Origin of the sequence: Treponema denticola ATCC 35405 (assembly GCF_000008185.1) — a bacterium.
Lineage (GTDB): Bacteria > Spirochaetota > Spirochaetia > Treponematales > Treponemataceae > Treponema_B > Treponema_B denticola.
This window is the reverse complement of sequence record NC_002967.9, coordinates 1,784,597-1,899,939: the sequence shown is the minus strand read 5'-3', so window position 1 is coordinate 1,899,939 and position 115,343 is coordinate 1,784,597. Positions and strand designations below refer to the sequence as shown.

The following is a 115,343-nucleotide window of genomic DNA, read 5'->3' as shown; positions in this document are numbered from 1 at the left end:
TTTTTTTATGCCGCAGAGGGCTCCTGCAACATCTAATTCGGAATCCGATGCAGGTAATGCCGATGTAAATTTACGATATCTTGAATCCGTGTACAAACTTCTTCAAGAAAATTATGTAGATGAAATAGATCCTGCCGTTTTATATAAGGGGGCTATGGAAGGGATGCTTAATTCTCTTCAAGACCCTTATACCTCTTATATTTTTAAGGATACGACGGCGGGTCATGATTTGGAGGATACTACAACCGGTGTTTTTGGAGGTATAGGTGTTCATATTACAAAACCGAATGTATCTACTCCTGAGCGTCCTGCCTATGTCGAAGTTGCAAGCCCTATTGAAGGAACTCCGGGTTGGAAGGCCGGACTTCAACCGGGAGACTATATTATCGAAATCGACGGAGTAAAAACCGAAGAGATTACCCAGGAGGATGTTTTAAATATGCTTCGGGGGAAAGAAGGTACTCAGGTTACAATAAAAGTTCTTAGAGGAAAAAATCTAAAGTTTGATCTTACACTGACACGAGCCATAATCGAAGTTCCTACCATAAAGTATACAAAAATCGGAAAGGATATTGCCTATATCCGTTTAATAGAGTTTAATCCTAATTCGGCAAAACGAATAACCGAGGCTATAGAAAAATTACAAGAAGAAGGCTGTACAAAGCTGATCTTTGATTTAAAGAATAATCCGGGCGGTTTGATTACAAGCTCTATTGATGTAGCGAGTATCTTTTTAGAATCGGGTGTTGTGGTTTCGACAAAGGGAAGAGCCCGCAACACAAGCGAAACTTATAATGTCCGCCGATTCGTAAAAAAGCTTCCTAAAGATATGCCCATAGTTGTTCTCATAAATGAAGGTTCTGCAAGCGCTTCCGAAATTGTGGCAGGTGCCTTAAAGGATCATAAAAGGGCTTATCTTGTAGGAACCCGCTCTTACGGCAAGGGCTTGGTGCAAAGTGTCGTTCAGTTGAGCGAAAAGGAGCTTGTGAAGCTTACCATAGCAAGATACTATTCTCCTAGCGGGGCAAATATAAATAAGCAGGGAATTCTTCCCGACTTGGAAGTTAAAAGGCCTAGTTTTACACCCGATGAAGAAAAGAGCGTACTTGAGCTTTTAAAGACTTCTAAAATTGCAAACTTTACAAGGAGCAAGCCTTCTATTTCAAAAAATGAGATGATGGATTTTTCTAAAAAGCTTGGTAAAGAATACAATGTAAGACATGAGCTGATTTTAAGTCTTGTAAAAGTTGAATACTACCGCTCTCACGAAAGTCCCGTTATAGATGAAGATGATGAGCAGCTGCAGGCAGCAATAAATCTTTTAAAAACAAAGGATGTAAATGCTCTTTGTAAAACTACGAAGACTCTGTTTGAGATGCAGGAAGAAGAAAAGGCAAGAACCGAAGATAAAAAATAATGAAGCTGCTGATTGTTTCCGCAGAGCCGGATAAGGATATAATTCGGCTCGATAAAAAAGATTATAACTATCTTGTTTCCGTGCGGAGAATTAAAGAAGGGCAGGTTTTAAAGATTTCTTTAAATGGAGTTAAGCCTGCCTCGGCTGAAGTTTTTAAAATTAATACCGAAAAAAAATATATAGAGCTTAGGCTCTTAAAGGAAGAATTTGCCTTTGATGCGGAACCTTATAAACCCCGTGCAGAAATTATTTTAATGCAATGGCTTATAAAGGGGAATCACATGGATATTGCAGTGAGGCAGGCTGCAGAAGCCGGCTGTTCGCTTATTGTTCCTGTTTTGGGAGAATTCTCTGTTGTAAAAAAAGAAAACATAAATCAAACCGAAAGGCGCGAGCGTATTATCAGAGAGGCAAGACAGCAGTCAGGTTCCGTTGTAAATACTAAAATTCTTCCTGCCCAAGAATTGAAAGCGGCTTTGGATTCGGTTTTGGACTATACGGCGAACAGGAAAACCGCTTTTATAATGCTTAGCGAAAAAAAGGTAGGCTCGTTTAGTTTTTTTGACTGCTTATCGGCCGAGACCGAGGCGATAGTGCTTGCCATAGGCTGCGAAGGCGGCATAGGTTCTAAAGAAATTGAATTTTTAAAAGAACATAAATTTGAAGAAGTGCATTTTAATACAAATGTGCTCCGTGCCGAAACGGCGGCAATTTATTCGATTGCGGCCGCTCAGGTTATAATGGAGGAAAAAGGTGGCTGTAAAAAGAATTAATTTTTTAAATGTTCCTCTTGATGTTTTACATGAAGAAGATATAGAAGAAACCGTGATGTCTCTTTTAAATAAAGAAGGGCCGCAGCAGATTATCTTTATGACTATCTGGGATGTTCTTAGAGCACGCCGCAACGGAGAGTTTAGAAATATGGTTAAAGAAGCGGCTCTTTGTTTGCCTGTTTCAAAAAGCCTGATACGCGGTGCCCGCTTTTTAAAAAAAGATGTCCCCGTAAGAAGACAGCAGTTTTCGGTAGTTATAGATTTTCTAAACGTAATAGATTCCCACTATAAGAGCCTCTATCTTTTCGGAGGCCGGCAGGAAAGTCTTCTCGTCGCCGAAAAAAACGTTAGAAGCACATTTCCGGGGTTACGCTTGGTTGGACGCTTTGCCGGTTACTATCATAAATCGATGGAACCCCACATTATTTCGGCTATTTCAAAAGCAGCTCCTTCCGTAGTCATTATAGGGAAGGGAGTCCCCGGCGGGAGAAAGTGGATTTACCGCAACAAGGAGCATTTTAATTCCGGAATCTTTATCCGCTATGCAAACCTAATCGATATTTTTTCCAAATTTAAAAAACGCCCCTCCGAAAAACTTTTTAATTCCGGATGGGATTTTATAATCCCAGTGCTTAAAAATCCTTTTAGAATATTTACTTTTTTCGGTTATATTTGGTATAATATTCTGCTCTTATTTTATAGACTGTTTAGAAAAGGGTAAACTTTATGGAAAACTTTTTAATGAGTGTATCGATGTTTTTTTATAGGGTGCAGGATAAGGTCAGCATGACTATGTCTTTTTTTGTCATGGCGGCATGTATCATCGGCATTGTTCTTGTGCTCTTTTTTGCAAGTACAAAATTAAGAAAAATAAATGCTGTGCTTGCAATAGTATTGTCAACTGCCTTATCCTGTATTCTAATGATTCCGCTTATGACGGCATTTAATTCTTTTGTAAATAAAAAGGTAGTTAACGAGGTAACTGACAGTCAACTTGCCGAAATTGAGGCACGCAAAGCTCAAATAAAACTTCTTGCAGCAAATCAAGAATTAAAAGAAAAGGAAAAAGAAATTCTTGACAATAAAATAAACATGCAAAAGCAATCAATCGAAATAAGCGGTTTAGAAGACAGTTTAAGAGTTTTACAAAACACTCAATTGAACATGCAAAGTTTTAAGGAAATATTGGAGCTTGGATTACTGGAAGCGAATTTAAAACAGACTAATTTGTATCGAAAACAGTTAAGCGGTATTTCAACCGGAATGGGTTTAAAGGCAGATCAATACTATGATGAAGGGCTTGTTATTTTAACCCACGATATCGATGCAAAATTCGGTGTCGATTTAAAAAAAATTAAAATTACCGTATCAAAGGATTTTCCGAATATTCTTTGGATAAAGGATATTCAGCCTAAATTTTTAGGAGCAAGCAAAAACAAGCACATAAAAGAGGTTGCCGAAATAAGGCGGGTTGATATAAAAAACAATATTAAAACATATAATATCTTAAACGGTCAATCCGAGGTAAAAAAGGCAAATCAATATGCAGATCTATGTGAACAAGAATACCAAACCCGTTTAAGTCAGGGCCTTGAAACGAATTTTATGAATGATGCCGTTTTAAAACTGGCCGAAAATTTTATAAAACTTATTTTAAGTCCTCTAAAAAAAGAAATCAGGTTCGATTCCGGCCTTGACGGAGATACTATGTCATTGGAAGAGTATATCGAAACCGAATTAAAAGAAATCCAAGCAAAACGCTTAGAACTTGAAGATAGCAATAAAACTCTTGATGCCGAAACTCAGACAAAAGAAAAAGAACTTGAAAATTTAAAATCGAAGATAGGTAACTGAGGCCTAAAAGTCGGCATATTTAAACGTGAAAAAAAATTAAAATTTGTTAAATAAAATTGAAATTTTTATAAATTTCGTAAATTTATGTTTGACAGATGAAATTTTGGATGATAGACTTAAATTAGATATCGGAGGGAAATATAAACTTAAGAAAATTATTTTGTAGCGATATTATTTTTCCTTCGATGTTCTTATTATAGGGTATGGATTATGAATAAAAAAGTAATAAAAGATCTGTGCATTCTTTTTATGCTGTATATTCTTGTTTTTTATATAAATTCGTATATTCATAAGTTTTTATTAAATAATTTTTATAATTGCTATTATGCTTTATTCGGTAAATATAATAAAATTGTTGACCTTCTAATATCTTTACTATTTATAATTGTTTTATATTTATTGTATCTAAAAGAAATGAAGATAATATTTACTTATAAAAAATTAAATTTCTTTTTTATTGTAAAAAGTTTGATTTATATATTATCAATTGGAATGATATATTATATAATATACTTTATCTTTGATAATGCTTTTCTTTTTAATTTTTTTAAATACTTTAATGATATTTTAAGTGGCAAAAAAAATATTACTATATATGATATTCTGATTTTAGAAAAATCGCTAAGGCCTTGTTTTGAACCTTTTATGTTTATAGCTACAGTAATTATCAGTCCTATTTTTGAAGAAATACTATATAGAGGGCTTATGTATAATAAATTAAAAGAAATAAGTAATGCCTTTATTGGTGTACTTATTTCTTCAATACTTTTTGCTCTTTTACACATACCAAAGTACGGTTTTGGAATAAATACATTCTTTTTATTTTTAGTAGGAATTTTATTGGCTTATTGTTATGAAAAAAGCAATAATATTTATGTTCCTATTTTTGTTCATTCAATTAATAATTTTTTTATATTTTTATTTAACTATGTATATTTTTATTTTTTAATAATTATTTATTTTATAATTTTTATTGCCGGTATAATAATAGCTATACAAGAAATAAAAAAACACCTAAAAGCGCGGAAAACTTTTAATCTTGTACAATCGGCTTCTCTATCGGAGAGTGAAAAATAATGTAATCGGCAAATTTAAATTCAAAAAACATTAAAATTTGTTAAATAAAATTGAAATTTTTATAAATTTCGTAAATTTACGCTTGATGGGTGAAATTTTATATGATAGGCTTAAGTTAGACATCGAAGGAAAATATAAACTTAAGGAAATTATTTTGTAGCGATATTATTTTTCCTTCGATGTTCTTATTATAGAGGGTATGGATTATGAATAAAAAAATAATGAAAGATCTATGTATTCTTTTTATATTGTATATTCTTGTTTTTTTTATGCTTTCTTATGTCGGTAAATTCCTTTTTAAAAATTTTTATAATTACTATTATATTTTATTTGTTAAATATAATGGAATTTTTGGTAGTTTATTATTTTTACTGTTTATAATCATTTTCTATTTATTTTATTCAAAAGATTTAAAGATAATATTTATTTATAAAAAATTAAATTTCTCTTTTATTGTAAAAATTTTGATTTATATATTATCAACCAGAATGATCTATTACATAATATACTTTATCTTTGATAATGCTTTTCTTTTTAATTTTTTTAAATATTTTAATGATGTTTTAACGGGTAAAAAAAATATTACTATATATGATATTTTGATTTTAGAAAAATCTCTAAAACCTCGTTTTGAACCTTTTATGCTTATAGGTTCAGTAATTTTTGGTCCTATTTTTGAAGAAATACTATATAGAGGGCTTATGTATAATAAATTAAAAGAAATAAGTAATGCCTTTATTGGTGTACTTATTTCTTCAATACTTTTTGCTCTTTTACACATACCAAAATACGGTTTTGGAATAAATACATTCTTTTTATTTTTAGTAGGAATTTTATTGACTTATTGTTATGAAAAAACCAATAATATTTATATTCCTATTCTTGTTCATTCAATTAGTAATTTTTTTATTTTTTTATTTAATTATGTATATTTTTATTTTTTAATAGTTATTTATTTTATAATTTTTATTGCCGGTATAATAATAGCTATACAAGAAATAAAAAAACACCTAAAAGTGCGAAAAACTTTTAATTTTGTACAATCAGATTTTCCATCTCAAGATTGAAAAATAATGCAACCGGTATATTTAAATGTGAACAAATTGAAATTTTTATAAATTTATGTTTGACAGGATATAAACATACATGATATAATAACCATAGTATCTTGAGCAAGTTTTATATTATAAGACTATCTCAAGATACTTTTTATTTTAAATTAACTGAGGGTTTTATATGAATAACAATATTAAAAAAGCCTTTTTAAATTTTTGGTGGCTTTCAAGCATACTCTTATTTTTAATACTTTGGAAACTTGTGCAAATATTAAATCCTGATATGTCTATACCGGATTTAAAAAAAAGATATTTGTATGGAATAATAGTTATTGTAGATTTGTATTGGGTTGTTTTTTGTTTTAAAATAAACAGTATTAATGTTAAAGAATATTTTAAATTTAAAAATCCTAAGTTTCTTTTAATTTTAAAATATACTTTGATTGTTTTTGCAATAAGTGCAATTTATTATCAGTTTAATACACTTATTCTGGATATAAAATATTCTTTTAATTTTTTCCAAGAAAACATGGGGAAAATATCCTATTACGATGTTTTTAGAAATCCGAATTTGTGGAAGTATGTTCTTATTTGTGGAATGATATTTGCACCTGTAGCGGAAGAATTGTTTTTCAGATATTATATGTATAATAATTTAAAGTATAAATATTCGAGTGTCTTTATAGCTAATATTATTTCAAGTGTAATATTCGGCTTTTTTCATATTAGTATGTATGGATATGATCTTAATGCTGTTATGATGATAAGTATAGGCGGTATGGCTCTTGCATACTGTTATGAAAAAACAAGAACCATTTGGACACCGATGATTATGCATTCCCTTCATAACGGTCTTGTATCTTTTGGACAATGTTTAACTACCCCTTTTTTTACTATATTGACACTTATTTATATAATTTTAGGCGGCAGTATTGGAATAATTGAACTTATCAAACATCTAAGAAGGAGAAAACAAAATGCAATACAAACTGATACCTTACCTCATGTACAAGAATGATGAGATTACCGTCATTCAAAATGAAAAAACTACCTGCATTATAACCGATACAAATCTAATAGATTTTTTTACTAGGAATGATGAGCATTATAATCTTAGCTTTATATAAATTCAAATAGTTATCTTGAAAATGCTTTTTTTTGAGTTTTTGGAAAGACAAAATTCTTTTTCAATTATATAAAGAAGAAAAAGATACTTCAAACATAAAAAAAATTAAAAAACTTATTTTAATGATTACACATCGATCCTCCTATGATAAAATAGCCGATGGGGTGTTTAAAATTGGAAAAAGAGGTGTATTATGAAAAAAGAAAAACTATTAACGGCTATCCGGTTGCAGCACAGGGCTGAAATTCGGGGATACTTTACAATTTTCTTCCTTTTCTTTAGAATATAGCCATCTTCTAAAATTAAAACTTTTTTTAGAAGGCTTAAATTTAATCTAAACTTAGGAAGACCTTATGAGCACTCTTATTCACGGCTTTGAAATTATAAGCAAAAATCCCTTACCCGAATTTAATGCTGTAGGCATTTATGCAAGGCATAAAAAGACGGGACTTGAACTTTATCATATTTTAAACGATGACGATGAAAATCTTTTTTCATATAATTTTATGACGAGCTCTCCCAATTCGACGGGGGTAGCTCATATTATCGAGCACACGGTTTTATGCGGCTCTAAAAACTATCCGCTTAAAGACCCCTTTATGGTTTTGGCAAAGCAGAGCGTTAATACCTTTTTAAATGCCATGACCTATCCCGATAAGACAGTCTATCCCGCAAGCTCCTTGGTTGAGGCCGATTATTTTAACCTAATGTCGGTTTACGGGGATGCTGTCTTCTTTCCCAATCTTGACGAATGGGCTTTTAAGCAGGAAGGACACCGCTTTGAGCTGGACGAAAACGGAAAGATGAGCGTTCAGGGAGTTGTCTTAAACGAGATGCGGGCTAATTATTCCGACTTTGACGGGGTAATGTATGATTGGGCAGCAGCTTCTATTTGTCAGGGAAGTATCTATGCTAAGGATTCGGGCGGCTCTCCATTGGAGATTCCCGATTTAACTTATGAAGAATATAAGGCCTTTCACAAAAAATACTATCATCCCGTAAACTGCCGAATTTTTTTAATGGGAAATATTCCGACCGAAAAGCAGATGAAATTTTTAGAAGAAAAATTCCTTTCTAAATTTGAAGCTGCCGAAAAGCCTCCCTTTGTGCCGCCGATTGAGCACTATGCCGAGCCCCGCTTCTTTTCGGTACCAGCCCCCGCCGGCGGCCCTGCTCCGGCAGGTGATACTGCTTCCGCCGAAGAGATGACTAAAGATTCCGTAATGCTTAACTGGCTTCTCCCCGAAACTTCGGATACCGAAAAACTTATGCAGGCCTATCTTATAGGAGAGGTTTTAATCGGGCACAGCGGAGCATACTTAAATAAGGTTTTATTGGAATCGGGAATAGGGGAAGACCTTTATCCCTATAACGGAATAGGAAAAAGCCTTAGAAACATCACCCTCACAATAGGAATAAAGGGTATTAAAAAGGAAACGCATGAGGATTTTAAAAAGCTGGTCTTTAGTGCTCTTGAAGAGCTTGTAAAAAAAGGAATCGACCCTAAAGAAATTGAAACGGCCGTTCATTCTATAGATTTTAGCAACAGAGAAATAAGAAGAAACTACGGGCCTTTCGGCATTAACCTGATGGAGCGTGCTATGGCAGGCTGGACATACGGGGTAAGTCCCGAAAAAACTCTTCAATACACTCCTGTTTTTGAAAAGGTAAAAAAAGACCTTGCCTCCGATAAAAGGTATATCGAAAAACTGATTGAAAAGTATTTACTAAAGAATAAACATCATGCCCTTGTAAGAGTTTACCCCGATGCGGATTTTTGTAAACGCTTGGACGAAAGTCTGGAAAAAAGGGCTGAAAATTTTAATGCAAGTTTAACGGATGAGGATCGCAAGGCCATGCTCAAAGAGCAGGAGAAGATGAACGAGTTTAAACAAAAAAGCGATTCCCCTGAAATGCTCGCCCTTATTCCCCATCTTTCAAAGAAAGACCTGCCTCCTCTTCCGCCTTCGATAGATGAAGAAATTGCCTTTATCGGAAAGGTTCCCATTGTTATGCATGAGCAGCCTACAAACGGGATAGGTTATTTTCAATTGGCTTTTCCTGTAGACGGTTTAAGCGAAGAAGATTATAAATATCTGCCCCTTCTTTCAAGTTGCCTTACAGGAATGGGAACCGAAAACCTTTTATGGAGCGAGGTTTCTTCTAAGCTTGCAAATTTACTTGGAGGCTTTTCGGCAAGTGCCGGCGTTTTTACGGCAAACAAAAATCTTTCTTTATGTAAAAATGCGGATAAGATAAGGCTCTCTGATATAGCCGGAAGGGATTGGCTTTTTATTTCGGGGAAGATACTCGGTGAATTGATTCCTGAAGCTGTCTGCTTTGTTTTGCAGTTTTTAAACGAAATTTCTTTTGACGATAAAAAACGCTTAAACGATTTGGTAACCCAGAGGAAAAACGATTTTGAGAGTCTCCTTGCCCTTGACGGAAACAGCCTCGCTCTTCTTAGGGCCAGTGCACCCCTGTCCGAAAAAAATGCACGGAGGGAGATGCTTTCGGGATTAAGTCAGCTTAAATTTTTGAGGGAGCTTTATTTAAAAGTTAAAGAAGATAATTCTAAAAAAGCCGATTCCGAAAATGCTGATTTAGAATTGAATAAATTATCAAATAAATTAAGTGCCGTATATAAATCGATTATAAAATCAGGTTTGATTATCGAAGTTACCGGTACAAAAGAAAATCTGGCCGCTTTAAAAACAGCCTTTGAAAAAAACTTAAAAGGCTTTAAGGCTCCCGATAAGACTGATAAGATTGTTTTTGAAAATCCATTTAAATTTAGGCCTTCTGAAAAAAAGAGGTTGGAACTTATTCCTGCTTCTCTTCAAGTAGGCTTTGCAGTTTCGGTTTTTAAGGCGGCAGCTTTCGGTTCGAAGAAGCAAGCCTCACAGTTAATCCTGTGTAAATGGCTTTCAAGCGGCCCGATGTGGGAAAAGATAAGAAGCATAGGAGGAGCCTACGGTGCCTTTACCGTTCCTATGTCTTTGGAAGAAATTTTAGCCTTTGTTTCCTACAGGGATCCGAACCCGATAAATTCTCTTTCCGAATTTTTAAACTCAATAGACGAGACATTTACCCAAGACTTTTCGGAAGAGATGATAGAAAAGCTTATTACGGGAAGATACAGCAAGGAGATTATCCCGATGACTCCTGCAGGACGAGGGGCGGCTGCCTTTAGGGATCTTCTTTCGGGTATTTCATATTCCGAAAAAAAAGAAATCGTTGAAAAGATGCTGGAAACAACGGCTGAGGATTTGCGTAATTGTGCAAAAAAATTATCGGTTCAAAGGGATTCCCTTTCTTCCGTAGTCTTGGCTTCCGATTCGGCTCTTGCCCAAAAGGAAACGATAAAAGAACTTTATCCCGATCCCCTTCTTTCGGAGAGGGTTTGAGGAAGTCTAAACAGGGCTTTAAGGAGTTTTAAATGGGTATTTTAAAAGCAGCTTCAAGCAAAAAAAATCTCCGCCCCTGTGTTATAGGGATTGATCCGGGTTTGGCAAATACGGGATATGGAATTATAAGTTTTTCAAATAACCGCTTTGAGTGTATAGAATACGGCTCAATAAGTACCGAGCCTCATTTACTCCAAGGGGAAAGGCTTTTAAAAATTTTCGATAAGGTTTCGGAACTTATTGAAAAATACAGGCCTAAGGAGGCCGGAATAGAAACCTTATATTTTGCAAAAAATGCGACGAGTGCAATGTCCGTTTCGGAAGCCCGCGGCGTGGTTCTTTTGGCTCTGGCTCAAGGGGGGGTAAGGGTAGGAGAGTATGCTCCCAATTCCATTAAAAAAGCTGTAACGGGTATTGCTCAAGCTGAAAAAAGGCAGGTACAGGAAGCCGTAAAATTGATTTTAGGTTTAAAGGAAATTCCTAGGCCTGACCATGCGGCCGATGCCTTGGCTGCTGCCATTACAAAAATAAATTTAGGAGATGTAGGGGAGGTACGGGCTTATGTTTAACAGCATTTCAGGAATTTTAAGCGGAAAAACAACCGATTCCGTCTATGTTGAAAATTCAGGTATTGAGTGGGAAATCTTTGTTTCGGCCTTGGCCCTCGATGCCTTAGGCACTGTCGGAAAAGAGGTAAAGGTTTATACATGGCTTTATCACAGGGAAGACCAGATGAGGCTTTTCGGCTTTCCCAATCAGGCAGAACGCTCCTTGTTTTTGGATCTTACAAAGGTTGAGGGGGTAGGGCCCCGTCAAGCCTTAAAGATAATGTCGGGGCTTAATTCATCTTCCCTTGAAAAAGCCTTGGAGGAAGGCGACCTTGACACCCTTCAAAAGGCTCCCGGAGTAGGCAAAAAGACTGCCCAAAAAATGATTCTTGCCTTAAAAGGAAAACTTACCAATCTAAACGAAGTTTCCTCAAAGGGGCAGGCTTCCGTTTCTTGCGAATATGAAGACATAGTTACGGCCTTAACCGAAATGGGCTTTGAAAGAAAATCCGTAATCGTTCAAGTCGAAAAAATAGCCGAAGAAATGAAGGCCGCAGGTTCCGATCCTCTTAAAAACGAAGAAGAACTTTTTAGACGCTCAATCGTCGCTTTGAGTTGAACCTGCTGCCTCGCATAATTTTTTTTAATTCTTAAATCTGATACTTATCGAACCTATCCCGCCTTTGACGGTAATTGAGTTTTGGGCGATTGAACCGCTTTTTTGCCTATCGGCTAAAAAGGTTTTTGATTTTTTACCATTTATTATGACCTCTCCTAAACCTGCACTTACATCAAAATCATAATCTTTTTCGGAACCATTTATTTTAAGATCCACTTCGCCTATTCCTCCCTTGACTGAGGTCTTACCCAGGGCCGTACCCGAAAAGCTAAATGAGCCGACACCGGATTTTATATCCATATTGGTTACTGTAGAATCCTTAAAGTTTACTTCGCCGACTCCGGCTTTGATTTCGGCATCCTTCGAAATCTTTGCATCATAAATATTTACTTCTCCGACTCCTGCTGAAAGATTAAATTTTTCTACATTGATATCGTGAATATCGAGTTCTCCGACTCCGCTCTTTATTTCAAAATTATTAAATACGATATTCCGCGGCAGGCTGATATATATTTTAGGTGAATTATTTTTAAAATTAAAGCCCAGATTCTTAAAAAACTTTGAAGGAGTGTTGTCTTCAAAACTGATTGTGTCTCCTTTTTTTTCTACATCAAAATACTTAGGATTAATCCGTTGAATTTTATATGAGGCTTCATCAGCACGATCGCTTATTTCTATTTTTACCTCTCCGACTTCTGCCTTAAGAAAAAAATTCTTAATTCCATCCAAGCTGATTGTTTCAGCCTTTTCGTACTCATCTCCAAAATACTCGTTCATATCATCCCCCCAAGATTCTAGGTTGTTTTCCATATCTTCTATGCCGTCTTCCATACTCTCGGCCGCCGACATAATTTTATTATACGTTCTGTCAATAAAATTCCGTTCACGAATTCTACGTCTAGATCTATAAAAAAATCTTCCGCCTAAACTATAACCTATGCCGACAAGCATAAGTCCCAAAAGAATAATTAAAATTGTCTTTCCTATTTTTTTCATATAAATCCCCTTAACGATGTTTTGTGTGAACCGTTTATCGGTTATCTTAATAATTTAATAATCGCAAGTATTATTAAAGCCGGAATACCCAGAACGATTGCGCCCGCAAATAAAACCGGTATCAGCCAAAAGACCAGTTTAAATGCAAGAACTAAAATTCCCCCGACAATCCCGAAGACTGCAGCAATAATTCCGAAAACAAAAACAATAATTAAAAAAGCAATTAACATTTTTCCCTCCATAAATTAAATTTTTTTTACCAGCTGCGATATTTTTCTTATAATCGCAGTAACAAAAAGGTATAAAAGTCTGGTAAAACCTATGGCTATTAAAATAGCTCCTATTAAAAGAATACCCGTACCGAAGTCTACAAAAAGCATACCGAATGCGAATACTGCCAATATACCGCCGCCGAAAACAAGGGCAATGGATGCAACGCAAAGTCCTACACATAGAAGAACTATTACTACGGTAAGAATTACAGCCAGCGGTATTGCAATCGGAGCTGCAAAGATTCCGAGGATTGTAAACCATAAGGCTCTTAAACCTCCCCTTGCAGATTTTCTTGCTCCTTCGGCTTCTTTTATTGCATAGTCCGAAAGGATTTTTGAAGCAATGTGGGCAGGGCTTCTAAGCTCGTTTATTACCGTTTGCTCATTTTCACTTCCAGCCTCATCAAAATATTCTTCATAGAATTTAATTGCTTCCTTTCTATCCTTATAGGGCAGATGCCGAAGCCTGTCTTCAAGTTCTTCAATGAATTCTCTTCTTTTCATTTTATTCTCCTTCCCGAGTGCTTATTTTAATTTTTCCGAAGGCAGTGCTGATCTTTATATTGGTATCTGAAGTTTTACTTCCGAGGTTAAGCCTGTCTCCTTTTCCTTCAACATTTTCCCCATTTAGTTTTACTCTGCCTTGTTTAGAAAAAATATTTATATCGTAATTTTCTACGTTATCAGGCAAATTAAGATCCACTGAACCTATGGCAGAATTAATTTTAGCATAGTCATGCAGATTTCCTTGGAATATTATGCTTCCTGCTCCTGTGTTTAATATAACTTCATTAAAATCGCATTTTTGGAATTTATTAGTTCCCGCCCCCGTATTGAATTTTCCTCTATCCGATTTTAATTCGTTTCCCGTTATATTTCCGGCTCCCGAATTTGCATTGATGTAGGAGCTTTCGGTTCTTATAAAGTCAATTGTTCCTGCCCCTGTCGATGCGGAAATATTACCGGCTTTTATGTTTTCAAATTTTATAGCACCTGCCGAAGAAGAAAGCTTCATAGTTTCAATATCAATATCGCTTATATTTATGGAACCTGCAGAAGTATTAAAATCTATTTTTTTGTGTAGACCGCTTTTTACCGAAAAATTCCCGCATGTTGTATAGCCTTCAGTAACTTCTACATTTACTTCTTCTATTTTTAAAGAACCCATCTGGGAATTAAATTCGAGCTTTTCAAGACGAGTATCTTTGGGAATATTTATGATGATTTCTCTTTTGCCTGCATTAAAAGAGGTATTTATGTTAAAATTTTCCAAAAAGGAAGCAAAGCCTTTTTTGCTAAAAAAGAAAACGGGCTTTTCCTTTATTATAAGCTTTCCGTTTTCAATCTTTGCCGAAAAATCATCATCCGCAATATTTTGAGTAGTATACTCAATTTTTTCTTCTTGAGAAGCATTTATTAAAACTTTTGCGGCTGTTATGTTTAAAATAATTTCCGAAATGCTTTCATCGGGCGAAAACTGCCGGGAGACTTGAGTATTTTCACCCTTATATGAGGTTTTATGAAAATCTATAATCTCCTCTGCAAGTTTTTTAGGTGCTCCAAGTTCTTCAATTGCCGCCTCTTCGCTTTCGGCATCTTCAAAGTATTCTTCATAAAACTCGATCGTATTTTTTCTGTCTTCAGGTTTTAAAACCGAAAGATAAGAATTAAGTTCAGTTAAAAATTGGTCCTTTGTCATCTTTAATCTCCTAAAGGGCTGTTCCCTTAAAAATCTTGTCTATTAGTTCCTTATAGGACTTCCATTCTCCAATGTAAAGTTCATGCTGCCTTAATCCCGCAGGCGTTATTTTGTAGTACTTACGGTTTCGTCCGTCGATAGGCTGGTCGTAGGTTTCCAAATATCCGCTTGTTTGCAGTCTTTTTAGAACAGGGTATAAGGTAGATTCCGATATTGGAAGAAGGCTTTTGACATCCTGCGTTAATTTGTAGCCGTAAGAATCCGAGTCTTTTAAAAGGGCTAGAACGCAGGCTTCAAGCAAGCCCGTATTTATCGAAAAAATCATCCCGTTAACCTCCTTGCTATATCTGATATTATATAATACTATTTAGTATATTATTTATATTTATATATTATATAAAATATAATATTATGTCAAGTATAAATATGAATTTTTTTATAAAAATTTTGACAAAATTTTTAATATATGATAGTATGGGTGATAATTATTTATATTGATTGGCGGCTTAATAGGTGCCTTGATTCTATAAAAATTGAATATATTTGGAGGTAAAATATGAAAAAAATAATTTTGATTACTTTATTTTTTATGTGTATTTTGGCTATGGGCTTTTCCGAAGATCCGGCTACCGGTTTATGGAAAAGCGTGGACGAAAAAACCAATGAGGTTACCGGCGTCTGGAACATTTATGAAAAAGACGGAAAATTGTTTGGAGAAATGCTTGTTACAGTAGGTCATGATCCTAAGGAGCTTGCGTCTTCCTGTAAAGAATCCTATAAAGATTTTCCGAAAGCCGGAAAGGTAAATGAAATGCCGCTTGTAGGCACGCCTTTTATTTACGGTCTTGTAAAAAAAGAAACCGGTTCATGGCATAAGGGTTATATCATTGATCCGGGTGACGGCAAGTATTACTATTGCAAAATAAAATTTCACAAGGCTGACGGTAAAAAATTTAAAACCGATACCCTTGAAATGCGCGGAGAAATCGGTCTCGGCATAGGACGCAGTCAGTATTGGCTTAGAACCGACAAGGCAGAAACCGATGAATTGATCAAAAACAATGTAGTTAAGAATTAGTATCAACGTAATTCCGTATCGGGGATAAGGCTTTTTGCAATGGCTGTAAGGGCCTGAGCTTGAGAGAGAGGATAGGGCTCTACCGAGTTCCACTCAGGGTTTAAACAAGTTCCCGGTACAAATTGGGCTAGCCTCCATCTTGCGTTTTTAGGCAGGAGGGAGGCTATTTTTTTTATTTCGTCTTCAGATACGAGGGGCGGAGCCAAAACAGTTCTGTATTCTACTTCCGTTTTTTCGGTATTTGATTTTAGAATATCGAGGGTTTTTAAGAGTGCGGTTTTTGCTTTTTTTGCGGCTGAATCGGTTTTTGAGGCTAAAAGTTCCCCGTACCTTTCAGGCGAAGTCTTTACATCTATGGCTATCATATCAGGTTGAAGATTGGAAGATCTTAAAACCTCTTCTATGCGTTCCGGAAAAAGGCCGTTTGTGTCTATTTTAACTGCAAGGTTTAAGGACTTGGCTCTTTCAATGAGCTCGAACAAGGCAGGAGACATAAAGGGTTCCCCCCCTGATATTACAAGGCCTGAAATAAGGTTTTTCCTTCTTTCTAAAAATGTATAGATTTCGCTAAGCTCATAATAGTCATTGGAGCTTTCCTGATTTGCAGTAAAGGAAGAAGGCGAGGCTAGGGCGAGCTCTGCATTGTGGCAGTAGGGGCATCGTATATTGCAGCCGGGCAAAAAAACCGCCGCTGCGACGCGGCGGGGAAAATTAACTAATGTGGTTTTTTGTAAACCTGCAAGCATTAGGCTATTTGTTCTTTTTTTTCTGAAAGGTTTTCCGAATTTGAAAAATTTAAGGAGCCGCTGATGGGCGGGCAATCACAGTCGGACAGAGTTTTTCCAATCCTTTCGTTTTCGGAAGAGAACATAAGCCTGTGGTTATATTCTTCTCGTTTTCCTTTGTTCCAGTTACGGACCGATCGGTAATAGCCTACAATTCTGGCATAAACCTCAGTTCCCGTACCATGAACATTTTCAAGTTCTTTTTTTACCTCTTCAATTTCTGCATTGACTTTTTCAATGTCTCTCATTTTTTCCTCCCAGCTTTCGGAATAAACCGTTATTTAGCGTTCTATTCCTTATATCGGCTATTCTAACACTATATATAGTGTTTGTCAAGTAAAAAGTTAAAAAAAATAGAATTTTTGCAATTTTTTTCTCTTGATGTATATAAAAATGTGTGGTATATTTTAGATGTGATGGGAGGAAGTATGTCTGCTTTTGAAAAACTTAGAAAAAACGGAATAAACATTTCGGAAAAAGATATAAAAATTATTGCGGCTAAATATTCCATTAAAGAAATATCGGTTTTCGGTTCTTCTATTCGTGATGACTTTGACACTGATAGTGATATAGATTTACTTATCGAATTTTATAATTCGGAAACTATTTCTTTATACGATATAATTGATATTCAAGAGTATTTTGAAAAAATTACACAACGTCCTGTTGATATTGTTGAACCGGAAGGATTGCGTAATCCATATCGTAGGGAGAATATTTTAAAAACAAAGGAAATACTATATGCAGCTTAATGAAAGAGATAAAAGCTATATATACGATATGTTGACATATTCAAATGAGAAATTGCTTCCAAATCTATACCGGAACTAATTAATTTGCTAAATTCAAAAAAATTTATATGAGTATCTTAAACCTTATTGACAAAAAATTAGAATTTATGTAGACTATCTAGCTAGATAACTCGTTATACCATTTGCGGTTAAATTAAGTGAGTGACTATTTACCGCTCCGAATATGACTTTTGTCACTGGTAAAACGGGTAAAAAATATGTAAACTTACAGAAATGTAAGGCGGAAAGTTAAAATGTAAGCTATAGTAAATGCTTGTTTTAATTTTTTATGATATTATGAACATCGAAAAACTTCAGCTTTTCGATGTTTTCCTTAGATTTATTTGCGATGTTTTTCATAAGTATTTATGTATCAATGACTTATGAAAAACTCGCCATCAGCTTTGCTGATAAGGCATCTGTAAAAATCTAACAAGGTTTTTACAGATTACCTATAATATGTACAACTTTTTTTGGAGGTTTTGTATGAATATTGTACAGGTTAAAAACTTAAAGAAGACCTATCCGTTGGGAAAGGTTTTAGTTGAAGCCGTAAAAGGCATCGATTTCGCCATTGAGCAAGGCGAATTCGTTTCAATTTCAGGGCCTTCGGGTTCCGGCAAATCGACCATTCTTAATATGATAGGTTTAATAGATACGCCCTCGGGTGGGGAGCTCATCATAAACAATGAGAGTATTTATAAGGAATCGGATTTTGCTTCTCTTTTAAAAAAGCAGAACAAAAAGGTTAAAGTTCCCAACAAACTGGATAAAAAAATGACCGTACTCCGCCACGAGTATTTGGGCTTTATTTTTCAATCTTTTAACCTTGTTCCGGTTTTAAATGTGTACGAAAATATAGAATTTCCTCTTTTATTTGGAAAGGCAAAAGAGAGTAAAGCAAATCAAAAAGAGTGGATTAACTATTTAATAGATAAGGTCGGTTTGAGCGAATGGAAGAACCATAAGTCTAACGAGCTTTCAGGAGGTCAAAGGCAGAGGGTTGCCATCGCAAGAGCCTTGGCTACTAAACCGCAAATAGTTTTAGCCGATGAGCCCACTGCAAACCTTGACTCAAAGACCGGTATTCAAATTTTGGAGCTTATGAAAGAGGTAAACAGGGAACTTAAAACAACCTTTATCTTTTCGACGCATGATGCAAAGATAGTAGATATGACCAACCACCGCATTAAAATTTTGGACGGTCAAATCCTCGAAGATGTAAAGGCTTCAGCTTAAACTTAGGAAAATTATTATGAATAAGACAATTTTTAAAATGGCGGTAAAAAATCTTTTTGCGAGTAAAGCAAAGATGATTATTACCTTATCGCTTATAGGAATAGGAACTTTTTTGGTTATACTTGGTTTCGGTATTCTAAATTTTTCATTGCAGCAAACTCAAGAGGTTTGTATAAGCGATTTTTCGGGAGATGTTTTAATTACGGGCAAGCCTGAAAAAGACACTGTAATGGTACAACTCTTGGGTGTTTTTCAGACAGTCAGTGTCAGCATGGATACACCGAAGATGCCCTATCTGGTTCCTTTTGAAAAAGTTAAGTCCAAGGTTGAAAGCCTTCCTGATGTAAAAGGTCTTACTCCCTCCGTTTTTGCAAGCGGTATGCTCAAGGCTCTTGATTTACCCGATTCATGGGAGGCCGAAGACAAAAACCGGTCTTTTCTTCCTTATGCACAGATTCTAGGAATTGAACCTGAAAGTTATAAAAATCTTTTTGATACGATTAATATTTATGAAGGAGAATATCCTAAAACATCAAACGGTAAGTTTGCTCTGATTCCGCGTGATTTAAAAGAAAAGTTTGAAAAATATTATGACAGACCCTTAAACTTGGGAGACGAGATTTTGGTAACGGCCTTTGCAGGAAAGGCAAGACAGCAAAAAGTTATCATAACGGGCTTTTTCGATTATGCTCATCCCGATACGGCAATAGACGGTATAGCCTACTTTGATGTAGATACAACCCGAATACTTGCCGATATGACAATGGGAGCAAGAGTCGCAGCAGCCATTCCCGATTCCGTCGATTTAAGCCTTTCAGAAAAATCGGAAGATGAACTTTTTGCAGATGATTCAGGCGCAGATATTATAGATACCGTACAGAATTCAAATTCAAAGATTGATTATGAAAATCTTTTGGGAAGTACCGAACTGCGCGATCGGCTTAACTTAGCCGACAATGAAGCTTGGCATCATATCGTAATAAAGCTTAAAGATTCTTCAAAGACTCAAAGCGTAATAAAAACCTTAAATGATTGGTTTAAGGAAGAAGGAATAAGCGCTCGAGCTGTGAATTGGGAACGCGGAATGGCAATGTATTACAGTGCAATAGAAGGAACAAGAATTCTTTTTATTACAATGCTGGCTATTCTTTCCGTAGTAGTTTTAATCGTTATAATGAATACACTGGTTGTCGCCGTTATGCAAAGAAGCTCCGAGATAGGAACGATGAGGGCCATAGGAGCTAAAAAAGGTTTTGTAAGAAAGATATTTTTTGCGGAATCTTTTTTTATGTCTTGCGTAGGTGTTCTTATCGGCTTGGTACTTGCTCTTATCGCTGCAGCCGTTGTGAATGCTTTTGACATCAGGGTCGGAGATATACTTGCAGCTATGTTCGGCGGAAAACAGATTAGGGTAAGTATTTCGATCGGTTCTGCCGTTTGGACAATGGCTGCAATGCTTTTAGCAGGTCTTGCAGCAAACTGGTATCCGGTAAGGCTTGCTTTAAAGATAAGTCCTCTTGAAGCAATTAACCGTTAAATAAGGAAATGGATTATGAATATATTAAAAATAGCATTTAGAAATTTAAACAGACAAAAAAGGCGAAGTATTCTTTTGGTTTTTGCGATAGCCTTTGCTTTCTTTGTCGTTATCTTTATGGACGGCATGACTTCCGGTGCCGTAAACAGTATGGCCGGAGAAATTTCAAAAATCGTAGGAGGCCATGTCTATATAATAGGTTCAAAAAAGGCTCCCGATAAGTCGGCGGATGATCCTGCTCAAATTTATATGGACAAAAACGATGTTGAGTTTATAGAAAAGACCGTAAAAGAATTAGGAATAGAAACTACGTACATCATAAAAAGAAGTCGTGCATCAGGTAAGCTGATATTTGAAGGAAAAGAAGTTACCTCTCAAATTGACGGCTGCAAATTCGATGAAGAAAAAATTTTACATGACAGTATTCTTTTTAAGGAAGGAAGCTGGGAAGCCATGAAAAAAGAAAATGCAATTCTTCTTTCCGAATCGGTAGCCGCAACCTTAAATGTAGACTTGCACGATATAGTTTTACTTGAAACTAGGACATCACAAGGTCAGCTTACGGTTATTGAACTTCAAGTAGAAGGTATTGCAGTAAATCGCTCTTCATTCGGCGGAATCACAAATTACATCAATTTTGATTATTTGCAAAAAATTACGGAATTGGAAAAAGACAGTATAGAAGTATATTCGCTTTTTTTAAAAAATCCCGATATGCAGGAAATTTATGCGCAACAGCTTGAAAGAAAAATCGCAGAAACTCATCCCATTACAAGCAGGGATCTTGCCCGAACTATAAGCCCTTCACAGCCTGCAAGCAATGTATTTAAGCAACTTGAAGAAGGAAAGTGGCAGGGAACCAAATTCGGCATAGCTACTTTTTACGATTTTGCTCCGCAGGTTATTACCTTTATGAATACCTTAAACGGTATAAGTTTCGGTATTTTGATTGTGCTTTTGGTTATTACGATGATAGGTATTTCAAATACCTTTAAAATTATTGTGTATGAAAGAAGGGGGGAAGTCGGAACCATGCGCTCTTGCGGTGTTATGAGAAAACATATAAGGCGTCTTTTTCTTGCAGAAGCTTCATTTTTATCCTTATTCGGAGCCGTATGCGGTTTTGTACTTGCTGTTCTTGTAATGCAGGTTATCTCGTTTATTCCGATAGCTGTAGATTCACCTTTTTCGGTCTTTACCAAAAACGGATACTTTGCGTGGAACTTATCCGCTCTTTTAGTTTTTTTAAAGTTTGTGATAATGTTGGGTTTAACCCTGCTTACTGTAAGGGGCTCGGCTTCGAGAGCCGCTAATATGATTCCTGCCGAAGCCTTAAGGTCGGGAAAATAAGTTTTTATAGGAGATTCGATAAACAGTTCGGCAGAAATTCAGCCTTACTGTTTATCTTTCGAGTTTTGTGCTTTGCACAAAATATCGTGTTATAGGAGAATGTATGAAATATTTTATTAACAAAAAATTATTGATTATACTCATTGCTTTTCTTGTAAGCATTGCGGTATTTGCCGAGATTCCCTCAATGGAGGAAATGTATAAGATTATGGATAAAGTTTTCGACACGGGAAATTTTAAAAAAGATTTTACAAGCACTCTTACACTGATTGTCGAAAAGCCTAATCAGCCTAAGGAAGTCGTTCAGTTTAAACTCTTTAGACGCGACACTAAGGACCAAACAACTCTTATTCAGCTGGCTCCCGAAGCCGATAAGGGAAACGGTTATTTACAGGAAAAGGAGAACCTTTGGTTCTATGATCCTATTGCCCATCAGTTTACTCATTCTTCCCTTAAAAGGAATTTGGCAAACAGCGATACAAAATTATCCGATGTAAATAAAAAGTCGCAATTTAGGCAAGCTTGGGAAATTCTTAAAATTGAAGAAGCAAAGCTGGGTAAATATGAGGTTTATGCGGTAACTGCTAAGGCTTTGGAAAAGGATGCTGCTTATGCTCAAGAAAAATTCTTTGTACGAAAAGACGAACACCTCCTTTTAAAAATAGAAAGTTACGGTGCGAGCGGAAAACACATGAGAACTACTCTTATACCAAAATACGCAAATGTTGAAGGTATGCCGCTTCCCGTACATCAAATATATATAAATGAGCTTATCAAGGGAGAAAAAACAACGCAGATATTTCAAGACTTCAGCACTGCAAAAATTGATGATGTAGTTTTTACCAAGGCTTATTTGGAGAAGATAAACTAATATGAAAAAAATTGCGATTTTTATTTTTGTTTTATTTATTCCCTTTTTTGTGTTTGCACAAGAAAACTCTTCCGATTTGGAAAATGATCTTTTCGGCGGAGATGAAGATACCCTTATATCTGCCGAAGAAGCCCGTTCTGACAGTAAGAGTAATTTAAAGTTTAAGGCAGATCTTGAAAAGGCAAGCCTTAGCCTTGAGTCAAAAAAATTGAGAATAGGCGGAAGTTTAAGTTCTTCAATGGGAATAAATTATGCTTGGGTAGATCCCTATTCAAAGAAGGATGATTACCTGAAATCTTTTAAAGACGGAAAGGGTTCCTTTAACACAACCTTAAACGGAAGCCTTTTTTTTGATGCACGCCCCAATGAAGACTTAAAGCTTTATGGAAAATTCCTTTTCGGCTTCCCTTTCGAGAAGAGTTTATCCGGACAAGGGGCTGCTTTTGTGCCTAAGTCGATTGTTCCTCCAAACGGTTTAAAATTACCTGCTTTTGTAGAAGTAAGCGGAGTCCCAAATATTAAAATTCAAGAGCTTTACACGGATTTTTCCGCTAAGGATATTGCTTTTTTCCGTTTTGGGAAACATGCGGTAAAATGGGGAACCGGTTACTTTTATAGTCCTGCCGATGTTATAAATATTTCAAGAATCGATCCTCAAGATCCTACGGCCGATAGGGAAGGGGGGATTTCTTTAAGAACCCATATAATAATTCCCAAAACCCAGCACAATATCTGGCTCTACCTGTTGCCTCCGGAACAGAGAGACGGCTATGATCCCAAATACACGGCAGGAGCCGCAAAGGGCGAGTTTGTTGTCGGTAACTGGGAATTGGGATTTGGAGGCTGGTACAAATACGAAAAAGCTCCTCGTCTTATTACCACCGTTTCGGGCAGTATTGCAGGAAAGGTTGCCGTCTTCGGCGAGGGCGTTTTTGCTTGGGGAAGCGATTATACCTATTATAAGGCCGATATGAGTCCCTATACCGAAAAAAACAAGCCCTTTTTTCAGGCAACACTAGGCGGTTCTTATTCAAATGCCGACACCAATACCGGTATAGTTTTACAATATTTTTATAACGGCTTCGGGTACTCAAATACAGATGTACCTCAAGATATTCTTTCAAAGGCTGCTGTGCACATAAAAAATAAGAATTACACTCATCCTTCAGTCCTTGCCTCAGGTGATATTTTTGCTATGGGAAATATAGGCCAACACTATATAGCTCTTAATATAAGCCAAAACAAACTTGGTACCGATAAGTTGAGCCTAAACTTTTTTCAGCAATTTGCTATATCGGAACTTGAAGGTTTTTCAAAGCTTACCCTTAACTGGAGAATATATAAATTTGCCAGTATGAGTACAGGGCCTTCTTTTAGCTATCCCTTAAGTCCCAATTCAAAGACGAAGGGTGAGGTGAGGTATAGTCTTTCGTTTCGCCTAGGCGGCGGCACCTTCTAATCCGGCAATATGCGGCCGATGACTTTGTCGCTTCATAAAAATTAATCCTCAGCGTATCAAAGATACGCCTGCGGTTAATTTTTATTCGCTTCGCGTCCTCGGCTCGCCTCTTGCCGGATTGGCTCGGCCGTGGATGGCTGTGGTTCTTGCGTTGCTTAACAAAAAACAGTCCTCGACGTGCACAAAGCACGCCTGCGCCCGCCACGGATGGCGGGTGGTTTCAGCTTAAAGAGTTTGTGCTTGTCACAAACTCGAAGATCAAAAATATATAAGGATGTATATTTTTGATCGAGTATCTGTACCCTCTATTTACGGCTTGGTTTTACTGGTTTATTTTTATTCGCTTCGCGTCCTCGACTCGCCTATTGCCGGCTTGGTTCGGCCACGGATGTCCGTGGTTCTGGCTTGTTTTTTTTGATTATGTGTGCTAAAATATCGGTGGGAAATCCCACTTTTATTGGAGGTATGATATGCAGGCAATACCGGTAAAATCATATGATGCAAGAATTGACTCAAAAAAAAGAATTACTTTAAGGAATGCTTTATTCGAATATTTTAATGTTAAAGAATTTGCTGATGGAACAATTGTACTTGAGCCTAGAGAATTAACAAAGCCTTTTACTGTTTCTTCTAACACATTAAGTATGATGGATAAAAGTATGGAAAATTTTAATTTTGGGGATGTTTCAGATCCTATAGATATTTCTGTTTACGGAGATGTTCATTGATGTTCAAAATTCGTATGGGAATACCTGAAATGAAACAAATTTGGGAAAATTTAGAAAAAAAATACAATTCAAACACATTGAGCAAAGCCGAAAAAGAATTATTTAAAAAACTGATTAATTGTTTTAAAAAACTTTCAAATGATCCTCATTATCCGGGCTTACAATCTCACGAGATAGAATCATTAACAAGGCGTTATAAAATAAAAGTATGGGAATCTTATTTAGAAAATAATAAACCTGCAGCAGGAAGAATATTTTGGGTATATGGTCCGAATAGAGGTGATATTACAATTATAGGATTGGAACCTCATCCAAATGATAAAAAAAATGCTTATAATAAAATCACTCTTTCTTCAATTGAAAAATAGTCAGTAAAATTTTATACAGCAAGTTAGAAATATTTCTCTTCCTCTAATACCCAAAAAATCTTAAATACTTGCATATTCTATAAAAATATGCAATAATTAACTTATACATAAGAAAACTGCCGCTTATAGTATGTTTCGGCTGCATGAAGTCGGCACTTTCTTACAATTTTTTTTATGCTTTGTGCTGTTTAAAATATTGGAATTGAATAGCCGTGCATAAATTTTTATCTCGGTTTATTAGGATGGGAGTATGAATCATCATAATAGGCCATGGGTAAACTATGTTATAAAAATGTGTGTTGTGCTTTTTTAAGGAGGTTTTTATGTTTATTGAAATTAGGCCTTATGAAAAAGAGCGTTTATCGGTGCGTTTTAAAGCTGAGGGAGAAGATTTTTCCAAAATTCTGCAGGCAATAAAAAAAGTACCGAACAGAGCCTGGATTCCGGCTGGATATTTCTGGATTATTCCTGCCGACCGTAATTCTTGCGATACTTTATTAAACAATCTTTATAATGAAGGGCTATGCAGAGGGGATTCCGGCTTTACCCTTAAAGATTCTGGACTTACTGATAGAAAGCCTCATGATGTTGAGCCTTTGACTACAGAAATTATTGGAGAAAGGAATAATCATACTGCAACCGATATTCAGAGTATTTTAAATAAGTTGGAAGAAGTTATTACTGCCAAACATTACAGTAAGCGTACAATGGAGGCTTACAGCTATTGGATAAGCCGCTTTATTCGTGAAAATAAGAATAAAAATCTTAAAACTCTTTCCGATACGGAAATAAATGCCTTTGTGAGCCGTCTTGCAGTGAAGGAAAAGGCTGCCGCTTCAAGCCAAAATCAGGCTCTTGCGGCTCTTTTGTTTCTATATAAAAACATATTAGGCTTAACTATAAAGACTCCTGAAAATATAGTCCGTGCTAAAAAGCCTAAAAAGCTGCCTGCCATAATGACCCGTGAGGAAACTGCAAAGATATTCTCTCTTTTGCCTGAAAACGATTACGGGCTTCTTATCCGTTTGCTTTACGGAACCGGAATGCGGCTTATGGAAGCCTTGCGGTTAAGGATTCAGGATATTGATTTTGGGAAAAACGAAATTACGGTACACTGCGGAAAGGGTGCGAAAGACCGTAAAACCGTACTTCCTGTTTCTCTTAAATTTCCGCTTCAAAAACATATGGAAAAAGTCCGCCTTATACATGAGGCAGACTGCAAGGAAGGTTTCGGTTCGGTGCCGCTTCCGTTTGCTCTTGCAAAAAAATATCCCAATGCCAGTAAGGCTTGGGCATGGCAGTGGGTGTTTCCTCAAGCACGCCGATGGCGTAACAAAGAAACCGGCGAGCAAGGGCGCCACCATATCGATCCTTCGGTTATTCAGCGTACTCTGCATGAAGCTGTTTTAAGGTCAGGTATCCCTAAACCAATCGGCTGTCACACTTTCCGCCACTCATTTGCAACGCACCTGCTTGAAGCCGGCTACGATATCCGCACCATCCAAGAGCTTCTCGGCCACAGCGATGTTAAAACTACTATGGTTTACACCCATGTCCTAAACCGCGGCGGACTAGGCATTCAAAGCCCTATCGACAGGATGTGATCTTTCTTTTCTCCGTTTAGTGAGGATAGGCCTAATCTGCCAGCGGTTCATTTATCCGATTTGTATTTATGGTAGAAAGGTGTGTTTTTTTGTTTTGCAGCAGTTTAGATTGCAAATTATTGGTTTTTATGCTATAGTGAGGAAGGGTCGAAGGGAAGTTAGGTGTATAAGGGTAAAAATAGGATAAAATATTGGAAGAGAATGAATTAATACAAAAAGTAAAAGAATATACATATTATCTTACAGATGAATATTTGGAAGAGGTATGCAAGGACTTGTTACAAATTAAAGATATAAATCTTTTCTTCGAAAAATGTTATGAAAATGATGCTATTCATGAATGGAAAAGTCCTTGTTCATTTATTTGTGATTCAGTAACTCATTCACATAAATATCGAGAATTAATATTAAAAAAATATGAAAATGATTGTATTTATAAATTTTGTGAAAAAATGCTATTTGATTCTTCATATACTAGACGAAGAGAAGCATTGATTATAATCTGTGATACTTTAAATATTCATAGAATAAAATGTAAAAAACTACTGGAAGAGTATTTTCTTTTTGTAATAGAAAAAGATCCGCTACTTTTATATGATTATATAATGGAATTTACGTGGTTATATGCTTATGAAATTAGAATTAGGAAAAATCTCTATTCAAAAATCTTAAATCTGAATAATGAATTTGCTAATCTTACATTATTAGAATATTTAGATAGTCTAGTCGTACCTTTTTTTAGTCGAGATGGATTACTAAAATACAAAATTTTATCAAAATTAACAAGAGATAAAAGTAGATGTGTAAATTCATTTGCTGAAAAAATAAAAAAGAATATGCTTATTAAAAATTATAATAAACACATTGAAACAAAAACATATATTCTAGGAAATGCAAAGTTAGAATTTATTAATATAATGTTTATGAATAAAACTGAAACTTATAATAAAGATGATTTTATAAATTTTTATTTGAATTATGTAAAGGAAAACACCTAACACCCGCTTCAACCTGACATTGCGGACAAGCCGCAAATGCAGGTTAAGCGAATGTTAGACGGATGCCTTACGGCACGATAAACTGTAACTTTGAAAAATAGGATATATTTTTATAAATTAAAGTTTAAAGCCCCAATTAATGGGTTAGGTTACTCTGAGCAAGAGTGTCTTTTATTATAATGGCTATTTGAGAATGAGAAAAAAAATAAATTTTTATCTAATAATTTTAAAACTTATTAAGGAAATTAACAAAATAAAAGTTCTTCAGATGGTTGTGGTGTTTATAATATTAGGATTTATTGTTAAAAAACTGGAAAAGTGATATACTATTTATAGTATGACATTCGATTGGAATAATGAAAAGAATATAATGCTTAAAAGAGATAGAAATATATCGTTTGAGCGGATTATTATAGCAATTGAACAAGATAGTTTGTTGGATATTTTAGAACATCCAAATAAAGAAAAATATCCAAATCAAATTTTGCTTCTTATAGAAATTGATAGATATGTATATGTAGTTCCTTGCGTACTTGAAAATGATGTTTGTTTTTTGAAAACTATTTTTCCAAGTAGAAAATATACGGCAAAATATCTTGATTTTAAAGGAGAAGAAAATGAATACTGAAAAAGAGCTGTATGAATCTATAGAAAATGATGAATGGAAAGCGGTAAAAAATTTTTATGATCTTCGCAATGATTTAAAAAAAGCTGCTAAAACTATGCTTATGAAAAAAGAAAAGATAGATGTAATACTTGCCAAGCAAGATATAAATAATCTAAAAGCCAAAGCTTTTGAAGAAGGTATGGAATATGAAATTTTTGCAGGAAGTGTTTTACATAAATATTTAACAGGAAGACTTGTAGAGGGATAAAAATTCAATTCGTCTAACACCCGCTTCAACCTGACATTGCGGACAAGCCGCAAATGCAGGTCAAGCGGATGTTAGGTTGACGCCTTCGGCGCAGGAGAGAAAATGAAAAACAAAGTATGTTTTGTAATTACTTTTGTAACTACTCTAATTTATTCAGCTTATGCTCAGGATAAAATAGATTATCTTGTATTAAACAAAATAAAAACAGTTCAAGAAATAATTATTGAAAATATTAAAACAAAAATTACCGTAAAATTAGATGAGAATCAAAAAAAAGAGTTTCTTAATAATTTGAGTGTTGTAAAAAGCAGAGATTGGGGTAAGTGTCTGCTCCCATATGAGGTTACTATCATATATGATGATAAAAGTATTTCTTTTCGTACAAATGGGAAGACCCTAGGACAATTTGGAACTATGGCGATGTATGATTTTGAATCTGATTTGAAGCTTTTGATAAACTCTTTTTTTATTATGGAAACTGAATTTCCGCTTTACTTAGAAAAAACGGTAAAAGTAAAGAATCAGGATATTCACTTGTATCAGGTAAATTATTCAAGAAAAAACTTAAAATTTATTCAGGGACTTTCTTCAAGTAAAATATTGGATGAAACGCATTGCAGATGGAAAATTGGGCAAGAGCTTATTGATATACAAAGCAGCTTTACTGAAAAAGAATTAAAAAAACATATTGAAAAAGAAAACTTAAAAGAAGTTGCCGATTATTATATAAAAGAATTATGTAAACGGGATTTGTTTTTTTCCACATATGAATTACATCCTCTTGATGAGGTAAATGAAAAATGGATTATTTATTTTGTATATGTTGAAAAAGAACATAAAGGTACAAAAAAATATTGGGATGAAGTTGTGTTTATGTTACCAGATGGTACAATTGTAATCAGCGAAAATAATTTCGAAGAAATAAAATTTTAGATAAAATTGCCTAACACCCGCTTCAACCTGACATTGCCTTTGCGGCAATGCAGGTTAAGCGGAAGTTAGACGGATGCCTTCGGCACGATGAACTGTAACTTTGAAAAACAGGATATGGTCTTTGTAAACTAAAGCTTAAAACTCAAATTAATTGCTTATTTTTACTAAAAATGCCGTATTTTATTGTAATAACAGCTTGATAATTATACGCATAATGCGTATAATATGATTGGATATAAAATGACAGCAAAAGAAATAGAAAAAATACTAAAGGCGGATGGTTGGTATTTTGTAACAGCAAAAGGTTCTCATAATCAATATAAACATACTGTAAAATCCGGAAAAGTTACGGTCCCAAATCATAAAGGAGATATACCGATAGGAACCGTGAAAGCAATTCTAAAGCAGGCAGGATTGAAATAAGGATATATGGAGGAATATAAAATGAAATTAGCATATCCGGCAATAATAACATATTGTGAAGAAGATAATAGTTATAGTATAGAATTTCCCGATTTGCAAGGCTGTGTTTCCGGAGGATTTTCTCTTATAGAAGCGATAGAGATGGGAATAGATGCGGCATCAGGGTGGATATTAACAGAAATCGAGGAAGGAAATGCTGTTCCAAAAGCAAGTGAACCTACAAAAATAAAACTACCTGATAATAAAAGTTTTATAAATATGCTTATTTTAGATATGGATTCGTATAGTGAAAAATATTCAAGCAAATGTGTAAGAAAGAATATAACGCTTCCAAAATGGGTGAATACGCTTGCAGAAAAAAATAATGTAAATTTTTCACAATTATTACAGAACACGATAGTAGAAAAATATGTAGGTGTTATGTAAAAGCGTCTAACACCCGCTTCAACCTGACATTGCGGACGAGCCGCAAATGCAGGTTAAGCGAATGTTAGAACGACACCTAACGGTGCGAGGAGAAAAGAATGAGAAAAGTAGTATTGGTGATTGTTTTATTTTTTTCAGTTAATTGCCTGTTTTCTGAAGAGAATAAATATTTTTTTTATATTCCGTCAACTGAAGAAATGCAGAGTTATTTTAGTATGAAGAATTACCTTTCACAATGGGATGCCGGCAAACGTGTAGTAGATGATTTAACTTTCGATAAAATATATCGAAATAATATTGGAAAAGAAACTATAAATAGTCTACTACTTGAAAGTTTTTTTAGAAATACACGAAATGCCAAGATACAACAGCAATTAAAACAATATATAAAATCCAATAAAATTGACTCATCATTTTCAAAAGCAATAGTAAAGAAAATTGATTCAAAATTAGAAAAAGAAAAGACATCAGAAAAAGAAGTATGGAGATATAATTATGATGATAAGGAATTTGATGAGAATATAAATTTATTCAATTTTAGAGAAGCAGGTGTGTTTAATAATAAACTCGGTATGCTGCTCTTTGATAATGATTGGAATCAAATTTCTTTTACTCAAAAAGAAAAGACTTCCAAAGATAAATTTTTTCTGATTTACGGCGGTGGTACAAACTCAATAACAATTAATTTCTATGAGAAAAATGGAGTAAAGAGAGAAGATTTGGATGTTGCGATGAACCAAAGATATTATAAAAACAGACATCCAAATAATTGGCAGTCAATAGAGTTGGATCGTGAAGGAATTTTATGGAATTGTGGAGCCGATAAATATATTATTGCTTTCGGCAGTGACCCGGAAAGTAATTCAGCAACCTTTAATGCATATCTTTATGATGAAAAAGAAAAAAAATTATATTTGATGAGTACATCAATGAATTTTTCAAAGATCAATATGTTTTATTCTGAAAGATATAGAATATATAATTATTTGCTTTTCAATTCATTGTTTTGTTTTATAAATAAAAAATAATCACTTCTAACACCCGCTTCAACCTGACATTGCGGACAAGCCGCAAATGCAGGTCAAGCGAATGTTAGACTTAGTTTGATAATCACCAGAAAAAGAATATTTTTTTACTTACATGATTAATTAATGTGAATATATTACGAATATCATATTTATGCTAAATTTTATTATGTGGCTATATTTATTTTGAGGTAATGATATGGAAGAAAAAAAACATAAAGAGTTAAAGTTAAGTATTGATATCAATACGGATGTAGAAAAGATATTATCAAAAAAAGACAAAGAAATTATCATAGATCAGATAATATTACATTTTGATAGTGGTAAATTGCAGGAAGTGTTAAAGCTTTCATATTATTTATTATCAAAAGATCAGACTTATTATTTTTCTTCCATGAAACGCAAAGGTTTCTTTCGTATTGGAACAAAGGAATTTAATACGAAAAAAATAAGCTATATTATTGAAAACATTCTATCGAAAACACACGAGCAATTGAAAATAGAAAATGTAAATTATTTGAGAAGTATGCTGGCTTTACATTATGTTGCGCCAGAATGTAGAAATATATTAAAATTTGCTGATAATGTAATAAAAAAATATAAAAAACGCTTTATAAAAACTTTATATGCAATATTAGAATTTGATTTACTGGAAGTAAAAATTGGCAAACCAAGTTATTCTAACCTTATAAGTGACCCTATATATGGTGTCGATCCTGTTTCCGAAGCAATTTCAACATTAGTGGACAGATATACGAAAGAATTCAATGTATCTGATGAAGATTTTGGACCGTTGGATATTAATTCACATAAAAATATTATATCTGATTGTAAAAAACTACTACAAAAAATTATAGTAGTAAACAAAATACAAAAATTTGAATATGAAGTTGAAACTTATGGTTATAATTTTGAACAAAGAAATGATAAAATATGTTATATGATTTCTAAAGAAAAAATAGAAAAAGCAAAAGTTTTAACTTATTTTGTTACACCAAGTCACCATTATAACGCAATTATAAAAGAATTGCTTTCTAGAAAAGATAATATATCTATTTATGAATTATTTGAAAAAAATATCTCTTCAACTGAATATTGGAAGATCGAAGAACTACCAACTCGACGAATAGTGATATTTTTACTCTTTAATGAAAATATAAAAATATTTGATTCTGATAATTTATTTAGAGAAGAATTTGCATTCTTATCTGAGTTGCTAACAGAATTTCATATAGACGATAATAACATAAAAGACATGAAATTAAAGAATGGTATAGGTGTTTTTGATGTAATCAAATTTAAACGAATCATAGAATTTTGTGCATATGCAATAAATTATGCATTAAATAAACATAACAATGATTGTTTTTTACAATATGAGTCAATAGTACCAGTATATAGTTATGATTTGTTTATAAATATGTTAAATAAAATTTATAAAGATACTGAAATTATCAACAAACTTATAAATGAACTTACTTGGGATAAAAAAATAAATTTGATATCCAAACGACACCTATTCTTATGGGGAGAACTTTTATTTTATTTGGTGCTAACAATTTGGAAAGCAGTAATATTCTTAGAAATTTATGCTTTAAAAATCATGAGCAAATAAAATTGGATGAAGAAATACTGGAAAATAAACTGTCAATAGTTTTTGCAAAAAAAACTTCCAGCATAATAAATCAATTAAATTTAATTTTGCTAAGACTGATGGAGATATTGATTTTATAGCAAAGTCAGATGATATTGTTTTTGTAGCAGAATGTAAGAATTCACTTTATGGTTCCAATATTTATGAAATGAAAACCAATTATGATGCTTTGGAAACCGCAACTAAACAACTATCAAAAATTGAAAAATTGTTTTCTGATGTCGATTTTAGAAAATATTTATCAGTAAAAACAAATATTAGTATAGCAGCGAATGATAAAATAGTTTTTTTTATTGTCACAGGCAGTAGATCTTTTTATGGTCTCGATGATATTAAATATAATATATTTCCAATATATGAATTGTTGAATTATATTGAGACACACGAAATTATTTTTTGTAATAGAATCTATTCATATTATGATGATAAAATTTCTTTTACTGAAAATCTCAAGAACTTCATCAATGATCGACCTAATCAAACTTGCTTAAATCGCGCATTAGTAAAAATCAATGAAAAAATAAAAATAGGAAATAAAACTATTTATAGAGAAACTTTTCAAATTGATTTTAAAAATATTATATGATGCTAGAAAAACACTATGAATTTAAAGGTAATTATAAAATATCTAATAGTATTGATTAAAATACTATTAGTTTTTTTAGCAGAAGATATTAAAACGAGTGAAGTATCTGCAAAAGCTAGTGTATTTCTTGCAAATACTAAATTAAGATTATCAAATTTATGTAATGAATTGTGCGATTGAAGAGTCATTATAAAATTTAAAAGACTTTCATAAGAGTTTTAAGAATATGTATATAGAAAGTCTAACACCCGCTTCAACCTGACATTGCGGACAAGCCGCAAATGCAGGTCAAGCGAATGTTAGATGGACACCGCTTTCGCGGTGCGAATATTTTTTTATAAATAAGAGGTATGGTATGGAAATAAGAAATGAATCTAAGATTGAAATTATAAAACTTTCTATGATTCTATTTACAATTATTATATCATTAATTGTTTTATCAAAGACATTTTTGGAAAGAAATAAAGAGAGTGAAGTAATCCAAGTAACAGGTTTGGGAACAAAAGATTTTGAATCTGATTTGATTGTATGGTCTGGTTCATTTTCACAGACTGATATTGATTTAAAAAATGCGTATGAGCGATTGCAGCTTGATCAAAATAAAATAATAGACTTTCTAAAAAAGCGAAATGTGTCAACAAATGAATATTTATTTTCAGCAGTAGTAATTGATAAGGAATATGAAACAATATATGACATGGATAAAAACCAAAAACGTCTTTTTAAGGGATATCGCTTAATGCAAGATATAAAGATTGAATCAAACGAAGTAGAGAAAATAGAAACTATTTCACGAGAAATTACAGAGTTAATCAATATGGGGGTTGAATTCTATTCATCTAAACCACAATATTATTATACGAAACTGACTGAATTGAAAAAAGAATTAATTGAATATGCAACTGAAAATGCAAAAACTAGAGCAGAAACAATAGCGAGTAAATCAGGATTTAAACTAGGACGATTGAAGAATGCAAATATGGGTGTATTTCAAATAATAGCTAGAAATTCAAATGAAGATTATTCTTGGGAGGGAACTTTTAATACTACATCAAAACAAAAGACCGCAACAATAACAATGAAATTACAATTTGGAATACAATAGGAATGAGCATCTAACACCCGCTTCAACCTGACATTGCGGACAAGCCGCAAATGCAGGTTAAGCGAATGTTAGACGGATTGCCCAATGGGCAACAAGAAAGAAAATGAAAAAAAATATATTTATTATAGGATTTATGTTTATGGGCTTAATATCATGTTTTGTAAAGACAAAAGAAGAAAAATTTTGGTGTTGGTTTTGTAAAAACTCACAATTAATATACAATTATGAAATAAATCAGGAAAAAATTTTTAATGAACTTCAAATTCAATTGCATAAAATAAATCCTGATCTAACGTTTGAAATTAGTTCTGTAAAAAATGGAAAAAGAGATTTTGTAATTAGTGCAGATGGAATACTAGATGCATTTCCTGCAGTAGAAAAATTGTATTTATTAAAACCGAAATTATCAGAATGGACTTTTATAAAATTTCGCCCGAGAAGAAAAATAGAGAATTCAATTAAAATAGAAGATAAAGAAGTTTGTCCAAATGATATAAGATTTATGTTTATAAAAGATGAAGATAAAAGTAAAATAGGAATTGTTCTTTTTTGCAATGGATATACTGAGATCGAATGTGAAATTTATAGTCAGATTGGATTTTTATTTCTTGATGAATGTCTAGGAGAATATGATGTAGAAAAATTTATCGGAACAATAATAATACAAGGCTTTGATAGCGAATATTTTAACGATTCAATAAAAATAGAGTTTTTAGCAACTGAGTTTGATAAAATAAAAGTAAATATAATTAAATAGTATATAGTTATATTTAAAAATAACGTCTAACACCCGCTTCAACCTGACATTGCGGACGAGCCGCAAAGCAGGTTAAGCGAATGTTAGACCGATGCCTTCGGCACGATAAACTGTAACTTTGAAAAATAGGGTGTATTTTTTATAAATTAAAGCATAAAACCAAAATTAATAGCTTATGTTCTTTGGATAAAGTTATGTTTTATTATAATATCTACTTGTATAAGAAAAATAAAACTTTAATCTTTGGATTTTAAAACTTGTTAAGGAAGTTAACGAGTTAAAAGTCCTTCGGACGGTCATGGTAATTATAATAATTAACTTGTTAATGAAAACTAAAGTTTTATCTAAGGATTTTAAACTAGCTAAGGAAATCAACAAAATAAAAGTCCTTCGGACGGTCATGGTGATTATAATAATTAAGTTGTTAAAGAAAAATAAAGTTTTAGTTTTGATTTTAATGATTTAGTAATTAAAAAGTTGTATAGTTAAAAAATAAAGTTTTATTGTTAAGAATAAGTTTATAATTTTAAGATGATATTATTTATAAAAGGTTTGTTTTGTAAATAATATAGAATTATAGTTAAATTAATAGTTTTTAATATATGCATTAAGTAATATGAAAGTTGGATATGCAAATAATAAAGTTTTATATTAAAATTTTAAGTTTTTTTTGAAAAAAATCTGATTTTTTTTGTATATATTACTGTAGTAGTATTGATAAGTGCGGCTATTTCGATTAAAATAAAAATAGCTTTTATGGGGGTAAAATGAAACAAAATCAATGTAAATTAATTAAGATGTTAAGTGCTTCCTTAATATTTTTTTGTTTTTTCAGCGGCATATTTGCACAGAATGAAGCTGAATGTGAAAAAGCCGTCCAAGCGGTTGCGGAAGCTTGTAACGAAAAATCCGTAACGAATGTGCTGCCTTATTTGGCTGAAGATTTTTCAATTGCAGGACAGAGCGGTAATAGGGCAAAAGCAATTTTACAGCAATTATTGGCCGGAGTGGGGACGGTAATTTCCTATGAAAAAACAGAAAGCTTTATGGAAGACGGAAAACTTATTTTAAAATACTCAATTGAATATTCTCAAGTAGGAAAGAAAGAGTCCGTATTTATTTTCAATAAGGATAATTTAATTGTCGAAGCTGAACTTATGAAAATAAAAGTAAAAACTTTGTCTTCAGAAGAACGAACTATAGAGTACAATACAAATAAAATCACTTCCATTCCTTTTATATTTGCAGGAAATCTGCCGTTGGTAGACGTATTGCTTGAAGGTGAAAGCAGATTGTTTTTATTAGACAGCGGTGCTCCTTTTTCCATTTTAAATTCAAAGTACATTGAAGGATTAAACACGGGCACAAAAAAACTTGGTAGTTTTCAGGATGTCAGCGGTAATGTTTCAAGTCCGAATATGGATATAACAAACGTAAAAGAATTGGAATTCGCCGGTAGTAAAATAAAAAATCAAAAAATAGTAGTTCTTGATATGACTCGTCTTGAACAGAGTTTAAAAACGGACGGCATATACGGATTAATAGGCTATGATATGTTAAAAGAATATGATGTCTTTTTAGATTATCAAAAAAAGCAGTTGACACTTATAAGACCGGATTCGTATGATAGTTTTATAAAAGCTAATACATTAAAAGTAGATTCAAAAATTCCGTGTAAAATGGCAGGTCATATTCCGGCTATTGAAGTATCGATTGGAAACAAAATCTATAAATTGGGGCTCGATACCGGAGCTGAATTCAATTTACTCGACAGCTTTTATTTTAATGAATTAGAACCGTCCTTAACAAACAAAGAAAAAACCGAACTGAGCGGGGCAGGCGGAATTAAACAGGAAATATATCAAGCGGAATTAAAAACAATGAAGATAGGCGGTAAAACATATAAAAATGTAAAAACCGTATTTTCCGATATTTCTCATTTACGAAAAAAGCCCGATAGTTATGACGGACTTTTAGGCTATCCGTTTTTCTCCGCCCAACCGACTCTTATAAGCTATAAACGGGGAGAAATTATTTTGTTTAAATAAACAAATTTTAAGTTTTTTATTTATTAAATATTGTAATAAAAAGCAAAATATTGTAAAATTAAAAGCGTAATTGTTAATATTAAGTTATATAAATAAAATAAAAGTGTCTAACACGCAGTTCAAGACTGACAAAACCCGCTCTGAAGAGCGGCCGGCTAGACGCCGGTACGTTTTGCAGCTTAACTGCATGTTAGGTTGACAAGCTGACCGCTTGAGGAAAGACTTGTGTGGAACCGACCTATGACCATTTATTTCGACTTAAAAATAAATTTATAAAATCATAGGAGGATTTTATGGCAAATTTTTACTGTGAATACTGTGGGATGAAGTATTCCTCTGTTTCTTCATTAACATCTGGTTCTTGTTCAAGAAGTCCAACAAGAAGGCACTCATTATACGAAGGAAACGAAAAACCAAAATATACTTGTAAATATTGTGGAATGCAATATTCAAGCATATCTTCATTAACAAGCGGTTCTTGTTCAAAAAGTCCGACAAAAAAACATCATCCTGCATTATGATATGAAGTCAGCCTAACAAGAATCTTATTATTCTTGTTAGGTTCATATGCCGTTAGCGTGGTAAAATTGAAATTAGAAAGGAAGACATTTATTTTGAATATATATGAAAATCTTGCTACACAAGCAATAACAAGTTTTTTTTATAATGAAGCATTATGGAAAAAAGAAATTGTATTTGATTTTTTGCTAAAACCATTTAATCTACAGTTGTTAGATATTGCAGAAGTAAAAGCACAAGATAATCTGAAAGGAACTGTGCCTGATTTCACTATTATCACAAAAAATTCAGAAAAATTACGATATGAAGTAAAGATTAATAATTCCGGATTAACAATTTCAGAATATGATAAAGACACACGTGATGCTTACTTAATCAGGAAAAATTATTCTTTTCGTGAAGAAATTCCTATTCCAAAAGATAAAATTCTATTTTGGGAAGATTTGTTTGAAATTATAGATAAAAAAGGAGCGACAACAGATTTTGCTCGTTTTGATTTAATTCGTGAATATATGTGTGAAGACATTCATACTTTATTATTTACACCGCATGAGGTAGCTATGTTATATTCTCCCGATACAATTATTGCCGTTTATGAAATGAAAGAAAAATTATTGGAGATTTGCAGAAAATTTCTTGATGCAAATGTGACAAAATATGAATATAAAGGAAAACTCGATAGTAAATATGGTATTGGATGTTATTTTAAGAAAAAAGGAGCACCGGAGTATGACTTATTTATAGGTTTATCTCCGCATGCTGAAAAATATTATTCTATTGCTAAATATATCTCAGGAGATAATTGGGATTATTTTGAATTGGATAAAGAAATTTTAGCAAAATGTAATACAGAGGAAGAATTGCAACAAGAATTTAATAAAAATGCTGAAGATGTAATGTTGAAAATAAAATAAATACAACCTAACACCCGCTTCAACCTGACATTGCGGACGAGCCGCAAATGCAGGTTAAGCGGTAGTTAGTTTGACAAGATTTAATACAATAAGGAATACGCAATTGAGCAAAATTATCATAGCTTTACTACAATTAACGCCGGGGAACTCTCTTGTTGAAAATATGTATATCGGTATAGCTGCTTGTCGCAAGGCAAAAAATATGGGGGCAGATATAGCATTATTTCCTGAAATGTGGAGTATTGGTTACGAAATCCCTAAATCTGTCAATGAATTAAAGAGTAAAGCAATTAGTAAAAATGATGCATTTATACATTCATTCTCGGATTTAGCAAAAGAATTGCAAATGGCTATCGGTATAACATTTCTTGAAAAGTATGAGCCATTACCAAGAAACAGTATATGTCTGTTTGATAGATTTGGAAAAGAACTATATACCTATGCAAAAGTACATACATGTATTTTTGGAGATGAAAAAAATTTAATGCCCGGTAATGATTTTTATGTATCTGAATTAGACACAGAGCGCGGTTGTGTAAAAATAGGTTCAATGATTTGTTATGATAGAGAATTTCCTGAGAGTGCACGAATACTCATGCTCAAAGGTGCAGAAATACTACTTGTACCGAATGCATGTCCAATGGAAATTAATAGGATTTCACAATTAAGAGCAAGAGCATTTGAAAATATGGTTGGCATTGCAACTGTTAATTATCCAAAAGGAAAACCCGATTGTAATGGTCATTCTACAGCATTTGACGGTATTGCCTATAAAATTGATGAACCATATTCACGAGATACATTAATAATAGAAGCCGGAGAGGAAGAAGGAATATATATCGCAACTTTTAATATAGAGGAATTAAGAAAGTATAGAAGTAGAGAAGTTCATGGTAACGCATACCGGCAGCCGACAAAATATGAGATTTTATTATCGGAAGAGAAACAAGAGCCGTTTATCCGTAAAGATTATAGAAAATCAGCAAACTAACACCCGCTTCAACCTGACATTGCCTTTGCGGCAATGCAGGTTAAGCGAATGTTAGAATGACGCTCACGCGCAAAGGGAAACCATAGAAAATAAAAATATCTTTGCATGAAATACTTGCTTTATTTCTTAAAAAATATAGAATAGATTTGAAGGAGAGGAGTATGAAGTTAAAATATCAAATTATATTGTTGTATTGTTTGATTACTCTGTTGCTGTTTCAAATGGTAAGTTGTAAGAGGCAACAAGGTAAACAAGTTATAAAATATGAAACAAAAGATAGTTTTAAAAAAGTAGCCGTAGAACTAAAACCGGTAACATCAAATGTTTATGAAGAACTCAAAAGAATTCATACTGTCTATCCTAAACGTGCAATGAAGGGAAATGGTCTTGTTGGTGTGCTCGGTGGTGTAAATTTAATTGCTCACCAAAAAGGTAGCTATGATGTGTTGCTACCGATACCGCAACTTGTGGACAAGCAAGTTCCCATTTTTTATAGTTTAAGTGTCAAACCTGAATCGGCTTTATCATCAAGCCGATTGCAAGTGAGAGAAGACGGAAATGCTTTTTTAAGCTTAGTATTTAATGCTGACCAGAATACCGAACTCACTATTGATTGGTCTGCAGTTGTTTTAATTACTCCAATGGCAATAAAAGAGAATGATATAGACCCTGAACTATTTACTGTTGCATCACCATGTGTACAATCTGATTCTAAGCAAATTACTGATTTGGCAACTGAATTATGTACTACAAACGAAGATGATGAACTAAAACAATACTGCCTAAATATAAGAAACTTTATTGCAAATATGGAAAATGTTGCACCACCTATGAGTCTTGATGCTTTGGGAATTTTGAAAAGTGGAATGAATTATATTTGCACTTCAAATGCAAATCTTGCGGCAGCATTTATGCGGGCACAAAAAATTCCTTGTCGTATGATAGCAACAATTCCGACAAACTCTTACCGCCTAGAAATGCATCGTATCGTAGAGTATTACGATGGCGGTGTATGGACTGCATTTGATCCAAGTTCTTGGAGTGAAAGTCCTTTGACAAATACATGGCAAAATATCATTATGGCTAAATCAAGTATTTCAGATGAAATAGCATCTATGGAACCTCGTTTATGCTCTATGTTAGGTGTTCCATTTGGGCAAGAGGTAGAAATAATGAAACCGGGTTTAACTTTACATGGTCAAGATTTCTTTTGGACAGTTGCTTTTCCGCTTGCTGAATTTGATGTAACAGATACGATAGCTAAATTAACGGTAGCATGTTGGCAGGAGTTTTTACAAACGGGAATTATAAGTTCAAAGCAAATTGATGCTGCTCTTGCGACTGATTTAGATTCGTATTCAGAAAAAATTAGCGGTAAATAAACTATTTATTACATACAATGCTGTTTAATTTTATCGTAATTGAGTTGAAATAAGATTTTTATTTATGGTATGTTGTGTAATCAAAATTTTTAATTTTAAAATAAGGCTTAATAAAGCTAAGTTCTAACACCCGCTTCAACGCTGACAACAAGGACAAGCCTTGTTGCAGGTTAAGCGGTAGTTAGATGGACGCTTCGCGCAAAGGAAAGGTAAAAAATGAGTACATGTTATTTATGCAAGAATGAAATTACAGAACAAAATATAACAATTGAACATATTATTTTAAATTCTATGGGCGGAAGATTAAAATCATCAAATCTAATCTGTAAAGAGTGTAACTCAAAATTTGGTGATTCATTTGACGCGAAGTTATCAAAGCAATTTGAGTTTTTTGCTAATATTTTAGACATAAAAAGAGAACGAGGAAAAGTTCAAGATGTTATAATGGTAAGAGAATCCACTGGAGAGGAATACAGAGTTACTCCAGATGGCAAACCTATAGTAAATAAACCAACAATTGAGAGAAAGGAAATAGAGAATGGAGAAGAAATCCATATTCAAGCAAGGAATCTTGACGAATTAAAAAAGATTTTAGTAGGGTTAAAAAAGAAATACCCTGCAATCAATATTGATGAGTGTTTAAAAAAAGCTAAACATATAAAAGAAAGATTATCAGAACCTTTGGGTATTACGTTAACACTTGGCGGAAGAGACTCAATGCCTGCCATACTAAAAATGGCTATTAATTTTTTTGTTGAAATTACACGTGATGTAGTAACAGTATCTGAAGCAATTGAAGATCTTCGGAAAAATTCGACAGACAAAGTTGAGCCAATAATATTAGAAGAGAGTCTTTTTGATCTAGGAGAGAATGAAGTTACTCATAGTATATTTTTAAACGCTAGTCCAGAAGAAAAAAAAGTATATGCAATTATAGAATTATATGGAACAATTCAATTTATTGTAAAACTTTCAAAAAATTATAATGGAAATGCGTTTATAAAACTTTATGTTTATGATGTTTTATTGACAAAAGAAATTCAGAAAAAAGTAAATTACATACCAGATTTTAATTATATATTCTCTCATGAATATCCAAAGTCAAATCCTAATTTTCAAATTTTAAATGATAAAATGAGTCATGTTATGCAAATCGCTATGAAAAGAAAAAATAATTCTTTCATTTCTGAAATTATAAAAAAATCGTTTGATAATACTTGGGGAAAATTACCTGAGGGAAAAATCATAACAAATGAAGATGTAGATATGTGTCTTGATGAATTAATGAAAAATATAGAGCTTTATTTTTAGGTTAACATTTCCGTCTATCAGTACAAAAATAATATGTTTCAAAATATTGGAGAAATCAAAGGAAATGTGCTTACCATTGCGCTATGTGTTATGTGAATATTTTTTTGTATTAAGATAATAAAAAATGTAAAAAAGATAAATATTTTCATCTAACACCCGCTTCAACCTGACATTGCGGACAAGCCGCAAATGCAGGTTAAGCGGATGTTAGACAGACACCTTCGGTGCATGAGGAAAAGAAAAATCAGAGAGGGTTATTATGTTAACTAGACAAAATGAAAGTGATAGATTGTTAAAGTTTAAAGAAAAATATAAAATCAAACAAAAAATAACTAGTGAAGAAAAAGCGTTTTCCTCTATAGCATTTATGAAAATGGAATATTTACCAAAATGTTTCGATCATGGAGCTGTATGGAGAAATAAGGATGGTTTTCTTGTTATAGAGATGGAATTATATGATTTTGATAATAAAATAGAGGAAGACTTAAAAATATGGTGTAAAAAATGGAAATTTAGTTATATAAAAGAGAATGAATTGCTCCCATTTAATTGTGAAGACGGTCAAGTAATTATTTTAATTTCAAATTTAAAGTCAAGGAATAAAAAAAACTTGATAAAGAATGGTGTAATAGATAGGTCGTTGTTATAAAAAATCAACTAGCAAGCTCTCCAAAACTGACAATATCTTTGTAATAATGAATTATAACTATTAAGCAACAAAATTTATTTTATAAATTAAATTATAAAATCTAAATAAATAGCTTAGTTTTTACTAAATTTATATTTTATTATAATGAGTATTTGAGTGAGAGGATGCAAAAGTTTTATCTAAGGATTTTAAATTTATTAAGGAAATCGACGAAATATAAGTCCTTTGGATTGTCTGGTATTTATAATATAACGTAGTTAATTTATATAAAATTTTAGTTTTATAGTAAAATTTCTAATTTTTAGATTTAATAATCAAAAGCTGTATAGGTGTTAAAAATAAAGTCTTATTATTAAGAATAAGATTTTATAATTTTAAGATAAATATTTTTGATAAAAGATCGGTTTTGTAAATAATATAGAATTATAGTTAAAATATATGAATTATTATAAAAGAAATGTAATGGCAGATGATAAAGCCTTATGTAAAATTTAAAGCTTTTTATTTATGAATATTTAAGAAAAAGCAAAATAAGGCAATAATAAAAGTGTAATTGTTAATATAAGCGATATAAATAAAATAATAGTGTCTAACACCCGCTTCAACCTGACATTACGGACAAGCCGCAAATGCAGGTTAAGCGGAAGTTAGATGGACACCTATCGGTGCGAATAAAATATGAAAAAAATAGATGGTTTAAATATTTATAGAAATGCAAATGGCCGTATTATTTTTGAACTTATTGGAAATAAAAAATATTATATGAGTTCATGTGAAAAATTATTTATAATTATTGAAGCTACTTATTTCGACAGACAGTGGAAAAAAACTAATTTTAAAATACAAAAAATAGTAGCAAATATTAAAGATAAGAAAGATGATTGTAAATATCAAGATGCGAAGGAAGGATTTGCTCATGGAGAGAATAACCCTGTTCCTGTTGTAAATATTGATATTAAAATAGAAAATAATAACGATATCATACCTACACTGTGCAATGGTTTAACAAGAACAAATTTCTTATTAGCTAATAATGTAAAATATTTAGTTTTCAGTATATCTAAAAAATTATTATTAGATGATGCTGATTCATATTTTTTTATAAAAAACGATGAAATATAAAATGAAAATTAGCTAGGAAATATGATAGATGTTTTGAAGTAATGAAAAAACATTGTCTAACAGTGCTAAAAATAATCAGGGGCTTCAGATTATGACAATAAAAGAATTTGAGAATAAATATTGGTATATGAGTGAGCTTAAAGAGTTGGCAAAATCGCAAAAAATTCCATTTGATTCAAAAATTCGAAAGGAGCAGCTTGAAGAAATGATTTCTCAATTTTTGCAAACAGGAATTGTGAGTAAAAAAAATAGCAGTAAGATTAAAAGTTGTAATGTAGATATATTGGATTTAAATAGTTTTGTTGACAATTTTAGAAACACAAAAGAAACATGGAAATTTATAAATACTGAAATGGATAAACGAGCACCTGGTCTGAAAATAAAATCAGGAGCAAAATATTGGCTTAATCGCTGGATAGAAAATAAACTTTCTCATGGCGAAAAAATAACGTATAATGATGTCATTTGTGAATATATTCGTTTAAATAAAACTGAAGGAAAACTTCCGCAAATCCCGTCCTGTAAATTTAATAACTTTATAAGTGATTATCTGGCAAATGAAAAAAATGCAACAAGAGAAGATGCTTTGGAAGCGTGGAAAAAACTAAAAGATATGAAGATAAAAAAAGATTATATAACATGGAAAAAGAATAAAAATACATAAAAAAAATCATCTAACACCCGCTTCAACCTGACATTGCGGACGAGCCGCAAATGCAGGTCAAGCGGATGTTAGATGGTCGGCTCACTGAGCCGCTATTTTTAGAAATATAGGGGGAAAACTAAATGAAATACAAAGTAAAATTAACCGTAATAGATAAAAAATTATATCCTGAGTTACAAAAACAGTATTGTGCAGATCAAAATTCTGGTGTCTGTCCTTGTTATAATGTTGGAGATGAATTTATTTTTGAAAGGGATGAAAAAAATGATCATTTTTGGCATGGAGGAATAAATACTCTTGTAAAAACAATAGCGGAGCCTAATACTGTTGCGGGCGGACCAAAAATACCTCATTGTTCAGAAGCATGGGATGCAATTAGTCGTTATATCTATACAGGTTTACAAGGCGGTTCAATTATGCGAGGCTGGATGAAAGAAGAAAATACAATGATTGCTTGTTGTTCTGATGGAACTCGTCCTGTAATTTTTAAAATTGAGAGACTTGATATAGAAGAATAGAAAAGGAAGATTTTTTTAGCAAGTTGAGCTTGTTGAAAAAATTGAAATGTATAACTTTAGGGCTAGAACAAAGAATCGGTTGAATTTAGACTTTCTTTGAAAAGTAAAATGCTTCTTTTGAAAGGAGAAAACAGAAATCAATAAAATGGAAATAGATATTGCTGATTTTATAAGTGGTTACAAAAGCGAACAATTTGTCAGTAATTACGATGATTGGAATTATAAAGATGTCATTTCGCATCTTTTTGAATGGATTATGTAAGAATTGAGCGAGCAGTATAAAAATGATGATATGATAAATTCAATCTTAAAAGTTAATAAAGTATAAATAAAAGCATCTAACACCCGCTTCAACGCTGACATTGCGGACAAGCCGCAAATGCAGGTTAAGCGAATGTTAGATTGACCTGCCTAACGGCAGGCGGGTAACGGAACCAATCAAAACAGCCTTCCGACCGAAAAAAAATAATTGCAATGAAGAGAGCATTGCGAAAGGAAGGTCGAAATGAAACAGAAAAAAGTAGTTTCAATGGTTTGTGTATTGGTTCTAATAATTAGTGCAGTAACATTATATTCAGAAGAAATACGAACAAGCAAATATTATGGAGTTCATTTTATTACGGAAATAAAAGAGAATAATGTTAACGTAAGAGAGGCTCCTTCTCTTGAAGCTAATGTAATAGTAACATTAAATGAAGGTCATAAAATTCGTATTACAGGCATATCAAAAGTGAATGAAAAAATTGACGGATATTCAGGGTATTGGTTTAGAATTGAAATTCTTGATTTTAAGGCTAAGGAGCTTTACTCATTAGGTAAATGGGTTTTTAGTAAATATGTAAAAGATAAAGATATTACTCCATCTATAATACGTCTAAAAAAATCCAATGAAATATTAAATAATCAAGTTTCCTCTTTAGAATTATTAATTGAAAAAAATGGTAGAACTAGAACAGTTAAAGTTCCTGTAGAAAGGAAAAAAAATAGATATACTTTTGTATGGAATGATTATCCTAATGCTGAGTTTATGTACTATGATGTTCCAGGAGTTTATAGATGGATTCCCGAATTTAATGAAATTAGGCATGTATCTTATTATTCTATCGATAAATGGTCCTCTGATGAGTTTACAGAAGATTACAGATATTGTATTAGTGATGAAGGTTCTGCACCCGGAATAAGAGGCGTTATTGTAAGAAATTTGAAAAATGGCAGGATAATTTTTGAAGGATCCTATTATTCTTCTTGGAATTTAGACGGATATGAGATTGATATTGTCTATTCTCCAAGTGAGTGGGATATAAAAAATGGTCAAGTTGATCAAGAAACGCTAAAACATTTTACTGATTACCAAAAAAGTCATAAACTAAAAGAGTTTGAGTATATTTTAGTTAAATACCGTTATAATTTTGTAGAAAAAAAGAGAAAATTTATCGGATATGAGATAATGTTTAATAACAATTAGAATTTTAATATTTGCCACAATAATATGATGAAAAAACAAGACCTGTTTCATACATCTTTTCGTTGCATATATTGGTAATATTTGATATTTATCTGTTATGAAGGTAAAAGGTGATAGAAAATATTTTAAAAATAAAATCTAACACCCGCTTCAACCTGACATTGCGGACAAGCCGCAAATGCAGGTTAAGCGAATGTTATGCTCACACGCTAGTGGCGTGGTTGGAGAGAAAATGAAAAAAAAATATTTATTAATAGTAATTATTTTTTCTCTTATATTTATCAACTGCAAACAGAATAGAGAACTATTATTTGAAAAAATGATCAGTTCTGCATCAAAAAGAAAAGAGAAAATCTACTTATCATTTAATGATGCAAATCAAAAATCAGGGAATAAATATTATGATTATATAATCAATTCAAAAGGAATAAATCTCGATTATTACTATAAGTGGGCACTTACAAATCAAGAAACAAATTTTGTATTTGAATTAATGAACTGTGAATTAACAACTGGAGATTTGGCTTTAAGTATATTATGGGACAGATTCAGATTTGATGATGAAAATATGGAAGGATTATTTCCCATTGAAATTGTTGACAAATATAGAAAAACAGGAAGCAATAATTTATATAAATGGGTTCAAGAAGATATAAATCATAGAGTTTATATAACAAATAAAACTATGGAAATTATATTACAAAAAGAAGGGGTTAATCGAGAGATAAACATAAATGAAATTAAAAAGAGCATTATGAAAAAATATGTAAAAGGTAGAGATTACATAATAACCTGTGAGTTTCTGCGATGGGGGCCTACAGTTACTGGTGTATCATGGCCGAAGTATTATTTGTGGATAAATATTTTTAATCCAAATTCTTATGAACTTGTTGCAGAAGGAGCAATAAGAGTAGCTTTGATTGAAAATGAAAAAGAATCGCAAAAACTTGATATTACAGATTTTATTAAATTTGATGATAATAAACAAAATATTCAAGAATTTGAAAAGGTATTTCCTCATGCAATTGTAGAACAAATTGCATATAGAAATGATATAGAATATTAGCATAACACTGTTTTCAAAGCCGACAACGCAGACAAGCTGCGTTGCGGTTTAAAACCATGTTAGGTTGACGCTTCGCGCACTGGAGATAAAATATGAAAGTATTTATATCATACGCTTGGACAAATAATGAGTACACTTCAAAAATATTATTACTGGCTGAAAGATTAATGTCTGATGGTGTTGAAACGATTATTGACAAGTGGGATCTTTCTGCTGGTCAGGATAAATATGCATTTATGGAACAGATGATTCAAGATAGTAGTATCGATCATGTACTGATAATGCTTAATCGAGAATACAAACAAAAATCCGATGAGAGGAAAGGTGGAGTAGGGACTGAAGCACAGATTATTAGTTCAGATTTGTATAATAAAGTTGACCAAACTAAGTTTATTCCTATTGTAATTGAAAAAGACGATAGTGGAAGACCGTACCTACCGATATATCTTAATAACAGAATTTACATTGATTTATCAGAGAATGAAAATTGTGAGTATCGGTATGAAGAACTGCTTAGATTAATTTATAAACGTCCTCAGTTTCAAAAACCTAAGCTTGGAACTGCACCTTTATGGATTTTTGAAGATAAAGAAAATATATCAAATATAAATATCAAAGAGCGAGAATTAATCACTTCTCTTGAAAAGAATCATAAAAGTAGGATTATAAAAGTAAGAGACTATATAGAAATAATACAAAGCGAGTTAATTAATGCAGAAATCAATGAGAAATATCATGGTCAGCATGATTTTGGGAAGGTTGCACTTGATTCATTTACTGCAATGACTCCTGTTAAAAATAGCTTATTAAATGTATTAAAAAACATAGCCATATATGATGAAAGTATAGAAACTTTCGATGAGTTTTTTCAGTTTTTTAGAAATATTGAAAAATTTTATAGACCAAATACTAACAAAGATAATTCATCATGGACACTGGGGCAATACGATAATTATGCACTGTTTTTTTATGAACTTATAATAAGTTCAATGGCTATTCTATTAAAATTTAATAGGTATAATCTTGCAAATAAATTTTTAAGTAATGTTTTGATAAAAGATAATGCTACAAATTGGATGTATGGTGGACTAGAAAAAAATATTGAAACCATTTATGATAAATTTGAAAGCTTACATATAATACCAGAATATTTTCAATCAATTACTGGGAAGTCTTTTTTACACCCAGTTGTTGAAATACTAAAAAATCGAGTTTTTCCCAGTTTATTTTTCTCAGATATCATAGAAGCAGACTTGGTTTTACATTACTATCGTGCATTTACATCTTAATATAATCAATATTTCCCACGTTTTACTGTGTATTTAGGTGAATGCAAACTAACATTCCTTATTAACCTTATTTATAAAGATAAATCGAAGAGTGTTCTTACTGTTTTTGGAATTGATAATTTGAATCTTCTTAAGGAAAAAATAGATAATGGCTATTTCCTTTATGATAAACTGTATACCGATTATTATAATAGAATTCCAAAGTTGACATCATTAATAGATCAAAAATTATGGGGAACTAAATAATTATACCTAATATCCACTTCAAGCTTTAGCATGAAATTTACTAGAGTGAATATTAACAGAACGATTTTCCACAAAAAGGAGAAAATATGGATTCAACGATAATTGGAGCATTAATTGGAGTCATAGGAATAATTATTGGTGTTTTACTGACTTACTCTATGTCAAAAATAATGGTCTCAACTAAAAAGAAGTCTGAGTATTTAAAAAAAGTGCATTTAAAAATATTATCTATGGCTGAAATTTGGTTTATGGCTGAAACTCAGTTTCGCGGTAGTCATGATCTCAAAAGCGATTATGAAGGTTCGCAGTTTATTTCCTTTTTCAAATCGACTTTAGAAGAAAATATTGAAATTATTGAAGGTGATTTATACCAAGTTTACATTGATTTAAAATATATGGATTTTGTGGAAGATTTTTCTGGATTTATGATGAATTTAAATGCAATCGAAAAATTAAATGTAGTTGTTGATGAATTAATTAAAGAAAATAAAAAACTAAAAATTTGTAAAAATGAAATAATGGATAGATATAAAAAATTAAGAAATTCGGTAAATCTATGGATATGGTTTTCAAAAAATATTCATGAAGTCACTACCATAAATACAATTATGGCAATGAAATGGAACTTTAAAATTCCAATTGATGAAATTTTTGCAGATTCCTATTTTAATACGGTAATTAAACCTCTAACCGATGAGAATAAAATACTTGAATTATTTAAAAATAGATATTATAAAGAAGAGAAAGATAACCTAACACCCGCTTCAACCTGACATTGCGGACGAGCCGCAACTGCAGGTTAAGCGAATGTTAGACATATGGATAACGAAAAAAATATAGTGTAAAACTAATTAGATATTTTCTATAGTAGATGTAAATGTCTAGTATAGTAATGAAAATAAATGTGAAGGTAAAACATGAATTGGGATAATTTCTTTTTTGCATTTTCAGGTGCCGCAGCAGCTTTAATTGGAGTAACATTTGCTTTTATTGTATCAAAATTGTTAAATAATATTTCTGAATTTGATGAATTATATAACGGATGCCAAGATTTGCTTCTTGAGTTTAAGGAACAAAAACTAAACATTTCTAATATTGCTTATGATTGGCATGATAGGATGATTTTAAAATATGAATTTCAGATAAAAGAAAAAATCAAAAATAATATTTTTCAATCTTTTTCAAATGAAGAAATAGTAAATTATATTATAGAAAATGTTCCTCGTGTTTATTATCCCAAGAACTGTCTTTCATATATATTAGAAGAAATAAAAAAATATAATGATGATTTAGAAACACGGAAAATACCTATTTCTCCTAATGCTTTTATCATTCAGCCAGAAATATTATCACTGCCTGATATACCAGATAAAGATTTGTGGAAAGATATAAACGAGGAAGAAAGGAACTTCAATAAATATTGTCAAAATTCTTATTTGTTAATTGATAAATTTAATAATTATACCGCAAGAATGAATAGTAAAATAAAAGATTTAAAAATTATAAGAAATATTATTGCGATGTTTATTCCTATTATCATAATAACTGTGATTTATCCTTTACACTTTATTCCAATTCCTGAAAATGAATATCCGCAGATATTTTTTGATGTATCTACTTTTCTTGATAATCTTCTTTCCTTAAGAGGTTTTTTATTGTTTATGTTATTTACAACAATTTCAGGAAGTCTTTCATACTTTGCAATTCTATGTTTTAAGTATATAAAAAAGTATAAAGAAATAATTTCTTTTATTGATAATTATACTGATATTTCAGCTTATTCGGATTTATTCTCAAAGTAATATTAACTTTGGGAAATGATTAATGGAAAATAATGTCTAACACCCGCTTCAACCTGACATTGCGGACAAGCCACAAATGCAGGTTAAGCGAATGTTAGCATGACACCGCTTTCGCGGTGCAAAAAAAGAATAATTTTTTCAAATTTTATTGTAGTAGGTATTGATATTGTATCATAAAAATGGTACAATATAATATGGATAAAGAAAATTGCTTGATATATGAAGGTGTTTTTTTTAGAATTGAATGGTTTTATGATAAAGCAGGATATAGTCAAGCATTTGAATACTTTAGAAAAGCATCACCTTCTCAAAAACGAAAATTTCTTATGTTGGTAAAGAAAATAGGTGATTTCGGTAAAATATTTGATAAAACAAAATTCAGATATGAAGGAGATGAAATTTATGCATTTAAACCTCAGCCTGATAGATATTTATGTTTTTTTAAGAAAGGACAGAAAATAATTGTAACAAATGGATTTTGTAAAAGAAGGAATAAACTGCCGTTGGCAGAAAAGACAATCGCTTTAGAAAATAAAAAAATATATGAACATTTATATGAGGAGTGATGTGATTATGGAAGAGTCGACCTTTGATAAGTACATAAAAAATGATATAAAACAAAAAAAGAAGTTTGATAAAGAGTATAATAACTTTCTACTATCGGAATTTATACTTGAAAAAATGGAAGAGGAAAATATATCTGTTAGAGAACTTGCAAGAAAGGCTGAAGTATCACCGACAATCATTCAAAAATTACGAAATAATAAAACAGCAGATAAAATAAATTATCAAACTTTTTTATCTGTTGTAAATTCTCTTGGCTACAGGGTAAACATAGAAAGAATTTAAAAGTGCTAACACCCGCTTCAACCTGACATTGCGGACGAGCCGCAAATGCAGGTTAAGCGAATGTTAGATTGATGCCTTGCGGCACAAAGAGGAAAAATGATTAATTGGAAAGAATATGAATCTGGAATCTATTTTCTTTATAATAAACTTATAAATAAAGGTTACCCGAATCTTAAAATTGAAAAAAATCAAGAAATTAAAGGCAAATCTGGTTTATTGCATGAAATAGATGTGGTTATATCATTTGATCTCTTAAATGAAAAAAGATTAATGTTAATTGAATGCAAAAATTTCTCAAAAAGAAAAGTTGAAAAATCTGATATTATGATTCTACATTCTAAAGTAAATGATATTAATTCTTCATTTGGAATAATAGTAACAACAAAGGGATTTCAAACTGGTGCTAAAGAATATGCTGATTATTTTGGGATAACAACATTAGTTATTAGTGAATTAAGTATAATAATAAAATCATCAAAACAGACATTAAAAGTTGTATTACCTGATGAATATGATTTACCAAAACCATTTTATACAATAATGTATATCAAAAATGGTGAAAATACAGGATCTTATAAAATGATAGAATCTCAAGAAAAACATGCTTTTATGCTTTTTCTTTCAAAAAAGGAAGCCTCAAAATGGTTGCAAAAGGATGAAAAAATATTTCCAGTTACACTTGAGCATCTGGAAATTATCTGTAGATATTCAGAAAAATTTAATAAGGGGATTATAGTTTTTTTTGGATATGCTGGAGAAGGTATTTCTCTGTCATCTAATCAATTACGAGAATTATACATAAATTAATCTAACACCCGCTTCAACCTGACATTGCGGGCGAGCCGCAAATGCTGGTTAAGCGGAAGTTAGGTTGACGCTTCGCGCGGGGTTAAATAAAATTAGTAATATATTTATCGAAATTTATTCATTAATAGATATTTAATATACTTAGAAAACAAAATAGCTTATCTAGGATTTTACCAATCAATTCAATGATAACTGGATTGGCTAGTAATTATGAATAGCTATTAGAAGTATTATAAGTATTTTAGAAATAGAAAATATTGTATTAATGGTATGCATAGTTTTAAGTATTATGTCGTAATTAATTGTATATTGAAACAATTAATTTATTTTATTAGAATTGAGGCAAAATAATTAATGTTTAGTAGCATCATATTAGAATCTGTAAAAGAATATATACCAAATAGTTATATCGAAAATAATGAGAAATATGATTTTATAGTCGGTAGTAAGGTTAAGAAAAAACTAGTTTTCAAAATTATTCATAACTATATTTTTATATTTTCGAGGATAAATAATAATGATTTTTCATTATTAATACATGAAATATCTGAAAAAATAAAGAATATAAAAGTAAAAGTTTGCATTATTTATATTCATGATTTTGACTTGGTGGAAGAAAATAATAAATTTTTATTTTTTATTAAAAAATGTAAAAGAGTTAATAGTTTTATAAGAATCAATAGCAGTAATGGACAAGTGTATTTTTCAACAAATAAAGATTTAGAAAATAAAATATGTTCTGAAAGATATGTATTTCTCTTAAATGAATACAAGTTTGCAATTAAAAATATCTGGCAGAATGAACTAAACAATTTTTATGATATTTGTTTTAAAATTGGAAAGAAATAATGTAGTAAACCTAACACCCGCTTCAACCTGACATTGCGGACAAGCCGCAAATGCAGGTCAAGCGAATGTTAGACCGATGCCTTCGGCACGATAAACTGTAACTTTGAAAAAATAGGGTGTGTTTTTGTAAATTAAAGCGTAAAGCCCAAATTAAAAGCTTAGTTTTTTTGAGTAAAGTTTTGTTATAATATCTACTTGTATAATGAAATAAAACTTTTATCTGTGGATTTTAAAATTTGTTAAGGAAATCAATGAAATAAAGTCCTTCGGACGGTCATGGTAATTATAATAATTAACTTAGTGAGGAATATAAAACTTTTATCTTAGAATTTTAAACTAGTTAAGGAAATCAACAAGTTAAAAGTCCTTCGGACGGTCATGGTGATTATAATAAATATTTGCTAAGTAAAATAAAATTTTAGCTTTATAGTAAAATTATAGATTTTTTTAATTTAATGATTAAAAGCTGTCTAGGTTAAAAATAAAGTCTTATTGTTAAGAGTAGGCTTATAATTTTAAGATAATATTATTTATAAAAGATTAGTTTTGTAAATAATATAGAATTATAGTTAAATTAATATTTTTAATATATGCTTTAAGTGATGTAAAGTTGGATATGAAAATAATAAAGCTTTATATTAAAATTTTAAGTTTTTTATTTATTAAATATTGTAATAAAAAGCTAAATAGTGTAAAATTAAAAGCGTAATTGTTAATATTAAGTTATATAAATAAAATAAAAGTGTCTAACACGCAGTTCAAGACTGACAAAACCCGCTCTGAAGATCGGCCGGTTAAACGCCTGTACGTTTTGCAGCTTAACTGCACGTTAGATGGACGCTTCGCGCTGAAGACAATATCACAGGGAGAAATTATGCAAGATACAATTGAAAGTATTCTAAAAGATTTATTTAGTGTTGATTTTAAGAAAGTAAGCAATGAACTATGTGTTGATATGTATAATTCACTTTCTAATTCATTATCTGCAAATAAAAATGAAGTTTCAATTGTTACTGAGCTATGTAGTGTTATTGACAATAGGAAATATAAAAAATTTAGTTTTCATGCAAAAAAAATCCATGGTAAGGCTTCTAATGTAGAATTTAAGAATAAAAATAGAGTAACTGTGAAAGAGTTATCCGATATGGCTGTTATTTCAATTTTAACAGACAATAAAAAAATCCTATTTGAGAAAACGGCATTTATTCAAAATAAAAAGGAAATAGGTCAAAATAAATGGGACATTGAGCAAGATCAATTATTTCTTCTTCGTAATTTCCCAACATTTATTCCAAAAACTGGATTATTGAGACGGCTAAAGAATAATAACGTTATTCTGATAAACCGAACAAAATCATTAGGCAATTATGGTTTATTTCAAAAGCCTGGTGAAATGATTATTGTAAATGCAGAAACAATATTTACCACACAAAAAAATGGAAATGTCGTCTATAATGATTTATTGAGTGCATCACAACATACAATTAGTTCATCAAATATATTTTGGTTACCGTATTACGATGATTTTATTTGTGATTTGTTTCATTATTTATATCGTTTTCAACTTTCAATCTGTAATAAAGGAATAATTCCTTTTATAGATACATGTCCGATAAGTTTAAATATTTATGATGTTATTCAGAATCTAGTCAATTTTAATATTGGTGAAGTAGCAAGCATAAATTCTAATATTATAAATAGTGATCTTGCCGAAATTAATAATGTTTTATTAAATTCAATCGGTTTGAGATTTGAAAACTTCGTTATTTCTGAGGATCCGGAATTCGAAAGTAATATAGCTGTTTTGGTATTTCAAATCGACATTGGAAATATGGAATAGGGCATCTAACACCCGCTTCAACCTGACATTGCGGACGAGCCGCAAATGCAGGTCAAGCGAATGTTAGGTTGACAAGCTAACCGCTTGCGGGAAAGGCTTGTGCAGAATTAATTTTATATTAATTTATAAAATAACCTATGATATAGAAAATTATCTATCAAATAAACTGTACAACTGAAAAAGTAATTTTTAGATTCAATAGAAAGGAAAAACAATTAATATATTAAACTAAAAATAAGTATAAAAATATTTGGACTTTATTAAATGACTAAATGTATATGATTTCATTATATATACTTGACAATATATCCTTATAAATGTATATTATACTTATGGGGAAAACAATTATAAGTAAAGATAATCGTTTTGAATGGGATGAAGAGAAAAATATTGCTAATATTGAAAAGCATGGAATAGCTTTTGAAGAAATATTGGAAGTATTTGACGATCCTGCATTTTTGACAGGATATGATTTTGAGCATTCCGCAAAAGAAGATAGGTATTATGGTATTGGAAATTTGAATGGAATATTGATAGTTCTGGTCTTTTTTACTGAGAAGAAGAACAGAATACGGTTGATATCTGCACGGCAAGCAGAAAAAGAATTGAGGGAGGAATATTATGATTACTTCAAAAAAATTAACAGCTGAAAGATTGGAAGAAATAAAAAATTATCCTATATCGTATGATGAGGATAGTCCAAAACTGACAAAGGAACAAATTGCAAGATTAAGGCCGGTTCATGAAGCATATTGGAATGTAACACCTATTAAAAAAAAAATTTCTATAAAAATAGATGCAGATATTCTTGCTGTGCTTCAGTCTTTGGGTAAAGGTTATCAAACAAGAATAAATAGTATTTTACGGGAAGCTATTACTACAGGTAATTATTAATCTAACACCCGCTTCAACCTGATATTGCGGACGAGCCGCAAATGCAGGTTAAGCGAATGTTATGTGCACAGCTTTGCAGTCTGAAAACGAAAGAAAAGTATGCGATATTCTTTGCCATATTAAATGATTTATTTAAATCAACAGAGATTTTAAAGACTAACAACAAATGTAATGACCCCAGAAGACATAATAAGACCTGCAGAGATAGAACTTTATATATTGAATATACAAAACTTTTTTAATGATTTCTTGACATTTTGATTTTATATGATTATATTATAAATACATAAGAATTCTGGAAACGCCTTTTCTTTTTTAGTAGAAGGAGTTTTTATGTATAATTCAAAACAATTTTTGCGAACAGTGAATTGGCATTTTGTTAATAGTTGTAATATGTCATGTAAATACTGTTTTGTTTCTTGCTGTAAGGAACTTCCGCTTGAAGAATCCATAAGTGTTCTTGAAAAATTAAAAGGGCATTTTGATCGGATTAATTTTGTTGGTGGTGAGCCGACTGTTTCATCCAAACTTATTCCTCTTGTAAAAAAAGCAAAAGAATATGGTTTTATTGTGTCTATGGTTACAAATGGATTCAATTTATATCATAAACCTGAAACTTTTGACGAAATTCTTACTGATTTTAGTATTATAGGTATCAGTATTGATTCTTTAAATGAAAATACAAATGTATTGATTGGTAGGTCTGTGAAAAATAGTGTTTTATCTAGGGATGATTATATAGATCTGTGTAAAAAAATAAAACTTGCAGGCTGTAAATTAAAAATAAATACAGTTGTAAGCAGAGTAAATTTAGATGAAAACTTTAATGATTTTTATGAAACTGTTATGCCTGATAGAATAAAATTACTTCAGGTTCTAAGACCTGCCGGAAGATTAAAACAAGATTATACGGATTTCTTGATAGAGGAAGATGATTATTTAGAGTTTGTTCAACGGCATCATAAGTTTTCTGAAGTAATATGTAGTGAGAATAATGAATTAATGTTGAACTCATATTATATCTTAAATAGTGATGCTTGCTTTCTTGATAATAAATCTGGTTGTATAAGCGGTTCTTTGTTGGAAAATGATTTAAAGTCGGTATTAAAAAATGTTTATGTCGATGAGAATAAATATAGAGCCAGATATGCATAATAGGAGGATATAATGGAAAAAATAATTATAGAAATAGTAAAATCTTTATACGGTAGAGATAAGAAGCAAGTTCTCAACTATTGGGAAAAGTTAAATTCAATTTTGCTGGAGGAAAAAATCGACGAAAAGAATTTCATGCATATGTTTCACTTTTTTGTTTTAGCCCAAACTATTGGTGCTTGTCTTGGTAAAGACACAATAAAGCTTAAAGAAAAAATATCTGCATGTATACAATATATTCTCCCTAATACTGAATATCAAAAGAAATTAAAAGAGTTTTTAATTAAATTCTCGATAGATGATGAATGTAATGCAAAAAAAGAAATGGATGCATTTAAGATTCTTGCAGAAACTGCATTTTGCGATGATACCGAGCATTATAGCTTTGCTTTATATTACTTAACTCGATTTATATACCGTTGTAATGATGAATATTGTATCTTTAATCTTGATCCTGTTTTATGGTCAATAATTAGTTTTGCTGCTTGGTATACTCAAAGCACAAATATATTAGAAATTCAAATTAGTGATTATATCCTTGGCTTCTTTTATGAGTTTTGTGAACAGGAAACTTTATCTAAAAGATACTTTTATACAGATAGGGTTGTTATTGAAACAAGATTAAAAGATTTACAACAACGTGATCCTGAAACTTTTTCAGCTATTATGAGAAATCATCATTTCAATGAAGTTTATGATTGGATTCATCTTTATTACTTATTCGATGCAAATAAGCGTAGTTATACTTTGCTTAGGTTATTTGAAAAAGTATTTTTAAATAAATCGGTAATTACTGAATTAAGTGACTGGGATAATGATCAGATTGATTATGTTAATAATCTTATGCCGGAAGGCAAAAAAATTATAAATTATTATTCTGATAATGCATATGAGTCTGCTCCACAGCTTTTTGATCAAGCTAGAAATAATATTCAGAACTTAGAGCAACATCCCGGGTTTGTTATTATGTTATACATGCTCTGTAAGGAGTTTTCATTAGATCAATTTCATCTTGTTTTTCCTGATAGGAAAAGTCCGGAAATCAATAGCTTAGAGGTATACGAATGGAATTTAATTTCAGAGGTATTATCTATTCATGATGTAAATAAAGGTAAAGATAAAGACTATGATGAATTATTTGAATTATATGAAAATGATTTACGTGCTTTACATTATGAGGTAGCAAAAGATTTTAGCATAATTGATGGGAAGCAATACAAACAGTATGTTAATAATAATGAATTACTGAATATGTTACTTTTCTTTTGTGTATGGGAAAATGTTTCATATTGTATGAAGGATAATACTAATTTTAATGGAGATATAAAAGAAGTTCATAAAATACAAGTTTTAACAATCCCTTTTTTTAATGCATGTAGTTCAAATACATGGAGAAAAAAAGAAACGATAGAAGAAATATTCAATAATATTGCTGAAGTGTTTTGTTTCGAAAATCCAACTCATACTTTTGATAATTTTAAGATAAATACTGAAAAATCAAATGTATCTTTACTAATGCTTTTATATAATTTATCGAGAACTGAAGTAGAAGCACAAAGTGCTATGAAAGATCAGATTAATTATTTGAGAGAAATACAACGAAAAAAGTTACCTCTGGAAAGGTATAAATCAAATTTAGATGACGCTAAAAAAAATCAGGAGAAAATATGTTTGATTGATAGAGGCTTCAAATTAAACAATTTTATAAGTCAAATTTTTCCTTTTTGTAGTGTTGAATTTCAGAGGTATTTCCCAAATCAAGATATGTTTATGCTTCGGAGGGATTATATCTGCAAATTTATTTGTGAGACAGATACAGTATATGATAAAGATAAGGAATTTGTAACGGATTATCGTGAAACAAATAAAATTGGATTCAAAACTAGATACCTTTATAAAGATAGAAATATGAGTACACATCATGTTAGACATACCTCTGTCGATAATTTAATGAAAACATCTAATTGGAAAAATCTTTTATATGTTTTTTGCGATATAGAGAAAAATTTATGCGATTTGTTGGAAGAAAAAGAGAGAAACTATTATAAACATCCACTGACATCGCCAAAACCTAAGAGAAATCCTCAAACATTTATAATTTATTATCTCTTTCAGGAAAATAAGAGGATCTATAATGAGTTTATTTCTAAACTTTATAAGGCAGCGGGGTTAGTTCAGATAGTTTCTGAGTTTAGGTTGTATGAGCATGATTCCGATTTGAATGATTTTAGAGACAATTCTGAAAATATCATAAAGACAATAGAGTCAACTTTTAATTTAACAGATGAAAAAGCAATAAAAAAAGCAAACGAAGATTTTGCAAGGAAATTATCGTATGCTCCTGAAAAATTACATTGCAGCTCTTTTGATTCCTTTCAGCAAAGAGAAAATTTATTTGAGATGCGTTTAGAAAGGCTACTGAATATTATGTTTGCAGCAAATGGCAGTAATGAGAATGGTTTTGAACATAACCTCACAATGTACGATTTTTTCAAAATGTATCACGCTGAAATTGCTGTTTATCTTATTTATTTAACAGGTGAATTTTCTAAATTGTAGAAAATTACAATATAGTATGATGGCTCTCTATATTTAGGAAATGTATAAATTTAACACTATTTGTTTTATTTGCATATATACAAATTGATTGAAAATTATATATTATAATGGCGCATAACACCCGCTTCAACCTGACATTGCGGGTCAAGCCCGCGAATGCAGGTTAAGCGGTAGTTAGGTTGCCCCTGCGGGCATGGAGAAAATAATGGAAAATTATGAGAATAGAATAGTTGCATTCATTGATATCCTTGGTTTTAAAGATTTGATAAAGAAATCTGAAAATAATCCTTATCAAATTAATGAATTACTAGAAATACTAAAATATATCAAAGCATGGGATACACAAGGGCAAAATAAATGGGATACTAATGTTATTGCTGTTGAAGAAGATGCACAAACAAAAGGTTTAGAAAAATTCGATATTTCTGGGATAACAGCATGTACCTGTTTTTCTGATTCAATAGTTGTGTCTGTTCAATGTGAAAATGAATTAATTAATGAAAAAGCATCAACACTTATTGGAAATCTATCAAAGATTGGAGCAAAGCTCCTCCAAGCTGGAATATTAATTCGAGGAGCAATGACTGTTGGAAATTTAATACATACTAATGATGGGATCATCATGGGACCTGCAATAATCGAAGCATACTTATTGGAATCAAATTATGCAAAAAATCCAAGGATTATTCTATCGGACAAATTAATCGGAAAATTGAATTATCCTTTAAAAAGAAAAAGCGATAGATATCCATACCATCAATACATTAATCGCTTTAAAGATGGATGTGCTGGATTTCATCAAATGCAATTTTTCCAAGTAATGCAATCTGAAGTAAATGAACAGAATAAGCTAAAATACGATCTTGATGTAATTAGAAAGCGATTGATTGATGGACTAGATATGTCTTTTTCAAAACCAGAAGTATTTCTTAAATACCAATGGCTTATGAATCAGTATAATGAACTAGTTATAAATGAAGATAATGTTAAAAAACCTATTTATGATGTAAATTTAGCAGATAGTCATTTAAATATACATTATTCACCAATTGATCAAGTAAGAAATAAAGAAGATACCTAACACCCGCTTCAACGCTGACATTTGTTTTGTCACGAAAGTTGCTTGAGCGGTCGCTGCTAGCGCAGCTCCCTTTTTTATGCAACTTTCGTGCCAACTTTGCTGCCGCTATGTGCGTCAGCAAAGGCACAAATGCAGGTTAAGCGGCAGTTAGACGGATGCCTTACGGCACGATAAACTGTAACTTTGAAAAATAGGATATATTTTTATAAATTAAAGTTTAAAGCCCCAATTAATGGGTTAGGTTACTCTGAGCAAGAGTGTCTTTTATTATAATGGCTATTTGAGAATGAGAAAAAAAATAAATTTTTATCTAATAATTTTAAAACTTATTAAGGAAATTAACAAAATAAAAGTTCTTCAGATGGTTGTGGTGTTTATAATATTAGGATTTATTGTTAAAAAACTGGAAAAGTGATATACTATTTATAGTATGACATTCGATTGGAATAATGAAAAGAATATAATGCTTAAAAGAGATAGAAATATATCGTTTGAGCGGATTATTATAGCAATTGAACAAGATAGTTTGTTGGATATTTTAGAACATCCAAATAAAGAAAAATATCCAAATCAAATTTTGCTTCTTATAGAAATTGATAGATATGTATATGTAGTTCCTTGCGTACTTGAAAATGATGTTTGTTTTTTGAAAACTATTTTTCCAAGTAGAAAATATACGGCAAAATATCTTGATTTTAAAGGAGAAGAAAATGAATACTGAAAAAGAGCTGTATGAATCTATAGAAAATGATGAATGGAAAGCGGTAAAAAATTTTTATGATCTTCGCAATGATTTAAAAAAAGCTGCTAAAACTATGCTTATGAAAAAAGAAAAGATAGATGTAATACTTGCCAAGCAAGATATAAATAATCTAAAAGCCAAAGCTTTTGAAGAAGGTATGGAATATGAAATTTTTGCAGGAAGTGTTTTACATAAATATTTAACAGGAAGACTTGTAGAGGGATAAAAATTCAATTCGTCTAACACCCGCTTCAACCTGACATTGCGGACAAGCCGCAAATGCAGGTCAAGCGGATGTTAGAACGACACCTAACGGTGCAAAAGAAAAGGATAAAACTTAATTTGATAAAAATAACAAAAAAGAAACCAAGTTTAAATTAAGTTTTACTTGATTTTTATGGATAAAATGACTAAATTAGATCATATGAGCGAAAGAGTAAAAAAAACAGGGAATCCCAAAAAATTAAATCCAAATACATATTTAGGATCATTGGAATCTTATTTTGAGTTGGTTCAAAACGAGTATCGATATGAAAGAGATAGAAAGCAAGGTCTCGAAACAAGAAGTGGTATTGTATTAACTATTGTTGCAGCTATGGTAGCGATTATTTTTGATAAAATACCGTTTAAGGATATCTTTAGCTTAATGATGCCACAATTGAATTTTATTATTTTACTAAAAATTATTGCTGGATTATTAGTTTATTTTTCTTATATTGGTTCTGTGTTTTTCGCATTTAAAACGTTATACACAGCTAGTTATGCTATGTATAACGTAGCAAATATTTCTAGTGAAAAGCTTGGTAATCAAAAAAATATTGAATTGGGAATTATTATTACAGCTTATAGAGATATAATAAAGGAGAACAGGAAAATAAATGAAAAAAAAGCTAAGGCGTTTGAACATGCAATAAAATTGATAGTTATTTGTTCAATTTCTGTGAGTATATATATAAATTTATAGAAGGAGTTTTTTATGTCAGATGGTTTTGATTTTGATAAGTTTTTAGCAGCAGGAGAAAGAGCTTTTAACAATAATGTTCTGCCTCAAGGAAAACAAAAACAGCCCGATTCATTTGTGTGCAAGCCAGGAGATAGTCAGAATCCAAATATAACGCATATGACTGAGGGTTATGACCCAAAGGTCTCTTATCATAATTTCAGTGATGATAAAAATACTTCAGGCGAATAACTCTTTATTAATATAAAGGTTTCTTAAAATTTTAACAGACCTATCATAGTTTAAAACGCCTAACACCCGCTTCAACCTGACATTGCGGACAAGCCGCAAATGCAGGTTAAGCGAATGTTAGACGGATTGCCCAATGGGCAACAAGAAAGAAAATGAAAAAAAATATATTTATTATAGGATTTATGTTTATGGGCTTAATATCATGTTTTGTAAAGACAAAAGAAGAAAAATTTTGGTGTTGGTTTTGTAAAAACTCACAATTAATATACAATTATGAAATAAATCAGGAAAAAATTTTTAATGAACTTCAAATTCAATTGCATAAAATAAATCCTGATCTAACGTTTGAAATTAGTTCTGTAAAAAATGGAAAAAGAGATTTTGTAATTAGTGCAGATGGAATACTAGATGCATTTCCTGCAGTAGAAAAATTGTATTTATTAAAACCGAAATTATCAGAATGGACTTTTATAAAATTTCGCCCGAGAAGAAAAATAGAGAATTCAATTAAAATAGAAGATAAAGAAGTTTGTCCAAATGATATAAGATTTATGTTTATAAAAGATGAAGATAAAAGTAAAATAGGAATTGTTCTTTTTTGCAATGGATATACTGAGATCGAATGTGAAATTTATAGTCAGATTGGATTTTTATTTCTTGATGAATGTCTAGGAGAATATGATGTAGAAAAATTTATCGGAACAATAATAATACAAGGCTTTGATAGCGAATATTTTAACGATTCAATAAAAATAGAGTTTTTAGCAACTGAGTTTGATAAAATAAAAGTAAATATAATTAAATAGTATATAGTTATATTTAAAAATAACGTCTAACACCCGCTTCAACCTGACATTGCGGACGAGCCGCAAAGCAGGTTAAGCGAATGTTAGATGGACACCGCTTTCGCGGTGCGAATATTTTTTTATAAATAAGAGGTATGGTATGGAAATAAGAAATGAATCTAAGATTGAAATTATAAAACTTTCTATGATTCTATTTACAATTATTATATCATTAATTGTTTTATCAAAGACATTTTTGGAAAGAAATAAAGAGAGTGAAGTAATCCAAGTAACAGGTTTGGGAACAAAAGATTTTGAATCTGATTTGATTGTATGGTCTGGTTCATTTTCACAGACTGATATTGATTTAAAAAATGCGTATGAGCGATTGCAGCTTGATCAAAATAAAATAATAGACTTTCTAAAAAAGCGAAATGTGTCAACAAATGAATATTTATTTTCAGCAGTAGTAATTGATAAGGAATATGAAACAATATATGACATGGATAAAAACCAAAAACGTCTTTTTAAGGGATATCGCTTAATGCAAGATATAAAGATTGAATCAAACGAAGTAGAGAAAATAGAAACTATTTCACGAGAAATTACAGAGTTAATCAATATGGGGGTTGAATTCTATTCATCTAAACCACAATATTATTATACGAAACTGACTGAATTGAAAAAAGAATTAATTGAATATGCAACTGAAAATGCAAAAACTAGAGCAGAAACAATAGCGAGTAAATCAGGATTTAAACTAGGACGATTGAAGAATGCAAATATGGGTGTATTTCAAATAATAGCTAGAAATTCAAATGAAGATTATTCTTGGGAGGGAACTTTTAATACTACATCAAAACAAAAGACCGCAACAATAACAATGAAATTACAATTTGGAATACAATAGGAATGAGCATCTAACACCCGCTTCAACCTGACATTGCGGACAAGCCGCAAATGCAGGTTAAGCGGCAGTTAGATGGACAAAAGGAGAATACAATGTTAGCAATAAAAGATTTAAACTTGGGCTTTGCAGATGCAGAAAATTATACAACAAAAGAAGGGAAAAAGCTTTTCCATAAAATATTTGTAAAAAATGATAATCTAGATAAGTTATTATTGCCAAGTACATACTATCTAATTGGCGATAAAGGTACTGGAAAGACTGCATATTCTGTATTCCTGTCTAGCAATGAATATAAAAATACTCGAGGTGAAACAAGATTTATCAGAGAAATTGAATATCAGAAATTCCTTCAGCTAAAGAAAAGTAATAATTTGTCATTATCTGATTATGTTGATATCTGGAAAGTTTGCTTATTAACATTAGCTGCTGGTATGATAGAAGCAAATGACTTGAAAGCAAATTTATTGACTAAAGCAAATAAACTCCAAAAAATTAAGAAATCAATAAAGTTGTATTATGATAAAGCCTTCTCTCCGGAAATAATATATGCTTTGAACTGGATAGAAGATTCAAAAATTAGAACAAAAATAGCACATGAAAACGCTGAGCTTGAAGGTGAATTAGGAAACACTCTTTCATATGTAGAAAGCAAATTCCAAGTAAATTTACTACAAATTGAAAAGTCTTTTAAAGAGGCATTAAATTCTACAAAACTAAAGAAAAATATTGTTCTTTTTATTGATGGAATAGATTTGCGTCCTGATACAATACCTTATGATGACTATATTGACTGTATTAAGGGGCTTGCGAATGCTGCATGGTCATTAAATAAAGATTTCTTTGGTAAGATTAAAGATACACTAGGATTGTTTCGAATTGTACTGCTTATAAGACCTGACATTTTTAATGTTTTACGCCTCCAAAATTCTGCTAATAAAATGACTGATAATTCAGTCTTTATTGATACTAGAACAACTTATCAAAATTATCAAAACTCCGAATTATTCAAAATAGCAGATAGGTTATTATCATCTCAGCAAGACGGTTCTGATAAAATGCAAATTGGCGAAGCATGGTTCAAATATCTACCATGGCACACCAATTCAACAAATAGAAACAGAGAATATGATGATTCATTTATCAATATCCTACGAAAAACATATTCAAGACCGCGTGATTTAATGGTCGTTTTGAAAATCTTTAAAGACACACAGGAAAAAATGGGGTATGGAAACCGGGATGTTTTTCTTCTCGACATTTTTCTTAGTTCAGAATTTCAAGAACAATACTCAAATTATATGCTTAGCACCCTACGAGATCAATTATCGTTTTTCTACACTAATGATGAATTTAACATGTTTATTGTTTTTTTTGAATATTTGCATGGTAAATGGCAGTTTACATATGAATATTACAAAACAATATTTGAAAGATATGTTCAAGAAAACAAAGAGAAACTTAAAAATATGCATACAGTCTTTTCATCTGAAGATGGTTTCCTGCAATTATTATATGAGACTAATGTAATTTGCTACATTGATAGAAGTGAAAAAGAACCGTTCTATCGTTTTTGCTATCGACAACGAAGTCAAGCAAAAATGTATCCAGAGATTAAGAAGCAAAAAGGTCAAGAATATAGTGTTCATTATGGGTTACAAAAAGTATTGAATTTGGGAAGCGAAATCATATATCAAGAAGAGTAATTACAGCCCTCTAACAAGCACTTCAAGCTGACAACTGGGCTTCAGCCCAGTTGCACCTTAAGTGCATGTTAGGCTGACCCTGCGGGCAGAGCAATAATAAAAATATGGAACAACTATTAGAAATATTTGAAAACAATGCAACTATAGATGGACTAGTTTCAATGTCGATTACTGTAGTTGCTTTAGTCATATCTTTAGCGATACTTCCTTTTCAACGTTTTAGTGAATCTATTTCAAGTAATTTATATCAACTTGTTATTAAAAACGGAAAATTTAATCGTTTGATTATAATAAATTTATTATTGGGGTTTCTTCAAATATTACTCATGGTAATATCCCCAAATTCCAAAATGATGCAATTCCTTAGTGCTACTATCCTAATATTAATTTTATTAAATGCTTTCTTCTTTTACAATAAAGTACGATCTCAATTAGATGTTCTTGATATATGCTGTCCGATTATTGAAAAGGATTTAGATAAAGCAATTTCAGTATTGACATCAGAAAATATAAAATTACAACAGAATCCTTTATTTAAAAGACAAAGTCTACAAGAAATGATTATAGGATCGATATCATCACAAGATAATCCAAACAGATATCCCAAAGGACAAATTCTCAATGTATCGTTTAAGGTATTTATATATAAGTTTCAAAACATATATGAGGTTATTCATGCAAGTTTAGACAGAAGTCAATATAGTACATTCGAAAAAGCAGTACAGTGTCTATATAATAGTGTAGAAAAATACTCAAACTACATAAATGGTTATTATATTAAAACTGATAACTTCTTCTTCGACTTTGTTATGAAAATAGAAGAAATACATACGGCTATTAGGAGTATACGGATTAACAATATTTACTTAGATATGTTTTTATCAACACTTGTTAGAATTCAGATGTTATTTTTAAAACCTAATCTCAATTCTGATTTTTATATAAAATCCATATTTGAATTTTTTATTCGAAATGTACTTGGTTCCAGTAAGTATATTACTGATGATCTTAATTGGATATTGCGGATGATTCCAATATTTAAAAAAGAATATCTTCTTCCTGATAGTTTTAAACTATTGCTTGCGAGCCTTAATAATGAACTAATCAAAATTTATAATAGTAACAACGATCAATTAGCTCGATCTTCGATTAATCGAACTATAAATGAGCTTTCATTTTATCTGTTAACCTCTTCTGTGTTTGATCAATATGAAGCATCAATAGTTGAATCAATAATGAAGATTCAATCTAAATTAAGTGCAGTCAGTCTTCTCACGCCTGTGTTAGTTTATGATGATTTTACTACTCATATGCTTTATAACTATCAAAATGATAGAACGCTGGGACGAGCGGCAATGATTTTATTATACAATCAAAAAGATGGGAATAATGGGGTATATCAAAACCTTAAAAATTTAGACCTAATTCAAAAAATTATACAAATTCTAGGTTTTCGTTATATATCAGGAGGTAGCCATGTTGATGGCATACTTGAACAAATATATAAATTGACTTTAGATCTTTATATTATTACTGATAGATCTGTATTTCAACAGTTATATTATGTTAACTGGTCGTGGAATTGGACCAGCAAAGAAATGAATTCGATAATTAATATTTACTATCTTTTAGTAAAAATAGCATTAAGATCATTAATTTTGAATCGTTATTCACATTCTGCACCTGCTATACTATATTCTATTTTAAAGACAACATTTACATTCTGTAGAAATAATAAGATTAATATAGCACCAATCATCAAAGGACTGGCTCCGTTATTTATTAAGGCCGTGATTGCAAATAAGAAATTGAATGAAAAGAATAGGAATTTAATAATAATACTGGTTATTCGTAATGTTGATAAAAAGTATAGAAATGCATTACGAAAAAGACTGATAAACTTAAAAACACTACCTTTATACAAACAAGGATCACAAATGGATGATTATAATGCAGATTATTTTCATACAGTACCTGCTGATTATTATAGATTCATTCTGCCACTAATCTATAGATCAGTAAATAAGTGCTTAAAAATAAAAACCTAACGCCCGCTCCAACGCTGACATTTGTTTTGTCATAAAACTTGCTTAATGTGCCTATATGGCACCACAAGTTTTACGCCAACTTTGCCTTACGATTCGCTTGAGGCAAAGCCGCAAATGCAGGTTAAGCGGTAGTTAGTTTGACAAGATTTAATACAATAAGGAATACGCAATTGAGCAAAATTATCATAGCTTTACTACAATTAACGCCGGGGAACTCTCTTGTTGAAAATATGTATATCGGTATAGCTGCTTGTCGCAAGGCAAAAAATATGGGGGCAGATATAGCATTATTTCCTGAAATGTGGAGTATTGGTTACGAAATCCCTAAATCTGTCAATGAATTAAAGAGTAAAGCAATTAGTAAAAATGATGCATTTATACATTCATTCTCGGATTTAGCAAAAGAATTGCAAATGGCTATCGGTATAACATTTCTTGAAAAGTATGAGCCATTACCAAGAAACAGTATATGTCTGTTTGATAGATTTGGAAAAGAACTATATACCTATGCAAAAGTACATACATGTATTTTTGGAGATGAAAAAAATTTAATGCCCGGTAATGATTTTTATGTATCTGAATTAGACACAGAGCGCGGTTGTGTAAAAATAGGTTCAATGATTTGTTATGATAGAGAATTTCCTGAGAGTGCACGAATACTCATGCTCAAAGGTGCAGAAATACTACTTGTACCGAATGCATGTCCAATGGAAATTAATAGGATTTCACAATTAAGAGCAAGAGCATTTGAAAATATGGTTGGCATTGCAACTGTTAATTATCCAAAAGGAAAACCCGATTGTAATGGTCATTCTACAGCATTTGACGGTATTGCCTATGAAATTGATGAACCATATTCACGAGATACATTAATAATAGAAGCCGGAGAGGAAGAAGGAATATATATCGCAACTTTTAATATAGAGGAATTAAGAAAGTATAGAAGTAGAGAAGTTCATGGTAACGCATACCGGCAGCCGACAAAATATGAGATTTTATTATCGGAAGAGAAACAAGAGCCGTTTATCCGTAAAGATTATGGAAAATCAGCAAACTAACACCCGCTTCAACCTGACATTGCGGACAAGCCGCAAGTGTAGGTTAAGCGAATGTTAGACATATGGATAACGAAAAAAATATAGTGTAAAACTAATTAGATATTTTCTATAGTAGATGTAAATGTCTAGTATAGTAATGAAAATAAATGTGAAGGTAAAACATGAATTGGGATAATTTCTTTTTTGCATTTTCAGGTGCCGCAGCAGCTTTAATTGGAGTAACATTTGCTTTTATTGTATCAAAATTGTTAAATAATATTTCTGAATTTGATGAATTATATAACGGATGCCAAGATTTGCTTCTTGAGTTTAAGGAACAAAAACTAAACATTTCTAATATTGCTTATGATTGGCATGATAGGATGATTTTAAAATATGAATTTCAGATAAAAGAAAAAATCAAAAATAATATTTTTCAATCTTTTTCAAATGAAGAAATAGTAAATTATATTATAGAAAATGTTCCTCGTGTTTATTATCCCAAGAACTGTCTTTCATATATATTAGAAGAAATAAAAAAATATAATGATGATTTAGAAACACGGAAAATACCTATTTCTCCTAATGCTTTTATCATTCAGCCAGAAATATTATCACTGCCTGATATACCAGATAAAGATTTGTGGAAAGATATAAACGAGGAAGAAAGGAACTTCAATAAATATTGTCAAAATTCTTATTTGTTAATTGATAAATTTAATAATTATACCGCAAGAATGAATAGTAAAATAAAAGATTTAAAAATTATAAGAAATATTATTGCGATGTTTATTCCTATTATCATAATAACTGTGATTTATCCTTTACACTTTATTCCAATTCCTGAAAATGAATATCCGCAGATATTTTTTGATGTATCTACTTTTCTTGATAATCTTCTTTCCTTAAGAGGTTTTTTATTGTTTATGTTATTTACAACAATTTCAGGAAGTCTTTCATACTTTGCAATTCTATGTTTTAAGTATATAAAAAAGTATAAAGAAATAATTTCTTTTATTGATAATTATACTGATATTTCAGCTTATTCGGATTTATTCTCAAAGTAATATTAACTTTGGGAAATGATTAATGGAAAATAATGTCTAACACCCGCTTCAACCTGACATTGCGGACAAGCCACAAATGCAGGTTAAGCGAATGTTATGGCGACAGGCCTCTGGCCTGCTTTTTTAGAAGGAAAAATGAAAAGAACAGTTTCACTATTATTTATATGTATATATCTGTTTAACTGCTATGCGATAAATTTTGAAATAAATTCTAAAAGTTATCCACATTGGGTTTTTCAACAGTATAATTTTTGTCATGAAGAAAATACCGATTCTAAAAATCATAACAATATTGTGCTTTGGACTCATACCGTACAAACATGGCCATTTGGTATTTTGTATGATGATTTCAGTTTTTTAGTAGATAAGAATATATCATGGAAAAAAATGATGATTTATAGTTTTTCCTATCAGTCAGAGAATGGAGAAGTTTTTATCATTAAAAATAAAATAATAAATAATCATGGAAATATGTTCAACGAAATTAAAAAATATTGGTTGGTTAAAGAAATGAAAAATGAAAAAAATTTCATAGGAAAAATTGTATATAGTTTTGATGATGGCGAACTTATTACAGAATATACTGAAATAACAGTTTGGTAATAAAGGATATAATTTCAGGCTTGGACGAAGAAGCGGTTTTATGCCGTTTAGGAACAGTACAATATATAGAAGCATACGCTTCAAAAAATATAACAGAATTTTCCTTAAAGAGAAAAGGATTTAAGAAATCTAATTCTGTATAAGAAATATTTTTGCCATAACACCCGCTTCAACCTGACATTGCGGACGAGCCGCAAATACAGGTTAAGCGAATGTTAGCATGACACCGCTTTCGCGGTGCAAAAAAAGAATAATTTTTTTAAATTTTATTGTAGTAGGTATTGATATTGTATCATAAAAATGGTACAATATAATATGGATAAAGAAAATTACTTGATATATGAAGGTGTCTTTTTTAGAATTGAATGGTTTTATGATAAAGCAGGATATAGTCAAGCATTTGAATACTTTAGAAAAGCTTCACCTTCTCAAAAACGAAAATTTCTTATGTTGATAAAGAAAATAGGTGATTTCGGTAAAATATTTGATAAAACAAAATTCAGATATGAAGGAGATGAAATTTATGCATTTAAACCTCAGCCTGATAGATATTTATGTTTTTTTAAGAAAGGACAGAAAATAATTGTAACAAATGGATTTTGTAAAAGAACGAATAAACTGCCGTTGGCAGAAAAAACAATCGCTTTAGAAAATAAAAAAATATATGAACATTTATATGAGGAGTGATGTGATTATGGAAGAGTCGACCTTTGATAAGTACATAAAAAATGATATAAAACAAAAAAAGAAGTTTGATAAAGAATATAATAACTTTCTACTATCGGAATTTATACTTGAAAAAATGGAAGAGGAAAATATATCTGTTAGAGAACTTGCGAGGAAAGCTGAAGTATCACCGACAATCATTCAAAAATTACGAAATAATAAAACAGCAGGTAAAATAAATTATCAGACTTTTTTATCTGTTGTAAATTCTCTTGGCTACAGGGTAAACATAGAAAGAATTTAAAAGTGCTAACACTCGCTTCAACCTGACATTGCGGACAAGCCGCAAATGCAGGTTAAGCGAATGTTAAGCGCACGCCTTCGGCACGATGAACTGTAACTTTGAAAAAATAGGGTGTGTTTTTGTAAATTAAAGCATAAAACCCAAATTAAAAGCTTAGTTTTTTTGAGTAAAGTTTTGTTATAATATCTACTTATTATATAAGAAAATAAAACTTTTATCTAAGAATTTTAAAACTTATTAAGGAAATCAACTAAATATACATCCTTTGGACGGTCATAGTAATTGTAATAATTGAGTTATTAAGAAAAGTAAAACTTTAATTTTTGTATTTTAATATTGTTATGTAAATATAAAAAATAAAGTTTATTTGTAGTATTAGATTTATTGTTAAAAGATTGAAAAAGTGATATATTATTTATAGTATGATATTTGATTGGAATAATGAAAAAAATATGATGCTTAAAAGAGATAGAAATATATCATTTGAGCGGATTATTGTGGCAATTGAGCAAGATAATTTATTGGATATTTTAGAGCATCCAAATAAAGAAAAATATCCAAATCAACTTTTGCTTCTTGTAGAAATTGATAGATATGTATATGTAGTTCCTTGTGTACTTGAAAACGATGTTTGTTTTTTGAAAACTATTTTTCCAAGTAGAAAATATACATCGAAATATCTTGATTGGAAAGGAGAAGAAAATGAATAGTGAAAAAGAGCTATATGAATCTATAGAAAATGATGAATGGAAATCGGTAAAAAATTTTTATGATCTTAGTAATGATTTTAAAAAAGCAGCTGAAAGTATGCTTATGAAAAGCGAGAAGATAGATATAATGCTTGTCAAGCAAGATATGAATAATCTAAAGGCCAAAGCTTTTGAAGAAGGTATGGAATATGAGGTTTTTGCAGGAAGTATTTTACATAAATATTTAACTGGAAAGCTGATAGAAAGATAAATAATTCAATGCGTCTAACACCCGCTTCAACCTGACATTGCGGACGAGCCGCAAATGCAGGTTAAGCGAATGTTAGACCGATGCCTTCGGCACGATAAACTGTAATTTTGAAAAATAAGGTTTATAATTTTAATGAATATATAATGTATAAACATACTTACGTTTATAGATTGCGTTAACAACCATTATTTTTAAGAATAAGGAAATATTTTTAAAGGAGTATTGTATTATGGAATATGCAATTAAAATTTTAAAAGAAAATAAAGCTTTATTAGAAAATAATAAAGCTAAAAATAGTCAAGAGATTTTAGAATTAAAAAAAGCTATTGACAGTTTAACAATAATAGAGAATTCAAAAATAGATTATCTTAGTTTATCTAATAATTTTGCATCTCATACATGTACTTTATGGACTGCGTATGACGAAGGCAAAGAGTTTTTTATTCCTCAAATAGATAAAATACATAATGATTTATTAAAAGATATGGAAAAAAAGTATAATGAGCTAGAAGATAATATAAAAAAACAATCTGATAGTGAGATATTAGTAAAATTTTTAGATGATCAATCTAATGAAGAATATGAACTGGAAAATATGATGAGAAGCTTAAAAAGTGTTTATGATGAAATTAAAAAATTAACAAATGAATATTATGGAACAGATTTGTATAAAGGATATTGGTATTTATATTCAGAAATTTATTTTGATTTTAAATGCAAATATTTTCAAGCTGGTATAAATAGGAGACAATCAGCAGATTTAGATATATTTACTTTGGCAAAAGATTTGATACATCATTATTTTGTTTTTACATCTCCAATTATACCTTCAGCAATAATTCTTATCAGGCAATCTATTGAAGTTAAAATATTACAAACATTTGGAATAAAAGAATTTAAAAATGAAAAAGGAGAGATCGCTACTATTCCTATTAGTAGATTATTGGCATTTTCTAAAGAGAAATGTAATAAAAATTTATTAGAGTTTCCAATAGATATTGATTTGCTTATTGCGATAAATCGATGGTGTAATAGTTATATACATACCGGATTTTTTTTATCGCAAAACTGGTTAGTTGAAAGAATTATATCCGTATTATGTACTTTGTTTTTAGAGCCTGCCTATGGAAAGACATGTTTTGATTTAGAAGGATCTATAAAAATTAAAGAAGAATATTTGGATAATGGTTTCTATTCAGATTTACAAGAATTTCTATCCAAAAAAGGAAATAAAATCTATATAGAAAAAACAGCTCATCGATTCGTCAAATAATACTTTTTGTATAATTGAATACAAAACATTTGCTAACATGGTGTAAAAAGCAATGCTGTGCAAATTTTTTTCTAATGGATAAATTGCACGGTTTAACTGATGCCAAAGAAAGCTCCATTTTTACACATGGTACGTTAAGAAAAACAAAAGTTTTATTCAAAGATTTTATAACTTGTTAAGAAAATCAACAAAATAAAAGTGTCTAACATTCGCTTCAACCTGACATTGCGGACAAGCCGCAAATGCAGGTTAAGCGGTAGTTAGACAGATGCCTTACGGCACGATAAACTGTAACTTTGAAAAATGTGGTATATTTTTATAAATTAAAGCTTAAAACACAAATTAATAGCTTAGTTTTTTTGAGTAAAGTTTTGTTATAATATCTACTTGTATGAGGAAAATAAAACTTTTATCTAAGTATTTTAAATTTGCTAAGTAAATCAACAAAATAAAAGTCCTTCGGACGGTCGTGGTGATTATAATAATTACTTGCTAAGACAATTTATAAAAAACCACTGAAATGATTATGGGGGCTGAAAAACAGATTTTGAGAGAAGTTCTAATAATTTTATTGGAATTATTAACTTATAAAACTTGTTTAATCCTATAAAATTTGTACAAAAAATATTGGGACGGTAAGATATTTTTTTATATAATTTCCATAACATTACAGGAGGAAAGATGAACAGTATTCAATCATTTAACAAGACAATAGACTACATCGAAAGTACTCTCGATACTGAACCGGATGAAAAAGAAATTATGAACCTATCCCGATATTCGTATCCTTTGTTCAGCAGGATATTTTCGATACTGGTCGGTTATCCTTTAAATGAGTATATCCGTTTGCGAAAGCTGAGCCGCGCTGCCGCCGATTTAAGAAACGGCAATGAGAAAGTGATAGATATAGCATTGAGGTATGGCTATGAATCGCCCGATTCTTTTGCTGCCGCTTTTAAAAAATTCTACGGCGTAAGTCCGAGCGAAGTGAGGAACGGAAAAAGCTTTAAAGTATTTTCTCCTGTAAAATTATCTTTAACCGTTACCGGAGGACAAACTATGGAAATTAGAATTGAAAAGAAAAGAGCGTTTTCGATTGCAGGCTTATGCATTCAGTCTAATCAAACAACCGATTTTCCGAAAGTGTGGAATGATTTATTTAATAAGGCTTCTCATGAGGAACTTATTACTATGGGGAACGGACAAAGCTACGGTTCATGCTATGAGGTAAAAGATTGCAATTCCTTTAATTACATGGCAGGCTATGATTGCACCGACGAGCAAAAAGCCGAAACATTCGGTTTATCCGTCATGCACATTCCCGAAGCCGAGTACGCTGTCGTACAATTAAAAGGTCCAGTGCCCGACTGTATTCATCAAGGCTGGAAATATGTTATGGATACTTTCTTCCCGGAACAGGGTTATCGGCACGCCGGCACTCCCGATGTTGAAGTTTACAAAGAGGGAGATATGTACGATAAAAATTACAATATGGAATTGTGGGTGCCGATTACAAAAGAGTGAAACTGGAGGTATATTCTTTTAATAAAAATATTGAAGATAATAAAAAGTTTACAGAGGATATAAAAGAATTGGGAGTGCAGCATCAAAATAATGATATAATACCTTCAATCTTAAAAGCTAATAAAATAGATAAAAGCGTCTAACACCCGCTTCAACCTGACATTTGTTTTGTCACGAAAGTTGCTTGGACGGTCGCCTGCGGCTCCCTTTTTTATGCAACTTTCGCGCCAACTTTGCCGCTGCTATGCGCATCGGCAAAGCCGCAAATGCAGGTTAAGCGGTAGTTAGGGTGACACCCTATTAGGGTGCAAAGAGTAAAAATGAAAAAGAAAATTATTCAGTTAGAAACAAATTATTTGTATTATTTATCTGGTGTAAGCAGAAATCCTAGAATTGATATTACAAAAGTTAAGTCTACTTTAGAAAATTTTACAGTCGTTATTTCTCCATGGACATTTGTCGAGTTAATAACAACTCAAGATTTTACAAATGAACAGAAGAAAATTATTGTCAAATATATCATAAATAATCAAATTGGAGTTCAAACATTTATTGAAAATGGAAAGTATTATGATTTTAGTCGGCTTATAAATGATTATTGCTATTTTTTATTTTCTGAACCTAATAAGTTAAATACTTTTCTAAAAAGAGTTATGAAATTAAAGAAAGACGAAGAAGTTAAGATCTTAAATTTTTATATTATTTTTATTACATCGTTTATTTATTATCTTTTTTATAATAAATTAGAAAAATTAAATATTAATAAAAATAAGAAAAAATGTTTTACATTTTGTGTGTTTTATTTATTGGAAGCTAATAATTCTTTTATAAATAGAATAATAAAAAAAATAATAAATTCACATTATGTTGATTTTGAAGAAAATAAAACAAAAAAATCATTGACAGAGCTAATAGGAGAGTATGGATACTTAATTTCTGTTATTTATGATAAAGTTATTGAAGGTTCTATTCATAAACTTTATCCTGGATTTTTTGAACGGATTTATGCTTTTAATGATTTAACCGTAAATGATGGAGCGAGTTCCACTAGTAAACAGTTTATACGACTTTTAAATAAATTTACTTCAGCAAAAAAAAATTAATTTAAGAAAAATATTTTTAGATGAAGAAATAGAAATTGTAAAAAAAATTTTTATAGCTGAATTTGAAAAATATTTTCCTATTGGCACTCTAAATTATATACTTATTCATATCGAAAAAGTTATTAAGGAAAATAAGTCTTTAAATAAAAACGATAGTCTGGATTCGTATATGTTGAATCATTATAGCGATAGTATTTTGTTAACCGATGATGAAGGAAGTATAAAAATAATCAAAGAATTTGACGAAGAATTATATGGTTTTTTGATTAGCCTGAGAATGGATAATTGCCCCTAACACCCGCTTCAACCTGACATTGCGGACGAGCCGCAAATGCAGGTTAAGCGAATGTTAGACTTAGTTTGATAATCACCAGAAAAAGAATATTTTTTTACTTACATGATTAATTAATGTGAATATATTACGAATATCATATTTATGCTAAATTTTATTATGTGGCTATATTTATTTTGAGGTAATGATATGGAAGAAAAAAAACATAAAGAGTTAAAGTTAAGTATTGATATCAATACGGATGTAGAAAAGATATTATCAAAAAAAGACAAAGAAATTATCATAGATCAGATAATATTACATTTTGATAGTGGTAAATTGCAGGAAGTGTTAAAGCTTTCATATTATTTATTATCAAAAGATCAGACTTATTATTTTTCTTCCATGAAACGCAAAGGTTTCTTTCGTATTGGAACAAAGGAATTTAATACGAAAAAAATAAGCTATATTATTGAAAACATTCTATCGAAAACACACGAGCAATTGAAAATAGAAAATGTAAATTATTTGAGAAGTATGCTGGCTTTACATTATGTTGCGCCAGAATGTAGAAATATATTAAAATTTGCTGATAATGTAATAAAAAAATATAAAAAACGCTTTATAAAAACTTTATATGCAATATTAGAATTTGATTTACTGGAAGTAAAAATTGGCAAACCAAGTTATTCTAACCTTATAAGTGACCCTATATATGGTGTCGATCCTGTTTCCGAAGCAATTTCAACATTAGTGGACAGATATACGAAAGAATTCAATGTATCTGATGAAGATTTTGGACCGTTGGATATTAATTCACATAAAAATATTATATCTGATTGTAAAAAACTACTACAAAAAATTATAGTAGTAAACAAAATACAAAAATTTGAATATGAAGTTGAAACTTATGGTTATAATTTTGAACAAAGAAATGATAAAATATGTTATATGATTTCTAAAGAAAAAATAGAAAAAGCAAAAGTTTTAACTTATTTTGTTACACCAAGTCACCATTATAACGCAATTATAAAAGAATTGCTTTCTAGAAAAGATAATATATCTATTTATGAATTATTTGAAAAAAATATCTCTTCAACTGAATATTGGAAGATCGAAGAACTACCAACTCGACGAATAGTGATATTTTTACTCTTTAATGAAAATATAAAAATATTTGATTCTGATAATTTATTTAGAGAAGAATTTGCATTCTTATCTGAGTTGCTAACAGAATTTCATATAGACGATAATAACATAAAAGACATGAAATTAAAGAATGGTATAGGTGTTTTTGATGTAATCAAATTTAAACGAATCATAGAATTTTGTGCATATGCAATAAATTATGCATTAAATAAACATAACAATGATTGTTTTTTACAATATGAGTCAATAGTACCAGTATATAGTTATGATTTGTTTATAAATATGTTAAATAAAATTTATAAAGATACTGAAATTATCAACAAACTTATAAATGAACTTACTTGGGATAAAAAAATAAATTTGATATCCAAACGACACCTATTCTTATGGGGAGAACTTTTATTTTATTTGGTGCTAACAATTTGGAAAGCAGTAATATTCTTAGAAATTTATGCTTTAAAAATCATGAGCAAATAAAATTGGATGAAGAAATACTGGAAAATAAACTGTCAATAGTTTTTGCAAAAAAAACTTCCAGCATAATAAATCAATTAAATTTAATTTTGCTAAGACTGATGGAGATATTGATTTTATAGCAAAGTCAGATGATATTGTTTTTGTAGCAGAATGTAAGAATTCACTTTATGGTTCCAATATTTATGAAATGAAAACCAATTATGATGCTTTGGAAACCGCAACTAAACAACTATCAAAAATTGAAAAATTGTTTTCTGATGTCGATTTTAGAAAATATTTATCAGTAAAAACAAATATTAGTATAGCAGCGAATGATAAAATAGTTTTTTTTATTGTCACAGGCAGTAGATCTTTTTATGGTCTCGATGATATTAAATATAATATATTTCCAATATATGAATTGTTGAATTATATTGAGACACACGAAATTATTTTTTGTAATAGAATCTATTCATATTATGATGATAAAATTTCTTTTACTGAAAATCTCAAGAACTTCATCAATGATCGACCTAATCAAACTTGCTTAAATCGCGCATTAGTAAAAATCAATGAAAAAATAAAAATAGGAAATAAAACTATTTATAGAGAAACTTTTCAAATTGATTTTAAAAATATTATATGATGCTAGAAAAACACTATGAATTTAAAGGTAATTATAAAATATCTAATAGTATTGATTAAAATACTATTAGTTTTTTTAGCAGAAGATATTAAAACGAGTGAAGTATCTGCAAAAGCTAGTGTATTTCTTGCAAATACTAAATTAAGATTATCAAATTTATGTAATGAATTGTGCGATTGAAGAGTCATTATAAAATTTAAAAGACTTTCATAAGAGTTTTAAGAATATGTATATAGAAAGTCTAACACCCGCTTCAACCTGACATTGCGGACAAGCCGCAAATGCAGGTCAAGCGAATGTTAGGTTGACAAGCTGACCGCTTGCGGAAAGATTTGTGTGGAACCGACCTATGACCATTTATTTCGACTTAAAAATAAATTTATAAAATCATAGGAGGATTTTATGGCAAATTTTTACTGTGAATACTGTGGGATGAAGTATTCCTCTGTTTCTTCATTAACATCTGGTTCTTGTTCAAGAAGTCCAACAAGAAGGCACTCATTATACGAAGGAAACGAAAAACCAAAATATACTTGTAAATATTGTGGAATGCAATATTCAAGCATATCTTCATTAACAAGCGGTTCTTGTTCAAAAAGTCCGACAAAAAAACATCATCCTGCATTATGATATGAAGTCAGCCTAACAAGAATCTTATTATTCTTGTTAGGTTCATATGCCGTTAGCGTGGTAAAATTGAAATTAGAAAGGAAGACATTTATTTTGAATATATATGAAAATCTTGCTACACAAGCAATAACAAGTTTTTTTTATAATGAAGCATTATGGAAAAAAGAAATTGTATTTGATTTTTTGCTAAAACCATTTAATCTACAGTTGTTAGATATTGCAGAAGTAAAAGCACAAGATAATCTGAAAGGAACTGTGCCTGATTTCACTATTATCACAAAAAATTCAGAAAAATTACGATATGAAGTAAAGATTAATAATTCCGGATTAACAATTTCAGAATATGATAAAGACACACGTGATGCTTACTTAATCAGGAAAAATTATTCTTTTCGTGAAGAAATTCCTATTCCAAAAGATAAAATTCTATTTTGGGAAGATTTGTTTGAAATTATAGATAAAAAAGGAGCGACAACAGATTTTACTCGTTTTGATTTAATTCGTGAATATATGTGTGAAGACATTCATACTTTATTATTTACACCGCATGAGGTAGCTATGTTATATTCTCCCGATACAATTATTGCCGTTTATGAAATGAAAGAAAAATTATTGGAGATTTGCAGAAAATTTCTTGATGCAAATGTGACAAAATATGAATATAAAGGAAAACTCGATAGTAAATATGGTATTGGATGTTATTTTAAGAAAAAAGGAGCACCGGAGTATGACTTATTTATAGGTTTATCTCCGCATGCTGAAAAATATTATTCTATTGCTAAATATATCTCAGGAGATAATTGGGATTATTTTGAATTGGATAAAGAAATTTTAGCAAAATGTAATACAGAGGAAGAATTGCAACAAGAATTTAATAAAAATGCTGAAGATGTAATGTTGAAAATAAAATAAATACAACCTAACACCCGCTTCAACCTGACATTGCGGACGAGCCGCAAATGTAGGTTAAGCGGTAGTTAGGTTGATGCCTACGGCACATGGAAATATACGAAGGTAGAAGTCTCAAAATATACACGAGAATTTATTAGCAATTGAGAAAATAACTTAGAATGGTATTAGCAAATATTTAGAGAAATAAATTAAAATTTGAGAAAATTAGAATAGATCAATACATTGAATTAAAAGAGTTGTTTGAGACAAGTAGGAATGATGAAAATGTAATAAAAATGACTGCATGTACGAAAAACAAATTTTTATTTTATGATTTGTCTAACTTCTTGGAAAAATATTGGTAAATAATTTTAGAAGTAATAAATTTTTATTAACAAAGCGATAGGTTGAAGCTTACAAGATTATTCAAAGCCTAATTCTGACATAGATAAGAAATTTTGTTGAGCTCTATAAAAAGAAAATGGATGAATTGAGCATTAAGGATACAAGTAAATACTTATAAATCCTAATTTAAGGAGATATGTATGAAGTTTAATTCGTTAATACCTGAATTAACAGTAGCTAACATAGAGAAAACCAGAGAGTTTTATGTCGAAATATTACAATTCAAAATAGAATATGAAAGACAAGAGGATAAATTTATTTTTCTTTCATTGGAAAATAATCAAATGATGTTTGAACAAGATAATGGCAATTGGAATGTTGGTATACTGGAGCACCCATATGGGAGAGGTATTAACTTTGAGATGACTGTTTCTAATTTGGAGAGCCTCTATAGACGAATTTTAGATTTTGGAATAAAGCCGTTTCGAGAAATGACTGTCAGCCATTACAGTAATGGTTGCGAAAAAATTATTCAAAAAGAGTTTTTACTACAAGATCCAGATGGATATCTTCTACGATTTACAGATTGATGAGTCAAAGTTTATATAGAGATTTAAAATTAAGACTTATGCAAATGGTAGCAAAATTGGAAACTAAAGAAGTGTTATTTCTAGGATGTAAAATCATTCTGAATATGTTCGCCTCTCAACATTAGATAAGATAGCTAGTATTTTTGGAAAGTAGTTACAAATTTCAATGTTATACAGAGATTACCTAACGCCCACTTCAACGCTGACAAAAGGGACCATGCCCGTTTGCAGATTAGGCGAATGTTAGAACGACGCCTTACGGTACGATAAACTGCAATTTTGAAGAATAGGATGTATTTTTTATAAATTAAAGCTTAAAACTCCGATTAATAACTTAGGTTATGTGAGTAAAGTTATGTTTTATTTATAGTGGCTATTTGGCTAAGTGAGGAAATACGATGAAAAGATATTATATTTATGGTTTTAGTTTTATATTTTTTTTGTTTGTATCCATTGTTTTATGGGGTTGTATGTGTAATAGTAAAAACAGGTTAGAAAAATGTTATGTTAAAAAAGAACATACAATAAAATCAGAATATTCAGAAAATCAAAGAATTTATTCACAAGTATATTGCGAAGATGAATTCGATTTTAAAAAAGCAGGAAGTATTACCGGTTCATTTATTTTACCGTTATCTACTGACTTTGATGCTTTATGCTTTGAAGTATTAATACCTAACTTTTTTTGGGGTTCGGTAAACTATGACGATAAATGGATGGCTAATATAAAATTACCCGTAAATGTAATTTTTGAATGGAAAGATAATAACGATATCAAGCAGACAGCAAAGACAACTGTAACACAAAATGGAGATGAAACTTCCTGCGGTTCTATAGGAATTCAATATGTACCGCTGCCTCGTAATAAAAAGATAGATTATACTTTAATTTTTGAGGCGGGTTCTTTTTGTGAAGGTTATCTTTGTAAAGGCCTTGAATATGGCGAAGGGGTACAAAAAATTGATAAAACTGCTGATATAAATGAACATCCTGAAAATTATCCTTCTAAATTTTGGAAGGCTAAATTTATGATAGTTGAAATTAAACATAAAGGAGATATTATTCAATCTCAAAAACCTGCTGATGATTAATTAAAATAATGAATAAGTATTTTTCGATATTATGTTCTGGTAGTGTTCGTTGGAATAGTGGACAACATATAGATAAAAAATACATGCAGGGGCAAGCAAATATTTCAAAATCTTTACAAGTACAAATATCATGGTAAAAACAAAAATGGTCAATAGCAAGTTTTGTTGGTTTATTGTTTAGGCAACAACAAGTTAATCCAAGTTGGGGATTAACCTATACAAGAAGTTTATTTGAAAAATAGGAACTGCACTATGTATATAACATGGTGTAAAAAGCAATATCGGTTTTTAGTTTGTTGTTGTAAAACTTTGCCCAAATTTTTTAAAGTAGCATAAAGTTTAGTTTAAATTTTCACTACCGCTACAGTTTTACACACAGTACGATATGGTTAAAATTGCAATTGTCTAACACCCGCTTCAACCTGACATTGCGGACAAGCCGCAAAGCAGGTTAAGCGAATGTTAGATGGACGCCCCACTGGGGTGCATGGTGAAAAAAAAGAAAAATATTCGTCGCAAAAAAAACTAATCAAAAAAATGAATTGAACTTTAGGGCAAGGACGAAGAAGCATTTTACAATAGGTATGTTTAATGAAAAAAAGTATCATATTATTAAGTATATTTATATTTTCACTCTTGGTTTTATATGCAAAAAGGACTCAGCCTCCGGAAATTCCATCGATAATTCATAATGGATACGAGTATATTGCAAATTATTCAGATGGGATTTTTAAGGGAACCGGTCAGATGATTATTAAATCTATTAAAGACTCAAAAATAAAGAAAACAATATCAATTTATTCAATCTGGTATAATCCGTTTTTAGAAAAAGATGTTCAATGGATTTTTATTAAAGAAACAGAATTGATTGATAATGATACGATTCGTATTTATAATGAAAATGATGAAATTTTTGATTTGGAATTAATTAACTATAAGGTTAAGAAAATAAAGAAAACCACATAACACCAGCTTCAACGTTGACAACAAGGACAAGCTGCGAATGTATGTCAAACGGTAGTTAGAACGCCGCCTTTGATGAGGGGAAATATGAAAAGACTCATTGCTTCGATAGTTATCATTGCAAGCATTATTTTATTGTCGAGTTTTATTGGTTATTTAAAAAGTGGATACACACTTTTTAATGGAGTCTATAACAGTGATATTCTTGGTTCATATTCAACTTTTATCGGTTCAATACTTGGACCGTTAACTTCAATAGTCGCTTCTGTTCTATTTTTCTATTCATTAAAAGAACAACAAAAATCGATTAATTTGCAGACTAAAGAATTACTAGAGATTCAAGAGTCTAATAATATAAACAATGATAATGAAAATTTTATGCTACTTTTAAGAGAGTTAAATGAAATAAATAATTCATTAGATATTGTTATTCAATATAATCATGAAACTACGTCAGCTAAAGGTTATACAAAGTTAGATGTTATAAAACAATTAAAAATATATCAATTAAATCCAAGTTTGTCGTTAAAATGTGATAGTAATAAGGGGAATGAAAAGCCTAATCAAAAAGAATATTTATTTTGTAAAGAAAATGATACCATTGTTTATGAAGGAAATTTTTGTAGAGTCGTTAAACGACCAAAAAATGAAATCGATTATTTTCAAGAACTAGAACGTAGAATTTGGATACTGACAAATTCGTTAATTGAGGTTATTAACAATAGTAAAAATAAGGAAATACAAAAAAAAGTTTTTGTAAGTAATTTGAATTTTACATATTTAGATGTTATTTTGGGTATTTTTAATCAAAGAAATACACACCCGGACGATAAAATCATTTTTGAAATGATTGAGTTAATTGAGTAAGAGCCTTCTAATCCCCGCTTCAACCTGACATTTGTTTTGTCACAAAAGTTGCTTGGATGGTCGCCTACGGCTCCCTTTTGGTGCAACTTTCGCGCCAACTTTGACGCCGCTATGCGCGTTGGCAGCGCTGCAAATGCAGGTTAAGCGAATGTTACATGGATACCCCTCTGAGATGTACTATTATATTTTAATGGAGAATTTATGAATAGAAATATAAAGATATATATTTTTTTATTGTTCAGTTTGTTTTCTCTAAATTCAAAATTATTTGCAACAGCACAGGCTTCTGACATATTAATTTTTGAAAATGAAACGAAGGAATTGTTTACAAATCCATTGGATCAGTTGTTTTTACAAAAAGAAGAAGTAAGAAATAAATTTGATAAAATTTTTTCTAATTACAAAGCGTTGATTTCTACTGCTTGTTGGCGTGGATATATAGCAAAATTCGCGATAAAAAATGATTGTTTATATGTCATTGATATTTTTATAACAATTTCTGTATATCCTAAAGATAAATCTGAAGTATTTGATACGGAAAAAAATTCAATTTTTTCAGAACTATTTGAAACAGATATACCAGTTGTATGTGATTTTTTTTACTGGGGTTCTTACTATACCTCAAGGTAATATGATAAATTATATTCATGGTGGGTATCTTTCAGAATTTGAAGAATACATTTTAATAAAAGTAAATAATGGAAAGATAATTGAACAAGGAAAATATAATTTAGAAAATTATAAAAATAAAAAACAACAAGCATTTGAAAGATTTTATGGTTCTGCAAAGTATAATGAATCTTGGAATTCCATAAAAAATAATTTTGAGGATAACATTGAAGAAAACTATAAGAAAGAAATAATGAAAGATTGTGAATATTTATATTTATATGATTTTTATGAATTTTGAGATTAGCGTCTAACATCTGCTTTAGCGCTGATAACTGGATCAAGCTCATTTTTGGTTTAAAATAATGTATGTGTACAGTACAGGTAGGATCTGGAGAAAAAATGGAATTAGCACTAAGTAAAAAGAATATAAGATCTTTAGTTATAAAAATATTTCTTTATTTACTTTTATTTATGCTATTGTGTTGTTTATTCTTATATATTTTTTTAAATATATATATTAATAAGAAAGGTATAAAAATAAAGTATGAAAATATAAAGAATGAAACTACAGTTGAACTAACTGAAAAGCAAATAGAAATTATGAGTTATATTTACACGAATAATAAAGATCCGAAATTTAAAAAACTTCCCTTAATTATGGATTTTGTTTCTTCAAAAAATAAAATGGCATATATAATGGCAACATTTTATTTTGCAAAGATTGATGAAAGAAATAAAAAAATTACGACAATGGATCGGAGAATTATAATTTTTGGAACTATGAGAAATATTGAAAAAAATATTGACTATAAAGATTGCTATAATTATGTGATTTCAAATGCCCATTTTGGAAATGGAATAATAGGGCTTGCTGATGCATCAAAATGTTATTTTGATAAAGATTATAATTGTTTAAGTAATGAAGAATTTATAAAATTAATACTAGCTACAATAAATCCAATTAAGTATAATATAGAAATTGGAAATAAAAGACTTATAGAAGAAAAAGTTAATGAAATTTCTAAGCGTATAAATGAATAACATATACTATCGTTTTCAAAGCCGACAAATGGAGTTATGTCCAATTGCAGATTGAGCGGCTGTTATGCTCACAGCCAATTGGCCGATTCAGAAAATGTGTAAGTGATTTTGTTGCTTGGAAATAAATAGTAAACAGGTATAACTATCCGCATTTTTTATAGATGAGATTGTATACTTTTAATGGGGGGGATAATGAAAACAAAAGTAGTGTATGTAAAAAGTACTTTTCCGTCAGATATTGATTCTGTATTTAAACTATTAACCGATGTAAAAACTTTGCAATATATTGCGTCTCCGTATGCTTTATTTAAACTAATTGGGGACGACAAGGAACTCGTTTGGAGTGAAGGACGGACATTTTCGTTTTTGTTTAAAATGTTTAGCTTTATTCCTTATGGAACTCATACAATTAAGGTAATTAATTTTAATAAAGACGAAATTTATACAAACGAAAGCAATACACATGTACCTATATGGAATCATAGAATTAAATTGATTGATAACGGAAATGGAACAACGGATTATAGTGATGAAGTTGAAATTGGAGCCGGTTGGAAAACATTTATTGTTTGGCTTTGGGCTAATTGCTTTTATAAACATCGTCAAAGAAAATGGTTGAAACTTATAAAAATTCGAAAGGTAGTAAAGTAATAATGTTCTGTAATTTTTGTAAAGAGCTCAAGCTTATACACACCAATTTTTAGTTAATGCAAAGACATATAGTAACAGGTATAGCTTTGGCATTGATGATAGAGCAATTAATGAATATATAATATCCTTATAAAGAAAAATTGATTTTACCCGGTCAGTTACAGTAAACTATATACAACTTATATAGAAGCGGTTATTTCGATACTTTTATTGCTGAAATACAAATTGAATAGTAAGGTTGATGCTCAAAATTTATTGGGAAAATAAAATGCTGAAAAAAATTAATTACAAATTACTATATTGTCCTAACATTCGCTTTAACGCCGGCAGCAGGTGCAAGTCTTATTGAGATTTAAAACAATATTAGATACATAGTCTTGGAGGTTAAAATATAAAATGATATTTATAACAATATTTCTTTTATTGGCGATTTATTTTCCGTTTCTCTTTAGTGAAACCAAAAAAAGTCAGGTATATTTTAACATAATTATAATAGTATCAAATATAGCTCTAATGTTTTTATCCATATTTTCTTTTTACCTAGTTAGAAGTTTAAGTTTTATTGGAGTGCTTATATACATTAATTTATCAATTCTGATTATACTTCTAAATATTTTATTTACAATAACAAATATTATAAAAACAAAAAAAATTGGAAAATTATTTTTTTTTACTGCCAATTCTATTTTCCACTTTGTTTAGTTTCCTAATAATAAAAAATCAGATATCTGAAAAAATTGCCCTAAAAATAGAATTTACAAAATATAAAAAAGAACTTGATAGATATATCGCTGATAATACAAAAAATGAAAATATAAGAATATTTGATAATTATGTAGGAATTATATGGGATCCAGGATTTTTAGATAATTATAGTGTTATAATTTATGATAAAAATAATAATTTGGATATTTTATATAATTCATCTGGAGATATATTTGAAAATAAAGAAATATATAATGAATTTAAAAAAGCCTTTGAATATGAAAAAATTGTTGATATAATAAAAATTGAAGACAATTATTTTAGATGTAATATATATCAATAAAAGGATTGCGTATAGCTGCTTATGAGTAAAAGAATAGAAATACTAAGGTCGTTTTATGATGATATCGATGAAGACAGCAGGCTAAACAGAAGCCGTCAGGGGCAGTTGGAGTATATCACTACAATGAACTATATTCATCGGTATGCAAAAACCGGAGCGAAGATATTAGAGATTGGTGCCGGTACGGGTAGATACTCCATTGCCTTGGCAAAAGAAGGATATAATGTTACAGCTGTTGAATTAGTAGAGACCAATCTTGAAGTGCTGAAAAACAACAGCGTCGGCATTGAAAATATTATTTCTTATCAGGGAGATGCATTAAATGAAGCAATATACATCTTACCTTTTTGATATGGGTTCTACCTTATTGGAATTCCATAATTCGAAATGGAATGAAAGTGAAATACTTAAAAACGGTCATAAACGCATGACTAGTCATATCTCTGGTATCTATGGACAGTCTATTGCCGATAAAATAGACAAAGAAGTTATTTTACCTTGGTATGACTATGTTGAAAAAGAGCGTAAAATTAAAAGACTGGAATACCGTATTTGTGAAGCCTTGTTTTTAAAATTTGGAGAGTTGGGTATACATATTTCTTATAATGAAATTATTGAGATATTGAAAAAAGATTATCTTGATTTTTATAATTATGCTCATCCGAATGAAGGAGTGATTGATTGCCTTAAATTTTTAAAAGAAAAGAAGTGTAAAATCGGTGTTGTTTCAAACATTATGTACCCCAAAGAAATATATCTTGAAATTTTTAAGAGAGAGGGGCTTGATTTATTTATTGATAATTATACTTTCAGTTATGAAAATACCTATATGAAGCCTCATTCTTCTATTTTTTTACGAGCTCTTATGTCGCTAAATGCAAAAATTTCAGAAACGCTTATGGTGGGCGATAATGAAAAAGTCGATGTTATAGGTGCAAAAGCCGTAGGATTAAAAACCTGTTTATACGATAAAGATAAAAAGTATAAACAACATCAAGCCGATTTTTATATAAATAATTTTATGGAACTTATTGATAATTAAATAAAAATAGTTTTATGAATTTACCGATTTTAAAAGAACAAATTTCACAATTTCTTGATGAAGAAGGCCGTATTGTCAGATGGCCCAAGAAAACTTATGATAAAATAAATGTCTTAAAATATTTGCAAGGAAAATTCGATCCTAATAAAAAATATTCTGAAGTTGAAGTGAATGCAGTCTTAAAAACTTGGCACACATTCAATGACCATGCTCTATTAAGACGTGAACTTTTTGATAAATTTTTATTGGAGCGGACACCTGATTGTAAAGAATATTGGGTTAATACCAATAAAATTATAATTTAAAAGATATTATTATGACTGGTGAAGAAAAATTTAAAGTAAAAATCATTCACGATGCGGAAAAATATGTAGAAAGTATATTTAGAGAAGATTTTAGCGGTCATGATTTTTTTCATACAATGAGAGTGTTTCGTACGGCAACTTACATTGCGGAAAAGGAAACTGCCGATATTTTTATTGTTCAATTGGCGGCCTTATTACATGATGTAGATGACCGCAAACTTTCGCCGCACACAACTGCAAATAAAGATAGAGCTGTTTCATTCATGAAATCTAAAAAAATAAGCGATGCTCTATGTAAAACTATTGTTTCTATTATTGAAGAAGTTTCGTTTACCGGTAAAGATTCTAATAAGCCGTCTTCAATTGAAGGGATGTGCGTTCAAGATGCAGATAGATTAGATGCTTTAGGTGCGATAGGGATAGCAAGAGCATTTGCTTATGGCGGAAGCCATAATAGACCAATCTATGATCCGTCTATCCGGCCCCGTATGGGTATGGGAAAAGAGGAATATCAAAATCATGTATCGACTACAATTAACCATTTTTATGAAAAGCTATTTTATATTAAAGATTTGATGAGTACCGATACGGCAAAAAAAATTGCAGAAAAAAGAGAATCGTATATGAAAGACTTTATTTTGGAATTTTTAAATGAATGGGATTTAAAAGATATGTAAGCCTTACAATCAAATTCTGTTAATTTGATGGAGTGAATATGAAAAAAACATTTTTACTTTTGATTTTTTTTAGTTTGTGTATTATAAGTGTCTATTCTTACGAAGCAAAATTTATAAACCCGTTAAATGGAAATGTTGTTATATACAGAGGCGATGAGTATCATGGTAGTGGAAAATATTATTTTATTGAAGATAACAAAGAAATATTAATTATTGAAACTGAATGTTATTATGGACCGCAAGTGTTCTGGTATGGAAATGACATTATAGAAATATATATTCCTTTTGGATCCCCTTTTAATGGTTCATATATCTATAATTCTAAGACAAAATCAATATCGAATTTTATTGAAAATATTTTGACGGTGTTTCCTGATGATAATATTTTGGTTTGCAGTGACGGTTTTGAAAAATTTATTTTTATAGATATAGGCACTCAAAAAATTGTGCAGGTGATAAAAATAGATGAAATAACCGGATCTTACTTGTCGATTCGTGAAGCCTTTGATATAAAATTGATGCTAGAGAAAATACTGATAGGAATTTATATTGATCCTAAGTCATTGAAAGAATTTGAAACCGTGAAATATTATAGCTTTAAAAGAGAATTTTAATATAAGAGTAATTTAGTAGCTGCTATGTTAAAATTACAGTTTAAAAAACTTTATTTTCTTTTATTGATACTAACTCTTAGCTTAATACTGATTATAATATTTACAAGTATTTACTTAAATAATAATAACAAGGCAGAATCTTATTTTATAGATAGAATACAGGATTTTGAAGTTTATTTTGTAAATAATAATTATATCTTTGTGAGTTTTTCAGGAAATGGATCCTTTCTTTATGGAGGCATAATACATAAAGATAAATTTAAAAATGAAGAAGATTTATATTTTAAAAATATTAAAAACCGTTTAAATAGTGAAGATAGTTATAAATTTAAGTTAAATAATTATCCTGATAATGCTGTGATATATATTGGGAATTATGATTCAGATAAAAATATAGAAGTATTCTTTTATGAATTTATGGGTATAAGTATTGAGCTTCCTATAGAAATTACGCCTTTAGGTAAAGTGCAAAAACAAGGTGTATTTAATAATGTTTTCCTTATTTTTTCAATAATAATGAATATGTTTTTTAGCTATATTTTTGTGTTTATTTGTTGTATTTTAGTATTAGCTGTTTTGATGACTCATATGGGTATAAAATTTTTATGAGTTATCAAAAAATAATATTTACCCATAAGAGTTTCAGTACTAATAACGGAGTTGAAATAAATTGATATTTTTAATTATTTTTTTAAGTGTTGTTTTTTTTCTTTCTCTGTTTTTAATGATTAGGGGTGTCAAAAAATATATGATTTCACTTGATACCTGTTTTTTAAATATGGGATTAATAACAACGATTATATTCATTGAGATATTGGTAGGCATAAATTCATATTATTTAGATTTTGTTTTTATACCTATTATTGTTTGGGTTTTAGGTGCGTTTTTTTTGATTTATCTTGTAGTGTGTGAGCATAAAACCTATTCAAATGTACAAGAAATTATTGTTCATCTTAGTTCGACAGGAAGGCACGAAGGTCTTTGTGATGCTTTGTTGGAAGGCTTTATCAAATTTGGTGCGGGTATGCCTCCACGAGGTTTTTACGGCTCCGATATATATTTATATCAACAAAGTTTTTTGGAATTTTCCAATTTAGATTTAACGGGAGAATCACAAGACTTAATCAAATTACAAAAAATTGTTCGGAAAGCACGCATTATGCCAAGAATATTGATTTCTCTTTTTATAGCCTTTGCCCTGCAAATAGTTCCGGTAATAGTCGGGGTCGCAATGAAGAATAGTTAATAAAGTTTATAATGATTTGTACGACATTTTATGCGACAGCCCATCAAAAAGAGAAAAGAAAGTGAAGTCTCCAAGGGGATTGAAAACCTGTAAGTCTATATTGGATATAGACTTATAAAAATGGGCAATACTGGAATCGAACCAGTGACCCCAAGCGTGTCATGCTTGTACTCTAACCAACTGAGCTAATTGCCCTTAAATTCTTTAAAGATAGTCAGATAATATCGTATTTTTGACTTTACGTCAAGCCCTTTTTTTGTTATATTATGTGTATTGCGGATTTTATTCTGTAAATTCATAAATTTTAGGAGTATGACTAATGAGCAAAGAAATAAGCTTTTTTTTATGTAAAGAGAAAAAAGGAACTATTATCGGAATTGACTGCTGTCCTGATGCTGAAGTTTCATGCTGCGGGGAAAAACTTTCAGCCGTTAAAATCGGAAGTGTTGATGCTGCAAAAGAAAAGCACGTGCCTGTAGTTGAAGTAAACGGAAACACCGTGAAGGTCAAAGTAGGCTCCGTTGCCCATCCTATGACCGAAGAGCATCATATAGCTTGGGTGTGCCTCAAGACGGAAAAAGGCCTTCAATTTAAGGAGTTAGCCGTTACAGGTGCTCCAGAAGTTGAATTCTCCTTAACTTCAGATGACAAGGTTATTGAAGCTTACGAATTCTGTAATCTTCACGGCGTTTGGTCAGGCAAATAAGGTTTAAGTTTTTGTCGGCCTTCTAAAAGTAAAGGTTTATTTTTAGGAGGCCTTATTTGTGTTTGAGTGTGTAAGTTTAATTTTTAGGGGTTAATTTTGATTAAAAGAGTATTGGTTACAGGAGGAGCCGGATTTATAGGCTCCCACATCGTTGCAGATTTATGCGAAAAAGGCTATGAGCCTATTATTTTGGATAATTTTTCTAATTCTTCACCTAAAATAATTCCCGTATTGGAAAAAATATGCTCTAAAAAATTGGAGCTTGTACAAATAGATATAAAGGACAAGGAAAAGCTTTTTAACTTTTTTAAAAGTACCTCTATTGATGCAGTAATTCACCTTGCCGCATATAAGGCCGTAGGGGAGTCCGTAGAAAAGCCCTTAAAATACTATGAAAACAATATTTCCGGGCTTGTCAATCTTTTGCTTGCCATGCAGGAGCACAAGGTAAAAAATTTTATATTCAGTTCTTCGGCTACAGTCTACGGCGACGCAAAAGTTGTGCCAATACCTGAAAATTCTCCTATTTCTGCTGCAAATCCTTACGGAAGAACAAAGCTTATGTCCGAAGAAATTTTAAAGGATACGGCCTTTTCGGATAAGGATTTGAGTATTATTGCTTTGCGTTATTTTAATCCCATAGGAGCCCATAAAAGTGCCGATATAGGGGAACTTCCTTCCGGTATTCCCAATAACCTTTTCCCATATATCGCTCAAGTAGCTTTGGGCAAACTGCCTCATTTAAACGTTTTCGGAAACGACTATGACACCCCTGACGGTACCTGTATCCGCGACTATATCCATATTTTGGATCTTGCGTCGGGACATACTGTCGCCATAGAAAAAATCGCCTCAGGTTTTAAGGGCTTTGATGTCTATAACCTCGGAACAGGAATCGGTTATTCGGTTTTAGACATAGTAAACGCCTTTAAAAAAGCCTCCGGTATCGATCTTCCCGTTAAACCGGCTGCCCGCCGTGCAGGAGATGTTCCGCGTTCCTGTGCAAACCCCGACAAGGCCAACAAAGAGCTTAACTGGAAGGCAAAATACAACCTTGAAGAAATGTGCAAAGACGGCTGGGCTTGGTATAAAAAACACCCCGAAGGCTTTGTGTAAAATCACAGACATAATTATGGTAAGTTGTAAAATAAATTGCCCTAAAAATAAATAAAAAAGGTTCATCTGAACCAAAAAACCATTATAATGAAATTAGGAAAAACAAAGATAATGGGGAACAGATGAACCAGAAGAATGATACCATAAAAAGTAAAAAATGGAAACACCTTAGCGAAAAAGAAAGATATGCGATAGAAGCATTATTCAAAAGCGACTATAATGCAAGGCAAATTGCACAGTCTTTAAATAGGGATAGAAGAACGATACAGAGGGAGATAAAAAGGGGAATGGTAATAAAAGTAACAGAAAATCCATATGTAAGCCGTAATCCAAAAGTTCCTGACTATCTTGAAAAGACAGTTTACTCGGCACGAAAAGGACAACAAAGAGCCGATAAAATGAAATTACTAAAAGGCCGTGGTTTAAAAATAGGTAAGGATAAAAAACTTTTACATTATTTGGAAACATGTATAGCGGATAATAAATTTTCTCCTGATGCCGCTATAGGACAAATAAAAGAACTAGGCTTACAGTTTCCGGTTATGATATGCACCAAAACTGTATACAATATGATAGACAGAGGGGATTTTTCTAGGCTTACAAACAAAGATTTACCTGTAAAACGCAATAAAACTAAACGAAAATATAAAAAAATAAGCAAAATTGCTAAAAACAACATAAAAGGACGCAGTATTGAACAAAGAAGTGAACAGATAAATAAAAGACAGGAAAAAGGACATTGGGAAATGGATTTGGTGATAGGTAAAGGAAGATGCTGCTTACAAGTTATGACTGAAAGAGTTACTAGAAAAGAATTAATATTTAAAATCCCCGATAAAAAACAGGAAAGTATTAAAAAAAATATAGATATGCTTGAGATGAAATATAAAGATGAGTTTAAAGAAATATTTAAAAGCATAACCATGGATAACGGGACTGAATTTTTAGACCAAGAAGGCCTTGAAACCTCTTGTTTAAAAGAAGGAGAAAAAAGGACAACTTGTTATTATGCACATCCTTATAGTTCTTGGGAAAGAGGAAGCAATGAGAATGCTAATAAATTAATTAGACGCTTTATACCAAAAGGAGCAGATATAAGTAAATATAGTGACATACAAATAAAACAAGTAGAGAATTGGATAAATAATTATCCTAGACGGATGTTTGGCTATAAAACGGCCAATCAAATGTATACATGAATTTCATAAAAATGGTATTTTTTGGGCAATACCTCTTACAATTTATACACAGACATAATTATTTATCAGGCCTATTGACATTTTATGCGGTTTTTTGCTATACTTCCTCCCTAGTGTTTAAATTTGTTCGGTATAAACCCGTTAATATGCCGGCAAAAGTTTTTTTATGAGGTATTAAGATGTACGCACTTATTGAGTATAAAGGCAAACAGTATAAGGCTGAAAAAGGAGCAAAGCTCGTAGTTGATAAGCTTTCTGCAGAAAGCGGAAGCAAAATCGACATCGACACCGTTCTTTTGATCAGCGATGGAGATAAGGTTACTGTAGGAACTCCCTACGTAAGCGGAGCTAAGGTTTCTGCAACCGTAGGCGATTCTTTCCGAGAAAGAAAGATTATTGTTTACAAGCATAAGGCTAAAAAGAACTACCACAGAACCCAAGGACATAGACAGGCTCATACCTGTATTACTGTTGACAATATTGTCGGATAAGACAAGTGGTAAAAATTCGGCTTCTTTCAAATGCTGAAAACTGTTTTTCGGCCTTTGAGTCGTCAGGCCATGCAGGAGGCAACTACGCCGGCAGCGACCACGCTGATTTTGGCGATAATGACGGCAAGCCGGAAAAAGGCGGCAATATAGTTTGTGCCGCCGTTACCATTTTGCTTAAAACGGCCGTTTTAAGCTTAAGCTCGGCTCAAAAAGAGAGTTCAAGCTTAAAGGCCGAAATACGGGCTGATAATCCGGGCTATCTTTCGGCAAAGATAACAGCTTTTTCAGGAGATGATAAGCCCAGATTGCAGTATTTACTGGAATTTTTAACAATAGGTTTAATGGCTATTGAAGCCGAATATCCCGATTGTTTGGATTTACAGATAGAGTAAGATTTTGATAATTTTTTTGGAGGATTATTATGGCACGTAAAAAGGGCGGCAGCGGTGCAAAAAACGGAAGAGATTCCAATCCTAAATATTTGGGTGTTAAAGTTTACGGCGGAACAGAAGTATCGGCCGGTTCAATTTTGGTTCGCCAGAGAGGTACTTCAATCCATCCGGGTAACAATGTAGGCTGCGGAAAAGACTATACATTATTTGCAAAAGCTGACGGTGTAGTTACCTACCATGAAAGAAAGGGTAGAAAACTCGCATCTATCGAAGCAAAATAATTTTGCCTTCGAGCTTAAAATGTATAAATCTGAAAGCCGGTTTTTGCCGGCTTTTTTTGTAGGAAAAAAGATTAATTATGGTAAAATTTGCAGATGAATCTAAAATAAGAGTTTCCTCAGGAAAGGGCGGCAACGGATGCATTGCCTTTAGGCGGGAAAAGTATGTTCCCATGGGAGGCCCCTCAGGAGGGGACGGCGGCCGAGGCGGAGACCTTATCTTTGAAATACGTCGCAACATGAGAACTCTGGTTCATTTGAGACATAAAAGAGTGTACAAGGCAAAAAACGGCGGGGGAGGGGAAGGCTCTCAACGTTTCGGTAAAAAAGGCGATGACTGCATAATACCTCTTCCTCCCGGCTGTGTTATAAAAGACCCGGAAACGGGAAAAACTATTTTGGATTTTGGAGATGCTGAAGAAGGCCGCTTTGTTTTTCTCAAAGGTGGAAACGGCGGTTGGGGAAATTGTCATTTTAAGACCTCCACAAATCAGGCTCCTAAAACCGCCCTTCCCGGACAAGAAGGGGAGACAAGAGAAATAATCGTCGAGCTTAACATAATAGCCGATATAGGTTTGGTTGGTTTTCCCAACGCAGGAAAATCTTCACTTCTCGACTATTTTACAAATGCAAGGCCTAAAATCGCTCCATATCCCTTTACCACCAAAATTCCGAACCTCGGAGTTTTGCGTGTAGACGAAGAAAGAGATGTCATCATTGCCGACATACCGGGAATCCTTGAGGGGGCTTCCGAGGGTATAGGACTAGGCATCAGATTTTTAAAGCACATAGCCCGTTCTGCAGGTCTCGCCTTTTTAATAGACCTTTCAGACGATAACTATTTAAGGGCATACGATATTCTTTGTAAAGAATTGGAAAGCTATTCAAAAGAATTGGCTCAAAAGAAAAGAATTATAATTGCCACAAAATTGGATTTACCCGATACAAAAGAAAGATTTACTGAGCTTAAAAATGCAATCCCCGATCAGGAAATTTTAGGTATTTCGCTTTACAATGAATGGGGCTTGGAAGAGGTAAAAAAAGCCTTTATCCGCTTGGCCGATGAAATGCAAAAAACAAAACCTCAAAAAGAAAGTCTTGACCCATACGGCCAAAATAAAAATTTTATGACGGCAGAGCTCGATGATGTTTCTTACGAAGAAAAAAACGATGATGAACACTTTGGAGCAACGGTCAGCCTAAGCCGTAAAAGGAAACCTAAAAAATGAGATTGGCAATCTTAGGCGGTTCTTTTAATCCCATACATCTGGGACATTTAAATTTAGCTTTTCACTCTTATAAAGAATTAGCCTATGATAAGATTGCTATTGTTCCGGCCTATATTTCTCCTTTTAAACTTTTTTGTAAGTATACGGAAGTTGAAGATAGACTTAAGATGATAGACCTTGCTATTGCGGATAAGCCCTACATGTACTGCGAACTCTACGAGATTGAAAAGCAGGGCGTTTCTTATACGATAGATACGATAAATTATCTTTATCAAAAATTTCCCGATATCGAAGGAAAAATAGGCCTAATTATCGGGGACGATTTAAAAGAGAATTTTTTCCGCTGGAAGGATGCGGAAGAAATTATAAAGAAGACCGACATAATTATCGGGAAAAGAACAGGCCTTAAAGGCTCTTTTGATCCCTTAAATACCGAACCGGCAAGGGCTTCCGTCAAGGAGCTTAAAAACGAAATCTTAAATATTTCGTCAACCCAAATCAGAGATGCGGTTTTAAAAAATAAAGATTTTTCCTCCCTTGTGCCCAAGGGAGTTTACGATTATATTATAGAGCACGGGCTTTATAAAGAAAAAGGCGTTTTAGCTTTAGGTGTTTCGGCTTTAATGGATACCTCCGATATTGAATTAAAAACACGAGAAATAGATCGTTTTGCAAAAAGCGTTTTAACCGAATCCCGCTATGCTCATTCCGTGCGTGTTGCAGAATATGCACGGCATCTTGCAAAAGAGTATAAAAAGGAAGGCGTATCACCGGCTCTTGCATATTTTACAGGCCTTGCTCATGATATCTGTAAAAAATGTTCCGATGAAGAGCTGGTTAAACTTGTAGAAGCTGACGGGCTTGGAATAGACAATGTCGAAAAGAACCGCTTAAATCTTTTGCACGGAAGGGCTTCTGCCATAGTTTTACAAAAAAAATTCGGCATCAATGATGAGTCCGTTTTAAAAGCTGTTGCTTTTCACACCTTCGGCTATGAAGGAATCGATGCCTTGGGAAAAATTATTTACATAGCCGATAAGATAGAACCGGGCCGTCCCGATACCGAAAACTTTAGGAATATGGTAAAATCTTCTTCTCTTAATGAGTTGATGCTTGCAGTTTTGGATTGGAACCTTGCCTATATCAAAAAAAAGGGAGCAAGTATTCATCCCGAAACAAAAAAAATGTATGAACAAATACAAAAGGAGCTTAAAAAATGAAAATAAAACTCATGGATACCGGAAAAAATATTCTATTCCTCTTAGTAATTCTTATCGTTTTAATTACCTCCTTTGTTTTGGTTCTTATAAAAATGCAAAGAGATACCGTTCAAGATTATCTTTCCTCCGATAAGATTTTAAAAGTTCTTTTGGTGGTTGAAGACAAGGGTGTTCCGATTTCGATAAGTATACTGGCCTATTATCCTGAAACGAAAAGGGCCGCTATGTTCGATGTACCGGCAAATATAGGCTTAATTATTCAATCCTTAAACCGCACGGATGCAATAGGAGCCGTTTACACCGAAAAGGGTATATCTAGCTTTAAGGCCGAAATAGAAAAACTTGCAGGTATTTCCGTGCCCTTTTATCTTACATGTAATCTTGAGAACTTTTCTATGCTGACCGACATGCTCGGAGGTCTTTCCGTATTTATTCCTTCTCCGGTAGATATAGAGAACGATAATACGCATGTTCTTTTGCCGTCCGGTTCCGTTTCTCTTGATGGAGATAAAATAAGGGATTTCCTTGTTTATGAGGATGACTTGGATGCTGAAGGAGAGTCCGCTGCAAGAAAACAAAAAGCTGTTCTGGCTCTTTTTAGGGCTATAAACGATAATTCTCCTGAGATTTTTTCTAAGGAAAGGTTTTCGGTTTTAAGCGGTAATTTTAAATCGAATGTTGCCGGTTCCGATTTAAAAAATTTGCTTGAATCCATAAGCAAGATGGATTCCGAACGTTTGGTTCCGCAGAGGCTTACAGGAGCTGTCCGAATTATCGAAGACAAGCGCCTTTTAACTCCGTTTAGGGAGGGGCAGCAGATAAAAGAAATTATCCGCCAGACAATTGCAGTATTGGCTTCCGATGATTCTTCCGCCCTTGAGCGGGTCTATGCCTTGGAAATTTTAAACGGAACGAATGTGCAAGGCCTTGCAAAAAGTACCTCCGAGCTTTATCAAAGCTTTGCCTATGATGTTGTCAGTATAGGCAACTCCGAGAATCCTGTGGCTGAAACGGTTTTGATAGATAGAATCGGAAACCCTTCAGTAGCTAAAATTGTTGCAAAGGTTATAAGATGTAAAAATATTCAGACTACGCAGCTTCCGGCCGAAGGGGAATACGGAAGTGAAACCAATGTTGACTTTACCCTGATTTTGGGTTCGGACTTTAACGGCTTTTTTGTTGTCGAGAAAAAAGAGGACAAAAAAGATAGCGATGAAAATGATAAGGATAAAAACTAATGATAGAAAATTTTGACTTTTATACTCCGGCCTTGGAGCTTGGAAAATTATTGCGCGATTTTAAGGGCGAAAATGTTGTTGTCTTGGACTTACGGGATAAAAACATTTGGACGGATTTTTTTGTAGTTTGTACCGTAACAAGCGCTGCTCATTCAGCCGGCTTGGAAAAAAGAGTGTACGAATTTTTACCTGAACACAATTTGGAAGAATATCATACCAAACGTAAATCACCTGACGGCGATGAGTGGAGACTTATAGATTTGGGAGGTATTGTTGTGCATCTTATGAGCGAAACGGCACGTAATTTTTACAGCCTTGAAAAAATTTGGTTTGATTCAAAAAATATTCTTGAAGACTAATCTTTCCGATAAGAAGATGTAAAAATGAACAAAGCAAATCGTTTTAAAACCTATGCTTCTCTTTTTGCAAGTTTTTTTAAGATAGGGCTTGTAACTTTCGGAGGCGGTCTTGCCATGTTGCCCATCTTAAAAAGAGACTTGGTTGATTCGAAGGGCTGGCTTACCGAGGATGAGATTTTAGATTATTTTGCAATAGGGCAGAGTACCCCCGGCGTTATAGCGGTAAATGTTGCCACCTTTGTCGGATACAAAAGAGGCGGTTTGATAGGCTCTATTTTTTCTACATCGGGAATTGTTTTTCCTTCCCTTATAATCATTAGCCTCATAGCAGCCTTTGTTTCAAATTTTAACGAATTAGTCTGGGTTCAAAAAGCCTTAAAGGGAATAAATGTTGCGGTTTCCGTGTTATTGGTAAAAGCAGTTTTTTCTTTTGGGAAAAAAACGGTTTTCGATCTATGTACATTTTTAATAGCAGCTCTTTCATTTGTTCTAATGTTTGCTTTTAAGGTGCAGGGTGTCTGGATAGTAATCGGCTCGGCCCTTTCCGGATGGCTTTTTCAAACAATCAAATCAAGTCGGCTTTTAAAAAAAAATAAGGGAGAAGAATTCTGATGAGTTTGATTGGTTTGTTTTTTTTGTTTATGTACATAGGGTTTTGTACTATAGGCGGAGGTCTTGTTGCTATTACCCTCATGCAGCAAGAACTGATTCCCCGCGGGCTCATAAGTTCCGAAGATTTTTTTGCAATGGTTGCTATTTCGGAATCTACACCTGGACCGATGGGGATTAATATGGCAACCTATATCGGCTATGAACTTTACGGTGTTTTAGGGAGTGTAGTTTTAACTACCGGTATTGTTCTTCCGTCACTGGTAGTTATAGTTTTGATAGCCCGTTTTGCTTCATCATTTCAAGAGAAACCCTTGGTAAAAAAAAGTTTTTACGGCTTAAGGGCAGGTGCTGTCGGCATGATTACTGTAGCCTGTTGGCAGGTAATAAATATTTCCATTTTAAACCTTTCGGCTTTTAGAGCAAGCGGTAAGCTCGCAGACATCGTACATATAAAACAGTTCGTATTCTTTTGGCTTCTATTTTTTGTAAGTATTTTCTTTAAAAAGCTCCATCCTATAGTTTTGGTTGCAGCCGGAGCAATATTCGGTGTTCTGTTTTTATGAGAGACCTATTGACATTTTTTGTATTTTGCTATATTATAGCTGTCGTTACGGGCAATAGCGCAGTTGGTTAGCGTACAAGTCTGGGGGACTTGGGGTCCCCGGTTCAAATCCGGGTTGCCCGATAAAACTTCGTTTTTTTAAAACGAAGTTTTTTTTTGCCCATAAAAAAAGGCAGTCGTTTAAGATCGCCCCTTATTTTTTAATATCCGAAAACAAGTTTTAGTGTTGCTTCGGCTCCGGTTCCTTTAAAACTTCCTGTAAATGAAGGAGATGCTGCCGAAACTGCTGTTTCAAGTCTAAATACTATTAATTTTTTCTTTATATATTGATATATTCTTACATTTATGATAGCATTTATAGCATGAGAACTCTAGACAAATCACTACCGTTATTATTAAAACGGATTTCGGAAAAATACCCTAGCATAAGAGCTCAAATGTTTAAGGGAGAAGATAAGGAATTTAAAAGTCTTTCTTACAAAGAGCTTTATGAAACGGCGCTTGATTTTGCGGCAGGCTTGCTTTCCATAGGGGCAAGACCCAAAGACCATATAGGTCTTATAGCCGACAACCGCAAAGAATGGCTTCATGCAAGTTTCGGTATTATGAATATCGGGGCTGCCGATGTTCCGCGCGGCTGCGATGCTACCGAGCAGGAAATTACCCACATTCTTTCTTTTTCGGAGTGTAAATTTGCCGTTTTAGAAAATGAAGCTCAAATTCGAAAAGTCCTTGTCCATCTGGCAGAAATTCCCCTGCTGGAGTCTATAATCAGTATTGATAATGTTGATTTTAAAAAGCTTGAAGAAGAATTCAATCTAAAAGAAAGGAAAATCGAATTCCATACATATGCCGATATTATTGACTTGGGTAAGTCGGCTAGGATTGAAGGTAAATTTAAACCTGAAGAATATGCCGAAAATGTAGATACCGATGATTTGGCTTCAATAATTTTTACATCAGGTACTACGGGCAATCCTAAGGGTGTTACTATGACCCATAGAAACTTTATGACTCAGCTTATGGAGCTTCCGGATAGGATTATTCTTAAGCCCGGCCAAAAAGCAATTTCGGTTCTTCCGGTTTGGCATTCCTTTGAAAGGGCTTGCGAATATGTTATAATCATTTCAGGCGGTACTATTGCTTATTCAAAGCCGATAGGAAGCGTTCTTTTAGCAGACATGGTCAAAATCAATCCGACTCTTTTTCCCTCTGTTCCGCGAATTTGGGAGGCTGTTTATGACGGTATCTTTAAGGCTATGAAAAAAAGAGGGCGGCCTCTTTACTATCTTTTCTTGTTCTTTATTGAAGTCGGAATAAAGACAATGCGTTTAAAGCGCAGGGTAACCGGACAATGTCCTCACTTTCAGCGAAAAACTAAGGTAATCTATCCAATCTTGGCCGTACTTCCTCTTTTGTGTATAGCTCCTCTTTATTACATCGGAGATCTTCTTATTTACCGCGCGATTCGTAAAAAGTTCGGTAAATGTTTTAGAGCAGGCGTTTCAGGAGGAGGGGCATTGCCTCCCAATGTTGACGAATTTTTCTGGGCTATCCGTATAAATGTAATGGAAGGTTATGGTATTACCGAGACTGCTCCCGTTATTTCGGTTCGTCCGATGCCTAAACCTGTGTTCGGAACACTGGGTAAACCGCTTGCGTGTTTTGAGTCAAAAATCATCGACAAAAACGGAAAAGAATTGCCTCATAATCGAAAAGGCTTGCTCCTCGTGCGCGGTGATGCCGTAACAAAGGGTTATTATAAGGATCCGGAAAGAACTGCGGAAGTTATCGATAAGGACGGATGGTTTGATACGGGTGACCTTGCAATAAAGACAGTTGACGGAGAATTAATCCTTAAAGGCCGCAAAAAAAATACTATAGTTTTAAGGGGCGGCGAAAACATCGAGCCTGTACCGATTGAGGTAAAACTGCAAGAGTCTCCATTAATTTCACTAGCTGTTGTTTTGGGACAAGACCAAAGGTCTTTGGGTGCTTTGATAGTTGTTCATAAAGAAAACCTCCAATCATGGGCTGCAAATAACGGATTACGAAATGTACCTGTTACTGAGCTTATACATGACTCTAATGTACAGAAAATGTATGAAGCTGAAGTTGCAGAGCTGGTTAACTCAAAAACAGGATTTAAACTATTTGAAAGGATAAATAAGATTGTTCTGCTTCCGGAAGAGTTTCAGGCAGGAAGGGAATTGTCTGCAAAAGGCGAGATGATGCGTCATAAGATAAATCAGCTTTATCGCAACGAAATATACGAGCTCTTTAAATAAGCATTAAAAATTATACAAAGCTTTAGTATAAAGCCCTTATAAGATGATTTTCTTATAAGGGCTTTTTTATGTTTAAAAACAATTATGTAAAAAAAAAGAACTCAATATTTGAGTTCTTTTTTTTGCGGCGAACTGGACTTGAACCAGCACACCCGTTAAGGCATCAGCACCTCAAGCTGACGTGTCTACCATTCCACCACCGCCGCAACTGAAATGGATTGTATCAGATAATCAAAAAAAAGTCAATAGCAAGATAAGACTAATTTTATTTTATATCCATGGATTTTCCGTTTCGGTTGACTCTTCCTCAGTATTTTTAGTTTTGGTTGCGCCTTCACCGCCTGCCGGAGGATCTATAAAAATTGAAGGATCTATTTCAATAGGTGCTGTGTCTATTTTTATTTCTTCTTCTCCTTGAGCCATTCCTGAGCCCTTAATTCTGTCTATACCGATATCCCGTAATTTTATACCGGCTGTATGTTCCGTACAAATCTCGGTCGGCTCTGTTCCATATAAAAAGGGAAGGGTAATGGTTTCGTCTGTACAGTTTTCCGAAGGTAGCATTCCCGATTTTTTACATACATCAACCATTATTACCCCTTTTTCGGGCCTTACAAAGTCTTTAAAGGGCTTAGTTTTATGAACTTCACGCATAAAGTTTGCCGCTACATAACCTGAAAGAGCAGCACCGGCATTATCCGTTCCTAAGGAATATCCGCCTCTGTCAAATCCATACCATACAATAGCAGAGTAGTATGGAGAATATATTGCCGCCCATGAGTCCGACCAGTTTTGCGTTGTTCCGGTTTTTGCAGCCATCGGCATTCTAAATATTCTGCCTGTTTTTTCATCTTTATAATCAAATTTACTACCGCCTGAAGAAGCACCGAATAATGTTCCCAGAGTAATAGTCTTTTTTAAAATCTCAGTCATTATAAAGGCATTGCTCGGACTTATTACCTGCATAGCTGCTCCGCGCTTTCTTTGCTCAATTCTAAGGTCAAGTTCAGGATCCATGATTGTAACGCCGTCCCGGTTTTCGATGGCTCTTACGGCTATCGGATCTACGGCACGCCCCTGATTTCCGAAGACTGCAAAGGCTCTTAAAAGTTGGACAGGTGTTACGGCGCTTATTCCGAGAGCCAAAGGATATACCTTTTCAAAGGTTTTATCAATTTCGACAGGGTCCGTGATCCCCATAAGAGCGGCAATGCGGTCTATGGCTCTATCAAAGCCTACCAATTCGAGAGTTTTTATAGCCGGAATATTTAATGAAAGGGGTAGTGCCTTATATACCAGAACAGTGCCGTTCCATTTTCCGCCATAGTTATTCGGAATATACTGTACTCCGTCTGCAGACTCAAAAACCTGAGGAGTATCATCCATTCTTGTAGCGGCTGTAATTACCTTTTCGTCAATGGCCGCAGAATATATCAGAGGTTTTATTGTACTTCCTACCTGAAGCTTTGATTGAGTTGCCCTTATAAGCTGGTTGCTTTCACTGTATTGGCTTCCGCCGATAAGGGCCGTTATATATCCTGTTTCATTTTCGATGGAGATAAAGGTACCTTCTACCACCCTTTCCATCAATACTTCCTGCATTTTAGCTGTCGATTGTTTGGTAAGAGTTTTTAGGTTGTCTATACCGCACATTAGGGCGAGTACATCAATGGTACTGTTCAGCTTGTTTTGATAATAAGAATTAGTTTTTACCTTGAGCTGTTTTTCTCCCACGCTTAGGGATTCTATTCCGAAGCAAAGGGTTAAAAGGGCTGTCAGGTTGCTGTATTGTTCCGCCTGACTGAATGATGTGGAGGTTGAGGCCGAAACCCTGTCATTGGCTATTGCAATGTATTTTTGAAACTCTCTATCGGCTATTTCTTGATGCCTTAAATCACAGGTCGTATGTACGGTATATCCGTCCTTATAAAGGTTCATAGTGCCGTATAGCATATTGTCGGCCACTTCTCGCCTTACATATTCCGAAAACCATCTGGCCTTATCTTCGCGGGTAAGCCATGCCGATAGGGCAATTCGGGTATAGTCAAAGTTAGCCCAATAGTCTTCAAAAGATTCCGCCGCCTCTTTCTTTGATATAAAGCCGAGGTTTATCATCCCTTCAAGAACATTTTCCTGTCTTTCCTTTGCTCTGTTCGGGTAATTAAAAGGATTGTATCTTGTAGGGTTTGAAAGCTGAATGATTAAGATGGCTGCTTCTGCAGGTGTAAGTTCAGAGGCTGAATGCCCGAAATAAAAGCGTGATGCCGCACTTACTCCGCTTGTTCCGCCCCCAAAGTAGGCTTCATTTAGGTAGAGCATCATTATCTCGTCTTTTGAGTGTCGTCTTTCCATCTGGATAGCCCACCAAAGTTCTTTTATCTTTCTTTTTACGCTTTTATCGGTTCTGTCGCAATAGAGAATACCTGCGATTTGCTGAGTAATTGTACTTCCGCCTCCTAATGATCTTCTTGTAAGTTGTCCTATGATAGCCCTGATAATCGATTTTATTCTAAAACCCTTGTGTTCATAGAATAGGCGGTCTTCACGGGCTAAAAGAGCTGCAATCAGGTTGGGCGAAATGTCTCCGTAATTTATGAGCTCTCGCTTTTCGTCTAATGAGAATTCGGTGATGAGATCTCCCCTGATATCCAATATTCTTGACGGCAGGGCCGGATTAAAGTCGACAAATAATTCGCTTTGTTTTATATTTTCCGTCATTGCCATCATTTTTCCTAGGGCAAAGGCTCCTCCGGCTAGGATCAAGAAAATCAAAATAAGGTATAGATATACTATTTTGCTCAGCTTATTCATAGTATCATATAAGAACATAATTTTAAGTTTTTTACAAGTGGGTAGACTGTTCTTGCTTGCAAATTAGAGAAGGCCGTCTTTATCATAAAAGGCTTGATAAAAAAAAGAGCCGGTTAAAAAACCGGCCCGCCCATCAGGCTATCGGCGGACGGTGGGTGGGAGGGGAACCATCCGCCGATATTTATTTATCGGCTAAGGATACAAAAACTTAAAGTTATCTGCGTTTATTTTTTAAAATAATCCATCTGATTTTATCTGCAAGATTAAAAAGTTTGTACATAAAAGGCTTATATACAAAGTCGAATGTGCCTATGTATTCTACCAACTGAGGATTATATCCTGCCTTAAATTTATGAAAACCGTACCATGAATTTTCGGTATCAGGGTTTGGGCCTAAACAGCCCCAAAGATCAAAAACAGAGCAATTTAACTTTTTCCCGTACTGAATAGCCTTCCACATGATGAGGTTATTGGGCATCAATTCCCTATGACTATTGCTTGATGCTCCATATGGGTAATAAAGTTTTCCGTTAAATTTAAAAAGAATCCATGCAGTTAAAACTTCATCTCCGTAAACGGCTTCGAATATTCTAAGGGTATCTTTTGGAAAAATTTTGAACATCCGTCTAAAGTATTCCCCGTTATGGTTAAAAAAGCCCTGTCTTTTCGTAGTTTCTTCCATAAGTCTTATATAATCTTCCATGCCTTCTTCCGTGCTCTTCTCTATTATGCTTACTCCTTTTTTTTCGGCAAGGCGGATATTATACCTTGTTTTGGAATGAAAAGAGGCTAAAAGATCTTCTTCGGTTTTTTCTATATTTAAAAGAAAATTATATTTTTCAAAAAAAGGCTTTCCGTTCTTTGCTCCGTTTTTCAACAAGATTTTTTTCTTGTCTTCAATAGGAGCTTCTAAAAATCCTGCATCCGAAGAAGTCTCTTCTAAAGAGTTATCTTTTTGTACAGGACTAAATACATCCGGTTCTAGTTTTATAAATACGGCTCTATGTTTTTTTGCCGCCTCTTTTAAGGCTTCAATGTGTTCTTGTTCCGGCATTATTGTTTTTGAGGCTATACCAACCGTATAATTAGTCTTAGGTATTTTAGAAAAAATAATCTGAATTCCGTTTTTTAATTTTCCGTCTTCAAAGAAACCTATCCTTTCGGGCACAGCTCCCATACTTTTTTTAAAGTCGCCCCAAACCCATGATTGAATGGGATGAGATACAAGCTTGTCGAATTCTTCTTTGTATTCATCGGTTAAGAACTTAGTTTCTTTCATGTTAACTCCCATAATAAGCGGATAATAGTGAGGTTGAATTTTGCCGAACTGTTTATCATAACTTCCTATTTTTGTGTATTTACAAAATTGGCAGGATTTTTCGGTATACCTTGCTCATGTATTTCAAAATGAAGATGCGGACCCGTAGACATTCCTGTAGAACCCACAGCACCGATAATTGTACCCGATTTTATAGTTTCATTCAAGCTCGCATAGACCTTGCTCAAATGGCCGTATAGGCTGGCTCTTCCGTCGGTATGGGTTAAAATAATATAGTTTCCATAAACCTTGTTATAAGATATTTCCTTTACCCTGCCTGCGGCACAAGCCATGACAGGGCTTCCCGTGGGAGCTGCAATGTCTATTCCCGGATGATAACTTGCCTTGCCTGTAAATGGGTCCTGCCTTTTTCCGAAGCTTGAAGTTATAACCGCATCTTTAAGAGGAAAACGGTAAAAAGGCATAAAGAAAAAGGCCCTTACCGTTCCGTCAAAAATTTCTCCCGGAAAACAAAAGATCTCCCGTTTTTCTTCCGGGCCGTATATTTTTATTTTTAGCGGTTCCGTTTTATTCTTTCTAAAAAGAGCTTCAGTGAGTTTTTCGATACTTGAGAGGGCTTTTTCAGGAAGATAAACCGCCGGCATTGTCGGAAGAATCAGAACCCGTCCTGCAATGTCTGTTTGGACTGACTCAATTCTATTTAATGTAACGATTGCATCATAAGGAATAGAACAACGTGCTGCGATTTTTATTATGGTGTCTTCACTGTTCGCCTTGTACGTATAAAATCTGATAGGCAGTTCATTTCCTGTTTTGGCTAAGGCTAAAGCCTTGCGTGCATCTGCTACATCATCGCAATATTGAACAAAGATATAATCGTCAATATGTAATTTTTCTATTTGAGGGTAGGGGACTTGGGCCTTTAAGATTGAGCCCGATAAAAAAAAGAACAGAAATAGAAATTTAAAAGCCTTCATTACCGTTATTTTTTGATTGGTCTATACCGAAGGCTAAAAAACCGTAGATAACAAAAATTAAAATAAGTACAACTAATGCCGGTATTTTATTAAATGTCAAAACCAATTTGATACATAAGATAAGACCGCCTATTACGGTTATTTTTTTTAAGATGGAAATGATGAGTCCGCGAGGGCTTTTTTTATATGCCTTGACTGCTTTTTTTACCAATAGGTAAAGAATCCCGCATACAAAGATGCTTATGGAAATTATTGTGTACAAACTCACATTTGTAGCAGCTAAGAGCCACAAGGGGTAGGCTACTGCAATACCTGCAAGTACGCACACTCCGGCGATGGCCGAAAAGGTCAACAGGCCGAAAAAAACGGACCCGTATCCCTTAATAATTTTTCCAAAACTCATAAAAACCCTCCGGACTCGTGATTAAGGTTTAACCCGCTTAAAAATTTAAGCCGATTATTCCTCTGAGATTGCTTCCACAGGGCAAACGCCTGCACAAGCACCACAGCTGATACATGTATCAGCATCAATTACGTGTTTGCCGCCGGCTTCGCTGATAGCGTTTACGGGGCATTCACTTTCGCACGCGGCACAGTTCGTGCATTCGTTAGAAATTTTATAAGCCATTTGCATACTCCTTATCATAAATTTCTATATCTTTATTATAACATTTACATATAAAAAAGGCAATATAAAAGCGGTGTAAAAAAAAAGAGATTGGCACTTTTGCCAATCTCTAAATTAAACGTTCTTGAAATAAGATTCAAAACGTATCATTATCGGTTAAGAAAAACGGCATCCGGATGTCAAAATAATGCCGTCATAACCCCGACCGTTAATTACATTATCGGGTTTATACAAAAAAACTTAAATTTTTTATTTAAAATATGTAAAAAAAGACAAAATTTATGATAATTTTAATAAAAAAAGGGATATAAGAAAATCTTATATCCCTTTTAAGTGCCGTCGGACAGAATCGAACTGTCGACACAAGGATTTTCAGTCCTTTGCTCTACCGACTGAGCTACAACGGCGTAACAAAGGCGATATTATCAGTTTTTCCAAATTATGTCAATAGGAAACTTCGAAAAAGTTCGGTTTTTTGAGGTGAGTTTTGCTTACCGGTTATCCTTGATTTTAAATTGCCTTAACTAATAGATTAACTTGACGGGGCAGTGATCCGATCCCATTACTCCGTCCAAAATGATTGATTCTTTTATCTTAGCTAAAAAGGAATCGTTTACACAGTGATAATCCAGTCTCCAACCGATATTTTTTTCTCTGGCTCTAAAGCGGTAGCTCCACCATGTGTATTTTGCGGGCTCTTTGCAAAAATGCCTAAAGGTGTCGGTATAACCCGATGAGGTGAACTCGTCCATCCATGCCCTTTCTTCAGGGAGGTAGCCGGGATTTTTTTCGTTACTCTTAGGGTTTGCAAGGTCTATTGGTTTATGGGCTATGTTGAAGTCCCCGCAAAGAATTACATTGTTTCCTTCTTCTTGTACAGAATCGCAGAATTCGAGAATTGCTGCACAAAAGTCCAGCTTGTAATCCAGGCGGGCTCCTCCGTCTTGAGAGTTGGGAAAATAAGCAGAAATAATCGAAACCTTGTCAAAGTCTGCAACCAAAACCCTTCCTTCATCATCAAATTCCTTTAAGCCCATAGTTCTTACCTGCAGAGGTTCTTTTTTTGTAAAGATAGCGGTTCCCGAATAACCTGCTTTTTTTGCAGAAGCCCAATAGGCAAAATACTTTCCGTTAGGCAGATCGGGTTCGGTAAGCTCCTTGCTAAGCTGAGCTTTTGCTGCCTTTGTTTCCTGTACGCAAAGCACATCGGGATTTTCGGTATTAAGCCAATCCAAAAAGCCTTTTTTTTCTACGGCCCTGATGCCGTTTACATTCCATGAAATAATCGAATTCATCAAAGCGGCCTTCCTATAACTGTGATAAGATTTCGGTGTGGTCTTCAAAGATAGCCACCGTGTGTTCCATGTGGCATGAAACCGACCTATCGGCCGTTACAACAGTCCAACCGTCTTTTTTTACCTCGACATCGGCTGTTCCCATGTTAATCATAGGCTCTATTGCAACTACCATTCCTGCCCTTAGACGGGGATTCGGTCTCATTCTTTCAGGCACATTAGGAATACTTGGGTCTTCGTGTACGCCGAGACCTACGCCGTGTCCGCAATAGTCATAAACTACCCCGTAATTGTGGGCGCTAGCCAAATTAAAGACAGCCTTTGAAATGTCGGAAACTCTTTTGCCTGCCTTACATGCTTCAATCCCTGCATAGAGACACCTGGTGGTAACCTCTAAAAGTTTGAGGTTTTCTTTTGAAACATTGCCGACAGGATAGGTTACACAAGAATCGCTGATGTATCCTCCTAGGTCTATTCCTATATCCATCGAAACAAGGTCTCCGTCTTTTACTATCCTTTTACCGGGAATACCGTGAATAACCTCTTCATTTATAGAAATACAGGCAGCTCCCGGAAAGCCTTCGGAATACCATGCGGGAACACCGCCGATTTTTTTTATGTAATTAACACAAAAATCATCCAGCTCTTTTGTACTAATACCGGGCTTGATTACGGGCTTTAATTCTTCAAAGAGTTGAGCAAGGGCCTTGCATGATTTTCTGATTCCGTTAATTTGTTCTTCCGTTTTAATTATAATCATAATGATTCTCCAGTTGATTTTGAATAATTTTAATTCCTCTTAATTTTGGGTTAAGCTTCATTGCCTCATTGACATATTGTGAAGCCTTATATGAGTCGCCAAACCTATAATATATTTCGGACATACGTTTAAGAATGTTAGCTCTATCTACCTTTTTAAAGCCTAATTCAAGAGCAGCTTCATAACAGTCTATGGCAAGTTCGTCTTCAACATACCTATGCAGTTTATCGATTATTATGGATTTTATCAAGTCGGTAACTTCGGGAAAAAAATGTTTAAAGTAGGGTTTTTGTTTTTCCAAATAAAAGATTTCTTCTAAAAGTAAAAAAGATTCATAATACTCTCCGCGGAAATAAAGATCTTCTGCAAGGACAAAGCCGCAGTCCATAAAATCTTCCCTATTAAAATACTTTGAAAGGTAGAAGCCTCCCGCCTCGCTTCTTCTTTTATTGTATTCTTCTACGGCAGATTGCTCCAATCCGTGAAAAAGATCAAAGAAGATTAGTTTGGCACGGCTTTCGTAGTCCGTTTTTTTTAAAAGCCATAGCCGATAATCAAAACTTTCGGCCGGATTTTTCTTTGAAAAAAAATCGAAATAATCAAAGGGGTTTTCACTGTTAGTTTTTTCTTTTAAGATGTTTTGATAGGCATTTAAAAGAAGCCTCATCGCCGACTCGGATTTTTCTTTTTCTTCTCCTGTTTTATATTGAATCAAATCGGGATGATGGAGTTTCGCTTTTTTTCTAAAAGCAGTTTTTATCTCGGCAACCGAGGCTTCAGGTGAAATTCCTAAAAGAGCATAATTATCGTCTTTTTTTATCATAGAACCCGTGATGATAGCATTTATCTAGGTGCCTTGTCTAGTGTAAATTAAAAATTAAAAATTAAAAATAAAGGATTTTTTTAGTCTGTCGCTTGACAATAATTCTCTCTTATTTTAGAGTATAGGCGGAGGAGATTTTTGTAAATGCTTAAAAACACGGATTTAAAAAAATATGCTCTTATCGGTACAAAGCGCTTTTGGTTTTTAATGTGGGGCTTGGGCCTTGCAGGGCAGTTATGCTGGAACATCGAAAATCAGTGGTTTAATACCTTCGTATATGCTAAAATAGCAAAGGACTCTTCGATAGTAACCCTTATGGTTATTACGAGTGCATTAGTAACAACCTTTTCAACTTTTTTATTCGGTACCTTATCCGATAGGATAGGCTCAAGGCGACGATTTGTTTCGATAGGCTACATCGTCTGGGGGCTTACCACCATCCTTTTCGGCTTGACCGAATTTGTAGGAAGAGGACAGGTCGGAACAGGGGCTAAGGTATCTGTATGGGCTGCCGTTCTTGTTATCCTTGCCGATGATTTTATGAGTTTTTTCGGTTCGATGGGAAACGATTCGGGCTACAACGCATGGAGCAACGATATGACAACGGATAAAAACCGCGGACAGGTTGGGGCTGTGCTTGCAATTCAGCCCGTTATAGGTACTATAGTCGGCACTGTGCTGGGCGGTCTTTTAATAGGAGCCGAAAATAATTACCAGCGTCTTTTTTGGTCTATGGGTTTGTTTGTCATAGGTACCGGTCTTATTTCACTTTTTTTGTTAAAGGATGCTCCCGATTTAAAACCGCATAAGGAGGGTTCTTTTGGCAAACAGTTTGCTGCGATTTTTAAGGCTGAAGGCTTTTTTTCGCATAAAGAACTGATGCTCGCCTGTATAACGACAGCCGTCTTTTTTATTTCGTTTAATGTTTATTTTGTTCACATGGGAAACTGGATGATTTACCGCATGGGCTTTGATGCTGCCCGCATGGGAATAATTCAGGGTTTAAGTTTGCTTGCTGCCTCCTTATCGGTTATTCCTGCAATAGGCCTTATAAATAAAAGCCGAACGCCGCGCCTTGCCGCATTTGCAATTATTCTTAACAGTTTGGGCCTTTGTATTTTATCTCTTTTTATAAAGCCGGCCTCGGTTAACCCTGATGCAGTGTTCAGCCTGAAAAATATTTCTCTTTTTTTGTCCGTATTTTTAGCCGGTACGGGACAGATTCTTGTAACCCAATCGATGACTATGTGGGTAAAGGAGCTATACCCCGAAACCTCTCGAGGACAGTTTGAAGGTATGCGTATTCTCTTTTTTGTGTTGACTCCGATGATTATCGGAACAATAATAGGAAATTTTTTGGTAAAAAATGGGGCAGGCTCGGTGGTAAACGAATTCGGCATAACCGAAAATATTCCCGTAGAGTCTATCTATGTATGTGGTGCCGTTTTAGCCCTCTGCGCCTTTATTCCACTTTACTTTGCATCTAAGCTTTACAATAAGCGAAAAAACAATGAGCCTAAGGACACTGAATCCTATGAGAAAAAATAAACCTATAAAACCGCTTTTAACGCCGTGGGGCGAAAACCTAAATCGGGACTGTCCCTTAAACGATTATCCTAGGCCTCAACTTGTAAGAGAAAACTGGCAGTGTTTAAACGGACGGTGGGACTATGCAATAACGGAGACAGAAGAGGTTCCCGAAACATGGGACGGAACTATCATAGTTCCTTTTTCGCCCGAGAGTCTTTTGTCGGGCGTCGGAAAACAGCTTCTTCCCGGAAAAAGATTATGGTACCGCAGAGAATTTGCCTTTGAAAAGTGTAAGGATGGGGAAAGGCTTTTATTGCATTTCGGGGCGGTTGATCAGCATTGTTCGGTCTATATAAACGGAAAAAAGGCCGGCTCCCATTCCGGGGGCTATTGGCCCTTTTATTTCGATATAAGCGGTTTTTTAAAGGACTGCGAAAACGAAATTGTAGTCTCCGTTACGGATAATACGGATACGGGCGATGAAGCTTACGGAAAGCAGACCCTCAACCGCGGAGAGATTTGGTACACTGGACAAAGCGGTATTTGGCAAACTGTATGGGCTGAAAAAGTTCCCGAAACCTATATTCAGAGTGTAAAAATAACCCCTCACTTTAAAGAAGCTGAGGTTGAGCTTGAGCTTTGTATGAGCGGAGCCGATTTGTCTCCTATTACAGCCAATGCTTCGGTTAAAATCTTTGACGGGGAAAAAGCGGTTGCAGAAGGAAACTTTCAAAACAACCGCGCCCTTGTAAAAATGCCCGATGATTTTAAAAGCTGGAGCCCGGAAAGCCCTTTTTTATATGACCTTGAAATTAAACTGGGAAAAGACAGTATACGGTCCTATTTCGGTATGAGGGAATTCGGTATTCTTAAAGGAAAAGCGGGGCCCGTTTTAAGTTTAAACGGAAGGCCTATTTTTCATCACGGTCTATTGGATCAGGGCTATTGGAGTGACGGCATGTACACTCCTCCTTCCGACGAGGCTATGATATGGGAAATTAAAACTATTAAAAGCATGGGCTTTAATATGCTCAGAAAACACA

At 32.4% G+C, this 115,343-nt stretch carries 126 protein-coding genes and 4 tRNA genes (2 of these 130 running past the window's edge); 112 read left to right on the top strand and 18 right to left on the bottom strand.

Going from position 1 to position 115,343, the window contains the following annotated elements; translation table 11 throughout:
• The 10 genes from TDE_RS08935 to ruvA form a co-directional block, all read left to right on the top strand.
• A protein-coding gene (locus TDE_RS08935; protein WP_002679576.1) for a S41 family peptidase crosses the window boundary here: on the top strand, positions 1–1,417 show its 3' portion. It extends 62 nt beyond the left edge of the window; only the last 1,417 of its 1,479 coding nucleotides appear in the window; the start codon falls outside the window, past its left edge; the stop codon is at positions 1,415–1,417.
• Positions 1,417–2,190, top strand: a complete 774-nt coding sequence (locus TDE_RS08930) for an RsmE family RNA methyltransferase (protein ID WP_002679573.1) — start codon at positions 1,417–1,419, stop codon at positions 2,188–2,190. Before TDE_RS08935 ends, TDE_RS08930 begins: the two co-directional genes overlap by 1 nt.
• A complete protein-coding gene (locus tag TDE_RS08925) occupies positions 2,171–2,911 on the top strand; it encodes a WecB/TagA/CpsF family glycosyltransferase (RefSeq protein WP_002675248.1) in 741 nt (246 codons plus the stop codon). The genes TDE_RS08930 and TDE_RS08925 overlap by 20 nt, the downstream gene beginning before the upstream one ends.
• A 5-nt stretch (positions 2,912–2,916) precedes the next feature.
• Positions 2,917–4,044: a hypothetical protein gene (locus tag TDE_RS08920; RefSeq protein ID WP_002679571.1), complete on the top strand. Its 1,128-nt coding sequence runs from the start codon at positions 2,917–2,919 to the stop codon at positions 4,042–4,044.
• A 210-nt stretch (positions 4,045–4,254) separates the two neighbouring features.
• The gene (locus TDE_RS08915) at positions 4,255–5,121 is read left to right on the top strand and encodes a CPBP family intramembrane glutamic endopeptidase (protein ID WP_010957085.1); all 867 of its coding nucleotides are present in this window, start codon (positions 4,255–4,257) and stop codon (positions 5,119–5,121) included.
• Positions 5,122–5,327: 206 nt separating this feature from the next.
• Positions 5,328–6,188, top strand: coding sequence for a CPBP family intramembrane glutamic endopeptidase (locus TDE_RS08910; RefSeq protein ID WP_010957083.1), 861 nt, complete (start codon positions 5,328–5,330; stop codon positions 6,186–6,188).
• Between the two features lie 169 nt (positions 6,189–6,357).
• Entirely contained in the window at positions 6,358–7,194 is an 837-nt protein-coding gene (locus TDE_RS08905) for a CPBP family intramembrane glutamic endopeptidase (RefSeq protein ID WP_010957082.1), read from the top strand.
• Positions 7,195–7,655: 461 nt separating this feature from the next.
• Positions 7,656–10,709 carry an insulinase family protein gene (locus TDE_RS08900; protein WP_002679557.1) on the top strand — a complete coding sequence of 1,018 codons (3,054 nt, stop codon included), beginning with the start codon at positions 7,656–7,658 and terminating at the stop codon, positions 10,707–10,709.
• Between the two features lie 32 nt (positions 10,710–10,741).
• Positions 10,742–11,278 (top strand): crossover junction endodeoxyribonuclease RuvC, encoded by a 537-nt coding sequence (ruvC, locus tag TDE_RS08895; RefSeq protein ID WP_002679556.1) that lies wholly within the window; start codon positions 10,742–10,744, stop codon positions 11,276–11,278.
• Entirely contained in the window at positions 11,271–11,876 is a 606-nt protein-coding gene (ruvA, locus tag TDE_RS08890; RefSeq protein WP_002679554.1) for a Holliday junction branch migration protein RuvA, read from the top strand. The genes ruvC and ruvA overlap by 8 nt, the downstream gene beginning before the upstream one ends.
• Positions 11,877–11,900: 24 nt before the next feature.
• Here ruvA and TDE_RS08885 read toward each other — a convergent pair whose 3' ends face one another.
• Genes TDE_RS08885 through TDE_RS08865 form a run of 5 tightly spaced genes read right to left on the bottom strand, consistent with a single transcriptional unit; the run spans position 11,901 to position 15,168 of the window.
• Positions 11,901–12,872, bottom strand: coding sequence for a DUF4097 family beta strand repeat-containing protein (locus TDE_RS08885; protein ID WP_002679552.1), 972 nt, complete (start codon positions 12,870–12,872; stop codon positions 11,901–11,903).
• Between the two features lie 41 nt (positions 12,873–12,913).
• The gene (locus TDE_RS08880; RefSeq protein ID WP_002669623.1) at positions 12,914–13,102 is read right to left on the bottom strand and encodes a hypothetical protein; all 189 of its coding nucleotides are present in this window, start codon (positions 13,100–13,102) and stop codon (positions 12,914–12,916) included.
• A 15-nt stretch (positions 13,103–13,117) separates the two neighbouring features.
• The gene (locus tag TDE_RS08875) at positions 13,118–13,648 is read right to left on the bottom strand and encodes a DUF1700 domain-containing protein (protein ID WP_002669622.1); all 531 of its coding nucleotides are present in this window, start codon (positions 13,646–13,648) and stop codon (positions 13,118–13,120) included.
• A 1-nt stretch (position 13,649) separates the two neighbouring features.
• Positions 13,650–14,843 (bottom strand): DUF4097 family beta strand repeat-containing protein, encoded by a 1,194-nt coding sequence (locus TDE_RS08870; protein ID WP_002679550.1) that lies wholly within the window; start codon positions 14,841–14,843, stop codon positions 13,650–13,652.
• 10 nt (positions 14,844–14,853) lie between these two features.
• A complete protein-coding gene (locus TDE_RS08865; protein WP_002669619.1) occupies positions 14,854–15,168 on the bottom strand; it encodes a PadR family transcriptional regulator in 315 nt (104 codons plus the stop codon).
• Positions 15,169–15,399: 231 nt separating this feature from the next.
• Between TDE_RS08865 and TDE_RS08860 the strand changes: the two genes are divergently transcribed.
• A complete protein-coding gene (locus tag TDE_RS08860; RefSeq protein WP_002669617.1) occupies positions 15,400–15,921 on the top strand; it encodes a DUF2147 domain-containing protein in 522 nt (173 codons plus the stop codon).
• A gap of 2 nt (positions 15,922–15,923) precedes the next feature.
• On the opposite strand, the gene TDE_RS08855 is transcribed toward TDE_RS08860, so the two are convergent.
• Both TDE_RS08855 and nrdD read right to left on the bottom strand, forming a co-directional pair.
• Positions 15,924–16,667 (bottom strand): anaerobic ribonucleoside-triphosphate reductase activating protein, encoded by a 744-nt coding sequence (locus tag TDE_RS08855; RefSeq protein WP_002669614.1) that lies wholly within the window; start codon positions 16,665–16,667, stop codon positions 15,924–15,926.
• Positions 16,667–16,954: an anaerobic ribonucleoside-triphosphate reductase gene (nrdD, locus tag TDE_RS08850; protein ID WP_002675070.1), complete on the bottom strand. Its 288-nt coding sequence runs from the start codon at positions 16,952–16,954 to the stop codon at positions 16,667–16,669. The genes TDE_RS08855 and nrdD overlap by 1 nt, the downstream gene beginning before the upstream one ends.
• 180 nt (positions 16,955–17,134) lie before the next feature.
• On the opposite strand from nrdD, the gene TDE_RS08845 reads away from it, so the two are divergent.
• The 85 genes from TDE_RS08845 (at position 17,135) to TDE_RS08420 (ending at position 92,507) form a co-directional block, all read left to right on the top strand.
• Positions 17,135–17,458, top strand: a complete 324-nt coding sequence (locus tag TDE_RS08845) for a nucleotidyltransferase family protein (protein ID WP_002669612.1) — start codon at positions 17,135–17,137, stop codon at positions 17,456–17,458.
• Positions 17,459–17,983: 525 nt separating this feature from the next.
• Positions 17,984–18,736: an ABC transporter ATP-binding protein gene (locus tag TDE_RS08840; RefSeq protein WP_002669611.1), complete on the top strand. Its 753-nt coding sequence runs from the start codon at positions 17,984–17,986 to the stop codon at positions 18,734–18,736.
• Positions 18,737–18,752: 16 nt separating this feature from the next.
• Positions 18,753–20,273: an ABC transporter permease gene (locus TDE_RS08835; RefSeq protein WP_002679548.1), complete on the top strand. Its 1,521-nt coding sequence runs from the start codon at positions 18,753–18,755 to the stop codon at positions 20,271–20,273.
• Between the two features lie 15 nt (positions 20,274–20,288).
• The gene (locus TDE_RS08830; RefSeq protein ID WP_002669609.1) at positions 20,289–21,623 is read left to right on the top strand and encodes an ABC transporter permease; all 1,335 of its coding nucleotides are present in this window, start codon (positions 20,289–20,291) and stop codon (positions 21,621–21,623) included.
• Positions 21,624–21,726: 103 nt separating this feature from the next.
• Positions 21,727–22,494: an outer membrane lipoprotein-sorting protein gene (locus tag TDE_RS08825; protein ID WP_002679546.1), complete on the top strand. Its 768-nt coding sequence runs from the start codon at positions 21,727–21,729 to the stop codon at positions 22,492–22,494.
• A 1-nt stretch (position 22,495) separates the two neighbouring features.
• Positions 22,496–23,953 (top strand): hypothetical protein, encoded by a 1,458-nt coding sequence (locus tag TDE_RS08820; RefSeq protein ID WP_002679545.1) that lies wholly within the window; start codon positions 22,496–22,498, stop codon positions 23,951–23,953.
• Between the two features lie 470 nt (positions 23,954–24,423).
• Positions 24,424–24,681, top strand: a complete 258-nt coding sequence (locus TDE_RS08815) for a hypothetical protein (RefSeq protein WP_002669606.1) — start codon at positions 24,424–24,426, stop codon at positions 24,679–24,681.
• Positions 24,681–25,049, top strand: coding sequence for a hypothetical protein (locus TDE_RS08810; RefSeq protein WP_002669605.1), 369 nt, complete (start codon positions 24,681–24,683; stop codon positions 25,047–25,049). Before TDE_RS08815 ends, TDE_RS08810 begins: the two co-directional genes overlap by 1 nt.
• A gap of 323 nt (positions 25,050–25,372) precedes the next feature.
• Positions 25,373–26,653, top strand: a complete 1,281-nt coding sequence (locus tag TDE_RS08805; protein ID WP_002679544.1) for an integron integrase — start codon at positions 25,373–25,375, stop codon at positions 26,651–26,653.
• A 191-nt stretch (positions 26,654–26,844) separates the two neighbouring features.
• Positions 26,845–27,651, top strand: coding sequence for a hypothetical protein (locus TDE_RS08800; protein ID WP_002681206.1), 807 nt, complete (start codon positions 26,845–26,847; stop codon positions 27,649–27,651).
• 337 nt (positions 27,652–27,988) lie between these two features.
• Positions 27,989–28,279, top strand: coding sequence for a hypothetical protein (locus TDE_RS08795; RefSeq protein WP_010692226.1), 291 nt, complete (start codon positions 27,989–27,991; stop codon positions 28,277–28,279).
• Positions 28,269–28,526, top strand: a complete 258-nt coding sequence (locus TDE_RS08790; protein WP_010692225.1) for a hypothetical protein — start codon at positions 28,269–28,271, stop codon at positions 28,524–28,526. Before TDE_RS08795 ends, TDE_RS08790 begins: the two co-directional genes overlap by 11 nt.
• Before the next feature lie 102 nt (positions 28,527–28,628).
• Positions 28,629–29,459, top strand: coding sequence for a hypothetical protein (locus TDE_RS08785; protein WP_002679542.1), 831 nt, complete (start codon positions 28,629–28,631; stop codon positions 29,457–29,459).
• A gap of 240 nt (positions 29,460–29,699) precedes the next feature.
• Positions 29,700–29,882, top strand: a complete 183-nt coding sequence (locus TDE_RS08780; protein ID WP_002669524.1) for a type II toxin-antitoxin system HicA family toxin — start codon at positions 29,700–29,702, stop codon at positions 29,880–29,882.
• A 21-nt stretch (positions 29,883–29,903) separates the two neighbouring features.
• Positions 29,904–30,308 carry a type II toxin-antitoxin system HicB family antitoxin gene (locus TDE_RS08775; protein ID WP_002669522.1) on the top strand — a complete coding sequence of 135 codons (405 nt, stop codon included), beginning with the start codon at positions 29,904–29,906 and terminating at the stop codon, positions 30,306–30,308.
• 98 nt (positions 30,309–30,406) lie between these two features.
• Positions 30,407–31,336 (top strand): hypothetical protein, encoded by a 930-nt coding sequence (locus tag TDE_RS08770; RefSeq protein WP_002679541.1) that lies wholly within the window; start codon positions 30,407–30,409, stop codon positions 31,334–31,336.
• Positions 31,337–31,532: 196 nt separating this feature from the next.
• Positions 31,533–32,948: a hypothetical protein gene (locus TDE_RS08765; RefSeq protein ID WP_002679540.1), complete on the top strand. Its 1,416-nt coding sequence runs from the start codon at positions 31,533–31,535 to the stop codon at positions 32,946–32,948.
• Positions 32,949–33,135: 187 nt separating this feature from the next.
• The gene (locus TDE_RS08760; protein WP_002679539.1) at positions 33,136–33,573 is read left to right on the top strand and encodes a hypothetical protein; all 438 of its coding nucleotides are present in this window, start codon (positions 33,136–33,138) and stop codon (positions 33,571–33,573) included.
• Positions 33,574–33,928: 355 nt separating this feature from the next.
• Positions 33,929–34,678 (top strand): SIMPL domain-containing protein, encoded by a 750-nt coding sequence (locus TDE_RS08755; RefSeq protein WP_002683251.1) that lies wholly within the window; start codon positions 33,929–33,931, stop codon positions 34,676–34,678.
• Between the two features lie 103 nt (positions 34,679–34,781).
• The gene (locus TDE_RS08750; protein WP_245522411.1) at positions 34,782–35,435 is read left to right on the top strand and encodes a hypothetical protein; all 654 of its coding nucleotides are present in this window, start codon (positions 34,782–34,784) and stop codon (positions 35,433–35,435) included.
• Between the two features lie 767 nt (positions 35,436–36,202).
• A complete protein-coding gene (locus tag TDE_RS08745) occupies positions 36,203–37,483 on the top strand; it encodes an aspartyl protease family protein (RefSeq protein WP_002683308.1) in 1,281 nt (426 codons plus the stop codon).
• 293 nt (positions 37,484–37,776) lie between these two features.
• Positions 37,777–38,004, top strand: coding sequence for a hypothetical protein (locus TDE_RS08740; protein ID WP_002679532.1), 228 nt, complete (start codon positions 37,777–37,779; stop codon positions 38,002–38,004).
• A gap of 93 nt (positions 38,005–38,097) precedes the next feature.
• Positions 38,098–38,916 (top strand): hypothetical protein, encoded by an 819-nt coding sequence (locus TDE_RS08735; RefSeq protein WP_010957071.1) that lies wholly within the window; start codon positions 38,098–38,100, stop codon positions 38,914–38,916.
• Between the two features lie 103 nt (positions 38,917–39,019).
• Positions 39,020–39,907 carry a carbon-nitrogen hydrolase family protein gene (locus TDE_RS08730; RefSeq protein WP_002679543.1) on the top strand — a complete coding sequence of 296 codons (888 nt, stop codon included), beginning with the start codon at positions 39,020–39,022 and terminating at the stop codon, positions 39,905–39,907.
• Positions 39,908–40,068: 161 nt separating this feature from the next.
• Complete coding sequence (locus TDE_RS08725; RefSeq protein WP_002681203.1) at positions 40,069–41,289, top strand: transglutaminase-like domain-containing protein; 1,221 nt, start codon at positions 40,069–40,071, stop codon at positions 41,287–41,289.
• 216 nt (positions 41,290–41,505) lie between these two features.
• Positions 41,506–42,600: an HNH endonuclease gene (locus TDE_RS08720; RefSeq protein ID WP_010957070.1), complete on the top strand. Its 1,095-nt coding sequence runs from the start codon at positions 41,506–41,508 to the stop codon at positions 42,598–42,600.
• 259 nt (positions 42,601–42,859) lie between these two features.
• Positions 42,860–43,249 (top strand): hypothetical protein, encoded by a 390-nt coding sequence (locus TDE_RS08715; protein WP_002681204.1) that lies wholly within the window; start codon positions 42,860–42,862, stop codon positions 43,247–43,249.
• Between the two features lie 678 nt (positions 43,250–43,927).
• Positions 43,928–44,371: a plasmid fertility inhibition factor family protein gene (locus TDE_RS08710; RefSeq protein ID WP_010957068.1), complete on the top strand. Its 444-nt coding sequence runs from the start codon at positions 43,928–43,930 to the stop codon at positions 44,369–44,371.
• Positions 44,372–44,462: 91 nt separating this feature from the next.
• Positions 44,463–45,035 (top strand): SAP domain-containing protein, encoded by a 573-nt coding sequence (locus TDE_RS08705; RefSeq protein ID WP_010957067.1) that lies wholly within the window; start codon positions 44,463–44,465, stop codon positions 45,033–45,035.
• Between the two features lie 122 nt (positions 45,036–45,157).
• Positions 45,158–45,553, top strand: a complete 396-nt coding sequence (locus TDE_RS08700) for a TIGR04076 family protein (RefSeq protein ID WP_010957066.1) — start codon at positions 45,158–45,160, stop codon at positions 45,551–45,553.
• A gap of 505 nt (positions 45,554–46,058) precedes the next feature.
• Positions 46,059–47,018, top strand: coding sequence for an SH3 domain-containing protein (locus TDE_RS08695; RefSeq protein WP_010957064.1), 960 nt, complete (start codon positions 46,059–46,061; stop codon positions 47,016–47,018).
• 232 nt (positions 47,019–47,250) lie between these two features.
• Complete coding sequence (locus tag TDE_RS08690) at positions 47,251–48,084, top strand: hypothetical protein (protein WP_010957063.1); 834 nt, start codon at positions 47,251–47,253, stop codon at positions 48,082–48,084.
• A 92-nt stretch (positions 48,085–48,176) separates the two neighbouring features.
• Positions 48,177–49,373, top strand: coding sequence for an SEFIR domain-containing protein (locus TDE_RS08685; RefSeq protein WP_010957062.1), 1,197 nt, complete (start codon positions 48,177–48,179; stop codon positions 49,371–49,373).
• Positions 49,374–49,705: 332 nt separating this feature from the next.
• Positions 49,706–50,392, top strand: a complete 687-nt coding sequence (locus TDE_RS08675) for a hypothetical protein (protein WP_010957061.1) — start codon at positions 49,706–49,708, stop codon at positions 50,390–50,392.
• Positions 50,393–50,536: 144 nt separating this feature from the next.
• The gene (locus tag TDE_RS08670) at positions 50,537–51,421 is read left to right on the top strand and encodes a hypothetical protein (protein ID WP_010957046.1); all 885 of its coding nucleotides are present in this window, start codon (positions 50,537–50,539) and stop codon (positions 51,419–51,421) included.
• 179 nt (positions 51,422–51,600) lie between these two features.
• Positions 51,601–51,987: a type II toxin-antitoxin system RelE/ParE family toxin gene (locus tag TDE_RS08665; protein WP_002689013.1), complete on the top strand. Its 387-nt coding sequence runs from the start codon at positions 51,601–51,603 to the stop codon at positions 51,985–51,987.
• Positions 51,988–51,994: 7 nt separating this feature from the next.
• A complete protein-coding gene (locus TDE_RS08660) occupies positions 51,995–52,270 on the top strand; it encodes a helix-turn-helix domain-containing protein (protein WP_002689021.1) in 276 nt (91 codons plus the stop codon).
• Between the two features lie 96 nt (positions 52,271–52,366).
• Complete coding sequence (locus TDE_RS08655) at positions 52,367–53,077, top strand: restriction endonuclease (protein WP_010957060.1); 711 nt, start codon at positions 52,367–52,369, stop codon at positions 53,075–53,077.
• Between the two features lie 354 nt (positions 53,078–53,431).
• Complete coding sequence (locus TDE_RS08650) at positions 53,432–53,926, top strand: hypothetical protein (protein ID WP_002669589.1); 495 nt, start codon at positions 53,432–53,434, stop codon at positions 53,924–53,926.
• Positions 53,927–54,800: 874 nt separating this feature from the next.
• On the top strand, positions 54,801–55,766 hold the full coding sequence (locus TDE_RS08645) for a hypothetical protein (RefSeq protein WP_010957058.1): 966 nt from the start codon (positions 54,801–54,803) through the stop codon (positions 55,764–55,766).
• A 317-nt stretch (positions 55,767–56,083) separates the two neighbouring features.
• Positions 56,084–56,416, top strand: a complete 333-nt coding sequence (locus tag TDE_RS08640; protein ID WP_010699606.1) for a BrnT family toxin — start codon at positions 56,084–56,086, stop codon at positions 56,414–56,416.
• Positions 56,388–56,660 (top strand): BrnA antitoxin family protein, encoded by a 273-nt coding sequence (locus tag TDE_RS08635; protein ID WP_010957057.1) that lies wholly within the window; start codon positions 56,388–56,390, stop codon positions 56,658–56,660. Before TDE_RS08640 ends, TDE_RS08635 begins: the two co-directional genes overlap by 29 nt.
• Positions 56,661–56,993: 333 nt before the next feature.
• Positions 56,994–57,815, top strand: coding sequence for a viperin family antiviral radical SAM protein (locus TDE_RS08630; protein WP_010957056.1), 822 nt, complete (start codon positions 56,994–56,996; stop codon positions 57,813–57,815).
• A 12-nt stretch (positions 57,816–57,827) separates the two neighbouring features.
• The gene (locus TDE_RS08625) at positions 57,828–60,374 is read left to right on the top strand and encodes a hypothetical protein (RefSeq protein WP_010957055.1); all 2,547 of its coding nucleotides are present in this window, start codon (positions 57,828–57,830) and stop codon (positions 60,372–60,374) included.
• Positions 60,375–60,579: 205 nt separating this feature from the next.
• The gene (locus TDE_RS08620; RefSeq protein WP_010957054.1) at positions 60,580–61,455 is read left to right on the top strand and encodes a hypothetical protein; all 876 of its coding nucleotides are present in this window, start codon (positions 60,580–60,582) and stop codon (positions 61,453–61,455) included.
• Between the two features lie 430 nt (positions 61,456–61,885).
• Entirely contained in the window at positions 61,886–62,176 is a 291-nt protein-coding gene (locus TDE_RS08615) for a hypothetical protein (RefSeq protein WP_010692226.1), read from the top strand.
• Positions 62,166–62,423 (top strand): hypothetical protein, encoded by a 258-nt coding sequence (locus TDE_RS08610; RefSeq protein WP_010692225.1) that lies wholly within the window; start codon positions 62,166–62,168, stop codon positions 62,421–62,423. Before TDE_RS08615 ends, TDE_RS08610 begins: the two co-directional genes overlap by 11 nt.
• A 180-nt stretch (positions 62,424–62,603) precedes the next feature.
• Entirely contained in the window at positions 62,604–63,161 is a 558-nt protein-coding gene (locus tag TDE_RS08605; protein WP_164920599.1) for a hypothetical protein, read from the top strand.
• 12 nt (positions 63,162–63,173) lie between these two features.
• Complete coding sequence (locus TDE_RS08600; RefSeq protein WP_010957051.1) at positions 63,174–63,389, top strand: hypothetical protein; 216 nt, start codon at positions 63,174–63,176, stop codon at positions 63,387–63,389.
• A 152-nt stretch (positions 63,390–63,541) separates the two neighbouring features.
• Positions 63,542–64,195 (top strand): hypothetical protein, encoded by a 654-nt coding sequence (locus TDE_RS08595; RefSeq protein WP_245522411.1) that lies wholly within the window; start codon positions 63,542–63,544, stop codon positions 64,193–64,195.
• Between the two features lie 139 nt (positions 64,196–64,334).
• Positions 64,335–65,084: an SIMPL domain-containing protein gene (locus TDE_RS08590; protein ID WP_002683251.1), complete on the top strand. Its 750-nt coding sequence runs from the start codon at positions 64,335–64,337 to the stop codon at positions 65,082–65,084.
• A 92-nt stretch (positions 65,085–65,176) separates the two neighbouring features.
• Positions 65,177–66,787 (top strand): P-loop ATPase, Sll1717 family, encoded by a 1,611-nt coding sequence (locus TDE_RS13190; RefSeq protein WP_010957049.1) that lies wholly within the window; start codon positions 65,177–65,179, stop codon positions 66,785–66,787.
• 104 nt (positions 66,788–66,891) lie between these two features.
• Positions 66,892–68,835, top strand: coding sequence for a hypothetical protein (locus TDE_RS08580; protein WP_010957048.1), 1,944 nt, complete (start codon positions 66,892–66,894; stop codon positions 68,833–68,835).
• A 170-nt stretch (positions 68,836–69,005) separates the two neighbouring features.
• On the top strand, positions 69,006–69,893 hold the full coding sequence (locus tag TDE_RS08575; protein ID WP_010957047.1) for a carbon-nitrogen hydrolase family protein: 888 nt from the start codon (positions 69,006–69,008) through the stop codon (positions 69,891–69,893).
• Positions 69,894–70,054: 161 nt separating this feature from the next.
• A complete protein-coding gene (locus TDE_RS08570; RefSeq protein WP_010957046.1) occupies positions 70,055–70,939 on the top strand; it encodes a hypothetical protein in 885 nt (294 codons plus the stop codon).
• 96 nt (positions 70,940–71,035) lie between these two features.
• Positions 71,036–71,542, top strand: coding sequence for a hypothetical protein (locus TDE_RS08565; protein WP_164920598.1), 507 nt, complete (start codon positions 71,036–71,038; stop codon positions 71,540–71,542).
• Between the two features lie 300 nt (positions 71,543–71,842).
• Positions 71,843–72,229: a type II toxin-antitoxin system RelE/ParE family toxin gene (locus TDE_RS08560; RefSeq protein ID WP_002681202.1), complete on the top strand. Its 387-nt coding sequence runs from the start codon at positions 71,843–71,845 to the stop codon at positions 72,227–72,229.
• Between the two features lie 7 nt (positions 72,230–72,236).
• Positions 72,237–72,512 carry a helix-turn-helix domain-containing protein gene (locus tag TDE_RS08555; RefSeq protein WP_002681200.1) on the top strand — a complete coding sequence of 92 codons (276 nt, stop codon included), beginning with the start codon at positions 72,237–72,239 and terminating at the stop codon, positions 72,510–72,512.
• A 422-nt stretch (positions 72,513–72,934) separates the two neighbouring features.
• On the top strand, positions 72,935–73,222 hold the full coding sequence (locus TDE_RS08550) for a hypothetical protein (RefSeq protein WP_010957044.1): 288 nt from the start codon (positions 72,935–72,937) through the stop codon (positions 73,220–73,222).
• Entirely contained in the window at positions 73,215–73,472 is a 258-nt protein-coding gene (locus TDE_RS08545) for a hypothetical protein (RefSeq protein ID WP_002672992.1), read from the top strand. The genes TDE_RS08550 and TDE_RS08545 overlap by 8 nt, the downstream gene beginning before the upstream one ends.
• A gap of 229 nt (positions 73,473–73,701) precedes the next feature.
• Entirely contained in the window at positions 73,702–74,745 is a 1,044-nt protein-coding gene (locus TDE_RS08540; RefSeq protein ID WP_010957043.1) for a hypothetical protein, read from the top strand.
• Between the two features lie 681 nt (positions 74,746–75,426).
• Complete coding sequence (locus tag TDE_RS08535; protein ID WP_010957041.1) at positions 75,427–76,269, top strand: AraC family transcriptional regulator; 843 nt, start codon at positions 75,427–75,429, stop codon at positions 76,267–76,269.
• Positions 76,266–76,412, top strand: a complete 147-nt coding sequence (locus TDE_RS08530; RefSeq protein ID WP_164920585.1) for a hypothetical protein — start codon at positions 76,266–76,268, stop codon at positions 76,410–76,412. The genes TDE_RS08535 and TDE_RS08530 overlap by 4 nt, the downstream gene beginning before the upstream one ends.
• Before the next feature lie 177 nt (positions 76,413–76,589).
• Positions 76,590–77,372, top strand: a complete 783-nt coding sequence (locus tag TDE_RS08525; protein WP_010957038.1) for a hypothetical protein — start codon at positions 76,590–76,592, stop codon at positions 77,370–77,372.
• Between the two features lie 169 nt (positions 77,373–77,541).
• Positions 77,542–77,667 (top strand): hypothetical protein, encoded by a 126-nt coding sequence (locus TDE_RS13375; protein WP_010957037.1) that lies wholly within the window; start codon positions 77,542–77,544, stop codon positions 77,665–77,667.
• 186 nt (positions 77,668–77,853) lie between these two features.
• Positions 77,854–79,269: a hypothetical protein gene (locus TDE_RS08520; protein WP_002679540.1), complete on the top strand. Its 1,416-nt coding sequence runs from the start codon at positions 77,854–77,856 to the stop codon at positions 79,267–79,269.
• A 187-nt stretch (positions 79,270–79,456) separates the two neighbouring features.
• Entirely contained in the window at positions 79,457–79,894 is a 438-nt protein-coding gene (locus tag TDE_RS08515) for a hypothetical protein (RefSeq protein WP_002679539.1), read from the top strand.
• A gap of 402 nt (positions 79,895–80,296) precedes the next feature.
• Positions 80,297–80,524 (top strand): hypothetical protein, encoded by a 228-nt coding sequence (locus TDE_RS08510; protein WP_002679532.1) that lies wholly within the window; start codon positions 80,297–80,299, stop codon positions 80,522–80,524.
• Between the two features lie 93 nt (positions 80,525–80,617).
• Positions 80,618–81,436, top strand: a complete 819-nt coding sequence (locus TDE_RS08505) for a hypothetical protein (protein ID WP_002679531.1) — start codon at positions 80,618–80,620, stop codon at positions 81,434–81,436.
• Between the two features lie 524 nt (positions 81,437–81,960).
• The gene (locus TDE_RS08500; RefSeq protein ID WP_002675091.1) at positions 81,961–82,350 is read left to right on the top strand and encodes a bleomycin resistance protein; all 390 of its coding nucleotides are present in this window, start codon (positions 81,961–81,963) and stop codon (positions 82,348–82,350) included.
• Positions 82,351–82,748: 398 nt separating this feature from the next.
• Entirely contained in the window at positions 82,749–83,441 is a 693-nt protein-coding gene (locus tag TDE_RS08490) for a hypothetical protein (RefSeq protein ID WP_002679524.1), read from the top strand.
• 591 nt (positions 83,442–84,032) lie between these two features.
• Positions 84,033–84,407 (top strand): hypothetical protein, encoded by a 375-nt coding sequence (locus TDE_RS08485; RefSeq protein WP_002679522.1) that lies wholly within the window; start codon positions 84,033–84,035, stop codon positions 84,405–84,407.
• 84 nt (positions 84,408–84,491) lie between these two features.
• A complete protein-coding gene (locus TDE_RS08480) occupies positions 84,492–85,271 on the top strand; it encodes a hypothetical protein (RefSeq protein ID WP_002679520.1) in 780 nt (259 codons plus the stop codon).
• 201 nt (positions 85,272–85,472) lie between these two features.
• A complete protein-coding gene (locus TDE_RS08475) occupies positions 85,473–85,901 on the top strand; it encodes a hypothetical protein (RefSeq protein WP_002669507.1) in 429 nt (142 codons plus the stop codon).
• 1 nt (position 85,902) lies between these two features.
• Positions 85,903–86,181 carry a hypothetical protein gene (locus tag TDE_RS08470; protein WP_002669505.1) on the top strand — a complete coding sequence of 93 codons (279 nt, stop codon included), beginning with the start codon at positions 85,903–85,905 and terminating at the stop codon, positions 86,179–86,181.
• A gap of 101 nt (positions 86,182–86,282) precedes the next feature.
• A complete protein-coding gene (locus TDE_RS08465) occupies positions 86,283–86,924 on the top strand; it encodes a transglycosylase domain-containing protein (protein WP_002679519.1) in 642 nt (213 codons plus the stop codon).
• Between the two features lie 192 nt (positions 86,925–87,116).
• Positions 87,117–87,575: a hypothetical protein gene (locus TDE_RS08460; protein ID WP_002679517.1), complete on the top strand. Its 459-nt coding sequence runs from the start codon at positions 87,117–87,119 to the stop codon at positions 87,573–87,575.
• Positions 87,576–88,227: 652 nt separating this feature from the next.
• On the top strand, positions 88,228–88,623 hold the full coding sequence (locus TDE_RS13455; protein ID WP_002679508.1) for a hypothetical protein: 396 nt from the start codon (positions 88,228–88,230) through the stop codon (positions 88,621–88,623).
• Between the two features lie 21 nt (positions 88,624–88,644).
• Complete coding sequence (locus TDE_RS08450; protein ID WP_002679507.1) at positions 88,645–88,974, top strand: class I SAM-dependent methyltransferase; 330 nt, start codon at positions 88,645–88,647, stop codon at positions 88,972–88,974.
• Positions 88,946–89,665 carry an HAD family hydrolase gene (locus tag TDE_RS08445; protein WP_002679505.1) on the top strand — a complete coding sequence of 240 codons (720 nt, stop codon included), beginning with the start codon at positions 88,946–88,948 and terminating at the stop codon, positions 89,663–89,665. The genes TDE_RS08450 and TDE_RS08445 overlap by 29 nt, the downstream gene beginning before the upstream one ends.
• Before the next feature lie 14 nt (positions 89,666–89,679).
• The gene (locus TDE_RS08440) at positions 89,680–89,970 is read left to right on the top strand and encodes a DUF2087 domain-containing protein (protein ID WP_002679502.1); all 291 of its coding nucleotides are present in this window, start codon (positions 89,680–89,682) and stop codon (positions 89,968–89,970) included.
• A gap of 11 nt (positions 89,971–89,981) precedes the next feature.
• A complete protein-coding gene (locus tag TDE_RS08435) occupies positions 89,982–90,647 on the top strand; it encodes an HD domain-containing protein (RefSeq protein WP_002679500.1) in 666 nt (221 codons plus the stop codon).
• Positions 90,648–90,685: 38 nt separating this feature from the next.
• A complete protein-coding gene (locus TDE_RS08430) occupies positions 90,686–91,261 on the top strand; it encodes a hypothetical protein (protein WP_002679498.1) in 576 nt (191 codons plus the stop codon).
• Between the two features lie 24 nt (positions 91,262–91,285).
• Positions 91,286–91,870 carry a hypothetical protein gene (locus tag TDE_RS08425; protein ID WP_002679496.1) on the top strand — a complete coding sequence of 195 codons (585 nt, stop codon included), beginning with the start codon at positions 91,286–91,288 and terminating at the stop codon, positions 91,868–91,870.
• Between the two features lie 115 nt (positions 91,871–91,985).
• Entirely contained in the window at positions 91,986–92,507 is a 522-nt protein-coding gene (locus TDE_RS08420) for a hypothetical protein (RefSeq protein ID WP_044971580.1), read from the top strand.
• Between the two features lie 121 nt (positions 92,508–92,628).
• On the opposite strand, the gene TDE_RS08415 is transcribed toward TDE_RS08420, so the two are convergent.
• Positions 92,629–92,702, bottom strand: a tRNA-Val gene (locus TDE_RS08415).
• Between the two features lie 124 nt (positions 92,703–92,826).
• Here TDE_RS08415 and TDE_RS08410 point away from each other — a divergent pair.
• The 14 genes from TDE_RS08410 to TDE_RS08345 all read left to right on the top strand — a co-directional run bounded on the left by TDE_RS08410 (position 92,827) and on the right by TDE_RS08345 (position 104,197).
• Positions 92,827–93,213: a desulfoferrodoxin family protein gene (locus TDE_RS08410; RefSeq protein ID WP_002679492.1), complete on the top strand. Its 387-nt coding sequence runs from the start codon at positions 92,827–92,829 to the stop codon at positions 93,211–93,213.
• 96 nt (positions 93,214–93,309) lie between these two features.
• Positions 93,310–94,329: a UDP-glucose 4-epimerase GalE gene (galE, locus tag TDE_RS08405; protein WP_002679490.1), complete on the top strand. Its 1,020-nt coding sequence runs from the start codon at positions 93,310–93,312 to the stop codon at positions 94,327–94,329.
• 122 nt (positions 94,330–94,451) lie between these two features.
• Positions 94,452–95,528, top strand: a complete 1,077-nt coding sequence (locus tag TDE_RS08400; RefSeq protein WP_010956682.1) for an IS30-like element ISTde2 family transposase — start codon at positions 94,452–94,454, stop codon at positions 95,526–95,528.
• Between the two features lie 179 nt (positions 95,529–95,707).
• The gene (rplU, locus tag TDE_RS08395) at positions 95,708–96,019 is read left to right on the top strand and encodes a 50S ribosomal protein L21 (RefSeq protein WP_002669481.1); all 312 of its coding nucleotides are present in this window, start codon (positions 95,708–95,710) and stop codon (positions 96,017–96,019) included.
• A gap of 5 nt (positions 96,020–96,024) precedes the next feature.
• Positions 96,025–96,411 carry a ribosomal-processing cysteine protease Prp gene (locus tag TDE_RS08390; protein ID WP_002679471.1) on the top strand — a complete coding sequence of 129 codons (387 nt, stop codon included), beginning with the start codon at positions 96,025–96,027 and terminating at the stop codon, positions 96,409–96,411.
• Between the two features lie 29 nt (positions 96,412–96,440).
• Positions 96,441–96,692 (top strand): 50S ribosomal protein L27, encoded by a 252-nt coding sequence (gene rpmA / locus TDE_RS08385; protein ID WP_002669471.1) that lies wholly within the window; start codon positions 96,441–96,443, stop codon positions 96,690–96,692.
• Positions 96,693–96,769: 77 nt separating this feature from the next.
• Positions 96,770–97,918 carry a GTPase ObgE gene (obgE, locus tag TDE_RS08380; protein ID WP_002679468.1) on the top strand — a complete coding sequence of 383 codons (1,149 nt, stop codon included), beginning with the start codon at positions 96,770–96,772 and terminating at the stop codon, positions 97,916–97,918.
• Complete coding sequence (locus tag TDE_RS08375) at positions 97,915–99,138, top strand: nicotinate-nucleotide adenylyltransferase (protein WP_002679466.1); 1,224 nt, start codon at positions 97,915–97,917, stop codon at positions 99,136–99,138. Before obgE ends, TDE_RS08375 begins: the two co-directional genes overlap by 4 nt.
• Positions 99,135–100,376 (top strand): LCP family protein, encoded by a 1,242-nt coding sequence (locus TDE_RS08370; protein ID WP_002669467.1) that lies wholly within the window; start codon positions 99,135–99,137, stop codon positions 100,374–100,376. Before TDE_RS08375 ends, TDE_RS08370 begins: the two co-directional genes overlap by 4 nt.
• The gene (gene rsfS, locus TDE_RS08365) at positions 100,376–100,735 is read left to right on the top strand and encodes a ribosome silencing factor (protein WP_002679464.1); all 360 of its coding nucleotides are present in this window, start codon (positions 100,376–100,378) and stop codon (positions 100,733–100,735) included. The genes TDE_RS08370 and rsfS overlap by 1 nt, the downstream gene beginning before the upstream one ends.
• Positions 100,736–100,759: 24 nt before the next feature.
• Positions 100,760–101,347, top strand: a complete 588-nt coding sequence (locus tag TDE_RS08360) for a chromate transporter (protein ID WP_002679463.1) — start codon at positions 100,760–100,762, stop codon at positions 101,345–101,347.
• Positions 101,347–101,910 carry a chromate transporter gene (locus tag TDE_RS08355; RefSeq protein WP_002679462.1) on the top strand — a complete coding sequence of 188 codons (564 nt, stop codon included), beginning with the start codon at positions 101,347–101,349 and terminating at the stop codon, positions 101,908–101,910. Before TDE_RS08360 ends, TDE_RS08355 begins: the two co-directional genes overlap by 1 nt.
• A gap of 48 nt (positions 101,911–101,958) precedes the next feature.
• Positions 101,959–102,032 (top strand) — tRNA-Pro (locus tag TDE_RS08350).
• A gap of 314 nt (positions 102,033–102,346) precedes the next feature.
• The gene (locus tag TDE_RS08345; RefSeq protein WP_002679461.1) at positions 102,347–104,197 is read left to right on the top strand and encodes an AMP-dependent synthetase/ligase; all 1,851 of its coding nucleotides are present in this window, start codon (positions 102,347–102,349) and stop codon (positions 104,195–104,197) included.
• 123 nt (positions 104,198–104,320) lie between these two features.
• Here TDE_RS08345 and TDE_RS08340 read toward each other — a convergent pair.
• From TDE_RS08340 to TDE_RS08295, 10 genes are all read right to left on the bottom strand, one after another.
• Positions 104,321–104,403: transfer RNA gene (locus tag TDE_RS08340), tRNA-Leu, on the bottom strand.
• 64 nt (positions 104,404–104,467) lie between these two features.
• Positions 104,468–107,008: a penicillin-binding protein 1A gene (locus TDE_RS08335; RefSeq protein ID WP_002679459.1), complete on the bottom strand. Its 2,541-nt coding sequence runs from the start codon at positions 107,006–107,008 to the stop codon at positions 104,468–104,470.
• 214 nt (positions 107,009–107,222) lie between these two features.
• Entirely contained in the window at positions 107,223–108,287 is a 1,065-nt protein-coding gene (locus TDE_RS08330; protein WP_002679457.1) for a lipid II:glycine glycyltransferase FemX, read from the bottom strand.
• Positions 108,288–108,352: 65 nt separating this feature from the next.
• A complete protein-coding gene (locus TDE_RS08325; RefSeq protein ID WP_002679456.1) occupies positions 108,353–109,264 on the bottom strand; it encodes a LysM peptidoglycan-binding domain-containing M23 family metallopeptidase in 912 nt (303 codons plus the stop codon).
• Complete coding sequence (locus TDE_RS08320; RefSeq protein ID WP_002670896.1) at positions 109,251–109,667, bottom strand: hypothetical protein; 417 nt, start codon at positions 109,665–109,667, stop codon at positions 109,251–109,253. Before TDE_RS08320 ends, TDE_RS08325 begins: the two co-directional genes overlap by 14 nt.
• A gap of 54 nt (positions 109,668–109,721) precedes the next feature.
• The gene (locus TDE_RS08315; RefSeq protein WP_002670897.1) at positions 109,722–109,892 is read right to left on the bottom strand and encodes a DUF362 domain-containing protein; all 171 of its coding nucleotides are present in this window, start codon (positions 109,890–109,892) and stop codon (positions 109,722–109,724) included.
• 334 nt (positions 109,893–110,226) lie between these two features.
• Positions 110,227–110,299: transfer RNA gene (locus tag TDE_RS08310), tRNA-Phe, on the bottom strand.
• A gap of 117 nt (positions 110,300–110,416) precedes the next feature.
• A complete protein-coding gene (locus TDE_RS08305; RefSeq protein ID WP_002679455.1) occupies positions 110,417–111,187 on the bottom strand; it encodes an exodeoxyribonuclease III in 771 nt (256 codons plus the stop codon).
• A gap of 13 nt (positions 111,188–111,200) precedes the next feature.
• Positions 111,201–111,947, bottom strand: a complete 747-nt coding sequence (gene map, locus TDE_RS08300; RefSeq protein ID WP_002670900.1) for a type I methionyl aminopeptidase — start codon at positions 111,945–111,947, stop codon at positions 111,201–111,203.
• On the bottom strand, positions 111,934–112,770 hold the full coding sequence (locus tag TDE_RS08295; RefSeq protein ID WP_002679454.1) for a DnaJ domain-containing protein: 837 nt from the start codon (positions 112,768–112,770) through the stop codon (positions 111,934–111,936). The genes map and TDE_RS08295 overlap by 14 nt, the downstream gene beginning before the upstream one ends.
• Positions 112,771–112,914: 144 nt before the next feature.
• On the opposite strand from TDE_RS08295, the gene TDE_RS08290 reads away from it, so the two are divergent.
• Entirely contained in the window at positions 112,915–114,318 is a 1,404-nt protein-coding gene (locus TDE_RS08290; protein WP_010957028.1) for an MFS transporter, read from the top strand.
• Positions 114,305–115,343: the 5' portion of a glycoside hydrolase family 2 protein gene (locus tag TDE_RS08285; RefSeq protein ID WP_002679450.1), read on the top strand. It continues 764 nt past the right edge of the window; 1,039 of the gene's 1,803 nt are visible here — the first part of the coding sequence; its start codon is at positions 114,305–114,307; its stop codon lies off the right edge, out of view. Before TDE_RS08290 ends, TDE_RS08285 begins: the two co-directional genes overlap by 14 nt.

Coding starts and splice junctions, on each gene's coding strand:
- TDE_RS08930 (WP_002679573.1), top strand. CDS start 1,417: ATGAAGCTGCTGATTGTTTCCGCAGAGCCGGATAAGGATATAATTCGG.
- TDE_RS08920 (WP_002679571.1), top strand. CDS start 2,917: ATGGAAAACTTTTTAATGAGTGTATCGATGTTTTTTTATAGGGTGCAG.
- TDE_RS08915 (WP_010957085.1), top strand. CDS start 4,255: ATGAATAAAAAAGTAATAAAAGATCTGTGCATTCTTTTTATGCTGTAT.
- TDE_RS08910 (WP_010957083.1), top strand. CDS start 5,328: ATGAATAAAAAAATAATGAAAGATCTATGTATTCTTTTTATATTGTAT.
- TDE_RS08905 (WP_010957082.1), top strand. CDS start 6,358: ATGAATAACAATATTAAAAAAGCCTTTTTAAATTTTTGGTGGCTTTCA.
- TDE_RS08900 (WP_002679557.1), top strand. CDS start 7,656: ATGAGCACTCTTATTCACGGCTTTGAAATTATAAGCAAAAATCCCTTA.
- ruvC (WP_002679556.1), top strand. CDS start 10,742: ATGGGTATTTTAAAAGCAGCTTCAAGCAAAAAAAATCTCCGCCCCTGT.
- ruvA (WP_002679554.1), top strand. CDS start 11,271: ATGTTTAACAGCATTTCAGGAATTTTAAGCGGAAAAACAACCGATTCC.
- TDE_RS08885 (WP_002679552.1), bottom strand. CDS start 12,872: ATGAAAAAAATAGGAAAGACAATTTTAATTATTCTTTTGGGACTTATG.
- TDE_RS08880 (WP_002669623.1), bottom strand. CDS start 13,102: ATGTTAATTGCTTTTTTAATTATTGTTTTTGTTTTCGGAATTATTGCT.
- TDE_RS08875 (WP_002669622.1), bottom strand. CDS start 13,648: ATGAAAAGAAGAGAATTCATTGAAGAACTTGAAGACAGGCTTCGGCAT.
- TDE_RS08870 (WP_002679550.1), bottom strand. CDS start 14,843: ATGACAAAGGACCAATTTTTAACTGAACTTAATTCTTATCTTTCGGTT.
- TDE_RS08865 (WP_002669619.1), bottom strand. CDS start 15,168: ATGATTTTTTCGATAAATACGGGCTTGCTTGAAGCCTGCGTTCTAGCC.
- TDE_RS08860 (WP_002669617.1), top strand. CDS start 15,400: ATGAAAAAAATAATTTTGATTACTTTATTTTTTATGTGTATTTTGGCT.
- TDE_RS08855 (WP_002669614.1), bottom strand. CDS start 16,667: ATGCTTGCAGGTTTACAAAAAACCACATTAGTTAATTTTCCCCGCCGC.
- nrdD (WP_002675070.1), bottom strand. CDS start 16,954: ATGAGAGACATTGAAAAAGTCAATGCAGAAATTGAAGAGGTAAAAAAA.
- TDE_RS08845 (WP_002669612.1), top strand. CDS start 17,135: ATGTCTGCTTTTGAAAAACTTAGAAAAAACGGAATAAACATTTCGGAA.
- TDE_RS08840 (WP_002669611.1), top strand. CDS start 17,984: ATGAATATTGTACAGGTTAAAAACTTAAAGAAGACCTATCCGTTGGGA.
- TDE_RS08835 (WP_002679548.1), top strand. CDS start 18,753: ATGAATAAGACAATTTTTAAAATGGCGGTAAAAAATCTTTTTGCGAGT.
- TDE_RS08830 (WP_002669609.1), top strand. CDS start 20,289: ATGAATATATTAAAAATAGCATTTAGAAATTTAAACAGACAAAAAAGG.
- TDE_RS08825 (WP_002679546.1), top strand. CDS start 21,727: ATGAAATATTTTATTAACAAAAAATTATTGATTATACTCATTGCTTTT.
- TDE_RS08820 (WP_002679545.1), top strand. CDS start 22,496: ATGAAAAAAATTGCGATTTTTATTTTTGTTTTATTTATTCCCTTTTTT.
- TDE_RS08815 (WP_002669606.1), top strand. CDS start 24,424: ATGCAGGCAATACCGGTAAAATCATATGATGCAAGAATTGACTCAAAA.
- TDE_RS08810 (WP_002669605.1), top strand. CDS start 24,681: ATGTTCAAAATTCGTATGGGAATACCTGAAATGAAACAAATTTGGGAA.
- TDE_RS08805 (WP_002679544.1), top strand. CDS start 25,373: ATGTTTATTGAAATTAGGCCTTATGAAAAAGAGCGTTTATCGGTGCGT.
- TDE_RS08795 (WP_010692226.1), top strand. CDS start 27,989: ATGACATTCGATTGGAATAATGAAAAGAATATAATGCTTAAAAGAGAT.
- TDE_RS08790 (WP_010692225.1), top strand. CDS start 28,269: ATGAATACTGAAAAAGAGCTGTATGAATCTATAGAAAATGATGAATGG.
- TDE_RS08785 (WP_002679542.1), top strand. CDS start 28,629: ATGAAAAACAAAGTATGTTTTGTAATTACTTTTGTAACTACTCTAATT.
- TDE_RS08780 (WP_002669524.1), top strand. CDS start 29,700: ATGACAGCAAAAGAAATAGAAAAAATACTAAAGGCGGATGGTTGGTAT.
- TDE_RS08775 (WP_002669522.1), top strand. CDS start 29,904: ATGAAATTAGCATATCCGGCAATAATAACATATTGTGAAGAAGATAAT.
- TDE_RS08770 (WP_002679541.1), top strand. CDS start 30,407: ATGAGAAAAGTAGTATTGGTGATTGTTTTATTTTTTTCAGTTAATTGC.
- TDE_RS08765 (WP_002679540.1), top strand. CDS start 31,533: ATGGAAGAAAAAAAACATAAAGAGTTAAAGTTAAGTATTGATATCAAT.
- TDE_RS08760 (WP_002679539.1), top strand. CDS start 33,136: ATGAAAACCAATTATGATGCTTTGGAAACCGCAACTAAACAACTATCA.
- TDE_RS08755 (WP_002683251.1), top strand. CDS start 33,929: ATGGAAATAAGAAATGAATCTAAGATTGAAATTATAAAACTTTCTATG.
- TDE_RS08750 (WP_245522411.1), top strand. CDS start 34,782: ATGAAAAAAAATATATTTATTATAGGATTTATGTTTATGGGCTTAATA.
- TDE_RS08745 (WP_002683308.1), top strand. CDS start 36,203: ATGAAACAAAATCAATGTAAATTAATTAAGATGTTAAGTGCTTCCTTA.
- TDE_RS08740 (WP_002679532.1), top strand. CDS start 37,777: ATGGCAAATTTTTACTGTGAATACTGTGGGATGAAGTATTCCTCTGTT.
- TDE_RS08725 (WP_002681203.1), top strand. CDS start 40,069: ATGAAGTTAAAATATCAAATTATATTGTTGTATTGTTTGATTACTCTG.
- TDE_RS08720 (WP_010957070.1), top strand. CDS start 41,506: ATGAGTACATGTTATTTATGCAAGAATGAAATTACAGAACAAAATATA.
- TDE_RS08715 (WP_002681204.1), top strand. CDS start 42,860: ATGTTAACTAGACAAAATGAAAGTGATAGATTGTTAAAGTTTAAAGAA.
- TDE_RS08710 (WP_010957068.1), top strand. CDS start 43,928: ATGAAAAAAATAGATGGTTTAAATATTTATAGAAATGCAAATGGCCGT.
- TDE_RS08705 (WP_010957067.1), top strand. CDS start 44,463: ATGACAATAAAAGAATTTGAGAATAAATATTGGTATATGAGTGAGCTT.
- TDE_RS08700 (WP_010957066.1), top strand. CDS start 45,158: ATGAAATACAAAGTAAAATTAACCGTAATAGATAAAAAATTATATCCT.
- TDE_RS08695 (WP_010957064.1), top strand. CDS start 46,059: ATGAAACAGAAAAAAGTAGTTTCAATGGTTTGTGTATTGGTTCTAATA.
- TDE_RS08690 (WP_010957063.1), top strand. CDS start 47,251: ATGAAAAAAAAATATTTATTAATAGTAATTATTTTTTCTCTTATATTT.
- TDE_RS08685 (WP_010957062.1), top strand. CDS start 48,177: ATGAAAGTATTTATATCATACGCTTGGACAAATAATGAGTACACTTCA.
- TDE_RS08675 (WP_010957061.1), top strand. CDS start 49,706: ATGGATTCAACGATAATTGGAGCATTAATTGGAGTCATAGGAATAATT.
- TDE_RS08670 (WP_010957046.1), top strand. CDS start 50,537: ATGAATTGGGATAATTTCTTTTTTGCATTTTCAGGTGCCGCAGCAGCT.
- TDE_RS08665 (WP_002689013.1), top strand. CDS start 51,601: ATGGTACAATATAATATGGATAAAGAAAATTGCTTGATATATGAAGGT.
- TDE_RS08660 (WP_002689021.1), top strand. CDS start 51,995: ATGGAAGAGTCGACCTTTGATAAGTACATAAAAAATGATATAAAACAA.
- TDE_RS08655 (WP_010957060.1), top strand. CDS start 52,367: ATGATTAATTGGAAAGAATATGAATCTGGAATCTATTTTCTTTATAAT.
- TDE_RS08650 (WP_002669589.1), top strand. CDS start 53,432: ATGTTTAGTAGCATCATATTAGAATCTGTAAAAGAATATATACCAAAT.
- TDE_RS08645 (WP_010957058.1), top strand. CDS start 54,801: ATGCAAGATACAATTGAAAGTATTCTAAAAGATTTATTTAGTGTTGAT.
- TDE_RS08640 (WP_010699606.1), top strand. CDS start 56,084: ATGTATATTATACTTATGGGGAAAACAATTATAAGTAAAGATAATCGT.
- TDE_RS08635 (WP_010957057.1), top strand. CDS start 56,388: ATGATTACTTCAAAAAAATTAACAGCTGAAAGATTGGAAGAAATAAAA.
- TDE_RS08630 (WP_010957056.1), top strand. CDS start 56,994: ATGTATAATTCAAAACAATTTTTGCGAACAGTGAATTGGCATTTTGTT.
- TDE_RS08625 (WP_010957055.1), top strand. CDS start 57,828: ATGGAAAAAATAATTATAGAAATAGTAAAATCTTTATACGGTAGAGAT.
- TDE_RS08620 (WP_010957054.1), top strand. CDS start 60,580: ATGGAAAATTATGAGAATAGAATAGTTGCATTCATTGATATCCTTGGT.
- TDE_RS08615 (WP_010692226.1), top strand. CDS start 61,886: ATGACATTCGATTGGAATAATGAAAAGAATATAATGCTTAAAAGAGAT.
- TDE_RS08610 (WP_010692225.1), top strand. CDS start 62,166: ATGAATACTGAAAAAGAGCTGTATGAATCTATAGAAAATGATGAATGG.
- TDE_RS08605 (WP_164920599.1), top strand. CDS start 62,604: ATGACTAAATTAGATCATATGAGCGAAAGAGTAAAAAAAACAGGGAAT.
- TDE_RS08600 (WP_010957051.1), top strand. CDS start 63,174: ATGTCAGATGGTTTTGATTTTGATAAGTTTTTAGCAGCAGGAGAAAGA.
- TDE_RS08595 (WP_245522411.1), top strand. CDS start 63,542: ATGAAAAAAAATATATTTATTATAGGATTTATGTTTATGGGCTTAATA.
- TDE_RS08590 (WP_002683251.1), top strand. CDS start 64,335: ATGGAAATAAGAAATGAATCTAAGATTGAAATTATAAAACTTTCTATG.
- TDE_RS13190 (WP_010957049.1), top strand. CDS start 65,177: ATGTTAGCAATAAAAGATTTAAACTTGGGCTTTGCAGATGCAGAAAAT.
- TDE_RS08580 (WP_010957048.1), top strand. CDS start 66,892: ATGGAACAACTATTAGAAATATTTGAAAACAATGCAACTATAGATGGA.
- TDE_RS08570 (WP_010957046.1), top strand. CDS start 70,055: ATGAATTGGGATAATTTCTTTTTTGCATTTTCAGGTGCCGCAGCAGCT.
- TDE_RS08565 (WP_164920598.1), top strand. CDS start 71,036: ATGGCGACAGGCCTCTGGCCTGCTTTTTTAGAAGGAAAAATGAAAAGA.
- TDE_RS08560 (WP_002681202.1), top strand. CDS start 71,843: ATGGTACAATATAATATGGATAAAGAAAATTACTTGATATATGAAGGT.
- TDE_RS08555 (WP_002681200.1), top strand. CDS start 72,237: ATGGAAGAGTCGACCTTTGATAAGTACATAAAAAATGATATAAAACAA.
- TDE_RS08550 (WP_010957044.1), top strand. CDS start 72,935: ATGATATTTGATTGGAATAATGAAAAAAATATGATGCTTAAAAGAGAT.
- TDE_RS08545 (WP_002672992.1), top strand. CDS start 73,215: ATGAATAGTGAAAAAGAGCTATATGAATCTATAGAAAATGATGAATGG.
- TDE_RS08540 (WP_010957043.1), top strand. CDS start 73,702: ATGGAATATGCAATTAAAATTTTAAAAGAAAATAAAGCTTTATTAGAA.
- TDE_RS08535 (WP_010957041.1), top strand. CDS start 75,427: ATGAACAGTATTCAATCATTTAACAAGACAATAGACTACATCGAAAGT.
- TDE_RS08525 (WP_010957038.1), top strand. CDS start 76,590: ATGAAAAAGAAAATTATTCAGTTAGAAACAAATTATTTGTATTATTTA.
- TDE_RS13375 (WP_010957037.1), top strand. CDS start 77,542: ATGTTGAATCATTATAGCGATAGTATTTTGTTAACCGATGATGAAGGA.
- TDE_RS08520 (WP_002679540.1), top strand. CDS start 77,854: ATGGAAGAAAAAAAACATAAAGAGTTAAAGTTAAGTATTGATATCAAT.
- TDE_RS08515 (WP_002679539.1), top strand. CDS start 79,457: ATGAAAACCAATTATGATGCTTTGGAAACCGCAACTAAACAACTATCA.
- TDE_RS08510 (WP_002679532.1), top strand. CDS start 80,297: ATGGCAAATTTTTACTGTGAATACTGTGGGATGAAGTATTCCTCTGTT.
- TDE_RS08500 (WP_002675091.1), top strand. CDS start 81,961: ATGAAGTTTAATTCGTTAATACCTGAATTAACAGTAGCTAACATAGAG.
- TDE_RS08490 (WP_002679524.1), top strand. CDS start 82,749: ATGAAAAGATATTATATTTATGGTTTTAGTTTTATATTTTTTTTGTTT.
- TDE_RS08485 (WP_002679522.1), top strand. CDS start 84,033: ATGAAAAAAAGTATCATATTATTAAGTATATTTATATTTTCACTCTTG.
- TDE_RS08480 (WP_002679520.1), top strand. CDS start 84,492: ATGAAAAGACTCATTGCTTCGATAGTTATCATTGCAAGCATTATTTTA.
- TDE_RS08475 (WP_002669507.1), top strand. CDS start 85,473: ATGAATAGAAATATAAAGATATATATTTTTTTATTGTTCAGTTTGTTT.
- TDE_RS08470 (WP_002669505.1), top strand. CDS start 85,903: ATGATAAATTATATTCATGGTGGGTATCTTTCAGAATTTGAAGAATAC.
- TDE_RS08465 (WP_002679519.1), top strand. CDS start 86,283: ATGGAATTAGCACTAAGTAAAAAGAATATAAGATCTTTAGTTATAAAA.
- TDE_RS08460 (WP_002679517.1), top strand. CDS start 87,117: ATGAAAACAAAAGTAGTGTATGTAAAAAGTACTTTTCCGTCAGATATT.
- TDE_RS08450 (WP_002679507.1), top strand. CDS start 88,645: ATGAGTAAAAGAATAGAAATACTAAGGTCGTTTTATGATGATATCGAT.
- TDE_RS08445 (WP_002679505.1), top strand. CDS start 88,946: ATGAAGCAATATACATCTTACCTTTTTGATATGGGTTCTACCTTATTG.
- TDE_RS08440 (WP_002679502.1), top strand. CDS start 89,680: ATGAATTTACCGATTTTAAAAGAACAAATTTCACAATTTCTTGATGAA.
- TDE_RS08435 (WP_002679500.1), top strand. CDS start 89,982: ATGACTGGTGAAGAAAAATTTAAAGTAAAAATCATTCACGATGCGGAA.
- TDE_RS08430 (WP_002679498.1), top strand. CDS start 90,686: ATGAAAAAAACATTTTTACTTTTGATTTTTTTTAGTTTGTGTATTATA.
- TDE_RS08425 (WP_002679496.1), top strand. CDS start 91,286: ATGTTAAAATTACAGTTTAAAAAACTTTATTTTCTTTTATTGATACTA.
- TDE_RS08420 (WP_044971580.1), top strand. CDS start 91,986: ATGATTAGGGGTGTCAAAAAATATATGATTTCACTTGATACCTGTTTT.
- TDE_RS08410 (WP_002679492.1), top strand. CDS start 92,827: ATGAGCAAAGAAATAAGCTTTTTTTTATGTAAAGAGAAAAAAGGAACT.
- TDE_RS08400 (WP_010956682.1), top strand. CDS start 94,452: ATGAACCAGAAGAATGATACCATAAAAAGTAAAAAATGGAAACACCTT.
- rplU (WP_002669481.1), top strand. CDS start 95,708: ATGTACGCACTTATTGAGTATAAAGGCAAACAGTATAAGGCTGAAAAA.
- rpmA (WP_002669471.1), top strand. CDS start 96,441: ATGGCACGTAAAAAGGGCGGCAGCGGTGCAAAAAACGGAAGAGATTCC.
- obgE (WP_002679468.1), top strand. CDS start 96,770: ATGGTAAAATTTGCAGATGAATCTAAAATAAGAGTTTCCTCAGGAAAG.
- TDE_RS08375 (WP_002679466.1), top strand. CDS start 97,915: ATGAGATTGGCAATCTTAGGCGGTTCTTTTAATCCCATACATCTGGGA.
- TDE_RS08370 (WP_002669467.1), top strand. CDS start 99,135: ATGAAAATAAAACTCATGGATACCGGAAAAAATATTCTATTCCTCTTA.
- rsfS (WP_002679464.1), top strand. CDS start 100,376: ATGATAGAAAATTTTGACTTTTATACTCCGGCCTTGGAGCTTGGAAAA.
- TDE_RS08360 (WP_002679463.1), top strand. CDS start 100,760: ATGAACAAAGCAAATCGTTTTAAAACCTATGCTTCTCTTTTTGCAAGT.
- TDE_RS08355 (WP_002679462.1), top strand. CDS start 101,347: ATGAGTTTGATTGGTTTGTTTTTTTTGTTTATGTACATAGGGTTTTGT.
- TDE_RS08345 (WP_002679461.1), top strand. CDS start 102,347: ATGTTTAAGGGAGAAGATAAGGAATTTAAAAGTCTTTCTTACAAAGAG.
- TDE_RS08335 (WP_002679459.1), bottom strand. CDS start 107,008: ATGAATAAGCTGAGCAAAATAGTATATCTATACCTTATTTTGATTTTC.
- TDE_RS08330 (WP_002679457.1), bottom strand. CDS start 108,287: ATGAAAGAAACTAAGTTCTTAACCGATGAATACAAAGAAGAATTCGAC.
- TDE_RS08325 (WP_002679456.1), bottom strand. CDS start 109,264: ATGAAGGCTTTTAAATTTCTATTTCTGTTCTTTTTTTTATCGGGCTCA.
- TDE_RS08320 (WP_002670896.1), bottom strand. CDS start 109,667: ATGAGTTTTGGAAAAATTATTAAGGGATACGGGTCCGTTTTTTTCGGC.
- TDE_RS08315 (WP_002670897.1), bottom strand. CDS start 109,892: ATGGCTTATAAAATTTCTAACGAATGCACGAACTGTGCCGCGTGCGAA.
- TDE_RS08305 (WP_002679455.1), bottom strand. CDS start 111,187: ATGAATTCGATTATTTCATGGAATGTAAACGGCATCAGGGCCGTAGAA.
- map (WP_002670900.1), bottom strand. CDS start 111,947: ATGATTATAATTAAAACGGAAGAACAAATTAACGGAATCAGAAAATCA.
- TDE_RS08295 (WP_002679454.1), bottom strand. CDS start 112,770: ATGATAAAAAAAGACGATAATTATGCTCTTTTAGGAATTTCACCTGAA.
- TDE_RS08290 (WP_010957028.1), top strand. CDS start 112,915: ATGCTTAAAAACACGGATTTAAAAAAATATGCTCTTATCGGTACAAAG.